This window comes from Streptomyces sp. NPDC093085 (assembly GCF_040683935.1).
Taxonomy (GTDB): Bacteria; Actinomycetota; Actinomycetes; order Streptomycetales; family Streptomycetaceae; genus Streptomyces.
Window position 1 is genome coordinate 1 of sequence record NZ_JBFBFB010000018.1, and the last position, 114770, is coordinate 114770.

A 114770-nucleotide genomic window follows, 5' to 3' on the forward strand; every position below is an offset into this window, starting at 1 on the left:
GACTCTTTCGTGTCCGATTCCCCGTCGGAGCGGGGTTGCTTTCCAGTTCTTCGCTTTCGCGTTTTCCCTTTCCAGCGATTCCGACTCTACCAGATCCTTTCGGTCCTGATTCCCCGTCAGAAGGGGGGGCGTCTTCCCGGCCCTGCGGCCGTTCCGACGTTCCAAACCTTAGCGGACTCCGTGGGCGACTCATAATCGAGAGTTTCGAAATGAATTTCGGCATGCCGAAATTCATCCCCGCCTGGGGGCCATGCTGAGGTTGGGTGCCGCTGCTGCGGCTTGAGTGGCTGTCGTCGGCGCCGTACCGGCTCCGTGACAACTCGAAGAACTTTACGGACCGGCCGGGGGCGTGTCAAACCACTTGTTGCTCACCTTCTTGCCCCGGCTGGTGCCCCGGCCCGGCCGCCCCGCTCGGTGCGCTCAGTCCAGGTCGGTCAGGCGGCCGCCGGCGTCCGGCTGGGCCTGTTCCACGCGGCGGAGGAGGCGGATCAGCAGGTCGCCCAGGACGCCGCGTTCGTCTCCGGTGAGATCCTGGAGGAGCTCCTCCTCGAACTCCGAGGCCATGCGCATCGCCGCGAGCCACTTCGTGCGGCCCTCGTCCGTCAGCTCGACGATGACGCGGACCCGGTTGGTCTCGTCCCGGTCGCGGGTCACCAGGCCCTCGCCCGCCATGCGGTCGATGCGGTGTGTCATCGCGGCCGGGGTGAGGCCCAGGCGCTTCGCCAGGTCGCCGGGGCCCAGGCGGTAGGGGGAGCCCGAGAGCACCAGAGTCTTCAGGACTTCCCACTCGGTGTTGCTGATGCCCAGTTCGGCGACTTGCCTGCTGTACGCGACGTTCATCCGGCGGTTCAGCCGGCCCAGCGCCGAGACGACCTGCTCCACCTGGGGGTCGAGGTCGCGGAACTCCCGCTGATAGGCGGCGATCTGCTCGTCGAGGCTCGGCTCCTGGAGGCCCTGGGGGTCCTCGGGGCCGGGTTTCTCGGGGGTGTCGGGCATCGGGGCAGTATGCCACGCATCTCTGTTGGCGTTGAAGTCCTTCGATGTGTACCGTTTAGCTTCAAAGTTTAGCTTTGAAGTCTTGGGTGGTGAGTGTGAGCAGGGTGATGGACGCGTCCGCGGCGATGCGTCGGATCCAGGCGGGGAACGCGCTGAGCGCGTTCGGGCTCGGGTTCACGGTTCCGTATCTCTACGTGTACGTGGCGCAGGTGCGCGGGCTCGGGGCCGGTACGGCCGGGGTGGTGCTGGCGGTCTTCGCGCTGGCCGCGCTGGTGGTGCTGCCGTTCACCGGGCGGGTCATCGACCGGCGCGGGCCGCTGCCCGTGCTGGTCGGGGGCGCGCTGGTCGCCTCGGGCGGTGCGCTCGCCATGGGCGTGGCCGGGAGCGTGCCGACCGCCGTGGCCGCCGCCGCGCTGCTGGGGGCCGGGACCGCCGTGCTCCAGCCCGCCCTGGCCACGATGATCGTCCGGTCCTCCACCTCCGCGACCCGTACCCGGGCCTTCGCCACCCAGTTCTTCCTGGCCAACCTCGGGCTCGGGGTCGGCGGGCTGATCGGCGGGCAGCTCGTGGACGAGCACCGGCCCGGCACCTTTCTGCTTCTCTTCGCCGTCGAGGCGGTGATGTTCCTGGTGCTGGCCGGCATGGCCGCGACCGTACGGCTGCCCGGGGCGAGGGCGGTTCTGCCGGGGGTCTCGTCAGCGGCGGCGGTGGAGGGCGGGCTCCGGGGGGTGGTGCGGCACCGGGCGATGGTGTGGCTCTGCCTGCTGGGGTTCTTGGTCTTCTTCGCCTGTTACGGGCAGTTCGAGTCGGGGCTCGCCGCGTACGGTACGGAGGCCGCCGGGATCGGGCCCTCGACGCTCGGGGTCGCGCTCGCCGCCAATACCGCGGTGATCGTGGCCGCGCAGTTCGTCGTCCTGCGGCTGGTGGAGCGGCGCAGGAGGAGCCGGGTGATCGCGGTTGTCGGGGTGGTCTGGGCGTTCGCCTGGGCCGTCGCGGGGTTCGCGGGGCTCGGGCCGGGCGGGCAGGCGGTGGCGACCGCCGCGTTCGTCTCGACGTACGCGCTCCTCGGGCTCGGCGAGGCGATGCTCGCGCCGACGGTCGCGCCGCTGGTCGCCGATCTCGCGCCGGCCGGGGCTGTCGGGCGGTACAACTCAGCGTTCGCGCTGGTCAAGCAGGTCGCGCTGGCGGTCGGTCCGGCGGTGGGCGGGCCGATGGGGGCCGCGCTGCACGGGCCGTACATCGTGACGTTCGTGCTCTGTTCGCTCGGGGTCACCGTGCTGGCCCTGCGGCTCGGGCGGCTGCTCACCCCCGTACAGGATCAGCCGTCGGCGGCAGGCGGTTCGCGGGTGGTGGCGCAGGGGGCCGCGGCTCCCGGTGCCGCTCCCTCAGTGCGGGAGGGCGAATTCGCACCAGACGGCCTTGCCGCCCCCGGGCGTCCGGCGTGAGCCCCAGGACGAGGCGATCGTCGCGATGATGGAGATGCCGCGGCCCGCCTCGTCCGCCGGGTCGGCGCGGCGGCGCCGGGGCAGGTGGTCGTCGCCGTCCGTCACCTCGATGATCAGGCGGCGGTCCGTGCGGCGGAGTCTGAGGCGCATGGGCGGGGTGCCGTGCTGGAGGGAGTTGGCGACCAGTTCGCTGGTGGCGAGGACCCCCAGGTCGCGCAGTTCCACCGGGAAGCGCCAGGAGGAGAGGACGCCGGTCGCGAAGGCGCGGGCGCGCGGGGCGGCCTCGACGCCGCCGAGCAGGTCGAGCGCGGCGTTGTGGAAGAGCTCGGCGTCCGGGCCGGTGCGGGCGGGGTGCTGGAGGACGAGTACGGCGACGTCGTCGTCGTGGTCGTCGGTCACCCCGAGGGAGCGGATCAGCCGGTCGCAGACCACCTGGGGGGAGCCCTGGGCGCCGGAGAGCGCGCGTTCGAGGGCGGCGACGCCCTCGTCGATGTCCTCGCCCCGGCGTTCGACCAGGCCGTCGGTGTAGAGGACGGCGGTGGAGCCGGGCGGCAGGGCGATCGAGCCGGAGGTGTGGAGCCAGCCGCCGGTGCCGAGCGGCGGGCCCGTCGGGTCCTCGGCGCGCTCGACGGTGCCGTCCTCGGCGCGGACGAGGAGCGGCAGATGGCCGGCCGAGGAGTAGACGAGGCGGCCCTCGTTGGGGTCGTGGACGGCGTAGACGCAGGTGGCGATCTGGCTGGCGTCGATCTCGGCGGCGAGTCCGTCGAGGAGCTGGAGGACTTCGTGCGGCGGCAGGTCGAGCCGGGCGTAGGCGCGTACGGCCGTACGCAACTGGCCCATGACGGCGGCGGCGCGCACGCCCCGGCCCATCACGTCGCCGATGACGAGGGCGGTGCGTCCGGCGCCAAGGGTGATCACGTCGTACCAGTCGCCGCCGACCGCCGCGTCCGCGCCGCCGGGGCGGTAGGTGGCGGCGACACGGAGGTCGTCGGGCTGCTCCAGCTCCTGCGGGAGCAGGGAGCGCTGGAGGGTGACGACGGTGCGGTGCTGGCGGCGTTCGCTGGCGCGGAGGCGCTCGGCGGCTTCGGCGTGGTCGGTGACGTCGGCGGCGTAGATGAGGATGCCGGGGGCGCCCTGGCCGGTGACGGGGGTGCAGGTCACGGTGTACGAGCCGGCGGCGCGGGTGGTGCCTTCCTGGGCCTGGGCCTGGGCCTGGGCCTGGGCCTGGGCCTGGCTCTGCCCCTGGCTCTGGCTCTGTCCTTGGGCTTGGCTCTGCCCCTGGGCCTTGCGGGACTTGACGGTGCGGGAGGTGCCGCTGCGGAGCACCTGGTCGAGGAGGGGGAGCAGGCCCAGCTCGGCGAGCTCCGGGCAGCTTTCGGCCGCCGGGGCGCCCAGCGGGCGGGGGCCGAACGTCGCCGTGTACGCGGCGTTCACATACGCCAGACGGTGGTCGGAGCCGTACACCAGGGCGACGAGGGCGGGCAGTTCGCCGAGGATCTCCCGTACCGACAACTCCTCCAGGGAGGGCAGGGCCGGGGTGTCGTCCCCCTCCGGGCCGGTCTGCTGTTCGTACTCACCGCGGGCCGCCGGCACCGAACCGCGGTCCGTCCGCGCGGCGGCGCGGCGCTGTGTACCGGGGAGCCGGGCGCTCCAACGCGTGAAGTTCACGGATTCTCTGGCCTCATGGTGTCGGGTGTCGTGCGGTACGGGCGGTACGGGCGGTACGGAGAGCGGGGAGCGAGGGGGGAGTGAAGGCGGGCAGGGCGGGGCCGTATCACTCTGTGCAGATGTGAGCCCACCTATGGTCACACGTCCAGTGTGATCCACCGCACTGACAGGGGTGCCGGGGTCACGGGGTTGGCCGGGATCGTCCGGTCCGCCGCGCCGCGGGATCTGCCGGGGTCGCCGGCCTCATGCCTCCTCGGTTCCCTGGGGACGTTCTGTGTCCTGGGAACGCTTGGAGCCCCGGGATCGTTCGCTCCCGGCGGCGAGTTCGAATTCGGCGCGCGGGTGTTCCAGCGAACCGAGGGAGACGATCTCCCGTTTGAAGAGCCCGGACAGGGTCCATTCCGCGAGGATGCGGGCCTTCCTGTTGAAGGTGGGGACGCGCGCGAGGTGGTACACGCGGTGCATCAGCCAGGCCGGGTAGCCCTTGAGCTTGCGGCCGTAGACATGCGCGACACCCTTGTGGAGGCCGAGCGAGGCGACCGATCCCGCGTAGGCGTGACGGTAGTCCCGCAGGGGGGCGCCGCGCAGGGAAGCGAGGATGTTCCCGGCGAGAACTCTCGCCTGCCGGAGGGCGTGCTGCGCGTTCGGCGCGCACTCCTTGCCGGGTTCGTCCGAGGTCAGGTCGGGTACGCCGGCGGCGTCCCCGGCGGCCCAGGCGTGTTCGACCCCGTCGACGGCGAGGCTCGCCGTGCAGCGCAGCCGGCCGCGGTCGTCGAGGGGGAGGTCGGTGGCGGCGAGGACGGGGTGCGGCTTGACGCCGGCGGTCCAGACGACCGTACGGGTGGGGAAGCGGGAGCCGTCGCTGAGGACGGCGACGCGGTCCTCGCAGGAGTCGAGGCGGGTGTCGAGCCGTACGTCGATATTGCGGGCGCGCAGCTCCCGTACGGCGTACTGGCCCATCGTCTCGCCGACTTCGGGGAGGATCCGGCCGGTGGCCTCGACGAGGATCCACTTCATGTCGTCGGGTTTGATGTTGTGGTAGTACCGCGTGGCGTAGCGCGCCATGTCCTCCAGCTCGGCGAGCGCCTCGACGCCCGCGTAGCCGCCGCCGACGAAGACGAAGGTCAGGGCGGCGTCCCGGATGGCGGGGTCGCGGGTGGAGGAGGCGATGTCCATCTGTTCGATGACGTGGTTGCGGAGGCCGATGGACTCCTCGACGGTCTTGAAGCCGATGCCGTGGTCGGCGAGTCCGGGGACGGGGAGCGTGCGGGAGACGGAGCCCGGGGCGAGGACGAGTTCGTCGTAGGTGAGGTCGACGGTGCCGTTGTGCTCCGCCTCGGCGGCGAGGGTGCGCAGGGTGGCGGTGCGTTTGGCGTGGTTGATGGCGGTGGCCTCGCCGACGAGGATCGTGCACCGGTCGAGGACGCGGCGGAGCGGGACGACGACATGGCGGGGGGAGATGTTGCCGGCGGCGGCCTCGGGGAGGAACGGCTGGTACGTCATGTACGGGTCGGGCGAGAGGACGACGATCTCGGCGTCGCCGCTCTTCAGCGGCCCCTTCAGCTTCCGCTGGAGGTGGAGCGCGGTGTACATGCCGACATAGCCGCCGCCGATCACCAGAATGCGTCTTCTGGGCGGGCGCGCCTCCCAGGGCAGCGCCGCGGGCGGCGTCGCCTCCGGCAGGGGTGCCTCGGGCGGCGTCGCCTCCGGCGTCTTTGCCTCGGGCGCGGGTGCGGGGCTCGTACCCCGGGAGATCTCAGCCGTCACCTTCCCATGACGCACCCGGCTCGGGTGTTTGTCCACAGGCGCGACGCATTGTATGACCGGAGAACGTGGTCGGGGCGGGGCGCCGCCGGGCGGGTGAACCTACGGTGTCCGGCGGAGGCGCGCAGGTCAGCGGGGCGGGGCGGGGGCGGGCACGGGGACGAATCCGGCATCTTCCGGTCCTTGCTCCGATCGGGGTGCGCTCTGTGCGGAACTACCCTCTTCTGAATTGCCTCGGGCTGAACTATGTTCGTAGCTCGTCGGGGTTGTCCGGCCGGTGGACCGGACCGGGACCCGGCAGCCAGGCGGGGAGTCTCCGGGGGGAGACATCATTACCGGGGGAACGCTTATGCACATTCAGGATTCTCATTGGCAGGCTGCCGTCGTCACCGAGGGTGACGGAAGGGTGGCCGAAGAGAGCCGGCTGGGAGCGGTGGGGGCGGGCGGAGCAGGTCGTGCCGCGCCCCTCCGTGTGGACGCACAGCGCAATCTGGAGCACGTACTGCGGGCCGCTCGCGAGGTGTTCGGCGAGCTGGGGTACGGGGCTCCCATGGAGGACGTCGCACGGCGCGCCAGGGTCGGGGTCGGTACGGTCTACCGGCGCTTCCCGAGCAAGGACGTGCTGGTCAGGCGGATAGCCGAGGAAGAGACTGCCCGGCTGACCGAGCAGGCGCGGGCGGCGCTCGGGCAGGAGGAGGAGCCGTGGTCGGCGCTCTCCCGCTTCCTGCGCACCTCGGTGGACTCGGGCGCGGGGCGGCTGCTGCCGCCGCAGGTGCTGCGGGTCCGGGTGGACTCCGACGAGGTGGCGGCGGGCGGCGCGGACGGTTCTGGCGCCGCGGGTGGCGTGGGCTCGGCGGGTGCCGTGGCCGCTGTGCCCGGACACGGGCCTGTCGGGCCTGTCGGGTCCGTCGGGCAGGGGTCCGGTGGGCGCGGCGCGGCGGCGGACGAGGCGCGGGTGCCGCAGCAGCGGCAGGCGGGCCACCCCGATCTGCGGGTGGTGGGGTCACGGATATCGGCCTCGGCCGACGACCTGGACGACCCGGGCTCCGTCGAACTGCTCGATGTGGTCGGGCAGTTGGTGGAGCGCGCGCGGGCGGCGGGTGAGCTGCGCAGCGATGTGACCGTGGCGGACGTCCTGCTGGTCATCGCGACGGCGGCGCCCACGCTGCCGGACGCGGTGCAGCAGGCGGCGGCCTCGGCGCGGCTGCTGGACATCCTGCTGGAGGGACTGCGGTCCCGGCCCGCGTAGGCGTCTCCGGGGGCCGGTGCGCGGGTGCGTATCGGCCCTTCCGGGCTCGTGGCCTTCGCGGCCGGGCTCCGAACTGGCGTACCAGAGAGCGGCGTTGATCATTCCCCGAACGGGTGACACTTAAAGCAGTCGTCCGCGAAAGCCCCTCGGACGAGTGGTCCCGGTCCACGAACCCCGTGGTCGGCGGCGTGTGCTGTGGCACTCTGTCCCGGTCTTTGGGTCAGGCAGGTGCGTACGGAGCACATCCGGTGCGCACGTGTCCAGCGCACGTACGGGGGCTTCCGCGATGAGCGGCGACGGACAGCAGCACGGGCAGCATGGACCGGGCGGACCGGACGAGCCGGACGGGCCGCTCGGGCCGCGTGGGCCGCGCGGCGGCGATGGGGCCGACGGTAGCGACCGTACCGCCGATGGCATGGGCGGCGGTACGGATTCCGGGGATATGGCGTCTCCTCGCCACATCCCGGGGCAGGTTCCGGGCCAGATGCCGGGCCAGATGTCCGGGCAGGCGCCGGGACAGGTGCCGAACCAGGGCGGGCCCAAGGAGCCTTCGCCCACCGTGGGGGTACCCGGGCAGGCCGGACCGGGCGGTCCGGCGGGGGCCGGCGGTCCGGCGGGGGCCGGCGGGCAGGACGGCGGGGTGCCGTCGCAGCGGGAACGGGCCGCCGGGGCCCCGGGTCCCGGGGGTCCGGCGGCGGAGCCGGGTGGTCCGGCCGGGGGCGAGGAGGAGGCCCCGTCGGACGGGGATCTGATCCAGCGGATGCGGGACGGCGACGACACCGCGTACGCGGAGCTGTTCCGCCGCCACTCGGGCCCGGTCCGGCGGTACGCCCGTACGTGCTGCCGCGACGCGCACACCGCCGACGACCTGACGGCGGAGGTCTTCGCCCGGACGCTCCAGGCGGTACGCGGCGGGGCAGGGCCCGAGCAGGCCGTACGCGCCTATCTGCTGACGACCGTACGGCGGGTGGCCGCCACCTGGACGAAGTCCGCGAAGCGCGAGCAACTGGTCGAGGACTTCGCGGTGTTCGCGGCCCAGGCGGTCCGTACCTCCGAGATCTCCGACGAGGACACCCTCGACCTGGGCGCGGATGTCCTGGCGATGCACGAGGCCGAGCAGTCCATGGCCATGCGGGCGTTCCGCAGCCTGCCCGAGCGGTGGCAGGCCGTGCTCTGGCACACGACCGTCGAGGAGGAGTCGCCGAGCCAGATCGCGCCGCTCTTCGGGCTCTCCCCCAACGCCACGGCCGTACTGGCCCGTCGGGCCAGGGAAGGGCTCAAACAGGCCTACCTCCAGGCACATGTCAGCTCGTCGCTGACGTCGGAGGGCGACTGCTCGCGGTACGCGGACCGGCTCGGCGCGTACGCGCGCGGCGGGCTGCGGATGCGGGCGGAGCGCGGGCTGCGCAAGCATCTGGAGGAGTGCGCCAAGTGCCGCCTCGCCGCGGTGGAGCTGGCGCAGGTCAACTCGGCGATCCCGGCGGCGCTGCCGATCGCGGTGATCGGCTGGTTCGCGGCGGGTTACTCGCTCAAGGCGGCCGGGGTCGTCGCGGGCGGCGCGGTGGGGGCGGCGGGCGCGGGCGCCGCCGCCGCGGCGACCGGGGCGGCGGGAGGTACGGCGGCGGGAGGCGCGGCGGCGGGCGGTACGGCTTCCGGGGGCGCCGCCTCCGGGGGTGCGGCCTCCGGGGGTGCGGCGTCGGAGGGGCTGGGTGCTCCGGCCAAGGCGGGCATCGCGGGGCTGCTGGTGGTGGTCGCCGCCGGGGTGGCGTACGCGCTGACGAACAACAGCCCCGAGCCGGACGCCAAGCCCCGGGAGAAACCGCCGGTCGCGCAGCCGCTCGTCCCCCGGCCGCCGGCGCCTTCGCCCGCCCCGACCCCGCCCGCCGAGCCGCCCGCGCCACCGGCCCCGGCCACGGAGCCCGCGCCCGCCCCGGCCCGTACGACCCCCCGGCCCACGCCGACGCCGCCCCCTTCGCCGAAGCCCACGCCGAAGCCCACGCCGAAACCGAAGCCGAAGCCCACGCCCAAGCCGAGCCCCACCCCCACCCCGGCTCCCCCTCCGAGCCCGAGCCCGAGCCCGAGCCCGACACCGCCACCGCCGCCTCGGCCGGCGCCGGCGGTCTACCAGGTGAACGAGTTGCGGTACGGCGCCTTCGGCGACGGCTCCGGGCCCGAGGTACGGCTCGGAGAGAGCGGCTGGCTCTGGCAGCGGTCGAACGTGTCGATCGGCGGGACGCGTTACGGGCACGGGGTCACCATGCGGGGCTCGTCCTCGGTGACCATCGACCTCAACCGGAGCTGCTCCACCTACGCGGCGCTGGTCGGGGTGGACGACCTGACACCGCTCGGCCAGGGCTCCGTACGCTTCTCCCTCTACGCCGACGGCACCCGGCTCTGGCGCTCCCGCGTCCTGCGCGGCGGGGACCCCGCGGTCCCGCTGGAGGTGGGTATCGCGGGCCGCTCCGCGATCCGGCTGGTGGTGGAGCCGTACGCCTCGCTCGACACGATGGCCCTGGCGGACTGGGCGCAGTCGCGCATCAGTTGCCGCTGAGCGGCCCCGGGACCGGGGGAGCCCGCGTCCGGGTCAGGCGGGGGCGCCCGGCTTGTCCAGGAGGGTTTCGAGGCGGGTCAGTACGCCGGGCCAGCCGTTGCCCATGCCCTGGTACGCCTGCCGGCCCATCGGGGAGTCGAGGTCGAAGCCCGCGTGGGTGAGGTGGAGCCGGGTGCCCTCCCCCTCCGGCTCCAGCCGCCAGGTGATGGTGGTGTCGAGCGCCCCCTCGGCGAAGACGTACGCCAGCAGCCGCTCCGGCTCCGCCTCGGTCACCCGGCAGGGCTGGCTGCCGAAGCCGCCCATGTCCAGGGTGAAGCGGTGGCCGACGACCGGCCGGACATCGCCCGCCGCCCACCAACGGGCGTGCAGGCCGGGGTCGGTGAGCGCGTTCCACACCACGGCGGGCGGGTGGGGCAGAAATCTCTCGAAGCTGATCGCGTCAACGGCACCGCTGTTGTCGTTCATTTCTCTTTCTCCTCACTGTTCTTGCTGTCCCCGCCGCCCTTGCCGCCCGTGCCGTCGTCGCCGTTCTCGCCGGCTCCGTCCAGCACATCGGCCAGGGCGTCGAGTCGCTCGTTCCAGTACTGCTCGAACGGCCTCAGCCACGCGCTCACTTCGGCCAGCCGGCCCGGTTCGAGGTGGTGGAAGCGGTGCCGCCCGCGCGGCTCCTCCCGTACCAGACCGGCCGCCCGGAGCACCGCCAGGTGCTCGGAGACCGCCGGTCTTCCCAGCTCGAACATCCCGGCCAGCTCGCCGGTGGAACGAGGCCCTTCACGCAGGCTCTCCAGCAATTTGCGGCGCACCGGATTGGCCAGCACGCCGAACACGTCTGTGGGCACACCCGCACGATACGTCGGAGAATTCCGACGCGTCAAGAATCTCCGACGCGTCCGGGATGCGCGTCCGGAATATCCGTACGCCTACGACCGGAGCGACTACGACCGCAGCGCCTACGACCGCAGCGAAGGCCGGGGCAGCACTCCGCCCGCCACCGCGCGCTGGCGCGGGGCCGCCGTGCCCGTCCAGCAGGTGCCCCGGCGGGAGAGGAGGCGGCGGAGCCAGAGTTCCGTGGAGACCAGGTCCGCCAGGCCGTCCAGGGGGACCGGTTCGCCCTCCGCCGCCGCGCGGAGCGCCTTGCGGACGACCCTCGCCTCCACCAGGCCGGCGTCGGCCAGCAGCGGGGCGTCGAAGAGGGTGATCAGGTCGCCTATCGCGGCGCGCAGGCCCACGCGGTTGGCGGAGGCCGTGCCGGGGCGGGAGGTGGCGCCCCAGCCGGGCGGGAGGTCGTGGATGCCGGAGTCGGCCAGCACCGTACGGAGGATGTCGGCGCGGGCGCCGGGCTGGACCCGTAGCGCCTCGGGGAGTTCGCGGCAGGCCCGTACGACCTGGTTGTCCAGGAACGGGGCGTGGAGGCGCTGGCTGCGGATCTCGCCCGCCTGCTCGAAGACCCGGTGGTCGGCGGCGAAGCGGGCCAGCGCGGCGCGGGCGCGGGCCTCGCCGGGGCGCTGGACGGCGGTGGGGCGGGTCGCTCCGGACAGCAGGCGAACCGATACTTCCGCCAGGGCCTCCCCCGTCAGCCAGCGGGCCGCGGGCCCCGGGCGCGACCAGGTCAGGGCGGCCAGCGAGGCGCCCAGCGGGCCGTTCGCCGCGGCCGACAGCAGCGTGCGGTTGGCCTGCGGGAGGCGGGCGGCGGCCTGTTCGAGGCCGGTGCGGTACGGCGTACGGGCGAGGCGCCGCGCCGCCCGGTAGACCGTCACCGGGATGAAGAGCGAGGTGGGGGAGGGGCCTTCGGCCTTCGCCAGGGCGGTCACCGGGTGCAGGAGATGGCGTCTGCGGCGGTCCAGCAGCAGATCGGCCAGGCGCGCCGGGTGCGCGTCGAGGACCTCGCGGGCGCCCGCGCCGGTGAAGTGGTCGGCGCTGCCGGCCGCCAGGCGGCGGCGGTGGCGTTCGGCGGCCACCAGGGATGGGCCGGGCTCGTCGGTCAGGGGGCCTTCCAGATCGGCGTAGGGCAGCGCCTCTTCGCCCGCCGCCACCACCACGTGGTGGAGTCGGGGGTTGGCGGCGATCGCCCTCGCCCGCTCCAGTTCCGCCTCGTCGTGGCCCGCCGCCGACAGGTCGTTGAAGGTGACGGCGAGAAGGCGCTCCCCCGCGCCCGTGCCGTGCCCCAGGATCGTGCCGGGCGCGCCGGGCAGCCCGGCGGCGAGGAGGGCGAGGGTGGCGGAGGCGCTGCCTCCGGAGAGGTCGGCGCCGATCCCGGGGACCGGGCCCCCGCGCGCGGCGCGCCGGTCGGCCGGGCCCATGCCGGGGACGGGCCCCGGATCGGGCGGCAGGGTCTCGGGCGCGTGGCGGGGGGCGAGCAGCCGGGCGCGTACGGAGTCGACGAGCGCGTCCCGTACGCCCTCCACCGCGCGCTCCGGGTCGCGTTGGGGCCCCGCGACGGCGAGCGAGGCGACCGGCTCGTACCCGGTGATCTCCCGGGAGCCCTCGCGCAGCACCAGCGCGTGCCCCGGCGGGATGCGCTTCACGCCCTCGTACGGGGTCGAGTCGCGCAGCGCCTCCGGGGTCTCCGGGCAGGCCAGCAGCGCCGCCAGATGCCCGATGTCGAGCTGGGCCTCGATGAGGTCGGCGAGCGGGAGCGCTGCGGTCGCGTACGCCGTACCACCGGCCCAGGGCGTGTAGAAGACGGGGCGGGCCCCGGCGAGGTCACCGGCGATGGTGATCCGGCGGCCGATCTGGGCGACCGCGGTGTAACTCCCGGACCAGGCCGTGAGATGGCGCAGGGCGCCGCCGCGCGCCGCGAAGAGCCCGACCCGCAGCTCCTCGTCGCTCGCCCCGCAACACCCCAGGACGGCAAGGCGGGTGAAGGGGTCCACCGTGACGACTCTCACCTCGTCGGGGCGCCAGTCGCCGACGGCCCAGAGCGGATCCGGGTCGCCCCAGAGGAGTTGGGAGCCGACGGGGTGGACGGAGCCGGACTCGGCGTCGCCGATGGGGCCGACCTCCCCCACGGTGCCGAAGCGTGCGGCGATACTGCTCCACCCCACCAACCAGCGCATCGCCGCCTCCACGCTTCCACACCCCGTGGCACACTGCCACAGGCTGTGGATCAATCGGGCCCGGACCCGGGCGCTCCTGGACCTGGATCGTGCGGTCCCGGAGCCATGATCCCGTGTCGAAGGTCGACCCGAGAAGCCCGGACCGAAGGTCAACCCGGGGAAGCCCGGACCGACGCGCGCCGGAGCCGTACCAAAGCCGTGCCGAAGCCGTACGGGACCATGCTGCCATGACAACAGCGCACAGGAGGGTCTGCGGAAGCGTGTGGGCGAAGGGGAATGCGCCCCTGGCATGAACCAGTTGGCGGAGATACGGCCCTCCCCACATAGGCAGCATTCAGCCAATCTCCGAACACGGCCCGGCGCGCCGCGCGGGGTGCCGGCGCCGGCGATCGTCCGGCCCGGGAGGCGGGCTGCGCCTCCCGGACCGGTCCACCGCCCGCGGGGATTGGGGCGGTGGGATTCCCCCAGCCCACTCGTTCCAGTACGCAGTGGGCCGACCCACGCAGGTCTCATGGAAGCCCTCGCGCGCCCTTGGGGCCAAGAGCGCACAGCCGGGCGCACGGTACACAACGGGAGCACGGGGCGTCGCTCCGGGGGCCCTTTCGGGGGTTCGGGACGGGCAGGTTTCCCGCCATCCGGAACTCCGCCCCTTAACGGTCGGGATGTGGCGAACTACGCTGGGTTTACGAATGCCGCGCGCCTATGCCGCACAGCGGCGGCCGTCTGGGTGTCGAGGGGTGACGCATGTCCAGGGAGCTACGCGGGCCGAACGAGAAGCTCGGCACCGTTCTCGCCCTCGCGGGAATCAGCAACGCCGGCCTCGCCCGGCGGGTCAACGACCTCGGGGCGCAGCGCGGTCTGACACTTCGCTACGACAAGACGTCCGTGGCGCGGTGGGTGTCGAAGGGGATGGTCCCGCAGGGCGCCGCGCCCCATCTGATCGCCGCGGCCATCGGGGCGAAACTGGGACGCCCCGTCCCGCTCCACGAGATAGGGCTCGCGGACGCGGACCCGGCGCCGGAGGTCGGTCTCGCCTTCCCGCGCGATGTCGGCGAAGCGGTGCGCTCGGCCACGGAGTTGTACCGGCTGGACCTCGCGGGCCGGCGCGCGGGCAGCGGGGGCATCTGGCAGTCGCTGGCCGGATCCTTCGCAGTGAGCGCTTACGCCACACCCGCCTCCCGGTGGCTGATAACCCCCGCCGACTCCTCGGTCGCCCGCGATCCGGCGGTCGCGGAGGCGGCGCAGGGAGCGCACGGCGGGGGCTCCGGCGCCGGGCAGGGCGCGCAGACGCATGCGGCTGCCGCTGCGGCGGCGGCCGATGGAACGGCGGCTTCCGGCGGTCCGGGAGGCCCCGGGGACGTCTCCCCGCTCCGGGTCGGCCACAGCGATGTCGCCAAGCTCCGCGAGGCGGCCTCCGACGCGCGCCGCTGGGACTCCAAGTACGGCGGCGGCGACTGGCGTTCCTCGATGGTCCCGGAGTGCCTGCGGGTCGACGCCGCGCCGCTGCTGCTGGGCGCGTACAGCGACGAGGTGGGCCGGGGCCTCTTCGGCGCCACCGCCGAACTGACCCGGCTGGCCGGGTGGATGGCCTTCGACACCGGCCAGCAGGAGGCGGCCCAGCGCTACTACATCCAGGCGCTGCGGCTGGCCCGCGCGGCGGCCGATGTGCCGCTGGGCGGGTATGTGCTGGCCTCCATGTCGCTCCAGGCGACCTACCGGGGCTTCGCCGACGAGGGCGTGGACCTGGCGCAGGCGGCGCTGGAGCGGAACCGGGGCCTCGCCACGGCCCGCACGATGAGCTTCTTCCGGCTGGTGGAGGCGCGCGCGCACGCCAAGGCGGGCGACGCGGCGGCGGCCGGCGCCTCGCTGAAGGCGGCGGAGGGGTGGCTGGAGCGCTCCCGGGACGGCGACGCCGACCCGGGGTGGCTGGGCTTCTACTCGTACGACCGGTTCGCGGCCGATGCCGCCGAGTGCTACCGCGACCTCAAGGCGCCGCGCCAGGTACGGCAGTTCACGGAACAGGCGCTCTCCCGGCCGACCGAGGAGTTCGTACGCTCGCACGGGCTGCGGCTGGTGGTGAGCGCGGTCGCCGAACTCGAATCGGGGAACCTGGACGCGGCGTGCGCGGCCGGTACGCGGGCGGTGGAGGTCGCGGGACGGATCTCGTCGGCCCGCACCACCGAGTACGTACGGGATCTGCTGCACCGGCTGGAGCCGTACGGGGACGAACCGAGGGTGGTCGAGCTGCGCGAGCGCGCCAGGCCGCTGCTGGTGGCACCGGCGTAACGCTGCCCTTACGGGATTCCCAGCCCCCTGCCCTTACGGGATCCCCCGCACCCTCCGGTGGCCCGCCTTCCGCTTCCCTCGCCCTCCCCCTGGTACTTCCTCGCGCTTCCCTGGATTGATCGGCGTGCGCGGGTTTGCGGACGGGGCGCGCGGGCCAGTGCACTATCGGGGTGGGAGGTGACGGGCGCGATGGGCGAACACGTCAGGCACGCGGCGCACGCGTCGGAGCACGCGGCGTTCGACTGCGAGGTGCTGGTGATCGGCGGCGGGATCGTCGGCCTGTCGACGGCGTACGCGATCACGCGCGCGGCCCCGGGCACCCGGGTCGTCGTCCTGGAGAAGGAAGCGGGCCCGGCCCGCCACCAGACCGGCCACAACAGCGGCGTCATCCACAGTGGCGTCTACTACCGGCCCGGCTCGCTCAAGGCGCGGTACGCGGTGCGCGGCTCGGCCGAGATGGTCGCGTTCTGCGCGGAGCACGGCATTCCGCACCGGGTCACCGGCAAGCTGATCGTCGCCACCCGCCGCGACGAGCTGCCCCGGCTGCACGCCCTGGTCCAGCGCGGCCGGGAGAACGCGCTGCCGGTACGGGAGCTGGGGCCCGCCCAGATCGCGGAGTACGAGCCGCAGGTGCGCGGCCTCGCGGCGATCCATGTCGGCACGACCGGCGTCTGCGACTTCACGGCGGTCGCCCGGCGGCTCGCCCGCTCGGCGGAGGCGGCGGGCGCGTCCGTACGGTACGGGGCGGAGGTCACCGCGATCGACCGGCGCCCGTGGGGCGTGGCGGTGGGCACCGCGTCCGGGGCGGTGGTCAGGGCGCGGGCCCTGGTCAACTGCGCGGGGCTCCAGTGCGACCGGCTGGCCCGGCTCGCGGGCGACGAACCGGGGATGCGGATCGTGCCGTTCCGGGGCGAGTACTACGAGCTGGCCCGGCCCGAGCTGGTGCGCGGGCTGGTCTATCCGGTGCCGGATCCGGCGTTCCCGTTCCTCGGGGTGCATCTGACCCGGGCGGTCGACGGCACCGTCCATGTGGGGCCGAACGCGGTCCCGGCGCTGGCCCGCGAGGGGTACGCGTGGTCGGCCGTACGCCCGGCGGAGGTGGCCGGGACGCTGAGCTGGCCGGGGGCGTGGCGCACGGCGCGCAGGCACTGGCGGTACGGCGTGGGCGAGGTGCGCCGCTCACTCTCGAAGCGGGCCTTCACCGCGGCCGTCCGGCGGCTGCTCCCGGCGGTCACCGAGGCGGACCTGCGGCCGGCCCCGGCGGGCGTACGGGCCCAGGCGGTCCTGCGGGACGGCACGCTCGTGGACGACTTCCTGATCCGCCGCTCGCACCGCACGGTCCACGTCCTGAACGCCCCGTCCCCGGCGGCGACCGCATCCCTGCCGATCGGCCGGGAGGTGGCCCGGCAGGCGCTGGCGGTGCTGGCGGGGGACGGGGTGGGGGCACCGGTGCTGGAGGGCGGCGCGCGGCGCCGGTAGTACGGGCAGCGCATCCTGCTTTCTCCTGTGCCTCCAGCGCGTCCAGGCCCTGTGGCGAGGGGCGGGCGCCCGGCGTCCGGGAAGGCGCCGGGAAGGCGTCCGGGGACGCCGGGGAAGGGTCCGGGGGACGCCGGGGAAGGGTCCGGGGGACGCCAGAGAAGGCGTCCGGACGGCGCTGGTGAAGGCATCCGGACAGCGCGTGCGAAGGCGTCCCGGAGAAGGCGTGCGCGGGGCCTCCGTAGAATTGGCGGTGCCGTACGACCGCCGTCACCCGCCCGGATTGCCGAGAAGACCCCGAGATGACCGAGAACCCCACGCCGAGCCGTTCCGTGAGCAGTGCGGGGACCACCGCAGAGAGCCGCCCCGGGGAGACCCCAGCGGACCGCCCGGGGAGCATCGCCGGGGACAGCCCCGCGCAGCCGCCGGCGCACCGGCCCGCGAGCCGGATGTTCGCGGACGGGGTGGGCCCGGCCGCCGATCCCGCCGGGTCGCACTTCGAGCGGCGGATCCGGAGCTTCCAGCCGCGCCGGAGCCGGGTGACCACCGGGCAGGCCGACGCGCTGCGGCGGCTCTGGCCGGTCTGGGGCATGGACATCGACGGGCGGCGGGTCATCGACCCGGCGACGCTCTTCGGCGGGCTGCCGGTCGTCCTGGAGATCGGCTTCGGGATGGGCGAGGCGACGGCCCGGATGGCCGCCGCCGACCCGGCCACCGGCATCCTCGCGGTCGATGTGCACACCCCCGGCCAGGGCAATCTCCTCCGGCTCGCCGAGGAGAACGGGCTGACCAACCTCCGGGTGGCCAACGGCGACGCGATCATCCTGCTCCGCGAGATGCTGCCCGAAGCGTCGCTGGACGGGCTCCGTGTCTTCTTCCCCGATCCGTGGCCCAAGAAGCGCCACCACAAGCGCCGGCTGATCCAGCCGGAGTTCCTGACGCTGGCCGCGACCCGGCTGAAGCCCGGGGCCGTGCTCCACTGCGCGACCGACTGGGAGCCGTACGCCGAGCAGATGCTCGCCGAGCTGACCGCGCACCCGGCGTACGAGAACACGGTGCCCGGGGACGGCCCCGGCGGCGGTTACGCGCCCCGGCCCGCCTTCCGGCCGCTGACCCGGTTCGAGGGCCAGGGGCTCGACAAGGGGCACGCCGTGCACGACCTCCTCTTCCGGAGGGCGCCGGAACCGGTGTGACCTGGTGGTGCCCCTCGCGCCATGGTCAGGTGTCAGTGCCCCTCGCTAGGGTCATCAGGTGTCAGAACCGCCCCAGCAACGCCTCGACCGGCCCGCGTGGCAGCCCGCGCACGAGCCCGCGCCCCCGCGTGCCCACGCCCACCCGGCCATCCCGGTCTACGAGCAGCAGGAGCGCCACGGCGACCTGTGGAGCGCGGTGCCCGAGCCGGCGCGCAGGCGGTACCGCCCGGCGCGGGCGCTCTGGCGGAGCCGGACGGCCCGGATCGCGGCGGTCGTCCTCGTGCTGGCGCTCTGCGCCCTGGTGATCCTCGCGCTCGTACGGGAGCAGACCGGCCCGCAGGGCTTCCTGGTGGGGCTCGGGCTCGCCGTTCTGCCCGTACCCCTGCTGACGGCGTCGTTCCGCTGGCTGGACCGGGTCGAGCCGGGCCCGTGGACGAATCTGCTCTTCGCCTTCGCCTGGGGCGCCTTCGCGGCGGCGCTGGTGGCGATCATCGCCAACTCCTTCGCGACGGAGTGGATAGCCACCGCCACCGCCGACCCGGTCGGCGCGGAGTCGCTGGGCGCCACGGTGATAGCGCCGGTCGTGGAGGAGAGCGCGAAGGCCACCGCGATACTGCTGGTCTTCCTCTTCCGCAGGAGGAGCTTCACGGGGCTGGTCGACGGGGTGGTGATCGCGGGGTTCAGCGCCACCGGCTTCGCCTTCACGGAGAACATCCTCTATCTGGGCAGCGCCTACGGGGAGGACCAGAGCCGGGGGTACGCGGGGCTGAACTCGGTGACGGCCGCGACCTTCTTCGTACGGGTGGTGATGTCGCCGTTCGCGCACCCGCTCTTCACCGCGGCGACCGGGATCGGCTTCGGCCTGGCGGCGATGGCCGCGCGGCGCCAGAAGTTCCGGCGCGTGGTGCTGCCGCCGCTGGGCCTGCTGTTCGCGATGGGCATGCACGCGCTGTGGAACGGCTCGGCTTCGCTCTTCGGCCCGTTCGGCTTCTACGCGGTGTACGCGGTCTTCATGGTGCCGGTCTTCGGGCTGGTGACCTGGCTGGTGATCTGGAGCCGCCAGCGCGAGCTGCGCACCCTCGCCGCCGAGCTGCCCGCGTACGCGGCGGCGGGGTGGCTGGCCCCCGCCGTGCCCGTGGCGCTCTCCTCGATGCGGCTGCGCTCGATGGCGCGCGGCTTCGCCAACCGTACGCACGGCCCGGCGGCGGCGCGGGCGGTCGCGGAGTACGAGGGGTTCGCGACCTCGCTGGCGTTCCTGCGCCACCGGGCCGGGCGGGACCCGGTGGGGCCGGACTTCGTCGAGCGCGAGCAGGAGCTGCTGCACCATCTGTGGGAGCGGAAGGAGATAGCCGGGCCCGCGCTGACCCACGCGGCGCGGGCCGCCGGGCGCGTATGGGCGCCGCCGCCGTACATCGACTACGACGGCTACAACCCGTACCGCCAGTACTGATACACCCCGTACCGCCGGTACCGGCCGCACTGAGCCCCCGCCGGGAAGGGGCGGGGGCTCGGAGTCAGAGTGCGCGCGCGTACCCGTAGGGGTACGGCTCTGGCGTGCTCAGGGGTTGATGCCCTTGCCCTGGAGCCAGGCCATCGGGTCGATGCCCGTGCCGCCCGCCGTGTGGACCTCCAGGTGGAGGTGGGGGCCGGTGACATTGCCGGTCGCGCCGACGCGGCCGATGACATCGCCGGTGGAGACCTTCTGGCCGACGCTGACGGCGAGGGACGACTGGTGCGCGTACCAGACCTCCGTACCGTCCTCCAGCTCCAGGACCGTGCGGTAGCCGTACGAGCCCGACCAGCCGGCCGAGGTGACGGTGCCGCTGTGGACCGCCTTGATCGGCGTGCCGGTGGGCGCGGCGAAGTCCAGGCCGGTGTGGTAGCCGGAGGACCAGAGGGAGCCGGACTGACCGAAGGTGGAGGTGATGGTGTACGAGGAGGTCGGCAGCGAGTAGCTGGCCGCCAGCTTGGCGAGCCGCTCCTGCTCCGCCTTGATCTTCGCCTCGGCCTCGGCCTTCTTCTTCGCCGCCTCGATCTTCTTCTCGGCGTCGCTCAGGCGGGCCTTGGCCTGGCTCGCGGCCTTCTCGGCCGCGGCGTCCTCGGCCGCCGCCTTCTGCGTGGCGTCGGCGCTGGCCTGCTGCCGCTCGGCCTGCTGGATGATGCGGGCGCGGAGCGCCTCGCCGGCGTCGGTGGCGCCCTGCTCGGCCTCCGTGACGGTCAGCCCGGCGGAGGTCAGCGGCGCGTTGGCGAGCGGGTCGGTGGTCCCGGCCTCTTCGCCGCCGAGCGAGCCGATCCCGGGGAGGGACTTGGCGTCGGGGAGGCTGTCCGCGATGGCGTCGGGGAGGGATATGGAGACCGCGGGCTTGTCCTGGGCGGTGGCGATGCCGCCCGCGCCGACCGCGGCCATGACGCCGACGCCGAGGACGGTGGAGCTGCGGGCCAGCCCGTTGCGCTGCTTGGCCACCCGGTGCCTGCCGCGTACCGGCTGGATGGACTCCTCGGTGGGGTTCCACTCGCCCCAGGTGCCGGGCGCCTGGCTCGCACCGCCGCTGCCGAAGGCGGGGGTTTCGATGGTGGCCGTGGGGGCAGGCTGGTTGGACGCCACTGAGGCGTGCTCCTTTCCTTCCTTCTCGCCTACCGGGTTAGCTGACGGGTTCGGAGCAGGAAGGTCTCCTACGGATGTCCCCTGCCGCGCGGGCGGCAAGTAACTCCCGATTCACCCCAATTGGTGGTTCCCCGGTTCCCTCGCGGGATTCGGCGCATGCGCACGGTGCCGTCTCGGCGACGGCTGGGACAACCGCGCTGCGTTATCGAACGTTAATAGAGACCAGGGCCTTATTCCAAGCTGTTCCCGATGATCGTTAACGACTTCGCAACGGACGTACCCGGACACAAGAGCGCGCACTCGGGCGAGTTGAACGGGATTCGGGGCGGGTGACGTGACCACGCGCACGCGGCGCCCCGACTCCGCGCTATACGGAGGAACACCTTCCCGTCACCATGGGTGACAGCCGCCGTCACACTTCCCTCACGGGAACCCGTACGGGGCCCCGCACGGAGACTCTTACGTACCCCCTTACGGCCCCCCTTACGGACACCCCTACGGACACCCCTACGGGACGATCGGCACGGACACCCTTACGGGACGATCGGCATCGTCCTGCGCCGCTCCGGCTCCCCCCGCGCCGGCCGGCTCACCGCCAGCAGCGCCATGTCGTCCTGGCTGCCGCCGCCCGTGTGGAGCCGTACGTCGTCGATGAGCGCCTGGAGGAGTTCGTCGGGCCCCTGGAAGATCCGCCCGTCGAGCCGCTCGCGCGGCACGTAGAAGGCGCCACGGGCGTCCCGGGCCTCGCTGAGGCCGTCCGTGTAGAAGAGCAGCGTCGCCCCGTCGGGGTACGGCGCCTGCTCGGCCCGGTCCGGCCACGCGCCCAGTTCGCTCATGCCGAGCGGCAGCGCCGGATCCCTCGGCACCAGCGTCCGTACGGCGCCGTCGTGCCCCATCAGCAGCGGCTCGGGGTGGCCCCGGTTGACCAGCCGTACGACGCCCTCGCCGTGCGGGATCTCCGCCAGTACGGCCGTGGTGAACCCCTCGAAGACGTCGAGCCCGTCCCGCCGGGTGCCCTCCCGCAGCAGCGAGCGCTCCAGCCGCTCCGCGACCCCCTCCAAGGTGCCCTCCTGCTCGGCCGCCTCCCGGAACGACCCGATGATCACGGCGACCGCCTCGACCGCCTCAAGACCCTTGCCCCGTACGTCGCCGACCACCAGCCGCACCCCGTAGGGGGTGTCCTGGACGGCGAAGAGGTCACCGCCGATGAACGCCCCCTCCTGGGCCGCCTCGTACCGCGCGGCGATCCGGAGCCCGCCGATCCGTTCGGCGGGCCGGGGGAGCACGGCGCGCTGGGCGGTCTCCGCGATGATCCTGGCGGAGGCGAGCCGTTCGCCGCTCCGTCTGACGACCCCGTTGATGTAGAGCGCGAGGGCGGAGACGACGAGCACGGTGAGGAGTTCGCTGGTCGCCGTCACCGTGTAGAGCGAGTCCGTCTTGATCCGGAGCCCCGTCTCGGCGCCGAGCGAGAACACCGCCACCAGCAGGGTGCCCACCATCGGGTAGAACGGGGCCGCGATCAGCGGGGCGGCGGCGAAGAACGGCGCCGCGGTGACCCGGGCCGGGGTGACCACGTCCAGGACCACCCCGCCGATGATGACCAGGGCGGGGAGCACCCGGACGATCCTGCGGCCGGCGCGGGCCCGCCCGTACGCGAGGAGCCCGTGCGGCCCGTGGGGCCCGTAGGGGGCGCCCTCCGGGAGCCCGTTGTGCGCCCCTTCCGGGGCCAGGGCGAGTTCCTCGACCAGATGGCGCTGGTGGCGCCGGTTCCGCCGGCGCCGGTGGACGGTGTCGCGGACGTACCCGGCGGCCGCCCGGAACCCCGCGGACGCCCGGCCGCCGGCGCCGCCGCCACCGGGGCGCTCCGCGTTCTTCCTGACCTTCCCCACCAGTCGTCTCCTGCCCGGTCCGCCGACGGCTGCGGACGGTACCCGCACACCCTCCAGGCTGGCCGCCACCGCTCGGGGCGGCGACCGCCGTCGGCCGTACGGGCTACGGAGCCGCCGGTGGCGGCCGGTGGGGCTCCGTAACTCCTCCGCAGGTTCTCAGCCGGTCAGGTGGCGCTCGGCGTACACCTTCATGGCGTCCCGCACGAGCACAGCCGTACCTTCACCGTACTTGTCATAGTTCGCGGCGAAACGTGGATCTTCGACATACATGGCCGTGACACCGATGACATAGGCCCTGGTGGGCTCCATGGTCACCGAGAGCCACGCGCAGTGGCGCCGGGCGATCTCCTGCGCCTCGTCGCTCTCCGGGCCGTACCCGGCCGCCTTCGCGCTCCCCCAGTCGCGGGCGATCGCCTCGTGCCGCTCCTGGAACGCGCGGCGCTCCTCCTCGCCGAGCGAGCGCCACCACCGGTCGCCCTTCTCGTACGCGTCGCGCCCCCACCGCTCGGTGACCTCCTCCGCGTACCGGGTGTGCGCGAAACCGTCGAACACTTCCTCTGCCATGAGTTCCTCTCCGTTCTCGGTTTTGTGGAGAGTGGTCCGTACGGACACGATCAGCCGCCCGATCCGCTCGCGCTCCCGCTCCAGCAGCTCCAGATGGCCCCGGAGGGCCGCCACGGTCTCCCGCCGGCCGTCCTGGCCGTCGAGAATCCGCCCGATGTCCGGCAGCCCGAGCCCGAGCCCGCGCAGCAGCAGAATCCGCTGGAGCCGGACCAGGGCGTCCTGGTCGTAGTACCGGTAGCCGTTGGCCCCGGTCCTGGTGGGGACCAGCAGGCCGAGCTCCCCGTAGTGGCGGAGCGTGCGGCTGGTGGTACCGGCCTTCTTCGCGATGTCCTGGATCGACCACTCCATGACGTTCACGGTAGAAGTTGACGTTACGTAAAGGTCAAGCGGAATGCGCAGGCGTTCGGCACGCGGAGGCGTCCGGGAACGCGAAGGCGCTGCCCGATTCAAGGCACCGGGCACGACGAAGGCACCGGGCACGACGAAGGCCCGGATCCTCGATGAGGATCCGGGCCTTGCGTTTTCCACGAGTAGCGGGGACAGGATTTGAACCTGCGACCTCTGGGTTATGAGCCCAGCGAGCTACCGAGCTGCTCCACCCCGCGTCGGTGAACACAACTCTACGCCATCGGGAGCGGGCCCATGACCACCTGGGGACGGCCACCGGCCGGCGGCCACCTGGGGACGGCCACGCGGCGGGATTCAGGCCCGGTCCGCCGTGGCGTGCACGGAGCCGAGCAGGGTGAGCGCCTCGGCGTCGGGGCCGCCCGGTTCGGCGTGGTAGATGATCAACTGCTGGCCGGGGGCGGCCCGTATGTCGAACGCGTGGTACGTGAGGGTCAGCGCGCCGACGTCCGGGTGGTGGAAGTACTTGTGCTCCAGGGTCTTGCCCCGCACGGTGTGGGTCTCCCAGAGCCAGGCGAAGTCCGCACTGCGCGCGCTGAGTTCGGCGACGAGCCCGCGCAGCTCCGGGTTGCCCGGGTCGATGCCGTACGCCTGGCGCAGATGCCCCACCACCGCCTCGGCCGTCTGGTCCCACCGGGGGTGGAAGGGCCGCCCGGCCGGGGCGAGGAAGACCATGCGGGCCAGGTTGTCCATCGGGTCGAAGGGCGAGTACACCGCACGGGCCAGGGGGTTGGCGGCCAGGATGTCCAGGCTCGGGCCGATGACGAGCGCCGGGGTGCCGGGGTAGCCGTCGAGCAGGACGCGGAGCGCGGGGTCGACCCGGCCGGGGGTGGCGGCGGGCGGCCTGGACGGCGCGGTTCCGGCGAGCCGGTGCAGATGGGTCCTGGCGTCGGTGTCCAGCCGGAGCGCCCGGGCGAGCGCGTCCACCACCGGTGGGGACGGGTGGCGTTCGCGCCCCTGTTCCAGCCGGGTGTAGTAGTCCACGTTCACCCCCGCCAGCACGGCGACCTCCTCACGGCGCAGCCCGGCCACCCGCCGCACGCCGTAACTCGCCATCCCGACATCGTCCGGCCGCACACCGGCCCGGCGCGCCCGCAGGAACTCCCCCAACTGGTTCTCGCCCATGCCCTCCACGCTAGGGCGTGGGCGGGTACCGCCGCCTGGGTGTGCCGCACCCAGGGAGCAGACGGCCTGGGCCGCCTGCCGGGCCGCGCCCAGACTCGGTGTCCTCCGAGAGAGGACGAGAGGAAGAGTCATGACGAACACGGCAGAACGAACGGGCAAGGTGGTGGCGATCACCGGCGCCAGCAGCGGGATCGGCGAGGCGACCGCCCGCAGGCTCGCCGCCGACGGCCACCGCCTGCTGCTGGGGGCACGGCGCACCGACCGGCTGGAGCGGCTGGTCAAGGAGATCACCGCCGAGGGCGGCACGGCGGCGGCCCGGCGCCTGGACGTCACCCGGGCCGCCGAGGTCCGGGAGTTCGTGGCGGCGGCCGGTGAGCAGTACGGCCAGGTGGACGTGATGGTCAACAACGCCGGGGTGATGCCGCTCTCGCCGCTGGCCGAGCTCAGGACGGCGGAGTGGGACCGCATGATCGACGTGAACCTGCGGGGCGTCCTGCACGGCATCGCCGCCGCGCTGCCCGTGATGCGGGCGCGGGGCGGCGGCCACATCGTGAACGTCTCCTCCGTCGCCGCGTACGAGGTCTCGCCCACCGCCGCCGTCTACTGCGCCACCAAGTTCGCGGTCCGCGCGCTCTCCGAGGGGCTGCGGCAGGAGTCGGCCGGCTCCATCCGGGTCACGCTGGTCTCGCCGGGGGTCACCGAGTCCGAACTCGCGGACGGCATCGCGGACCCGGCCGCCCGGGAGGAGATGCGGACGTACCGCTCCGTGGCCCTGCCGGCCTCGGCGATCGCGGACGCCATCGCCTACGCCGTCGCGCAGCCGCCCGAGGTCGACGTCAACGAGATCGTCGTACGGCCGGTGGGGAGCAACCAGTGACGACACCCGACGGCGCCCCGCACCCCGCCGCTGACTCCGCCGCCCTGGAGCGCAGGGTGCGGGCCCTGGAGGACCGGGACGCCCTGCGCGCCCTCATGATGCGGGGCTGGCGGGCGCTGGACCGCAAGGAGTGGCGGACCTGGTCCGCCTGCTGGGCCGAGGACGCCGTCATGGAGTTCGGGCCCTGGGAGCGGATCCGGGGCCGGGAGGCCATCCGCGCCAAGGTGGAGGAGGCCGAGTCACCGTACGAGAGCATGCAGCACCACATCCTGAACATGCGGGTGGAGGTGGCGGGTGACCGGGCGACCGGCACCGGGTACATGTGGTTCGTCGCCGTCACCGCCCCCGGCAGAACCTCCGCGCCGTACGCCATGGGCGGCCCCTACGACTGGGAGTTCCGCCGGGACGGGGACGGCTGGCTCCTGGTCCGGCAGCGGCTCGGGGTCTGGTGGACGGAGGGCGAGGACACCGTACGGGCCTTCGAGGCGAGCTGAGCCGACCGCCCTGCCGGGGGCCGAGGAACCGGCCTCGGCCCCCGGAGGAGGCCCCGCGCCCGCCTCTGCGCACGCCCTCCGCCCGGTCCTACGCGGCCTCGACGACGTCGGCCCGTACGGCCGCCGCCCACTCCACCAGCAGCCGCTGGTACCGCTCCTGCTCGGCCGAGGTCAGCGCGCTGCCGGCGCGGGTCCAGAGCGCGCGGATCTCCTCGTTCACCACAGCGGCGGAGCGGGCGGGGCGGTCGGAACGGGGCTCGGAGGAGGACGGGACCTGTGGTGCGGAAGGGAGATCGACCATGGGACCAAGGCTACGGCGAGCCACTGACAATCGCCGGAGCGTGGCCCCGCCCGGCCCCGGGCCCCGGCCACGCCCCCTCACACCGACGCGCTCCAGTACTCGTGCGCGCCCCCGCCCTGCCACTCCACCCATTCCGGGTCGTCCAGCAGATCCCAGGCGTCGGGCAGCCCGGCCTGCCGGAGGAACTCGACCAGGTGGTCGTCGGAGTGGGCGAGCCCCATGATCCGGCCGCGGACCGTAACCCGCCGTCCGCCCGTCCCGGACACCCGGTGTACGACGATCGGTACATCACTCATACGGCCAAGGGTGCGTCGCTCCCGCCCCGGGCGCACCACTGGGGCCCCGCCCATCTTCCGTACCCCCTGTAACGTACGTCACAGAGATCCCTTCGGACGGGCGGGGGCTCCCCGATGCCCGACGGGCGGGTGCTCCGCCCCTGCCGGGTCTACCAGGTGACCGGGAGCTCGTAGGCGCCGTAGAGACCGGCGTCCGTCTTGAACGGGATGTCTTCGACCGGTACGGCGAGCCGCAGCCCGGGGATCCGGCGGAAAAGGGTGTCGAACACGATCTGCAACTCGGCGCGGGCGAGGTTCTGGCCCAGGCACTGGTGCGGCCCGAAGCCGAAGGCGATGTGGTTGCGGGCGCCGCGTCCGAGATCCAGCTCGGCGGGGTCGGGGAACACTTCCGGGTCCCAGTTGACCGAGAGGCCCGAGACCACGACCCCCGAACCCGCCTCGATCGTCACCCCGCCGACCGTCACGTCCTCCGTCGCCACGCGCGAGGTGACGAGGTCGGCTATCGCGAAGTAGCGCAGCAGCTCCTCGACGGCCAGGGGCGTCCTGGCCGGGTCGGCGGTGATCAGGGCGAGCTGGTCGGGATGGCGCAGCAGGGCGAGGACGCCGAGCGAGATCATGTTGGCGGTGGTCTCGTGGCCGGCCAGCAGGAGCAGGAAGGCGGTGCTGACCATGGCCTCGTGGTCGAAGGTGCCCTCCGCGCGCTGCTTGGCGATCTGCCGGCTGAACAGGTCGTCGCCCGGCTCGGTCTCCTTACGGGTGATCAGGTCGCCCATGTAGGAGCGGAGCTCCGCGAACGCCTGCTGCCGCGCCTGCGAGGGGTTGGTGCGGCGTATCACCGTGGCGGTGCGCTCCTGGAAGAAGTCGTGGTCGCCGTAGGGCACGCCGAGCAGTTCGCAGATGACCAGCGAGGGCACCGGCAGGGAGAGCGCCCGCACCAGGTCGACGGGGTGCGTCTCGGCGGCGAGCATCTCGTCGACGAACCGGTCGACGATGCTCTGGACGCGCGGGCGCAGCGCGGTCAGCCGCTTCAAGGTGAACTCGCCGAGTACGGCGCGGCGGGCGGCGGTGTGCTCGGGCGCGTCCATGCCGATCATCGTCGGCGGCTGGCTGATCAGCCGCTTGCGCGTTCCCGGGTCGGGGTCGAGGACCGGGAAGCCGGGCAGCCGCCGGTCCGAGGAGAACCTGCGGTCGGTGAGGACGGCGCGGCCTTCCTCGTGGCCGGAGATCCAGTACGCCTCGGCGCCGTCGGCCAGCCGGACGGTGCCGACCGGCCCCCGCTCGCGCAGCCGGGCGTACTGCTGGGGCTGGCTGAAGGGGCAGCCGCGCGCGACCGGGAGGCTCTGGCCGGGGCTTTCGACGGGCCGGGGACTGTCGACGGAACCAGGAGCTCCGACGGAATCGCTGATCGTCATGGACTTCCTCCGGTGGGTGTGCACGCGAGGGCCAGGTGGAGCGATCGAGCAAGCAAGCGATCGAGCAGGCCGGCGGGCCGCCGCACGGGACGGAGAAGCCGTCGCACAGGACGGAGAAGGAGACACGGCACTTACCTACCGGCCGGTCAGTAGATTACTTGCCGTCCGGCAAGTAGGCAACCCCGCGTCTCTCGGCGATGATCGACCCGGGCGTACGAGAACGCGTTCCGGCCATCCGAGGGCCCCGCCGGAGCACGAGGCGCCGACATGCGCGAAGCGGAGCCGTATTGGCGAAGCAGAGCCGACATGCGCGAAACAGAGAAGAGAAGAGGGAGCGGCGATGCCGTCACCGGGCCGGCGCAGTGGCAGCGACACGAAGGCCGAGATCCGCGAGGTGGCCACCGAACTCTTCACCGACCAGGGGTACGAGGCCACCTCGATGCGCCAGATCGCCGAGCGGCTCGGGATCACCAAGGCGGCCCTCTACTACCACTTCAGCAGCAAGGCGGAGATCGCGCACGCGCTCTTCGCCCGGTACCTGACGGCCCTCGACGAGACCGTCGTCTGGGCCCGGGAGCAGCCGCCCGGTCCCGAGCTCCGTATGCGGGCCGTGGACCGCATGGTCGGCCTGGCCGCCCGGGACCACCTGCCGGTGCTGCGGCTGGCCCTCGCCAACCCGCGCACGGACTTCAGCACGGAGCGTACGGGCGCCCGCGAACGGTTCGGGGAACTCCTGGCGGTCCTCACCGCCCCGGGGATCCCGGTGGAGGAGGAACTCCGCCTGCGCACGGCCCTGCTGAGCGTCCATTCGGTCCTGCTGGCCGCCCGGGGCAGCGACGCCTCCGAGGACCAGGTCATCGCCGTCGCCCGCGCCATCGCCCGGGACATCGCCCGGCCGCTCACCCCCGCGCCCCCGCGACCGGGCGGGGAACGGAGCGGGGAACCGGGCGGGGAATCAGGCGGAAACACGTCGGCGCCCGGGTCGGCCGAAGCCGGTCCGGGCGCCGCGTAACAGGCGTATCAGGTGTAACAGGCGTATCAGAGGCACCAGATGCAGCAGGTGCTGTCGGTAGGCCGTGTGGGACTCGAACCCACAACCAACGGATTAAAAGTCCGCTGCTCTGCCAATTGAGCTAACGGCCCTCGGCACAACAGACACGAGCATAGCCCGCCCGGGCCCGTGCGTAGATCAGGTATCCCCCTTCATCCCCCCGTACGGGGATCCGGAGGGACGGGGAAGGGCCCGTGCCACCCCCTCTCAGGGGGTCCCTGAGAGGGGTGGCGCGGGCCCTGCCAGCGGTGCCGGGGGTGCCGGGGGTCAGCCGTTGCGCTTCCAGCGGGGCTTGTCGTCGCGGCGGCCGAAGGATCCGGTGCCGGTGCCCGTCGTACCGCCACGGTGGTCGTCGCGGCGGGTGCCGGGACGGTCGTGTCCGGCCGAGCGGTAGCCGCCGGAGGGGCGGTCGTCACGGCGGTCACGGTTGAACGGGCGGTCACCGGCGCCCCGGTGGTCCCGGTGGTCGCGGCGCTCGAAGGGGCGGGCGCCCCGGTCGTCACGGCGGTCGTCGCGGCGGTCACGGTTGAACGGACGGTCGCCGCCACGGTCGCGGTTGAAGCCGCCCCGGTCGTCACGGCGGTCGTCACGCCGGTCACGGCTGAACGGACGGTCGTCACGGCGGTCGCCGCCACGGTCGTCCCTGCGGTCGTCACGGCGGAAACCACCCCGGTCACCGCCACGGTCGCCGCCCCGGTCGTCGCGCGGCGTGTAGCCCCGCGCGCCGCCCCGGCCGCTGCGCTCGCCCCGGTCGTCCCTGCGGTCGCCCCGGTCGTCACGACGGTCGTCCCGGCGGGCGAAGTTGCCGCGCTCGTCGCGCGGCGTGCTCTGCTGCGGCACGGACGCCGCCGCGGCGGCCTCCTCGACCGCGCGCTCGGCCTCGGCCGCCACCGCGGCCACCGCCGCCTCCGGGTCCTCGCCCCGCTCGCGCGCGGCGCGCGCCACCAGCCGGCCCGCCTCCTCGCGCAGTTCGACCGCGCGCCGCTGCGCCCGCTCCAACTGCCGGGTCAGGTCGGCGGCCTCGCGCTCGGCCTGCTTGGCCGCGTTGTTCGCGGAGTCCGCCTGGACCTCCGTGAGCGAACGCGCGCCGGTGATCTCCGCGACCTCCGGGTCGAACGCGCCCGCGCCGCCGACCATGTGGCGCGAGGCGTCCACGCCCGCGTCCTCCATCAGCCGGAAGATCTGCCGGCGCTGGTGCGGCAGCGCCAGCGAGACGACGACACCGGACTTGCCGGCCCGCGCCGTACGGCCCGAGCGGTGCAGGTAGTCCTTGTGGTCCCCGGCCGGGTCCACGTTGAGCACCAGGTCGATGCCGTCCACGTGGATACCCCGGGCCGCGACGTCCGTCGCGACGAGGGCGTTGACGTAACCGTCCTTGAAGTCGGCGAGCGTCCGGGTCCGCGCGCCCTGCGTCATCCCGCCGTGCAGCGCGTCGGCCTTCACGCCCGAGTCACGGAGCTGCTCGGCGATCCGGTCGGCGCCGAGCTGGGTCCGTACGAAGATGATGGTGCGGCCCTTGCGGGCGGCGATCGCCGCGGTGACCGGCGCCTTGTCCTTCGGCTTCACGACGAGCACGTGGTGCGTCATCGTCGTGACATTGCCCTGGGCGCTGTCGACCTCGTGGCTGACCGGGTCGGTCAGGTAGCGCTTGACGAGCGCGCTGATCTCGTTCTCCATCGTCGCGGAGAAGAGCATGCGCTGGCCGCCGGCCGGCACCAGGTCGAGCAGCTCGGTGACCTCGGGCATGAAGCCCAGGTCCGACATCTGGTCGGCCTCGTCGAGGATCGCGATCTGGACCTGCTCCAGCGAGCAGGCGCGGCGGTTGATCAGGTCGCGCAGCCGGCCCGGGGTGGCGACGAGGATGTCGACGCCGCGCTCCAGGGCGTAGATCTGGTTGGACATCGACGTACCGCCGCAGACGACCTTCATCTTCAGGCCGAGCACATCGCCGTACGGCTGGAGCGCGTCCGCGACCTGCATGGCCAGCTCACGGGTGGGGGTGAGGATGACGCCGCGCGGCTTCTTCTTCTCGGTGTGGCCGCCCGCCAGCGTGGCGAGCAGCGGCAGCCCGAAGGAGAGGGTCTTGCCGGAGCCGGTCCTGCCCCGGCCCAGGATGTCCTTGCCGGCCAGGGCGTCCGGGATGGTCGCGGCCTGGATCGGGAAGGGGGTGGTGACGCCGTTCTGGGCGAGCTTGCGGACGATGCCCTCGGGCAGGCCCAGGTCGCCGAAGGTGACACCGGAGCCGGGCTCGGAGGCGGCCGGTGACGTCTCGTCGGCCTCGGACGCGGCGAAGGACTCGGTGGCCTCTGCCGCGTCGGCGGCCACAGGGGCCTCGACGGCGTCGACGGTCTCGACACCCTTGTCGGCCTCGACGGTCTCGACGACCTCGACAGTCTCGGGCATGGCGGTGCGGTCAGTACTGGAAACGGACATGCGAAATGCGAAACCTTCCGGAGTCTCGGCACGCGCCCAAACTCCGTGATTCACAAATCAACCGCCTCTATGCGGTCAGCCACGGCAAGGGAGAGTACGCGCCACGCGGCGCTCTTCTGTGTCGGCGCCGGGCAATGATCAAACGATCTACTACCATACGCACCCACCCCCGCCTCAGGCAAACCGAGCCCCGCGTTCCCGCCCTGGTGAGCACCGGAGCTGGGGAGAAGTGGCGCGTCTCACACCGGGCTCGGCTGCGCCGACGCCGATGGCTCCCTCCGCTCCTTCCACTCCTTCCGCGCCCCCGCCCCCTCGGCCGAGGCCGAAGCGGCCGTCCTGGTGTCGGCGGGCGGAGAGGCCGACGGGGGCTCCTGCGGCCTGCTGGGCTCCGGCTCGGGGTCCGGGGGCTCGGGGGCGGGGCTCTGCGCGGGCGGCTGGCCGGTCGGCGGCGCGGGGCGGGTGGGCTCCTTGGTCGGTACGGGCTCGCCCCCGGGCCCGGTCGTCGGCTTACCGTGCCCCGGCTGCGGGCGGGTCCCGGTGGACGGCTTCGGCGACGGTACGGCGGGAGAACCGGCCCCCGGGGAGCCCCCGTTGGCCGCCGGCGACTCCGAGGCCCCGGCCGCCGCCGCGCCCCCCGGCCCGCCCTTGCCGTCGGGCCCCGCGTCGCCGCCCGCCTCGGCGTGCTCCGTACCCCCGCCTCCGCTCTTCTCCGTATGCCCCGGCCAGGAACCGGCACCACCGGATCCGGTCACGGCCCCCGTACCGCCGTCGGGTTCGGCGGCCCCGCCCGTACGCTCCGGGGCGAGCGAGACGGCCGGGGCCCCCGCGCCGTCGCCGACGCTCATACAGCCCGCGGAGCTGAGAGCCGCCAGGGACGAGACGAGCCAGACGGCGAGACGGCCAGGGGCGGACAACTGGCGCACGAGGGGCACCTCCGGGGCGCGGGGAAGAGGGACAGCAGAGGGGACGCGGATCTCCCTGCCCCCTGCTCAACTTCTTTTCCGGCACCGGGGACACGCCCTGCCCGCCCCGACCCGTCCCCCATCCGCCCCCTAAGGGGCGCACCACGGCGACGCGAACGCCAGGAACGACAACAGGAACGGCGACAAGATCAGCGGCGGGAACGGCGACGGCGGCGTCCGCGATCTTGCCGGGGCGCCGTTCTGCCGGACAATGGCCGTGTGCTGGAGATGACACGCGAGACCTTCGAAGAACTGGTGAGCCAGGCCCTCGATCAGATCCCCCAGGAGCTGACCCGGGTCATGGACAACGTCGCCGTCTTCGTCGAGGACGAGCCCGACCCCTCCGACCCCGAACTCCTCGGCCTCTACGAGGGCACGCCCCTCACCGACCGGGGCGAGTGGTACGCGGGCGTCCTGCCCGACCGCATCTCCATCTACATGGGCCCCACCCTGCGGTACTGCGGCAGTCCGGAGGAGGTCGTCCACGAGGTCTCGGTCACCGTCGTCCACGAGATCGCCCACCACTTCGGCATCGACGACGAGCGCCTGCACGAACTGGGCTGGGGCTGACACCCCCTCCGTACGCCCCGTACGCCCGAGGGCCGACACCCCGTACACCCGGGGGCCGACACCCCGACCCACAGCCGGGACCCCCCACCGTCCGTCGGAGCCCCCCGCCCCGTCCGCCGGGGAGTACTCCGCTCGGCGGGGGTTCGCGGTGATCACGCATGCCCCGCCCCGCCCCGGGGCATAGGCGCCCAATGGCCCGTGATGTCCCGCGCGGCACCGTCCTCGTCCAGGTCGATCCCCCGCATCCCCTCGCCCGTGCGCTCGGCATGGTCTCCGTCGTGCTGCTCGGCGCCTGGCTCGGGCTGCTGATCGTCGGCAGCGTACGGACGCCGGTCGGGCCGATGGACACCCGGATGACGCTCCGCCCCTCCCTCACCGGCGGCACGAAGATCAACGTCTCCCCGCTGGGCGCGCTGGAACTGGAGACGCACACCGCGCCCATCCGGCTCGACGTCGACGTCGACCAGCTCGACCCGGTCCGCTCCACCGCCCTCGTCCAGCACCCCGAACGCCTCTCCGGGCTCCAGAGCGAGGTCGGCCGCGACGTCAGGACCGGCACCACGGAGCTGGCCGTGCGCTCCGTCGTCGCCGTCGTCTCCGGGGCCACCGCCCTCGGCCTCGCGGTCTACCGCCGCCCCCGCCGCGCCCTCGCCGCCGGCGGTCTCGCCTTCTCGCTGCTGGGCGCCTCCGCCGTCGGCGCGTACGCCACCTGGAACCCGGAGTCGGTGCTGGAGCCGAAGTTCTCGGGGCTGCTCTCCTCCGCGCCCCAGGTCGTCGGCAACGCCCGCTCGATCGTCTCCGACTTCGACGTCTACCAGAAGGAGCTGGCCCGGCTGGTCACCAATGTGACCAAGCTGTACGACGCCACCTCCACCCTCCCGACCTTCCAGCCCGACCCGGCCACCCTCCGCGTGCTGCACGTCTCCGACATCCACCTCAACCCGGCGTCCTGGCACATCATCGGGTCGCTCGTGGAGCAGTACGGGATCGACGCCGTGATCGACTCGGGCGACACGATGGACCACGGCAGCTCCGCCGAGAACACCTTCCTCGACCCGATCGCCGACCTCGACGTCCCCTATGTCTGGGTACGCGGCAACCACGACTCGGCGCTCACCCAGGAGTATCTGGAGCGGACCCGGAACGTCCACGTCCTGGACCACGGCCGCGCCGTCTCCGTGGCGGGGATCCGGATCGCGGGCACGGGCGACCCGCAGTTCACCCCGGACCGTTCCAAGGAGGTACCGGGCGACCCGGCCGAACGCATGGCGGGCATCCGGCTCGCCTCCGCCATCCGCGACCAGGAGCGGGCCGGCACACCGGTGGACATCGCGGTCGCCCACAACCCGCTCGCCGCCCGCGAGGTGGACGGCACCGTCCCACTGGCCCTCGCCGGCCATGTGCACCACCGCGAGACCGAAGTGCTCCCCTTCGGCACCCGGCTCAAGATCGAGGGTTCGACGGGCGGCGGGGGGCTGCGCGCACTCCAGAACAAGAAGCCGGAGAAGGTCCGCGCCTCCGTCCTCTACCTGGACCGGACGACCAAGCGGCTCCAGGCCTGGGACGAGATCACGCTCGGCGGACTAGGCCTGACCACCGCGGAGGTAGCCCGGCACCTCCCAGAGGAAGCACGGAACCCCGACACGGAGACAGAAGAAAACACAGCCCCCGGCACGAGCACCGACACAGGCACGGACGCCGGCACGGACCCCGGAACGGGCACGGACGCCGACGCCGCCACGGACGCGGGCGCGAACGGCGGCACGGTCCCGGGCGCCCCAGGCACCCGCACAACCCCCCCTGCCGACCCCCCTGCCGACCCCCCTCCCGGCACACCCCCTCCAGCCTCCCCCACGAGCCCTCCCCCGGAATCCCCCGGCGAACCCCCCGAACCCACCCCCTGAACCACCCCCTCCATCCACCCCTCCGGCGTACCCCCAGGCGGGGGGTGCGTTAACCGTTTTGGTGATAGCTCCCCGCATCACATATGCTTCGGACGTCCCCGACGCGCTGCGAAGCGCCCAGGCGGGCCCTTAGCCCTCATCGTCTAGTGGCCCAGGACGCCGCCCTTTCAAGGCGGTAGCACGGGTTCGAATCCCGTTGGGGGCACGCACAACCTTGCGTATGCAGATTCGTTCCACATACGCAAATATGGTCCTGTGGAGCAGTTTGGAGTGCTCGCCACCCTGTCAAGGTGGAGGCCGCGGGTTCAAATCCCGTCAGGACCGCTGAAGTTCCTTGTGAACTTCGTGGCTGGGTAGCTCAGTTGGTACGAGCGATCGCCTGAAAAGCGATAGGTCGCCGGTTCGATCCCGGCCCCAGCCACCGCATCAGGGAAAGCTCCGGACAGTATGGCGTCCGGAGCTTTCTGGTGTCTCCAGCAGGCGGAGCACTCCTCGCCGAGGGCGGCATCGGCCGATGGCAAGCCGGGCATTACCTCACGTACCGCCCTAGAACGCCAGGTCCTCCCAAGCGATGCTCAGGGCGAAGGGCTCGGGGAACTCGATGCCGAGGCCGTCCGGCTCCCACTCACCCACGGGTACGTACACCGAAGGGCGCAGCGGTTTGACGGGAAGCCCGGCCCGGTCGATGGTGACCAGCTCGTACGCCCGCACCAAGGTGATGTCCCAGGTCCTGCCGGAGTCGAGCTCGATCTCCCAGTACCAGGGGATGGTGGCCTCCGCGTACCGGTCCATCTTCCACTGCCTGCGCCTGGGGGTATCCGAACCGGAGAGCACCTCACCCACAAGGACGGTGTCGGCGGCGAAGGTGTCGGCGCCACGGGGCAGGCAGCGGCGGACCAGGAAGTCGGGGGTGAGGAAGCTGGACCTGTCAGGTGTGAAGAAGACGTTGGTCCCCATTCCGACCTGCCAGCAGCGCTGTTCCTTGCCGCTGGTCTCCTCCCGCTTGGCGCGGCGGGCGTCAGCCTCGAGCGCGTTGCGCATGCGCACGGCGAATCGCTGGTGCTCCAGTGGGCCGCGCCTGTTCCACACGACCCTGCCCTGCCAAAGCTCGATCCCCTCCGCGAGGTCGTCCGGAAGCTCCTGGAGCTCCTCCCAGCTCAGGGTCTCGGGCAGGTTGAATGGAGATCCCTCGGCTGCGCCCGCCGACATGTCGCCTCCTCTGCTTCGTGTTCCTGGTCCCGAAGCAACGTAGCGGACCCGGCCCGCCGACTGGCTCCCCGATGGTGGCGTACTGCTACCGCGACATGCTCGACTTCCCCAGGTCGGCCGTCATCGTGGAGAACGGCGCCCCTCCCGCCGATGTCCTGGAGAACGCACGCGCGTACCGGTTCACCGCGACGGCGTCGGTGCGGCGCTTGGCCTCGCGTCCGCCGTCCTCGGTGATGCCGGTGGCGATGACCACGGCCCGGAAGACGATCTGGCGGTTCACCCGCACCGTGCGGTAGGTCGCGTCCAGGTAGACGCAGGGGAAGCGGGTGTGGTCCAGGGGGCGAGCGCGGAAGGCGGTCAGCGGTTGACCTTTCCGTGTCGCCTCGGTGTCGCCTCTGTGCTGCCTGGGTGTCGCTGCCTCGTCCGTCGGGCAGCGTCATCCGTCAGGGGCTGACGGGGTGGCTCTCCGGCGTCGGCGTCGTTATCCGGTCCATGTGGGCGTATCCCCAGTCGCACAGCGGGCGGAGTGCTTCGGCCAGACCGGAGCCGTACGGGGTCAGGGAGTATTCGACGTGCGGGGGAAGCTCCTGGAAGTCCTCGCGGACGACGATGCGGTCCGCCTCAAGGTCTTTGAGTGCTCCGATCAGCACTTTCTCGGTGATGCCGTCGACAAGGCGGCGCAGTTGGCCGAAGCGCCGGGGACCGTGGACGGCGAGTTGCCACAGCACCAGAAACTTCCACCTCCCTCCGACGACGGACAGTGCGGCGTCCAATCCGCAGTAGAAGCCACGCTCGGTCATCCGGACATACCTTTCCGTCCACCACCGGGAGGGGACTTGTTGTCGGGCGGTCATCGGAGTGGGCCCGATGTCAGCTCAGGGTGGCGACCTGGTCGACGGTGAACGGGATCAGCGCCTCCGTGTCCCCGGTGAGGACCTTGCGAGGCCACTCCGGGTCGGCGATCAGGGCGCGGCCGATCGCGATGAGGTCGAACTCGTCGCGCTCCAGCCGGTCCAGCAGGTTCTCGATGCCCGCCACCCCGGTCCGGCTGCCGCTCCGGAACCCGGGCTTGAACGCCTTGTCCAGGCCGACGGAGCCGACGCTGATGGTGGGCTTGCCGGTGAGCTTCTTCGTCCAGCCCGCGAGATTCAGGTCCGAACCCTCGAACTCCGGCACCCAGTACCGGCGGGTGGAGGAGTGGAAGGCGTCCGCCCCGGCCTCCGCGATCGGGGTGAGGACCGCCTCCAGTTCCTGCGGGGTGGTGGCCAGGCGCGCGTCGTAGTTGTCCACCTTCCACTGCGAGGTGCGGAAGACGATCGGGAAGCCGGCGGAGACGGCCTTCCGGCAGGCGGCCACGATTTCGGCGGCGAAGCGGGTACGGGCGACCGGGTCGCCGCCGTAGCCGTCGGTACGGTGGTTGGTGCGCGCCCAGAGGAACTGGTCGATCAGGAGGCCATGGGCGCCGTGCACCTCGACGCCGTCGAAGCCGGTGCGCTCGGCCGCGGCGGCGGCCTCGGCGAAGGCGGCGATCACCGCGTCCAGGTCGTCCTGGGTCATGGCCTTGCCGGCCGGGGCGCCGTCCAGCCCGATCCCCGAAGGGCCGACCGTCGGGGCGTCGGGGAACGGGCCCGCACCCTCGGGGCGCTGCACCCCGACATGGCAGATCTGCGCCAGAACCGAGGAAACATGCCGTGCCTTTCCACGGGCAAGTACCTACTTTTTTGTCAGTGCTTCCGGCGCGGATGTTGTCGTAGGAGTTGAGCCAGGGCGAGATCCCATCGCGCGGCCGAGTCGGGCTACACCTGAGCCATGCCGCCGTCGATACAGAGTTCCGCACCCGTCATGAAACTGCTCTCGTCCGAGGCGAGAAACAGCGCACCATGGGCGATCTCCTCGGGAAGCCCGAGGCGGCCCATCGGGACAAGGGTGCTCATGTGGGACCGGAGAGCCACTGGATCCTGGCCGAAGTACTCGGCCTGTCCGTCGATGATGGGTGTGTCGATCGGCCCCGGACTCAGCACATTGACCCGGAGACCCCGGCCGCCGAATTCCGCCGCCCAGGTGCGCGCGTAGGAGCGCACGGCGGCCTTCGCCGCACTGTAGGCCCCTGCCCCGGGATGCCCCTGGAATGCCGTGACCGAGCCCAGCAGAACGATCGAGCCGCCCGTTCGCAGAATCGGCAGCGCCTTCTGGACGGTGAAAAGGGTGCCACGGGCATTGAGGTCGAATATGCGGTCGAAGTGTTCCTCGGTCACGTCCCCGAAGTTCATCCGCTCAATGCTGCCCGCATTCGCGACGATCACATCGAGATGCCCGCTCTCCTGACGGACGGCCTCGACCACCCGGTCGAAATCACCCGGCACCGTGGCGTCCGCGGTGACCGCCGTGACATGTCCTTCGATGGAATCCTTCGCGGCTTCCAGCGCCTCCTTCCGTCGCCCCGTGATGTAGACGTGGGCGCCTTCGCTTCCGAATCTCCGGGCAATCGCCAGACCGAGGCCCGCGCTCCCGCCGGTGACGAGGGCGACCTTGTTCGCGAGACGCATGCTTTCTCCTTGGGTCGGAATTTTGGGTCGGAATTTGGGTCGGAAATTCCCGCGGCTTTCCGGCCCTGGTGGCCGCGCCGGCCGCGCCGGGTGTGCACCACGGTAGGAGCGGCCTTACATAGAGGCAAATAGTGGCAACGTATACTTCGCATTGACATCGTCTATGTCATGTCGAAGGTGGACGCGATGAACCTGCGCCAGTACGAATACGCCCTGGCCGTCGCCGACGAGGGCTCGATGACGGCGGCGGCAGAACGCCTGCGGATCACCCAGCCGTCTCTGTCGCAGCAGATCGGCGCCTTGGAGAAGCACCTCGGGGTTCGGCTGTTCACCCGTACCCCGAGCGGGGTGACGGTGACGGTGGCAGGGCGGGCATTCCTCGCGGAGGCGGAGATCGCGACGACCGCGTCCCGGCGTGCCGTCACGGCCGCCCGCGCCGCCGACGGGGAACTGGCCGGCGAACTCATCGTCGCTGTCCACATGGGCCTGGGAGCACGCCAACTCCCCCAGGCGCTGGGGCAGCTGCGCAGCCGCCACCCGAAGCTACAGGTGACTCTCCACGAGGAGCCCGATCCCGCGGACATGGAACGACTGCTCCGCCAGGGAACCCTCGACATGATCCTCGTGCACCGCATCCCCGCCGGATGCACCTTCGACGTTCACCCGCTGGGCAAGGAGGCCTATGTCGCCCTCCTGCCGAAGGGGCACCCGCTCCTCCCGGACAGCGCCGCCCTGCGCCTGGAGGACCTGGCGTCAGAAGGGTGGATCCGGTTCCGGCGCGCCAGCCTCCTCGACGACTACCTCGCCCACCTGCTCGCCGACGCGGGCCTCAGCCCGCACACGGTGGCCCGAGCGTCACAGATCTCCACCGCGGTGCGGCTCGTGGCCCAAGGCCTGGGCGTCACCGTGGTCCCGGCCTCGGCCATCCCCGAAGGCTTCGAAGAACTGGCCTGCCCGCTCCTGCCCGCCCTGACCGAGCCCGTCCTCGTCGGCGTACGGCGCGACCCGGGCCCGGCGGAGACGGCCATGCTCGACCATCTCCACCAGCAGAACTGGTGCGGTACGGGCCTCCTCTCCCGGCCCGCACCCGCGACCGACGTCCATCTCCGCAGGCCGGCAAGGTAACGAGGGCCGGGGATTCCGGCGGGGGTCATCCCGTACGGGACCACCGCTTCTCCCGTACGGGACCACCGCTACCCGCGCACGGGGGGCCGCCTCCCTCCGTACGGGACCACCGCTACCCGCGCACGGGGGGGCCGCCTCCCTCCGTACGGGCCCACCGCTTCTCCCGTACGGGACCACCCTCCACCCCGTACGGGATCACCGCTCCTCTCCAGGAAAACCGCGCGCCCGTCCCGCCCGCGCCCCCGCGCCGGAGCCGCCCCGGCGAATTCGTTCGCCACCCGCTCGGCCCGGGTGAGATCCTGGTCGCGGTATGTCTACTTCCTTCGCCGACCTCCAGACCCTGCTGGCCGACGTCTCGCTGCGCGACGCGCAGCGCCTCGGCCGCCGTCTCGAAGGCGCCCGGCGCATCCGCAAACCCGAGGCGCGACAGGCCGTGCTCGACGAGATCGCAGGTCAGGCCAGGAAGGCCGGCGAGCGGACGCGGCTGCGCGCCGGCCGGGTGCCCGCGGTCTCGTACCCGGACCAGCTCCCCGTCAGCCAGAAGAAGGACACGATCCTGGAGGCGATACGCGACCACCAGGTCGTGATCGTCGCCGGGGAGACCGGATCCGGCAAGACGACCCAGATCCCCAAGATCTGCCTGGAGCTCGGGCGTGGCGTGCGCGGCATGATCGGGCACACCCAGCCGCGCCGGATCGCCGCCCGTACGGTCGCCGAGCGGGTCGCGCAGGAGCTGGACACCCCGCTGGGCGAGGCGGTCGGCTGGAAGGTCCGCTTCACCGACCAGGTCGACCAGGACGCGACCTTCGTCAAGCTGATGACGGACGGCATCCTGCTCGCGGAGATCCAGACCGACCGCGAACTGCTCGCGTACGACACGCTGATCATCGACGAGGCCCACGAGCGCAGCCTCAACATCGACTTCCTGCTCGGCTATCTCGCCCAGCTCCTCCCCCGGCGCCCCGACCTCAAAGTCGTCATCACCTCGGCGACCATCGATCCGGAACGTTTCGCCCGGCACTTCGGGCGCTTCGCCGCCGTGGGCGTCGACGGCGGAGCGGACGGCGCGGACGGAGCGGACGGAGCGGAGCCGAGCGCCCCCATCGTCGAGGTCTCGGGGCGTACGTACCCGGTCGAGGTCCGCTACCGGCCGCTCCTGGAGGACGACAGCGCGGAGCGCGACCGGGACCAGATCACCGCGATCGCCGACGCCGTCGAGGAGCTGCGGCGCGAGGCCCCGGGGGACATCCTCGTCTTCCTCTCCGGCGAGCGGGAGATCCGCGACACCGCCGAGGCGCTCCAGAAGCTCGCCCACCGCGACACCGAGGTCCTGCCGCTCTACGCGCGGCTCTCGCACGCCGAGCAGAACCGGGTCTTCCAGCGCCCCGGCGGCGGGATCAGCCGCCGGATCGTGCTCGCGACGAATGTCGCGGAGACCTCGCTCACCGTCCCCGGCATCAAGTACGTGATCGACCCGGGCACCGCCCGGATCTCCCGCTACAGCCACCGCACCAAGGTCCAGCGGCTGCCGATCGAGAAGATCTCCCAGGCCAGCGCCAATCAGCGCAAGGGCCGCTGCGGCCGTACCTCCGACGGGATCTGTGTCCGGCTCTACTCCGAGGAGGACTTCGACGCCCGCCCGGAGTTCACGGACGCCGAGATCCTGCGGACCAACCTGGCCTCCGTCATCCTCCAGATGACCGCGGCGGGCCTCGGCGACATCGAGAAGTTCCCGTTCATCGACCCGCCGGACCACCGGAACATCCGGGACGGTGTCCAGCTCCTCCAGGAACTGGGCGCGTTCGACAGCGCCGAGAAGGCCGCAGAGGGGAAGGATCCGGCGGGGAAGGACCCGGAGGGGAAGAAGGGGACCAAGCGGCTCACTCCGCTGGGCCGCAAGCTCTCCCAGCTCCCGGTGGACCCCCGGCTCGCCCGGATGGTAGTCGAGGCCGACCGGAACGGCTGCGTACGGGAGGTGATGGTGATCGCCGCCGCGCTCTCCATCCAGGACCCGCGCGAGCGCCCCGCCGAGAAGCAGACGCAGGCCGACCAGCACCACGCCCGCTTCAGGGACGAGACCTCCGACTTCCTCGCCTTCCTCAACCTCTGGCGGTACGTACGGGAGCAGCAGAAGGCGCTGTCGTCCTCCGCGTTCCGCCGGATGTGCCGGACGGAGTATCTGAACTTCCTGCGGATCCGCGAGTGGCAGGACATCTACGCGCAGCTCCGTACGGTCGCCCGGCAGATGGGCATCCATCTCAACGAGGAGGACGGCGCCGAGCAGGCCGTCCATGTCTCGCTCCTCTCCGGGCTGCTGTCGCACATCGGCATGAAGGACGTGCGGGAGAAGGACGCTTCGAAGTCCGCGAAGGGGGACGGCGGCAAGGACGGCGGGCGCAAGGAGGGCGGCCGGGGCGAGTATCTGGGCGCCCGGGGCGCCAAGTTCGCGGTCTTCCCCGGCTCGGCGCTCTTCAAGAAGCCGCCGCGCTTCATCATGTCCGCGGAGCTGGTGGAGACCTCCCGGCTCTGGGCGCGGGTCAACGCGCGGATCGAGCCCGAGTGGATCGAACCGCTCGCCGGCCATCTCCTCAAGCGCACCTACAGCGAGCCGCACTGGGAGAAGGACGCGGCGGCCGTCATGGCGTACGAGAAGGTCACGCTGTACGGGGTGCCGATCGTCGCCCAGCGCAAGGTGAATTTCGGCCGTATCGACGCCGTGGTCTCGCGGGAGCTGTTCATCCGGAACGCGCTGGTCGAGGGCGACTGGCGCACGCACCACCAGTTCTTCCATGACAATCGCAAACTCCTCGGCGAGGTCGAGGAGTTGGAGCACCGGGCGCGGCGCCGCGACATCCTCGTGGACGACGAGACGCTCTACGACTTCTACGACCGCCGGGTGCCCGACGAGGTGGTCTCCGGCGCCCACTTCGACTCCTGGTGGAAGGCGAAGCGGCGCGAGGAGCCGGAGCTGCTCGACTTCGAGCGGTCGATGCTGATCAACGAGAAGGCCGGCTCGGTCACCAAGGACGACTATCCGGACTCCTGGCGCCAGGGGCGGCTGAAGTTCCGGGTGACGTACCAGTTCGAGCCGGGCGCGGACGCGGACGGGGTCACCGTCCACATCCCGCTCCAGGTGCTGAACCAGGTCACCTCCGAGGGGTTCGACTGGCAGATCCCGGGGCTGCGGGAGCAGGTGGTCGTGGAGCTGATCCGGTCGCTGCCGAAGCCCGTACGGCGCCACTACGTCCCCGCGCCGAACTACGCGGCGGCCTTCCTGGACCGGGCGGTCCCGCTCCAGGAGCCGCTGCCGGTCACGCTGGCGCGCGAGCTCCAGCGGATGGTCGGGGTGCCGGTGGCGGCCGAGGACTTCGATCCGAGCCGGATCCCGGACCACCTGAAGATCACGTTCCGGATCGTCGACGAGCGGCGCCGCAAGGTCGCCGAGGCGAAGGACCTGGAGACGCTGCGGCTCCAGCTCCGGCCGAAGGCCCGGCAGGCCCTCTCCCAGGCCGCGGCGGCGACGGCGGAGCGCTCGGGCGGCGAGACGATCGAGCGCACCGGGCTGACCGGGTGGACGATCGGGACGCTGGTACGGGTCTTCGAGACGCGGCGGGCCGGCCAGCCGGTGAAGGCGTACCCGGCCCTGGTCGACCAGGGCGCGAGCGTGGCCGTACGGCTCTTCGACACAGAGGCCGAGCAGGAGCAGGCGATGTGGGCGGGGACGCGGCGGCTGATCATGCTGAACATCCCCGTCAACCCGGCGAAGTTCGCCTCGGACAAGCTCACCAACAAGCAGAAGCTGGCGCTCTCCCGGAATCCGCACGGTTCGGTGCAGGCGCTCTTCGAGGACTGCGCGCTGGCGGCGGCGGACCGGCTGATCGCCGACCACGGGGGCCCGGCGTGGGACGAGGCCTCGTTCCGCGCCCTGTTCGACAAGGTCCGGGCCGACCTGGTCGACCTGACCGTGCGGACCATCGCCCAGGTCGAGCAGATCCTGGCCGCCTGGCAGGCCTGTGAGCGCCGTCTGAAGGCCACGAACAGTCTGGTGCTCCTCAACAACGTCCAGGACGTCAGGGACCAGCTCACGGCCCTCGTACCGGCCGGCTTCGTGACCCGTACGGGGCTGCGCAGGCTGCCGGACCTGATGCGCTACCTGGTGGCGGTGGACCGCAGGCTCCAGCAGATGCCGACGGCGGTCCAGCGGGACACGACGCGCATGGAGAAGGTCCATGAGATGGCGGACGAGTACGCCTGGCTGCTCGAACAGCTCCCGCAGGGGCGTCCTGTGCCGCGCGAGGTGCGGGAGATCCGCTGGATGATCGAGGAACTCCGGGTGAGCTACTTCGCCCACGCGCTGGGCACGGCGTACCCGGTCTCGGACAAGCGCATCGTGAAGGCGATCGACGCGGCAGCCCCCTGACTGCCCCGCCTGCCCCGCCAGACCCGCCGGCCCCGCCGCACCGGGGCGTCCAGGGGGCGCCCCGATCCAATTCGACCGCACCCTCCGAGCTGCTGTAGAGTCTCGTCTCGCAGCCGCCACTACGGGGCCGCGAAACGCCAGGTCCTGTGGAGCAGTTTGGAGTGCTCGCCACCCTGTCAAGGTGGAGGCCGCGGGTTCAAATCCCGTCAGGACCGCAAGAGATCAACCAGAAGGGCCGCACTCCATCACCGGGACTGCGGCCCTTCTGCGGTACGTGAGCCGTACCGGGCCCGGAGGCCGCGCCCGCGGCGGAGCCGCGATCAAATACAGCAAATCCCGTCAGGACCGCACCCCCACGACCGACCAGAAGGGCCGCACCCCGTCACCGGGGCCGCGGCCCTTCTGCCGTGCGCCGGATGCGGTGTCTCCTGCCGTACCGGGGCCAGGGGCGCGCCCGTACGCCCGTTGTAGCCGTCCGAGGTGCGTTCGGCGTACGGGGTGCGCCTCGTGCGCCCGTTCTGTGACTCCATTGCATACGGCAAGCGCCGTCGACGCGGCGGTAACGCCGCAGTAATGGCGTCCTCAAATCCGCCGGGGTGGGGCCGGAGCGGCTTGACGGGGTTCTCGGGGCGGGGGTACTCAAGCAGAAGGGCCCCGTTCCTTCACATTCCGGGCCCGCGCCGGGGGTGGTGTGCGTGACCGCGTCGACGGTGGGGCAAGCAGTTCGGCCCCGGCCCGTGAAACAGCCGAAGCACGAGACCGCGGCGCTGCTGCGGGCCCATCTGGCGGCCGCGTCGGGCCGTCCGCACGCCACCGGGTACTGCCCGGTCTGCCATCGCCTCCAGCGGCTCGTCAGGGAGTCCGCGACGGCGGCGGACCCGGTGCCCGGATTCGGCGGCTTCCTCGCGGAGAAATTACCCGCCGATCAACCTCCCGCCGCCATCTGAGGTTTGACTCCCGTTCAGACGGGACGAGCCGGGAGCTCGGCGGACGGAGCGCTTCCGGGGGGCTCGGCGGTCACCGGCCGGCCGCTCCCGAGACGCGTCGGAGGTCCTGGCAAGACGGCACAAGTGACGTGACCGGAGTCACACCGCAACTTCCTGCCCAGCAAGGGCTTACACCCTCCCTACACGACGCCAATTTAATATGTGCAATTGCACCGCCCTCACGAACCCTCCCCCACCCGTTCCCCACCCTCCCCGGAACCACTCACTCCACACGGTTTCCCCGCAGAAAAAAATCGCGCCGGACTCGGCGGAGTCCGGCGCGATCGACGACGTGCCCGATGTGCGTGGGCGTGGGACCTGTTGGGGCAGGTGCCCGTCGTGTGGAGCCATGAGGCGGGACGGCCGGATATGGGGGACCCGGCTGTGCCCTGGTTGGTTTGCGCCCTAAATGAGCCTTACTGGGGTGTTCAGGCCTCGCTGCGCTGCTGCGGGATCCCCGCAAGCAGTGCGCGGACCTCTGCCTCGCGGTACCGGCGATGTCCACCGAGCGTGCGGATGGACGTGAGCTTGCCGGCCTTTGCCCAGCGTGTGACCGTCTTCGGGTCCACACGGAACATCGTGGCAACCTCAGCCGGGGTCAGCAGCGGCTCGGCATCAGGGGTGCGAGCGGTCATGAGCGGCCTCCTCGGGAGAACCGAACCATCTCGGTTCTTTCCTCTAAATTCTGCACCTTGGCCCGCGTTGCCCGAAATGGCGGACGCGGGCCGAGTCGGTTATAGGACGAACGGCTTGTCCTCGGCACTACAACTACACCATCCGTCCAGCCACGTAGGCCAAACCGATGGAATTGCCCTCTGAGGTGCCCATCAGCGGCGGAAGACGATGGACCATGCCATAGCGGACAGTCACGTCACAGATACGATCAGTCACAGAAAGATCAGGAGTCACTGGCCCCCCTACATAGAGTGCAATGCCGAGCATTCCGCCCATACATGGACGTAGGGAGCCCTCCCCGGACTCCTTGTCCTATTTTGGCACGAGGAGGGGTGATGGGCGCAAGAGCCCCGTTAGTGCGGTCCATCACCCTTGCGAGCAAAGGCCCGGATCGGGACCTACGCCCCGATGCCCGTTTCCCCCGGCGGGCGTGCCCGTTTCCCGGCCACCACCTGCCCGTTCGGCCGCCCGGCGATCACCCGGCGACCGCCCGGCACCCGGCGGCTCAGCTCGCGTGCTGCCGGTTCCGCACCGCGCTCCAGCGCGCCACCAGCCGGCCGTACGCGGCCCCCGCGGCCTCCATGTCGCCGTCCCGCAGCGCCGCCACCGCCGCCGTCACATCGGCCGCCGAGTGATCGTCGGCCAGCCGCTCCCGGGGCATCGCGTGGACGAGACCGCCGTAGTCCAGTTCGACCAGTGAACGCGGGTGGAACTCCTCCAGCCACCGCCCCACCTCGATCAGCCCTTCGATCATCGGAGCCTCGTCCAGGGTCTCGCGGAGCGTCTTCAGCGCCCGCGCCAGCCGCCGCCTGGCCTGCACCATCGGGGTCCGGTAGCGCAGTACGGGCGCCCCCGCGCCGTCCGGGTCCGCGCCGCCCTCCCCGGGCGCCGGCGACTCGTTCCCGTACAGCCGCTCCTCGTCCGAGAAGAGCGCGAACCACCCCACCGGCACCTGCCAGACCGCCGACCTGATCCACGGCCGCGCGTCCGGATTCCGGTCCCGCCAGCGCTCGTAGTCCGAAGTGGCCTGAATGCGCACCACCGGCGGCAGCACCGCGTCCAGCAGCGGGGGCGGCAGCGTACGGGTCAGCTCCTCCAGGGCCAGCCAGCCGCGCAGCCGGGTCCGCCACGGGCAGACGCACACCACGCCGTCCACCTCGGTGACGAACGCGTCCCCGCTCTCGTGCACCGGCACCGCCACCGGCGGGGTGGGCAGCAAGTCGGCGAGGGAGCGCCGCAGTTCCTCCTGGGCCCCGGGAGCGCGCTCCCCCGTGGCATAGCGCGCCCAGTGGCTGCGCTCCGGTTCGGGGAAGGCTCCCAGAGGCTCGTACACCCGCAGGTAGGACGCATAAGGGACATGGACAGAAGTCACCGCCGGCATGGGCCGCATCGTCCCACGCCCGCCACCCCCGAGGGGGTGATCCTCGGCACTGCGGCTGATCCACACCGGCGGAGGGCCTACCCTCATGCTTGCCCGAGGGTCGTCCCACCACCCACCGGGACGACCCCGCCCGACGCCGTTCTTCTCATGGGGAGTCACTACCGTGACCGATGTCTCCGGCGCGCACGCTGACGTACTGCACACCCTGTTCCACTCGGACCAGGGCGGTCATGAACAAGTCGTGCTCTGCCAGGACCGCGCCACCGGCCTCAAGGCCGTGATCGCGATCCACTCCACCGCCCTGGGACCCGCCCTCGGCGGCACCCGCTTCCACCCGTACCCCTCCGAGGCCGAGGCCGTCGCCGACGCGCTCAACCTGGCCCGGGGCATGTCGTACAAGAACGCCCTCGCCGGGCTCGACCACGGCGGCGGCAAGGCCGTGATCATCGGGGACTCCGAGCGGTTCCAGGGCGCGGAGCGGAGCGAACTGCTCCTCGCGTACGGCCGGTTCGTGGCCTCGCTCGGCGGGAGATATGTCACCGCCTGCGATGTCGGTACGTACGTGGCGGACATGGACGTCGTGGCGCGCGCCTGCCCCTGGACCACCGGGCGCTCCCCGGAGAACGGCGGCGCCGGCGACTCGTCCGTGCTCACCGCCTTCGGCGTCTACCAGGGCATGCGCGCCAGCGCCCAGCACCGGTGGGGCGACCCGTCACTGCGCGGGCGCCGGATCGGCATCGCGGGCGTCGGGAAGGTCGGCCACCACCTGGTGGGGCACCTGCTCGGCGAGGGCGCCGAGGTGGTGGTGACGGATGTACGGGAGGCCTCGGTACGCCGGGTCACCGACGCGCACCCGGAGGTGACCGCCGTCGCCGGCACGGACGCCCTGGTCCGCACCGAGGGCCTGGACATCTACGCCCCGTGCGCGCTCGGCGGCGCGCTGGACGACGCGACGGTGGCCGCCCTCACCGCGACGGTGGTCTGCGGCGCGGCCAACAACCAGCTCGCCCACCCGGGCGTCGAGAAGGATCTCGCGGACCGGGGCATCCTGTACGCGCCCGACTACGTGGTGAACTCGGGCGGAGTCATCCAGGTCGCCGACGAGCTGCACGGCTTCGACTTCGAGCGGTGCAGGGCGAAGGCCGCGAAGATCTTCGACACGACCCTTTCGATCTTCGCACGTGCGAAGGAAGACGGTATTCCGCCGGCCGCGGCGGCCGACCGGATCGCCGAACACAGGATGGCCGAAGCTCGACGGTCGTAACCCCGACGGCGCATCCGGGGCGCCCCTGAGGCACCCCCGATCGCGCCCCCGATCGCACCCCGAGTGTGACACTCGACACCCTCCGGAGCGGGGCTCCGCGTGGCTCCGGCCGCGCTCCGCCGACCGGCGAGACCAGGCTCACGCCGGTCGGCGGGTCGCCCCTCCGGAAGACGTTAAAATCGGTGCTGACCAGCGACGACGGGGCGTCTCGCGGACCCCGCTCCGGGGCACGTCATGTGGGCGGCGTACCGTATGGCCCCGGAAGCAGGTACCGTTGAACCCCTACGGACGGGTCTCTCCGCGGAGGGCTCGTTCTGATTCATGAACGCGTGTCAAGACTCTGGGGCCGTCGAGCCCCGTCACCGAGGGGGTCGAGCCATGGGGCGCGGCCGGGCCAAGGCCAAGCAGACGAAGGTCGCCCGCCAGCTGAAGTACAACAGCGGCGGGACAGACCTGTCGCGTCTGGCCAACGAGCTGGGCGCATCGCCTTCAAGTCAGCCACCGAACGCGGAGCCGTTCGAGGACGACGACGAGGAAGATGACCCGTACGCGCAGTACGCGGAGCGCTACAACGCGGACCCGTACAAGGACGACGAGGACGAGGACGACCAGTCCGGACCCTCGACCAAACGCCGCGGCGCTTGACGTCCCGTACCACTGACGTCCGTACCAGCGGCACGGACTCTGTCCGTACCACCGTGTACTGAGCCGTCACACCGAGCGGCAGCTCGTCATCGGCACCAGCCCGGTCCGGGGCCCACAGCCCGGGACCGGGTTCTGTGCTGTCCACGGCGCTCCCCCGAGGGCCCCGGGACCTGGGGTCAGCTCGCGTAGTCGCCGGTCAGGGCGGCTCCGCCGGTGTGGTGGTCCCCTCGTTCGGTGATCTCGCCCGCGATCCACGCCTCGACCCCGCGGTCGGCGAGGGTGGTGAGCGCGGCGTCGGCGGAGTCCGCCGGGACGACGGCCATCATGCCGACGCCCATGTTCAGGGTCTTCTCCAGCTCCAGCCGCTCCACCTGCCCCGCGGTGCCGACCAGCTCGAAGACGGCCCCGGGGGTCCAGGTCGAGCGGTCGACCGTGGCGTGCAGCCCGTCCGGGATCACGCGGGCGAGGTTGGCCGCCAGGCCGCCGCCGGTGATGTGACTGAACGCGTGCACCTCGGTCGTCCGGGTGAGCGCCAGACAGTCCAGTGAGTAGATCTTGGTGGGCTCCAGCAGCTCCTCGCCGAGGGTGCGGCCGAACTCCGGGACCTCGCGCTCCAGCGACCAGCCGGCCCGGTCGAAGACCACGTGGCGGACGAGCGAGTACCCGTTCGAGTGAAGTCCCGAGGACGCCATGGCGATGACCGCGTCCCCCGTACGGATCCGGTCGGGGCCGAGGAGCTGGTCCGCCTCGACCACGCCCGTACCGGCGCCGGCCACGTCGAAGTCGTCCTCGCCGAGGAGGCCCGGGTGCTCGGCGGTCTCGCCGCCGACCAGGGCGCAGCCGGCCAGCACACACCCTTCCGCGATGCCCTTGACGATGGCGGCGACCCGCTCGGGGTGGACCTTGCCGACGCAGATGTAGTCGGTCATGAAGAGCGGTTCCGCGCCGCAGACGACGAGGTCGTCCACGACCATGCCGACGAGGTCGTGGCCGATCGTGTCGTACACGCCGAGCTTGCGGGCGAGGTCGACCTTGGTGCCGACGCCGTCGGTGGCGGAGGCGAGCAGGGGGCGCTCGTACCGCTTGAGCGCGGAGGCGTCGAAGAGCCCGGCGAAGCCGCCGAGGCCGCCGAGGACCTCGGGGCGGCGGGTCTTGCGCACCCATTCCTTCATCAGCTCGACCGCGCGGTCACCGGCTTCGATGTCGACGCCCGCGGCGGCATAGCTGGCACCAGTAGTCGTTTCGGACATGGCTGGATACTTTCCTGTCGTCGTGGGGTCGTCGTACGTCATCGGAGTCTCGGGGTGGGTCATCGGATCGGCGTGATCGGCGTCGTCGGGGTCGTCGGCGTCATCGGTGGGGCGTACCGGGGTTCGTACGGCGGTGCCGGGCCCGGTGCGGTGCGGCCGGGCGGCCGGAACCGGGCCCGCGGGCCGAGGCGGGCGGGGACGGTCCCGGGCGGCGGGCGCCACGGGGCCCCTACGGCCTGCGGACCGCTTCCGACGCGGCGGTGGCCGCGGGTCCCGCCGCGAGTTCGGTCTCCAGGAGCCGCTTGCCCAGCAGCTCGGGGTCGGGGAGCTCCATCGGGTACTCGCCGTCGAAGCACGCGCGGCAGAGCTTGGGCTTGTCGATGGTGGTCGCGTCGATCATCCCGTCGATCGAGATGTACGCGAGGGAGTCGGCGCCCAGCGAGACGCCGATCTCGTCGACCGTCATCCCGTTGGCGATCAGCTCCGCGCGGGTGGCGAAGTCGATACCGAAGAAGCAGGGCCACTTCACCGGCGGCGACGAGATCCGGACATGGACCTCGGCGGCGCCCGCCTCGCGGAGCATCTTGACGAGGGCCCGCTGGGTGTTGCCCCGGACGATCGAGTCGTCCACGACGACCAGCCGCTTCCCCCGGATTACCTCTTTCAGCGGATTGAGCTTGAGCCGGATGCCGAGCTGCCGGATGGTCTGCGACGGCTGGATGAAGGTCCGGCCGACATACGCGTTCTTGACCAGGCCCGACCCGTAGGGGATGCCGCTGGCCTCCGCGTACCCGATAGCGGCGGGGGTGCCGGACTCCGGGGTGGCTATGACCAGGTCCGCCTCGACCGGGGCCTCCTCGGCCAGTTTCCGGCCCATCTCGACCCGGGAGAGATAGACGTTCCGTCCGGCTATGTCCGTGTCGGGGCGTGCGAGGTAGACGTACTCGAAAACACAGCCCTTGGGCTTCGCATCCGCGAATCGCTGGCTGCGGAGACCGTTCTCGTCGATGGCGATCAGCTCGCCGGGCTCGATCTCCCGCACGAAGGAGGCGCCGCAGATGTCGAGGGCGGCCCCCTCGGAGGCGACCACCCAGCCGCGCTCCAGCCGGCCGAGGACCAGCGGGCGGATGCCCTGCGGGTCGCGGGCGGCGTAGAGGGTGTGCTCGTCCATGAAGACGAACGAGAACGCGCCCTTGACGTCGGGCAGGATCTTGGCGGCGGCTTCCTCGACCGTCAGCGGCTTGCCGTCGGCGTCCGCCTGGTTGGCCAGCAGGGCCGTGACCAGGTCGGTGTCGTTGGTGGCGGCGACGCGGGTCGTCCGGCCGTTCTCCTTGGGCAGGTCGGCGACCATCTCGGCGAGCTGGGCGGTGTTGACCAGGTTGCCGTTGTGGCCGAGCGCGATGGAGCCGTGGGCGGTGGCCCGGAAGGTCGGCTGCGCGTTCTCCCACACCGAGGCTCCGGTGGTGGAGTAGCGGGCGTGGCCCACCGCGATATGCCCCACGAGGGAGCTGAGGGAGGTTTCGTCGAAGACCTGTGAGACGAGGCCCATGTCCTTGAAAACCAGGATCTTGGAGCCGTTGCTCACTGCGATGCCCGCGGACTCCTGTCCACGGTGCTGTAGGGCATACAGTCCGAAATAGGTGAGCTTGGCGACCTCTTCACCCGGAGCCCAGACTCCGAAGACGCCACATGCGTCCTGGGGGCCCTTCTCGCCGGGGAGCAGGTCGTGGTTGAGTCGTCCATCACCACGAGGCACGCCACCGAGTGTAGGCGAGATCGACCACTGGTCCGAATTGGGGATCCGGATTCCCGTCCTCGCGGGCCCGTCACGGGGCGCTCCGGCCGCCCCGGCTACCGCTTCTGGGCGGGCGCGGCGGCCCCGATCCCCTGTCCCCCCGTTGTCATGAGGGTGACGGAACGGTGGCGCAGCTCATATGTGACCTTGCCCTCCAGCACCTTCCGTACCTGCTGTTCCAGGGACATCTCGGGCCCTGGGCAGAGCTTCCGGGTGGAGCTGATCCGGTCGAGGGTGAGGGTCGTACGGGAGAGGGTGGCGGCGGCGTGGAAGCGGTTGCAGCCGAGGCTGCCCTCGATGGTGCCGCTCTGCTCGTTGTCCTTGGCGGCCTTCGCCGCCCCGGCCTCCTTACTCACGGTGAAGGTGAAGTACGCCTTGCCCTCGGCGCCCTGGGGGAGGGAGGTGGAGGTGGCGGCGTCGGCGGGTCCGTCGTTTCCGTCTCCGCCGCCGTCCACGAGGGCGTCGACCGTCCACTTCGTACCGGCGAACGGGGCGGACTCCTCGGCGGTGAGCTCGATCGCGTCGCCGCCGGGGGTGGTGAGGGTGAGGTTCTTCTCCTTGACCTTGGCGGTGAGCTTGCCGTCGAAGACGCCGCCGAGCGTCCGCTCGAACTCCTGGAGATCCTTCTCGCACCCCATCGCCGTGGACTCCTTCGTCCCGACGGTGACGGTGTCGCCGTCGACGGTGACATCCGCGCCGATCAGATTGCAGCCGGTGCGCGCGCTGGCCCGGCCCTGGGAGGTGATCTCCACACTGGCGCCCTCGGGGGCGGCGGTCTTCTCACCCTTGACGGTGACGCTGTCGACCCGCCAGTGGACGCCGGTGAGCGGCAGCCCGGTCCGTACGGCCCCGCCGCCGGCCTGGTTCCCGGCGCCGCCGCCCGCGCCCTTGGCGGACTCGGTGCCGCAGCCGGTCAGGGCGAGCAAGGCGGCGGCGGTGAGGGCGGTGACGGTGGTGGTGAGGGGGACGGACGGGGCGGACGAGGTGGTGATGATCTTCTGGGGTCGCATACCGGTGGGACGGGGAGGGCGACCGTACGGTTCCGCCTCCCGCGTCTGCCCGGGGCGCGCCCTCACCCCATCAGCGGCAGGAGTCCGCCCAGGTCCGCGCGCTCCCCGCTGGCGCTGACCTGCGCCGCGTCGACCGCCTCGCGCCAGTCCGTACGGCCGGTGGCGAGCCGGATCCAGGTCAGCGGGTCCGTCTCCACCACGTTGGGCGGCGTGCCCCGGGTGTGGCGCGGCCCGGCCACGCACTGCACCACGGCGTACGGCGGCACCCGTACCTCCGTCGACGCGCCGGGCGCCTTCACGGCGAGCGCGTCGGCCAGCACCCGGGTGCAGGCGGCGAGCGCCTGCCGGTCGAAGGGTACGGAGAGCCCGGTGGCCCGGTTGAGGTCGTCGGTGTGGACGACCAGTTCGACGGTACGGGTGACGAGGTAGTCCCCGAGCCGCATCGGCCCGACCCGGATGGGCACCACCCGGTCGTCGTCCTGGGCCGGCAGCAGGGCCTGGAGGCGTTCGGCGGTACGGGCGAAGAGGGCGCCCGGGGCGGCGGTGGCGGCGTACTCCCGTACCCCTCGGGCGATGGGCGCGGCGTGCGCCGCGGTGGCGAAGGGCCAGGTGGCGAGGGTGACGAGGGGCTGGTCAGCGGGGGTGGCCTCCTCGTCGCTCCGGTCCCGTTCGATCGCGAGGCTGACGGATTCGACGCCCATGCAGAGGTGGGCGGCCAGCTCCCGTACCGTCCACTCCCCGAGCCCGGAGGGAAGCGCCAACTGCTCCGGCGCCAGCCCTTCGACCGCCTCCCGTACATGGCCGAACTGGGCCGGCACGGCGGCCCGGATCTTGGCGGAGTCGTAGGTGCGGGCACGCTTCTTGGCAGGTGGCATGGGGTGAGGCTAACGGGCGTCGGCGTCGGAGGCTGCGCCTGCGTCCACGTCCGCGTCTGCGCCTGCGTCCGCGTCGGCGTCCGAAGCTGCGTCTGCGTCGGCGACGAAGGTCTCGCCGTTGGCGGGGACGCCGATGCCCCGCCAGCGGAACGGGAGGCCGCGGGCGACGTTCAGGTCCGGGTGGTCCATGAGCTGGAAGTGGAGGTGCGGTTCGCTGGAGTTGCCGGAGTTCCCGCAGCGGGCCAGGGGCTGCCCTGCGGAGACGCGGTCGCCCGCGCGGACCTCCAGCGAGCCGCGCCGCAGGTGGGCGTAGACCGCGTACGTACCGTTCCCGAGGTCGAGGATCAGGTGGTTGCCGACGATCCGGCGCACCCCGGCGATCTCCCGCACCGCGGCCTCGAAGAGCAGCATGTGGACCAGGCCGACGAGGGAGTTCCTGCTGAGGTGGTCGCGCTGGCCGTCGGAGGCGTGGACGACGGTCGCGTCGGCCACCGCGAGGAGCGGCGCGCCGAAGGCGGGGAAGTCCTGGTTGCGGCGGGCGACGGGCCAGAGCCAGGCGAAGGGCGGGCGGGGGAGCGTGGGGTTGTCGGGCGTGGGGGTGCGGGGCGTCGGGTCCGGTACGGCCACGATGTCGATCGCGTACGCCTGGCCGTATCCGTACGTCCCGTGGCTCGGCACCTTGTCCGCCGGGCTGTTCAGCGCCTGCCAGGCGCCGCCGACCGGCACGCCCTCCAGCGCGGGCGGGCGCACCGCGTGCTGGGCGCGGGCGGTGCGGCCCAGCCAGAGCAGCAGCGCGAGCGCGATTCCGGCGGGGAGCCAGGTCCACCCGTAGCCGAAGGGCAGGCGCCCGAAGGCTCCGAGGAGGACCAGGGCGCAGAACACCAGCCAGGAGATCCGTATCCCGGCCATGGCCAGGGCTCGGCTCCGGCGGCGCTCGTTCTGTTCCGCTCGTGTCTCTTGTGTCTCTCGTGTCTCTCGTGCGCCGGTCGTGTCGTTCGCTGACATTCTTTGTTCCCCCGTGTCGGTCAGTCGGTCGGAGCTGGTCGTGGCCGGTCAGGGTCCTGCGGCGGTGATCATCACCAGCAGCGGTACGACGCGGGCCGCCGGGATCTCGTACCGGCCGCGCCCCGGTGTGTGCAGCCAGCCCACGCCGGTGAGCTGGCGCAGGTGGTGGTAGATCTGGCCGGTGGTGCCGAGCCCGTCCACCTCCGCGAGTTCGGCGGACGTGCGCCGGCCGCCGAGGATCTCGTGGAGCAGGCGGAGCCGTACGGGGTGGCCGAGCGCGGCCAGGGAATCGGAGGTTCCGGACCAGTCGGCGTCGAGCAGGGTGTCGGTGAGGGCGCCGTACTGCCACTCGTACCGTTCCCCCGTGCCGAGCCGCACCGAGCCGGTGTAGAGGACTCCCCCGCCGGGCGCGCCGACCTCCGCCAGGTGCGCCTTGAACTGGTGGAGCGCCCAGAGTTCCCCGCCGGGCGGCTCCGCCGGGACCGTACCGTCGCCGCCGTGCGTACGGCTCGTACCCTCAACGCCGTCCGCACCGTCCGCACCGTCCGTGCCGTCAGCACCGTCCGTGCCGTCGCCGTGTGGTCCGCGCTCGCGGTCGGCATGGTCGGCGCGGGCGGCGCGCTCCCATGCCGCCAGCCTGCGCTCCAGTTCGGTGACGCGTTCTTCCAGCCCCATTCCTCGATATTACGTAATTACGTAATACCTGGGAAGGCCGGGAAGGCCAGGAGGGCCGGAGGCTTCCCCGCGTACGGGCACACGACCGAGCCCCCGTCCCGGGAGATCCGGAACGGGGGCTCGGCTCAGGTGGTGCCTCAGGCCAGCAGGGCCGGGATCGTCGCCTCGTGCGCGGCCTTCAGTTCGCTCAGCGGGATGCCGAACTCGCCCTGCACCTCGATCTCCGTGCCGTCCACGACGCCGACCCGGGTCGCCGGGAGGCCCCGCGCACCGCACATGTCGGTGAAGCGGAGTTCCTCGCTCCGGGGTACGGAGACCACCGCGCGGCCCGCCGACTCGCTGAACAGGAAGGTGAACGCGTCCAGCCCGTCGGGGACGACCAGGCGCGCGCCCTGGCCGCCGCGCAGGCAGGACTCCGTCACCGCCTGGATCAGGCCGCCGTCGCTCAGGTCGTGCGCCGCGTCGACCATGCCGTCGCGGGAGGCCGAGATCAGGATCTCCGCGAGGAGCTTCTCGCGGTCCAGGTCCACCGCCGGGGGGAGCCCGCCGAGGTGGTCGTGGACGACCTGGGACCAGGCCGAGCCGCCGAACTCCTCGCGCGTGTCGCCGAGCAGGTAGAGGAGCTGGCCCTCCGCCGCGAAGGCGATCGGCGTACGGCGGGTGACGTCGTCGATCACGCCGAGCACGGCCACGACCGGCGTCGGGTGGATCGCCGTCTCGCCCGTCTGGTTGTAGAGCGAGACGTTCCCGCCGGTGACCGGGGTGCCCAACTGGAGGCAGCCGTCGGCCAGGCCGCGGGTCGCCTCGGCGAACTGCCACATCACGGCCGGGTCCTCGGGCGAGCCGAAGTTCAGGCAGTCCGAGATGGCGAGCGGGGTCGCGCCGGAGGCGGCCACATTGCGGTACGCCTCCGCCAGCGCGAGCTGCGCGCCCGTGTACGGGTCGAGCTTCGCGAAGCGGCCGTTGCCGTCGGTCGCCATGGCCACGCCGAGGTTGGACGCCTCGTCGATCCGGACCATGCCCGCGTCCTCGGGCTGCGCCAGCACCGTATTGCCCTGGACGAAACGGTCGTACTGGTCGGTGACCCACGCCTTCGACGCCTGGTTCGGCGACGAGATCAGCTTGATGACCTGCTCGCGGAGTTCGGCCGGGGTGGCCGGGCGGGGGAGCTTGCCGGCGTCGTCGGCCTGGAGCGCGTCCTGCCACGCGGGGCGCGCGTAGGGGCGCTCGTACACCGGGCCGTCATGGGCGACGGAGCGCGGCGGTACGTCGACGATCTGCTCGCCGTGCCAGAAGATCTCCAGCCGCTCGCCCTCGGTCACCTCTCCGATGACCGTGGCGATGACGTCCCACTTCTCGCAGATCTCCAGGAACCGGTCGACGTTCCCCGGCTCCACGACCGCGCACATGCGCTCCTGCGACTCGCTCATGAGGATCTCCTCGGGCGAGAGCGTCGCGTCACGGAGCGGTACGGTGTCGAGCTCGACCCGCATGCCGCCGGAGCCGGCCGAGGCCAGCTCGCTCGTCGCGCAGGAGAGGCCGGCGCCGCCGAGGTCCTGGATCCCGGCGACGAGCTTCTCCGCGAAGATCTCCAGGGTGCACTCGATGAGGAGCTTCTCCTGGAACGGGTCGCCGACCTGGACGGCCGGGCGCTTCGCCGGGCCGGTCGACTCGAAGGTCTCGGAGGCGAGGACCGAGACGCCGCCGATGCCGTCGCCGCCGGTGCGGGCGCCGTAGAGGATCACCTTGTTGCCGGGGCCGGACGCCTGCGCGAGGTGGATGTCCTCATGCTTCATGACGCCGATACACCCCGCGTTGACCAGCGGGTTGCCCTGGTAGCAGGGGTCGAAGACGACCTCGCCGCCGATGTTCGGGAGGCCGAGGCAGTTGCCGTACCCGCCGATGCCCGCGACGACCCCGGGCAGCACCCGCTTGGTGTCGGGGTGGTCGGCGGCGCCGAAGCGGAGCGGGTCGACGACGGCGACCGGGCGGGCGCCCATGGCGAGGATGTCGCGGACGATGCCGCCGACGCCGGTGGCCGCGCCCTGGTAGGGCTCGATGTAGGAGGGGTGGTTGTGCGACTCGACCTTGAAGGTGACCGCGTATCCCTGGCCGACGTCGACGACGCCCGCGTTCTCGCCGATGCCGACGAGCATGGCGTCGTTGGCGGGGGCCTTCTCGCCGAACTGCCGCAGGTGGACCTTGCTGCTCTTGTAGGAGCAGTGCTCGGACCACATGACGGAGTACATGGCCAGCTCGGCGCCGGTGGGACGGCGGCCCAGGATCTCGCGGATCCGGGTGTACTCGTCCTCCTTGAGGCCGAGTTCCTTCCAGGGCTGGTCGGTGTCGGGGGTGTCGGCGGCGTGCTTGACCGTGTCGAGGTTCTTGATGTTCTGCGTGGACATCAGGCGCTTACCAGCTTCTTCAGGATCGAGGTGAAGAATCCGAGGCCGTCGGTACGGCCCGTCCCGATCAGCGGCTCCACGGCGTGCTCGGGGTGCGGCATGAGGCCGACGACATTGCCCGCCGCGTTGGTGATCCCGGCGATGTCGCGGAGCGAGCCGTTCGGGTTCCCGTCCAGGTAGCGGAAGGCGACGCGGCCCTCGGCCTCCAGTTCGTCGAGGGTGCGCTCGTCGGCGACGTACCGGCCGTCGATGTTCTTCAGCGGTACGGAGATTTCCTGGCCCGCGGTGTAATCGGCGGTCCAGTCGGTGTCCGCGCTCTCCACCCGCAGTTTCTGATCGCGGCAGATGAAGTGGAGATGGTTGTTACGGAGCATCGCGCCCGGAAGGAGATGCGTCTCGGTGAGGATCTGGAAGCCGTTGCAGATGCCGAGCACCGGCATACCGGCCTTCGCCTGCTCAATGATCGTTTCCATCACCGGGGAGAAGCGGGAGATCGCCCCGGCGCGGAGATAATCCCCGTAACTGAAACCGCCGGCCAGGACAACCGCGTCGACCTGGTGGAGATCTTTGTCCCGGTGCCACAGGGATACGGGTTCGGCGCCCGCGATACGGATGGCGCGCAGGCTGTCCCGGTCGTCCAGGGTGCCGGGGAAGGTGACGACTCCGATACGGGTCACTTCGACCCCTCGGCCGACGCGGCCTGCGGGGACGCGTCGCCCTTCCGGTCGCCCTTCCCGTCGCCCGTCCCGCCGGTCGTCCCGTCGGTCGTCCCGCCGGTCCGCTCGTGGATCTCCTCGTCGATCTTCACGACGAAGTCCTCGATGACGGTGTTGGCCAGAAAGGTTTCGGCCATCTCGTGGATGCGGGCAAGGGCCGCCTCGTCGACCGGGCCCGCCACCTCCAGCTCGAAACGCTTTCCCTGACGGACATCGGCAATGCCCTCGAAGCCCAGGCGGGGCAGTGCGCGCTGCACCGCCTGGCCCTGCGGGTCGAGGATCTCCGGCTTGAGCATGACGTCGACTACGACGCGTGCCACGTGCACTCCCGGTGGTGTGGTGCGGCTGGTTCTCGCTGTTGTGTCCTGCGGGGAATCCCCCAGACTCCCCGAGGTACCTCAGGTACCGTCAGCGTACCCGGCCGAAATTTCTACGCGGGTAGATATGTCCGCATTCGAGATCCGCGCGGGCGGCGGGACCGATGCGACGCGGATGCGACGCCATCACGCCATCGACACACGATCACCGCGAGATCACCCCGGAACAACGCCGGGAAAAATCCCGGGAAAAAATCTTGTCCCCTCATTGCCGGAGGACACGCTGATGTAATTGGCTGGGCTTCACAATGCGCCCTCTTCCGCTGTACAAAGGAATACAGCGGAAAGAAGCATTGCCCCATAACAGCCGGAAGGCCGGTATCGCCGCACGTCACCGTGTTTCCCGCACAAGTCGGGCACGGCCGGGCGCGGGCGGCACCGCACGAAAGGACCTTATCCGTGGCGCAGCGCGTAGTGGTCACGCTCTCCGACGACATCGATGGCGGGGAAGCGGCGGAAACGGTCGCGTTCGGCCTGGACGGGAAGTCGTACGAGATCGACCTCAATCCTGCCAACGCAAAGAAACTGCGCAAGGCTCTGGCGCCCTTCATGGCGGCCGGCCGAAAGCAGACAAATGCCAGTAAGAACGGTAAGTCCCGTTCCACGTATCGGCACACGGCGCTCGCGCCCGACCCGGCGGCGGTGCGGGCCTGGGCGCAGGCGCACAAGATCGAGGTACCGGCGCGGGGCCGGATCCCGAAGCGGGTGTACGAGGCGTTCCACGAGGCGAGTTGAGCGGCGGGGACCGCGCAGGGGTGCGGGCGGGGCGCCGCGGAGGCGTCCTGCCCGCACGTGTGTTCCGCTGTTCCGCGGCTACGGGCGCGGACTCCGCACGCGGCCGCGGGCCCCGGATTCCGTACCCGTGGACGCCGGCCGAGTGAGGTGCCCGGGCCCGGAGTTGCACAGCACCCCCATCGATCGGCTAGAGTTTGGAACACGCCGAGGGGCAAGGCCGAAAAGCCAAAACCCGGGCAGCGTGCGGGTGTAGTTCAGTAGTAGAACGCCCCCTTTCCAAGGGGGAGGCGCAGTGTGCAATTCCTGTCACCCGCTCTACATCACCAACCGTCCGGGGAATCCGGGTGATCCGGCTCAATGGATCAGGTAGAGTGATGGACGCATCGAGCACCGCCCGATGCGATGCGGACGTAGCTCAGTTGGTAGAGCGCAACCTTGCCAAGGTTGAGGTCGCCAGTTCGAACCTGGTCGTCCGCTCGGAAAAGAAGGCCCCGGTCGAAAGACCGGGGCCTTCTTCGTGCGTGCGCACCGTCATGTGGTCCGGGCATGTGTTCCGGGTCATGCGGTCGGGGTCATGTGTTCCGGGTCATGTGGTCCGGCTGACAAATGTCATCGGATCCGGTGACAGGAGACACTGCTGAAGGGCCGGTTCCACGAGAACCCTGGAAGCATGACTCAGGCATCGACGCACGAGACGACGTACACCCCGGCGCGGGCCCCGGCCCAGGGTTCCGCGCCGGCGATCGACGTGGCCGCGCTGCGGCGTACGTACACGGGCGGGTACACGGCGGTCGACGGGATCTCCTTCTCCGTGGCGCGCGGTGAGCTGTTCGCGCTGCTCGGGACGAACGGCGCGGGCAAGACGTCCACGGTCGAGCTGCTGGAGGGGCTCGCCCGGCCCAGCGGCGGCACGATCCGGGTGCTGGGCCACGACCCGTACACGGAGCGGGCGGCCGTGCGCCCCCGCGTGGGCGTGATGCTCCAGGAGGGCGGCTTCCCGGCCGAGCTGACGGTCGCGGAGACGGTACGGATGTGCGCGGGGGTGACCAGCGGCGCGCGCCCGACCGGCGAGGCGCTGGAGCTGGTGGGGCTGGGACACCGGGCCGACGTACGGGTCAAGCAGCTCTCGGGCGGTGAGCGGCGGCGCCTGGACCTGGCGCTGGCGCTGCTGGGGCGGCCCGAGGTGCTCTTCCTGGACGAGCCGACGACGGGGCTGGACGCGGAAGGGCGGCGCGACACCTGGGACTTGGTGCGGGCGCTCCGCGCGGAGGGGACGACGGTGGTACTGACCACGCACTATCTGGAGGAGGCCGAGACCCTCGCGGACCGGCTGGCGATCATGCACCGGGGCCGGATCGAGGTCTCGGGCACCCCGGCCGAGGTGACCGCGTCCCGGCCGGCCCGGATCCGCTTCGCCCTGCCCGCCGGGGTGCCGGCCGGGCGGCTCCCGCTCTCGCTGCGGGCGGCGGAGCCCACCGACGGGCGGGTGGAGATACGGACCCGGCGGCTCCAGCGGGATCTGGGCGAACTGCTGCGCTGGGCCGAGGAGTCGGGGGTGGAGCTGATGGGGCTTGACGCCCGTTCCGCCTCCCTCGAAGAGGCGTTTCTGGATATCGCGTCGCGGCGCGTGGAGACGGGGGAGACACGATGAGCACGGCGAACACGACGAACACGACGAACGTGAACGTGACCGGTCCGGCGGACGCGGCCGGCACGGCGCCCCCTCCGGGCGGCCGGGGGACCGTACGGCGCGGTGGGCAGCGGACGAAGGCCGTGGGGCGGCTTCAGGCGCTCGGGCGGGCCGAGTACGTGATGCTGGTCCGCAACAGGGCGGCGCTCTTCGCCTCGCTGGTGGTGCCGGTGGCCATGATCGGGGCGATCAAGGCGTCCCTCAAGGAAGTCGACCTCAGCGGGTTCGGGGCGAGCGGGATCGAGGTCGCGATGGCCGGCAGCCTCGGCGTGGTGCTGGTCATGGCGGTGTACGCCAACCTCACCTCCGCGTACACGGCCCGGCGCGAGGACCTGGTGCTCAAGCGGCTCCGTACGGTCGAGGCGTCCGACCGCGAGATCCTGGCCGGCACGGCGCTGCCCGCGGTCTCGCTCGCCTTCATCCAGTCCTGTCTGATGATCGCGGGCGCGGTGGCGTTCCTGGAGGTCCGCGCGCCGTCGAACCCGCTGCTGCTCCTCGCCGGGCTGCTGGGCGGACTGCTGCTGCTCAGCGCTCTCGCGGCGGTCACCTCGGCGTTCACCCGTACCGTGGAGAGCGCCCAGCTCACCATCATGCCGCTGTTCCTGACCTCGGTGGTGGGATCCGGGCTCTTCGTACCGCTGGAGGTGCTGCCGGACCGGCTGGCGGCCGTCTGCGAGCTCCTGCCGGTGACCGGGGTCATGACCCTGATACGGGCGGGATGGCTCGGCGGGGCGGAGGGGTACGACCTGCTCAGGGCGGCGCTGAGCGCGCTGGTCTGGATCGCCCTTTCGCTCTTCGCCGTACAGCGCTGGTTCCGCTGGGAGCCGCGCCGCTGAGCCGCTGAGGGGCTGAGGGGCTGAGGGGCACACGGCAAGGGCCCTTGGGGGACGAGGAAACCCTGAGGGACAGGAAAAGCCGGACGACCGGCGGAGAGCCGCGGAAGCGCAGAGCAGGAAGGAAGCCCGGACCATGGCCAGGATGACCGATATGCACCGGCAGGGCCGTGCCTCGTCGAAGGTCGAGCTCTACACCCGCTATTCGTTCTACGGGTCGGGGGGTCTCGTCTTCGTGCTGAACCTGCCGGGGCTCATCGCGGAGCGGATGTTCTGGGCGCCGCTGCCGCTCCTCCTCCAGAGCGTGCTCTGCACCGTGCTCTGCGTACGGGCGATGGAGTGGCGGCTGGACCGGCGCCCCCGGCCGGTACGGCTGGCGGTCGCCGTCGGTGTGGTGTCGGCCGTGGAGATCCTCGGGCTGCTCGCGCTGTTCAGGAACTACGAGTCCGCCAGGCTCGGCGTGTTCGCCGCCCTGCTGATGATGCTCTGCGGGTTCGGTGTCTCGGCGCTCGTGGTGGCTCTGCGGACGACGGCGCACCGCGTGGGGGTGGTGCTCGGGGTCCCGGTGCTGACCGCTGTCGCGACCGTGCTGCTGGGGGCCGGATGGCGCCAGGCGGGAGCGAACTTCGTCGCGGTCATGCTGATGTCCGGACTGTTCTCCGTCGCCTCCGTCTTCTCGATCTGGCTGGTCAGGATCGTCTGGGAGCTGGACGAGGCGCACGAGCTGAGGGCGCGGCTCGCGGTGGCGGAGGAGCGGCTGCGGTTCGGCCGTGACCTCCACGACGTCCTGGGCCGCAATCTGGCGGTGATCGCCCTGAAGAGCGAGCTGGCGGTGCAGCTCGCCGAGCGGGGCCGACCGCAGGCGGTGGACCAGATGACCGAGGTGCAGCGGATAGCCCGGGAGTCCCAGCGGGAGGTGCGGGAGGTCGTACGCGGCTACCGCGAGGCGAATCTCCACACCGAGCTGGAGGGCGCCCGGGGCGTGCTGGAGGCGGCGGGCATCGACTGCCGGATACACGGTGTGGAGACGATCGAGGGCCGCATCCCCGGCGGCCTGCCCCGGACCGGGGGCGGCGCGGGGCTGCCGGCCGAGGTGCAGTCGGCGCTGGGGTGGGTGGTGCGCGAGGCGACGACCAACGTCCTGCGCCACGGGGACCCGCGCAGGTGCACCGTACGGCTGTCGGAGGAGCCGTATGCGAAGGGGGAAGCGACGGGCGATGGGACAGGCAATGGGGCAGGCGATGTGGCAGGGGATGGGGCAGGGGACGTGCCGGAGGTAAGGGGCGCGGGTGTGGACGTTCCGGGTCGGGCGGGCGGAGACGAGGGCTGGGAGGCGGTACTGACCGTGGAGAACGACGGAGTGCCGGAGGCCGGTCCGGCCGAGAACGCCAGGAAGGGCTCGGGCCTCGCCGGCCTGCGCGAGCGCCTGGCCGCGGTGGGCGGAACCCTGGAGGCGGCCCGGACGGAGCAGGGCGACGGTTTCCGCCTGACGGCACGCATACCGCTGCCGGCACCGGGGACGGCGCCGGGCCGAAGGCCACGCGGGGGCGGTCGCCTGGCCGGGGCCGGGGCCGGGGCGTGGTCCGGGGCGGGCGAGCGGCCGGGGCGGGGCGGTCCCCTGGGCGACGGCGCCGGGGCGGCGTGGGACGACTCGGGCGAGCGGTCGGGGTCCGGTACCGGTACGGGTGCGGGGGTGCCGGCGTGATGGCCGTACCGACGGGGCCGACGGGGGCGACGGGGGCTGCCGGGGAGGCTGGTGCGATGCCGGTTCGGGTGTTGTTGGCGGACGACGAACATCTGATCCGGGGGGCCATGGCCGCGCTGCTCGGGCTGGAGGACGACCTGGTGGTCGTCGCCGAGGCGGCCAGTGGGGACGAGGCGCTGGCGATGGCGCTCGCCCACCGTCCCGATGTCGCCGTGCTGGACCTCCAGATGCCAGGGGCGGACGGTGTGAGAGTCGCCACATCGCTCCGGGCCGAACTGCCCGGTTGCCGGACGATGATCGTGACCAGCCATGGCCGGCCGGGACATCTCAAGCGGGCGCTGGCGGCCGGGGTGCGCGGCTTCGTGCCGAAGACGGTCAGCGCGCGGCGGCTCGCGGAGATCATCCGGGCGGTGCACGCCGGTAACCGGTTCGTGGACCCGGAGTTGGCGGCCGACGCGATCTCCGCCGGGGACTCGCCGCTGACCGCCCGCGAGGCCGAGGTCCTGGAGCTCGCGGCGGACGGTGCGCCGATCGCGGAGATCGCCGCCCGCGCCGCCCTGTCGCAGGGGACCGTACGGAACTACCTGTCCGCCGCGGCCACCAAGCTGGGGGCGGAGAACCGGCATACGGCGGCGCGTCTCGCACGCGAGCGAGGTTGGGTATAGTTGGCCTCGCGCCACCGCGAGAGCGGGAAGCACGACGGCGCGTGCGGACGTAGCTCAGTTGGTAGAGCGCAACCTTGCCAAGGTTGAGGTCGCCAGTTCGAACCTGGTCGTCCGCTCAGAACGGGAAGCCCCCGGCCGGATCTTCGGCCGGGGGCTTTTCGCTGATCCCGGGGCTACCAGGTCTTGCCGGTGAGGAGTTCGTACGCCTCCAGGTACTTCGCGCGGGTCGCGGCCACGACGTCCTCGGGCAGCGGGGGCGGCGGGAGCTCCCCGTGCCGGTCCCAGCCGGAGGCCGGTGAGGTCAGCCAGTCGCGTACGTACTGCTTGTCGTACGAGGGCTGGGCGTGGCCCGGCTCCCAGGTGGCCGCGGGCCAGAAGCGCGAGGAGTCGGGCGTCAGCACCTCGTCGGCGAGGACCAGGCGCTCCCCGTCGAAGCCGAACTCGAACTTCGTGTCGGCCAGGATGATGCCCCGGTCGCGCGCGATGTCCCGGGCCCGGCCGTAGACGTCCAGGGTGGTGCGGCGGAGCAGGGACGCGTTCTCGGTGCCGACCCGGCGGACCACTTCGTCGTACGAGACGTTCTCGTCGTGGTCCCCGACGGCCGCCTTGGTCGCGGGGGTGAAGATCGGGGCGGGCAGTTCGGAGCCGTCGACCAGCCCCTCGGGGAGCGCGAGCCCGCAGACGGTGCGGGAGTCCTCGTACTCGGCCAGGCCCGAGCCGGTGAGATAGCCGCGCGCGACGCACTCCACCGGGACCATGTCGAGCGACCGGCAGACGAGCGTACGGCCGTCCCAGTCGGCGGGGGCGCCGGCCGGGACGTCCGTGGAGATCACATGGTGCGGGACGAGGTCCGTCAGCCGGTCGAACCACCAGAGCGAGAGCTGGGTGAGGACCCGGCCCTTCTCCGGGATCTCGGTGGGCAGGACCCAGTCGTACGCGGAGATACGGTCGCTGGCGACCATGACCAGGTCGCCCGCCTCGTTCCGGTACAGGTCGCGCACCTTGCCGGTGTGGAGATGCACCAGACCCGGCACCTCAAGGGGCTCGGGCTCTTCTACGAATCCGGACACGGTTCCTCCGCGTGGTTCTGTCCGATCTCAGGTCCCAGAGATCGCCTCGATTCTCCCGTATGCCGGACGCGGCGGCTCGCAGGGGGCCGGGGGGCGGGCGTGCGGTACCGCGCGTGACCGGCCTGTCCGCGGCCTGTCCCTGGCCCATCCGTGGCCTGCCCGTGGCCTGTCCGTGGCCTATCCGTCGAGGAAACGGAGGAGTTCGGCGGTGACGAACCGGGGGTTTTCCTCGACGAGCCAGTGCCCGGCTTTCGGCACGTCCACGGCTCGCACGATGTTGGTCATGCGGGGGGCCACGGTGCCCTTGATGGCGTCAAGCTGTCCCTCGGCGGTCATGAGCAGGGCCGGAACACGTACCGGAGTGGCCGCCACGGTGTCGCGGACGTCCTTGCCGAGGGCGCGGTAGAGCTCGAAGCCGCCCGACAGGACCGGGGGCCTGCTGTAGGTCCGTGCGTACTCGTCGATCTCGCGGTCGGTGAACGGGGAGCGGTCGGAGGTCCCGCCGAACGCCCTGCCGCCGAAGGCGACCTGGGGATAGAAGAGTGCGAGGTACGCGCGGACATCGTCGGCCACGACCGCCTCAGGGATCCGTCGCTGGGAGTGAAAGGCGATGTGCCAGCTCAGTGTGGAGTAGGTGCGCGCGTCGATCGCGGGCCCGGGCAGCGGCAGGTCGAGATAGCCGAGGCGCGCGGTGTCGTCGGGGAACTGGGCGGCGTACTGGAATGCCACGGCGGCACCGAAATCGTGTCCGATGACACGGGCGTCCCGCACCCCGAGCCGGTCGGAGATCAGCTCGTGCACGTACCGCGCCAGCGTGGCCTTGTCGTAGCCGGTCGGTGAGCCGGTGCTGTCGCCCAGTCCGGGAAGGTCGACGGCGTACACGGTGTGGCGCTCGGCGAGTTCCGGCATGATCGGCCACCAGCCGAACCAGGTCTGTGGCCAGCCGTGTATGAGGACGACCGGTGTGCCGCTGCCGCCCGTCACGTAGTGCATACGAACGCCGTCGACGTCGGCGAACTCGTGCCGGAAGGTCTTCGCGAACCGGGGATCGTCCTGCGTGACGGCGGCGTACGCGGGAACGCCGGCGCCAGCTGCCGGTGAGGACCCGGGCGTGGACGCGGACGCGGACGTGGACGCGGAGGTGGACGCGGACGTGGACGATGGCCCGGATGCGGGCGTGGATGTCTGCGTGGAGCAGGCCGTGGTGGCGATCGTGAGCAGAAGGGTGAGCATCATGGCTGCCGCCATGCGCGTGGATCGCGGGGAGCGCGCGGGGCGCGGTCCGGGGCGCGGGGAACGCAGGGGGCGCGGGAAGCGGCGGCGTGACGGCGGTGACGGTGGTGCTGTGATCATGCGTTTCCGTTCTGGAGAGTGAGGGTCAGCGGCCGGTCGTGCCGTCGGCCAGCTCGCGGAGGATGTCCGCGTGGCCCGCGTGCCGGCCGGTCTCTTCGATCATGTGGGCGAGCGCCCATCGGATGCTGGGAGCGGGGCGGTCCGGCCGGGGCCGGGGCCGGGGGACCGGTGCTCCGGGATCGGCGCAGCCGTCGAGCACGTCGTTCGCGCGCTCCACCGCGTCCCGGTAGCGGGCGACGACCTCGGCCACACCGTCCCCCGGCGCGGCGTGGAACGTGGCCTGCCAGTCGGTGACCTCGTCCCCGAGGAACAGCGAGCGCTCGACGTACGTCAGGTGGTGGAGGAGGCCGAGCAGGTTCGTGCCCGACGGGACCACCGCCGCCCGTACCTGCGGCTCGGGGGCTCCGTCGACCTTCCTGGCGATCGACTCCCGGAGGTAGTCGAGGAATCCGCGCAGGACCTCGATCTCGCCGTTCGCGGTCCTGGGCGGTGGGGTGTCGCGGTGCGCGGTCCTGGGCGGTGGGGTGGTGCTGGGCGGTGGGGTGGTGCTGGGCATGGGGTTTCTCCGTCCTGGGTCGGGGGGGCAGGCGCTCGCCGCCGGTGCCGGCTACCGGTACCGGCTGCCGGCACCGGCCGCCGGGTCAGCCGGTGCGACGGACGAGGAGGACGTGGTCGGTGACCTCGGCGGTGCGCCCGTCCGGTCCGGTCGCGATCCGGCGGGGCGCTTCGGCCCGCTCGACCGTCCAGGTCCCCGGGTCCAGGCCGATCCCGTCGGCGACCTCCCGCGGGCCCGGCGCGCGGACGTCGGGTTCCTGGTTCCAGGACCACGGGGCGGCCGAGCCGTGGTCGACGACGAGCAGCCGCCCGCCCGGACGCAGCGCATGGGCCGCCGAACGCAGCACGGCTGCCCGGTCCAGGTCGAAGGGGGTGTGCAGGTAGTGGGCGCAGACCAGGTCGAACGCGCCGGCCGGGAAGGACGTGCGCAGGTCGACCCGCACGGCGGTGACGCGGCCGTCCACGCCGTACGAGCGGGCCAGCTCCGTGAGCCGCTCGACCGCCACGGGCGAGATGTCGGCGGCGGTGACCCGCCATCCCCGGCGGGCCAGCCACAGCGCGTCGCCGCCGTTGCCGCAGCCGAGATCCAGCGCCTCGCCGGACGGCAGGCCCGTCACCGTCTCGGTCAGGCGGGCGTTCGGCCGCGGGTCGCCGGTGGCCGGCCGGGCCGCGTGGACGCCGTCCCAGAACGCGACCGCATCAGTGGTGCTCATCAAGACTCCTCGCCTCGGTAGGCGCTCAGTCTCGGCAGGCGCGACAGGAACTGGCACGGAATCTTGCGACACCCGCAAGGTGGACGCATGGATCACCCGACGGACGACGACGTCCTTGACGCGGTGGGGGCACGGCTCCGTGCGCTGCGCCGTGACCGTGGCATCACCCTCGCCGCCCTCGCGTCGGCCATCGGCGTGTCGGAGAGCACCCTCTCCCGGCTGGAGAGCGGACAGCGCCGACCCGGCCTGGAGCTGCTGCTGCCACTGGCCCGCGTCTACGATGTTCCGCTGGACGACCTCGTCGGCGCCCCGCGCACCGGCGACCCCCGGATCCATCTCAAACCGATGAACCGGTTCGGTATGGCCTTCGTGCCCCTGTCCCGGCGCCCGGGCGGCGTGCACGCCTTCAAGATGATCATCCCCGCCCGGCCGGCCCCGCTCGAACCCGCCCCGCGGACCCACGAGGGCTTCGAATGGCTCCACGTCCTCAGCGGACGCCTGCGGCTCGTGACCGGCGAACGCGATCTGACCCTGCCGCCCGGTGAGACGGCGGAGTTCGACACGTCCCTGCCGCACTGGCTGGGCAGCGCCGACGGCGGCGCGGTCGAACTCCTCGTCCTGTTCGGCCTCGACGGGGTGCGGACGGACGCGCGTACGGCACGTACAGCACGTACAGCACTTACGTCACGTATGACACGTACTGCACATACCTCACCTGCCCCACACACCGGCCCTGACCGCCCGCCCGGGAACAGCGGCCGGCGGTGAACCCGGTCAGTCGCGTTTGCAGATGCGGTCGAGGAGGTTGGCCGTCGCGCGCTGGACACGGGGGTCGACATGGCCCGGCCGGTCGAGCGCCGGGGACCAGGCGAAGGTGCCCGAGGCGAAGACGAGCGCGCCGGACGGGGCCCGGTAGAGGGAGGTCTCCTGGTGGCGCTTGGCGTTCTCGCTGTCGCGGTACGGGGAGTGCGCGAGCAGGATCCGGTCCTGGTGCTCGGGGAGCGCCGTACGCGGGAAGTAACGGTCCGCCTCCCCTGCCACCAGCCCCGCGATCTCGTCGCGCTCGCCCGCGCCGGTGGCCTCCCAGAGCCAGTGCCCGGCGTTCCGTACGACGAGGGGGTGCGGGTCGGGGACCCGGCCCGCGTACTGGATGCCGAGGAGCTGCTGCTCGGCCCGGTCCACCTCGCGCCAGAGGGTGGGGCGGCCGGGGCCGCGGCGTTTGCGGCAGGTGAGGAGGCGGTCGGGGACACCGGAGGCGGAGGGGCCCAGCTCCACCTGCCAGTAGAGGGTGTTGGCGGAGAGGAAGACGAGCGAGGTGCCGTGATCGCGGGCGGCCTCGGCGGTGGCCCGCATGGGGACCGACCAGTACTCGTCGTGGCCGGGGAAGATCAGGCCCCGGTAGCGGGTGGGGTCGACGCGGCCCGCGTGCAGGTCGCGGGCGTCGGCATAGGCGAGGTCGTAGCCGTAGCGCTCGGCCCAGCGGATGAAGTCGTAGGCGTGGCCGACGTGGAGGGGGAGGCCGGCGCCCGCGTAGGGGCGGTCGAAGGAGACGGTGACCGCGGCGTCCTGCTCACCGAGGAGCCGCCCCTGCTCGTCCCAGGCGTGGTAGAGGCTGGCGCCGGTGCGGCCGTCCTCGGGGTAGAGGTTGTACGCCTGCCAGGTGATGTCGGGGAGCAGGAGGAGCAGATCGGCGGGGTGGCTGTCGCGGACGGTGAAGGGGATGTGGGAGCGGTAGCCGTCGACGGTGGTGAGGACGGCGACGTACGCGCCGAGGGACCAGTACGACGGGATGTGGAGGCGCCAGGAGAGCCACCAGTGGTGGCAGGAGACCGTGCGGTCGGCGGCGAGCGGGGCGGGCTGGACGATGCCGGAGAGCCGGGGGCTGGTGGTGATCTTCGAGGCGCCGTCGCCGCCGTAGTGCCCGATCCGGTAGATGTCGACGAAGAAGTCCTGGGGCGGGGTGACCGTGACATGGAAGTCGATCGACTCGCCGGGGGCGACGGCGCCGTGCGAGGCGAAGCCCTTGATCTGGCGGTGTACGTCGTCGGCGGTACGGGGGCCGCCGCTGCGCCCGGCGCTCAGGGTCGGGTCGGCGTACCAGGGGACGACCTGCCCGCTGTCGTCGAGGTAGTTCTCGCTGCCGCGGAGCCAGGGCAGCGGGCCCTGGCCGAACGGGTCGCTCACGGCATGCGCGAGAGCGCCCGATTCCCATCGCCGGATCTGGTCCGCCCCCATGGTGCGCCCCTCCTCCGTACCGCCGCGCCCGGGAGGGGCACGGATGTTGATGCACGCGTCGATACGTGCGCCGACGCGCCGGGGATACGACGGTATGACGGTCGTTTGGCCGGTCGGTGACACGGTTGACGGTCGGCTCCGGACACCAGCACATCACAAGACGCGTGTGGCCCGTCACCATTCGTCGTGAATTGACGTGAACGGAACGCGGCACTCCGGTATAGGAGTTCGGACGCGTGGTAGGGGGCCCGGGTCCGCAAATGCCCTCGTACGGTGCCGAAACGGAAGCGGAACCGACGGCACCGGGGACCGCATCCGGCCACCGGGGGAGAGCCGCCTCGGCACCCGAGGGGCACGGAGCCCAAGGAAGCGCGGCCCCACGAGCCCCGGGGCGCACGACACGGGAGCCGAAGGGGGAGGGGGCGTGTGGGGGCGTGAATGGGGGTGCGGATGGGAGTACGGATGGGAGTACAGGGGGGGTGGAGCGGCGCTGGGGGCCCGGGGGGGGTGGAGGAGAGAGCCGGCGGGGCGGGGGATGGGGCGTGGGCCTGGGCGGACGGGCTTCGGGGGCCCGGAGGGCCGAGGCCGGGGCGGCGCCGGGGCAGAGTGCGGGCTCGCCCTGCGGGCTTCGGGGGCCCGGAGAGCCAAGGTCGGAGCGGCGTCGGGCCGGGGTGCGGCTCGGCTCGGGCGTTGGGCTTCGGGGCCGGGCGGGGCCGGGGCGGTCTCGGGCCGGGGTGTGGCGTGCCCGGCGGGCTTCAGGGGCGGAGGAGCTGGGGCGGGGCCTGCCTGGGCCAGGGCACGGATGGGCTCGGGCGTTGGGCTTCGGGGGCCGGGGGCCGGAAGGCGGCTTGTCGGTGCGGAGGGGGGAGCTGGTGTGGAGGCCCTGGGGTCAGACCAGGCGTACGGGTTTTTCCGGGCGGATGCCCAGGGAGGTGAGCCAGGAGCGGAGGGGTTCGGGGTCGCCGCTCTCCACCAGGCTGAGGACGCGGCCGCCCAGGTCCGCCCTCCGTACGCCGTCGACCAGGAGCGCGGGGCCGTCGAGCCAGTCCAGGCCCGGCGCGGCGCCCGCCGTGTCGACGGCCGAGCAGCAGACCATGGCCGTGACGTGGTCGGCGAGCAGCTCCCGGCCGGTACGCGGCGGCTGGAGCGGGAAGAGCGGCAGCGGGTCCGCGCCCCAGAGCGCGAGCGCGTCGCCCCCCGCCTCGGCCGGGGCGACCGGGGCCGCGGCCTCCTCCCTGGCCAGCTCGGCGCTGATCCCGGCGGCGAGTGCCTCGCCGGCCTCTCCGGCGCCGCCGGACCCGCCGACGACACCACCCGGGCCGGAGCCCGGGCCGGAGCCGGTGGGTCCGGTGGCGGAGAGGTGGTCCATGACCCGCGCCAGGGTGGGCCCCTGCGCGGCCCCGGATCCGCCGGAGCCCAGCGTCCCCCGGGGCTCCTGAGCGGCCACCGCGCCCGCCGGCCCGACGGCTCCCGGGGGGCGTGGCCCGCGTGGGCCGCGTGGGCCTCGTACGTCGGCGCCCGCCACGTCCGCGCCGCCCACCCTCGTGGGAACACCTGCCCGGGCGCCGCCCGCACCGCCCGCGGCGGCCATGCCGCCGCTCTCCATGGTGTCGAGGACACGGTGGAGCCGGGCGGCCTCCGTGCGCCACTTACGGTCCACGACCTCCTCCGGATACTGCTGCCAGTCCACCGGAGACCAGTCGGGCCCCGGCGCTGCCGGGCCGCCGTGGAAGAGGCGGGCGGCGAGCAGCGAGGCGGCCTCGTCGACAGCGCCCGGCTCTTCCAGCAGGTCACAGGCGGGGCGCTCGCCCAGCCGGGAGGCGAAACCCTCGGCGAGGCGATCCCGCCGGGACAGCTCGGTCAGGGCCGAGACCACCCCCGCGTCGAGCCGCGAGGGCCAGCGGCCCATGCGCCAGGCGGGCAGCGCGACGCGGGTGAGCAGCCGGTCCCACCCCGCGTAGGCGAGGCCCACCTGCTCCTGGGCGACGATCCGCAGCCCGTAGTCGACCGCCTGGGCGCGTTCGGACGCGGCGGAGGCGACCCCCCGCTCCATCAGCGCCGCATGCTCGCCGCAGCCGCGCAGCAGGACCCGGGCGACCCGTCCGACCGCCCCCAGGGCAACCCTGCGGACCGGCCCGAGCCCCGGCGTGTCCGCGAGGGCGACCGCCGCGTCGAGCCCGCGCACGAAGCGCCGCGCCGCGGCTATGTCCGGGTGCGCGGAGAGCCCCGTACCGGCGACGACCGGGGCGAGGACGGCCCGTAGCTCCGCGACGCGCATCCACCAGAGGAAGGGCGAGCCGATGACGAGGACGGGCGTCGCCTGCCCGCCCCGGGCGGCGCCGGCCACGCCGCTGGTCGTGCCGTCACCGGGCGTACGGTCGGCGCTCTTACCGCCGGATGCGCCCCGGCCCGTACCGGCGGCCGATTCGGTGCCCCGGGCGCCGGGAACCCCGTCGCCGCCGGCCGGGGACGGAACCGCCCGGCCGAGTGCACGATCGAATATTCGTTCGCGCCGCTTCCCATGGCCCGGGTGCGTACGGTCCTCCAGCCAGCTGTCACAGTCCGGGGTCAGGGCTATCGCCGAGGGCGCGGGGACGTCGAGCCGCTCCGCGAGATCGCGGACGAGCCGGTAGAGGTCGGGCGCGGCCTTCTCCGGGACCGCGACGGTCGGGCTGAGCGCGGGCCGGGCACGGACCACCACCGCGGCCACGGCGGCGGTGAGCACCAGCACGGCCACGGCGAGGGGCGTCACCACCCACCGCGCGGCATCCCACCCCGCCCCCGCGAGGTGCCCCGTGGACGCGCCTGCCAGCAGCACGACGGCAGCGGCGGCGGGCACCAGCGCGACGGCCAGCGCCCTGCCGCGCAGCCGCAGCACGGCGAGCGCGCGGACCCGGGCACCCTGAGCGCCCAGCTCGTCACCGATTCCGGAACCGGACATGGTCGGACCTCACCCCCTCTGCCGTGTCGGCTGCGTTGCTCACTCCCCCACTGTGGCACCCGCCACTGACATCGCAATGCCGGTGGGCCAAGTGCCGGAACGCATGCGCCGCACCCTAGTTGGGCCCCGGAGACCCGTCATCCGGATGGCCCAACCGTCACTCGATGGAATGGCTCTGGTCAAAGCTGCTGACGCGCGGGGCCTTCTTGGTGCCGCGCTCATATGCAGGAGGAATACCCCTGAGACGGGGTGCGTGACGCTGAATACGCGTGCGAGCCAACGCGTGCGAGCCGTGACCCGGGACGGGTCACGGCTCGCGTGGTTCGCGTACGTACTGCGCCGTCCGGCAGGCGGAGGCGGCAGGCCCCGCGGGGCGCTACGTGTCGTCACCCGCCGCGGCGCGCGCGATGTCCGTACGGTGCTGGGAGCCGGCGAGCCGGATCCGGCCCAGCGCGGTGTACGCGCGCTCGCGGGCCTGCGTCAGGTCCTTGCCGGTGGCGGTCACGGAGAGCACACGGCCACCGGCGCTCACCACGGTGTCGCCGTCGCCGCGCCCCGTACCGCGCCCCGGAGCGGCCTCCGTGCCCCCGCCCGGAGCGGCCTCCGTACCGCCGCCTCCCGGAGCGCTCCGCTCCAGCCGGGTCCCGGCGTGCAGGACGTACGCGTCGGGCGCATCCTGGGCCGCGACCTCGGCGAGCCCCTCGATCGGGTCGCCGGTGCGCGGGGTGTCCGGGTAGTTGTGCGAGGCGACGACCACGGTGACCGCCGCGTCGTCGCGCCAGGTCAGCGGGGGGTACGAGGCGAGGTCGCCCTCGGCCGCCGCCAGCAGGAGCCCGGCCAGCGGGGTCTTGAGGCGGGCCAGCACGACCTGGGTCTCCGGGTCGCCGAAACGGGCGTTGAACTCGATGACCCGTACCCCGCGACCGGTGATCGCGAGGCCCGCGTACAGCAGCCCGGCGAACGGCGTGCCCCGGCGCCGGAGTTCGTCCACCGTCGGCTGGAGGACGGTCGCCAGGACCTCGTCCACCAGCTTCGGGTCGGCCCACGGCAGCGGCGAATACGCGCCCATGCCACCGGTGTTGGGGCCTTCGTCGTTGTCGAGCGCGCGCTTGAAGTCCTGGGCGGGCTGGAGCGGTACGACCGTCTCGCCGTCGGTGATCGCGAAGAGCGAGACCTCGGGCCCGTCGAGGAACTCCTCGATGACGACCCGGCCGCAGGCGACCCCGTGGGCACGGGCGGCGGCGAGATCGCCGGTGACGACGACGCCCTTGCCGGCCGCGAGCCCGTCGTCCTTGACGACGTAGGGCGGGCCGAACGCGTCGAGCGCGGCGTCGATCTCCTCGGGCGTGGTGCAGACGTAGCTGCGGGCGGTCGGGACGTTCGCCGCCGCCATCACGTCCTTGGCGAACGCCTTGGAGCCCTCCAGTTCGGCGGCCTCCTTGGACGGGCCGAAGCAGGGGATGCCCGCCGCCCGTACGGCGTCGGCGACCCCGGCCACCAGCGGCGCCTCGGGACCGACGACGACGAGCCCGGCCTCCAGCTCGGTCGCGAGCCGGGCCACAGCCGCGCCGTCCAGCGCGTCCACCGGGTGCGACTCGGCCACCTCGGCGGTGCCGGCGTTGCCGGGCGCGCAGTGGAGAGCGGTGACCTGGGGGTCGAGGGAGAGAGAGCGGCACAGGGCGTGTTCGCGGGCGCCGCCGCCGATGACAAGGACCTTCACGAGGGCAGCCTAAAGGAGTACGGGGAAGGCCGGGCTCGCGGGCTCGGCCTCGGGCCCCCCGATGTCACGAAGACGGACCCTCCCCGATGCCGGGCGTAACGACAAGCCCCCTGAGGGCCCCTCCCTCCGTCATTCCTCAGCCATTCACGTCTTGCTCAGTCATTCACGTACTGCTCAGTCATTCATGTATTCCTCCACGATGGTGGCCCCCAGCTCGCGGACGATCAGTTCATGACCGGAGAGCGCCGAGTCGACGAGATCCGGATCGTCCTCCTCCGCCGTGTCGTCCTCAGGGGCGACGACGGTACGGGGCGGAGGCGGCGCGGCGGGTCTCTCGGGGGCGCGCGGCGGTTCGGCCGGAGCGGGTACGGCGGGACGCGGGGCCTGGGCGGCCGGGGCGGGCCCGGGTCCGGCACCCGGGGCGGGGCCGGGCCCGGAGGGGGCGGGAGCACCGTAACCACCACCGCCGCCGGGACCCGGCGGGGCACCACCGGGCGCCCCATAACCGCCTCCACCACCGCCCCCGTACCCTCCTCCACCGCCGCCGCGTCCGCCGCCCGGGGGCGGGGAGCCGGGGGGCGCGGTGCCGCCGGACGGGTCGACGATCGCCTCGATCTTCCACTGGACGTTGAACTGCTCGGCCAGGGCCTGCTTGAGTACGGCCTCGCTGCCGCTGCTCGTGAAGTTGTCGCGGGCGCCCGCGTTGATGAAGCCGACCTGGAGTGTCGTCCCGTCGAACCCGGCGACCTGGGCGTTCTGGCTGAGCAGGATCCAGGTGAAGCGGCGGCGGTTCTTGACGGCCTCCAGGATGTCCGGCCACATGTGCCGCACCTGGCCCGCGCCCTGCGCCATCCCCGGGTCGGCCGCACCGGCGGGCCCGGGCGCTGAGCCGCCGGCGGGGGGAGCGGAGGACGGCGTACGAGAGGCCGCGGCCTGACCGAGCCCCTGCCCCGGGGTGGAGGCGGTGGGCCACCCCCCGGGCCGCCGCGCACCATCCCCCCCACCACTTCCGCTGCCCCCACCACTCCCACCGCTCCCACCGCTCCCGGGCCAGGCGCCGGGCCGGGAAGGCGCGGCGGGCGCCGGGCCGGGGCCCGGGGAGGCAGCAGGTGCGGAAGCCTGCGCGGGGGCAGGGGCGGGCGCGGGGGCGGAAGCGGGAGCGGGGTCCTGAGCAGCGACCTGCGCGGCCTGAGCGGCTTGCGCGGCCTGCGCAGCGGCGGCGGCCCGAGCAGCCGCACCCCCCGGATCCCCACCGGAAGCCACCGCCTGCCCACCCCCGGGAGCGCCACCGTGGCCACCCCCGTACCCGCCCCCGGGAGCGCCCGGAACGTACCCCACCGCAGGCCCGCCCTCGCCCCCGGAGAAGGCGGCGCCCGCGACCGAGGCGGAGGCGGCGGCCCCCCGCTCCAGCCGGTCGAGCCGGGCCTGCACGGAACGTTCGTCGTCGAAGGCGGCCGGCAGCAGCACCCGCGCGCAGATCAGCTCCAACTGGAGCCGGGGCGAGGTGGCACCGCGCATCTCCGTCAGCCCGGTGTTGACGAGATCGGCGGCCCTGCTCAGTTCGGCGGCACCGAAGACCGACGCCTGCGCCTGCATCCGCTCGGCCATGTCGGCGGGGACGTCGATCAGCCCCTTCTCCCCCGCGTCCGGCACGGCGGCGAGGATGACCAGGTCCCGCAGGCGTTCCAGCAGGTCGGCGACGAAGCGGCGCGGATCGTTGCCGCCCTCGATGACCCGGTCCACGACCTCGAAGGCCGCCCCGCCGTCCCCGGCGGCGAACGCGTCCACCACGGCGTCGAGCAGCGAGCCGTCCGTATAACCGAGCAGGGCGGTCGCCATGGCGTACGTCACACCCTCGTCGGTGGCGCCCGCCAGCAACTGGTCCATCACGGACATCGAGTCCCGCACGGAGCCGGCCCCGGCCCGTACGACGAGCGGCAGCACCCCGTCGGCGACGACGGCACCCTCCCGCCCGCACACCTCGCCGAGGTAGTCCCGCAAGGTGCCCGGCGGCACCAGCCGGAACGGATAGTGGTGCGTACGCGAGCGGATCGTCCCGATGACCTTCTCGGGCTCGGTGGTCGCGAAGATGAACTTGAGATGCTCCGGCGGCTCCTCGACCACCTTCAGCAGGGCGTTGAACCCCGCCGAGGTGACCATGTGCGCCTCGTCGATGATGTAGATCTTGTAACGACTGCCGGCCGGCCCGAAGAAGGCCTTCTCCCGGAGATCACGCGCGTCGTCCACGCCACCGTGCGAAGCGGCGTCGATCTCGATGACGTCGATCGACCCCGGCCCGTTCCTGGCCAGGTCCCGGCAGGACTGACACGTACCGCACGGCGTGGGCGTCGGCCCCTGCTCACAGTTGAGACAGCGCGCCAGAATCCGCGCACTGGTCGTCTTCCCGCACCCACGCGGCCCGCTGAACAGGTACGCGTGATTGACCCGGTTGTTCCGCAGGGCCTGTTGCAGCGGGTCAGTGACATGCTCCTGCCCGATGACCTCGGCGAACGACTCGGGGCGATAACGGCGGTACAGCGCAAGGGACGACACACCTACGACGATATCGGCCCCCTACGACAAACCCCTCCCCTCCAGCTCCCCCAACGCAAGCGCCCCCCACGCACCCGCCAGAGCCGACCTACCCTTGCTGCCTTCCGGCCCTGGGGGAGTTCAGTCAGATAGCGCCACGTGAGGGGCTCCGCACACAGTACCCGATCCGGCCCCCCACGAACGAGTTCGCGAGCACACCCCCACGTCTTGTATTGTTTGCGGCGGAGGATTCGCCTAGTGGCCTAGGGCGCACGCTTGGAAAGCGTGTTGGGGGCAACCCCTCACGAGTTCGAATCTCGTATCCTCCGCACCTTGCCTGAACAGGCAAAACGAAGGGGCCCGCTGATCTTCAGCGGGCCCCTTCGTCGTTGTCCTCAGCCGTCGTTGTCCTGGTTTTTGTCCACAGGGGGCGTTTCCGGGGGTCCCCAGATGGCATCGGCGATCTTCTTGGCCACGTCCTTGAGCATGGCGTCCGGCACATGCAGGTACCTCGCCCGCATGCTGTCCGACGTGCCCGGCTCCCACCCCATGATCTGATCAATGACGCGCGCCGGGACACCAAGCAGCATGAGCACAGTGGCGGCCGTGTGCCGGGCGTCGTGCAGCCGGGCGTTCCGAACCCCCGCGTCTTCCAGCAGTCGCTTCCAGTCGTGGTAATCCGTGTTCGGGCTCAGTGGACCACCCAGCGGCTTGGTGAACACGTAGTCCGACTCTGCCCACAGGTCGCCGGCCGCCTTGCGCTCGCGCGCTTGCGTCTCGGCATGCGTACGGAGCATCGAGACCAGCGGGCCCGGCAGGGGCACGGCACGCCGGCCCGCGCGGGACTTGGTGTTCTTGGTCTCGCGCCGGACCTGCACCTTGTCCGGGCAGTATCCCGCCTTCCGGCCGCATGGTGAGGTTTCCGGGCACCCGTGCTCGTACCGGGGACGCAGACGGTTCCGCCGCAGCTTCAGGTACTCGTTGGTGAGGTCGACGTCAGACCAGCGCAGTCCGAGCGTCTCGCCCTGCCGCAGACCGAGCGCCAGCGCCAGCATCCAACGGGCGCTGTTCCGGCACTTGTTGGCTTCAAGCAACAGACACTGAACCTCATCCACGGAGTAGGGCTCAACCTCTGATTCGTCCTCTTCCATCCGGGGCGGCTTCGCCAGCGCGGCGGCATTCTTCGCCGCGTAACCGCGCCGTACTGCCTCCCCCAGTGCGGTGCGGGCGGTCCGGTGAGCCTGGTGAGCCGTACCGGCCTTACGCTGCCCGTTCGCCTGCATACGGCGGTACAGGCTTTCCAGGTGCTCGGGCTGCAAACGGTCAAGGCGGTGCTTGCCGACACCGGGCACGAGGTGCACGCGAACGGCGACCTCGTAGCCGTCGTACGTGTTCTCGCTGACAGTCGGCTTGGCGATGTTCTCAACCCAGTGCTGAAGCCACTTCTCAACCGTCCACGCCTTGCCCGGCTGTTGCGCCGAACCCCCGTCGCGCTGCTTCTCCAGCTTCTTGACTTCCTCAACCAGGTCATCGCGCGTCTTGCGCGTGAGGTGCCGGCGGTAGGGCTCCCCGTTGTCCTTGTAGCCCATCGGGACGCGCGCGTGCCAACGACCATCTGCCCCGAGGTAGATGGCCGATTCGCCGTTGGCGCGGCGGGTGCCCTTCTTCTTCTCTGCCACAGGCAGGCTCCTGTTTCTTGGTGTCGGGATGGGGACCGGGGCGGCGGGTTGTCCTTGTCCGGGAACCGCCGCCCCGGGCGTCGTCAAGCGGCGCGTTGGGCGGTACGGAGACGGGTGACGTACTCGGGTACCGCGTCGGCAGGGACTCGCCGGAGACGGCCGACGGGTACGGACTCCAGCTCTCCGGAGCGGATGAGCCCGTAGCACGTGGTCCGGCCGATACGGAGGCGACGGGCGGCCTCTTCGACGGTGAGGAGAACCAACGTGGGGTCGTCGTCGGTGGGCACCGGGGTTCCGTGGTGGTTCACGATTCGCTCCCTTGGCGGGTCAGGGGTTCACGGGGAGTGCCGCCACAGAAACCACGAAATACACAGAAACCTGGGATCGCGGCTCTGACCTGCGGCGATACTGCGTGGTGGCCGCTGCCACAGAAATCGCAGAAGGTCCCACAGAAATAGGGGGCAGGTCCGGCGCGGCCGGGTCGGGCTTATTTCTGTGGCTTCTCTGCGGGTTTCTGTGGCAGGGCGCCGTGCGCCCCTGATATGGCTGTCTGTGCAGGTCAGGGGCGCACGGCGGGTATTTCTGTGATTCTGTGGTTTCTGTGGACGGGCTCAGGTGGTCGGGTCGGTCAGCCGGGGGTGTACCAGGTAGCGCGGCGAGGGCGGCCGGCCGCGACCTCCGGTGCGGACGATGGGTTGTGCCCGCACGTAACCGTGGTCTTCCAGCAGGGTCAGCGTCGGGTCCAGGTCCGCAGCGGTGGGGAACTCCGAGCGGGAGAGCTTGACCATCAGGTCGCGCTTACTGATCTCGGTCCACCGGTGGATGCGCAGCGCTTCCAGGACGCTCTGAGCGCGCGCGGTCGTGTTGTCGGCTCCCATGACGTCGAACGCGGCGAGGGCATGGGCGGTGTAGTACTCCCCCAGCTCGATGGCCGCGCGCATGGTGTCCTCGGTGACCGGGTGGGCGTAGCCGTTGCCGCCGTGTTCCGCGAGGTGCAGCAGCGCGGCCATACGGGCGGTCGCCCCGGCAAGCTTTCCGGCCCAGTTGGAGATGTGGCCCAGCTTGCCGCCCCGTGCCTTGAGCTGCGGTTCGATGCGCTTCTGATAGGCGATCAGGGCCGCGTCCGCTTCCGGGCTGAGCTGGATGACGGCCGGGTCGGTCCACTCCGCCAGGGACAGGGTGAGGTCGATGACCCGGGCGGTGTAGGCGGCGGCCGTCTCCTCCGGTACCGGGTCGGTGATGATCTCGCGGTCACCGACCGTGGACACCGGCAGGGAGTATAGGAAGCGGGCCAGCAGCCCCCTGCCCTCGAACCCCTTCACCTTCCCGATGTCCCTCAGCACACCCGGCTGTACTGCGAGGCCGATGGTCAGCGCGGGGTGGTCGATGTACTCGCGGCGGGTCTGCCGGTTGACCCTCAGCCGGTCCCCGGCATGCCCCTTCAGGAAGACTTCCATGTTGGGGGCCCCGGAGTAGCGACCGGCGATGATGTCGAAGATGCCGCCCTCAGCGCTCATCACCGACAGCCGCCCGCCCTGTTCCGCCATGAGCGAGGTGACCGTCTCGGGTGTCGAGTCGTCCGCCAACAGGACCGGTTCGGCGGGGACGGTGAGCGTGTCGGCGGTCTGCGCGAGGCCAACGGCGGTGGCCACCATGTCATCCCGCTTGTCGCCGTCGGCGGACGCGGCCTTGGCGGCGGCCTTGTCCGCCGCTTCCTTGGCCAACCTCGCCGTCAGTTCCGCTTCCACGATCACGGGCTTCATCACGGTCTTGAGCTGTTTCTCCGCCTCATAGAGGGGGTTGGTCAGCAGCGCGAAGACGGCGGACTTGCGGTTGGCGGGCGGGAGTGCCACCACGGTGTAGAGGTTGGTGGGCTCACGCCAGTTGCCGCGCACGTGGACCACCGACCGGCCGCCGGCCGCCGTGGCGAGCACGGCGAGGGCGACCGATCCGGCGAGGTCGACGGGGGTCTGTGTCTCTTCCGCGACGGCCGCCACGAACTCCCCCAACCAGGTGGGGAGGACGTGAGCGGGGAACGTCGGACGCTCACGACGGCCGGTGAGGGGAATGGGGTCCTCCCACACGTCCGGTGCCGCGTCGTCCTCGCCGTGCGGTTCTTCCAGGGTGGGCAGTCCGGCCCACAGGTCGTTGTCCACAGGCTGTGCAGTCATGAGGCGGCCCTCCCTTCGGCGGTGGTGGTGTGGGGGCAGACGCCGACGCGGACGCGGGCGGTCAGCCGGATGACGGCCGCACGGCCCCGGGCGCGTTCGTGATGCCCACAGGCACAGAGCCAGTCCGCGACGGGCACGCCCTCACACTGGATCTGAAGCCCCGGGGTGATGCCGGTGACGGTGACTGTCTGTGGGTCAGAACCAACAGCGATATGGACGCCCTTGCGGGCGACGACCTTCGGTTCGCCCACCGTGGGCCGTGGCGGGCCCTGTACGGCGCGCTGAGGGCCGTTCGTGGGGTTTCGGGATGCTTTGTTCATGCCGCGCGCTCCACAGCCGTCTCAAGGCCGTTGGCGACCGCGCGGCGGGCGTAGGTCTCCGGAACGCCCACGGAGACGGCGGCCGTCACGATCTCCTCACCGATCGCCGCGAGTCCGCACGGTCCCGGACACCCGGTGTGCTGAGCGGCGAGGAACCGGGCAACCCCGAACGCCTGTGATCCGGCGCCGGATTCGGTGCGGGCCCGTACAAGGGCGAGGCCGCGTTCCAGACCGGTGCGGACGTAGCGCTCGGTGTGGCGGCACCCGGTGGCCACCGAACGGCCCCACGGGGTACGGCCGGGAAGGGAAGAGGCCACCTCCCCCCGGGCAGGGGTGGTGTCTTCCTTCACCACCAGGGCGCGCACGGCCGCCGGAAGAGGGGCCATGCGGCCGGTCCCGGGACCGAGCCAACGGGCGTACTGCATGACGGACTTCACGTCGACACCGGGGCGGACCGCGTTCGACGACGGCATGGTGTCCCGGTAGATCCAGTGCTCACCCCGCGTCGTCGGCACGGTGCGGGTGGCGGGCAGGGTCTCGCGGGCCCATGCGACGGCCGCCGCGTTGTCGAGGTCGACCACGGTCAGCCCGGCCCCGCCGGGGTGGTAGGCGACGGCCACCGCCTCACGCCACACCGGCGCCCACAGGGGCGAGGTGAGGGCGTGCGGGTCGGTGGTGGCAGCGGCCCACGCGTGGCACGGCGCGGAGCACCAGCAGGGGCCCGCCACCTTCATGTTGGGCCGTCCGCCGCACGCGTTTCCCTTGCACGTACGGCAGTTGCCGAACGGGACCTTGCCCACCCGCAGAGGCAGAACCGGGACGCCAGCCGCCGCGAGGGCGAGGGCGACCCGCAGCACTTCGGGCGTCGCGCTCATGCCGCCGCCCCCAGCGTCGCCGTGGTCGCAAGGTAGGCGCGGCCGATGTGCTCGGTGTAGGCGGGCGGGATCGCCTCCGTCAGTTCCTCACGCGCGTCGGTCCACGTGATGCCCATGGCCGCCTGGAGTTCCGCCACGGACGGCTTACCGCCGCCGTTGCCGTACGCGGCCACGTACGGGCCGTCGTAGAAGCGGCCGTGCCGGTAGCCACGTACGCGGCCCCGGTGCGGGACGTGCGCCGGCCGCACGGCCGTCCACCCGCCCAACTCGAAGTTGCGGTGACGGATGACCCCGAGACCGAACATCTCGCCACACAGCGTCAGATCCTTGCGGATCGCGGCGCGGCCGTTGGGTTGCTCCATGACGTACGGCAGACCGGTCGCGTCCAAGAGGTCACGAACGGGCGCCACCAGGTCGACGTGGGCACGGCCCCACCCCTGCGAGGCATTGGTGCCCACGGTCAGGGCGCATCCGTGCTGGCACGGAGGGGAGGCGTGGACGAACGCGTACCGGCGGATCTCACCCGACTCGATCAGGTGGGCGAGGTAGGCGAGGGCGTCACCCCGGCGGTAGGGGAAGGGGTAGTTCGGGCGGTCGGCGATGTCGCAGCCGTCCACGTCGAACCCGGCGCGGTGGTAGCCCATGGCGGCACCACCGGCACACGAGAACAGATCCAGCAGACGCGGCCGGGGCACTCGCCCCGAAAGGGTGGCCGGGGCCGAGAGGCCCTCGCCGAAAACGCGCAGTTGGGTCATGCTGTAGGTCTCCTGTTCTGAAACGTCGGGATACGGAGACCGAGGGCGGCGGGTTGTCCTTGTCCGGGAGCCGCCGCCCTCGGGCGTAGCTACTGCGGGGCGCGGCCAGCGCGGCGAATCAGGCTCGCGATGGTGGCCACGGTGGGGTAGTCCCATCCGGCGATCCAGTCCACGATCCGCCGGTCGTAGGCACCCAGTTCGACGCCCGCGACCGCGAGTTCGGCGAACAGGGCCTCGCGCTGCAAGGACTCGGGGGAGTAGCCGAACGGGGCGTTGTCGAGGGGACCGTCAGAGATGGGGTCGTTGTCGCGGTAGGGCATGGGGCTCCCGTCAGAAGGGCGGTTCGTCGCTGTAGCCGCCGGGGCCCCACGGGTCGCGGCCGTTGCTACGGCGACGCAGCCACCGGGGCCGGCGCGGGAGCGGCAGTAGGACCATGCGCCACTCCGACCAGCAGGGGCAGGGCTCCCACTCGGTACCGGCGTACTCGCCGTTGTGGTCGCCGTAGTCGTGCGGGATGCCGCCCATGCCGTCGCAGTCACGGCAGTCCGGGCGAGGCGTGTCGGTCAGGATCAGGGCGTTGCGGGGCAGCGCGGTGCGCTGGATACGCAGTCGGATCACGGGTGTTGGACTCCCTTGTCAGCCGTAGAACTTGTTCCGCTTGATGACGGCCTTGCGGATGTTGACCGTCGTCCCGCCCCGGTGGCCGCTCGCGCTGAACACCTGCACGGCGATCCAGCCGCCGAAGATGACGGCGGCGAGGATGACGAGCTGGGTGACCAGGGCGGTCAGGGCGGTGATGAAGGCGGTGAGCATGAGCAGTCCGCCGCACACGGCGAGGAACCCCACGCCCCCGAGCGCGATGTTCACCGCCGCTCGGGAGACGGCCAGCTTGGCGGCAACCGGTTCGGGTTTGGCGGGCTCGATGGCGTAGCCGGTGACGACACGGCCGTCGGGCAGGACGACGCTCGCCACGGCCGGGATGGTGCCCGGCTGCACGGGCATGAGCGGGGCGGTGTGGGCGGGGACGATCGGGGTGGGGGTGTGGACTTCCACGGCCGCCGTCTCGTGTCCGGCCGGACGGCCGTACGTGGTGGGTTCGTTCATGGTGCTGGTCTCCCTTCCGGGTCAGCGGCCGACGCCGGGCATGGCGTCGGTGAAGGCGGTGACGAGTTGGTTGACGGTGTCGGCCGCGCCGGTGTGGGCGAGGTAGAAGCCGAAGAGCGCGACGGCCACGGCCGCGCCGGCGCCGACGGCCTTGAACCGCAGCAGCAGCACGACGACGACGGCGAGCAGCAGAACGAGCGGGATGGTGAGGGTCACAGGGCCTCCATGGCGGGTCTCAGCGGGTGCCGGCGCGGTAGGTGCGCGCGGCGCGGTTGTAGATCCAGCGGCCGACGCGTATGCGCTTGCCGGTGGCGTCGCAGCGTCGGCAGTCCTTGCCGCGCCGGGTCCTGCCCTTGCGGTCGGTCTTGAAGGCGTGGCCCATGCCGTCGCACTTGCGGCAGTCCCCGAACGGGCTCAGCCAGCACTTGACGATGTAACCAAGAGTGACGAACAGGAGGAACGCGGTAGCGAGCACTGCAAGGCTCATCAGGGGCCTCCCAGAGGGGTTGAAGGGGGTTTTCGCAGGTCGGTCGCTACGTGCTAGCGACCTGATCAGGGGCGGTTTGGGTCGCTAGCAGGGTCGCTACCGGTAGCGACGTCCGCCGCTACCGGTAGCACCCTCCGAGCCCTATCCGGCGTCCCGCTTCTGGTTGCGCTCCGTAATCGCGGTGGCGATGTCGTCGCGCTTGATGCCGCGCTTGTTGACCTGTTCGCCGTCGATGCGCCGGCTGATCTGCACGGTGCCGATGCCGTGCGGCTTGAGCGCTGCGGTGAGCGCTTCCGCCTTGGGCTTGGCCTCCAACTCCGCCCACGGGCCGTAGACGTCCGGGCGCAGGTCGGCAAGCCGGTCAACGACCGTTTCGGACCACACCTTGGCCTCGCCCTTGCCGAGCACGGCCGCGACATCGTCCAGGATCGTCGCGGACGTCTCCGCCGTCGGCACCTCGCCGACCGCGTCACCCGACAGCGTCCCCTCCGCCTCGCGCAGCGCGGCGGCCCTGGTCAGGATGCGGTCGGCGTCGCGGCCGTCGGCGAGGTAGGTCCGCACGATCCCGGAGTCGTCCGACATGCCCTTGAGCAGACCCACACCCTTGTGGGACTTCAGCAGCTTGGACGCGTCCAGCCCCTCCGAGTACGAGCCCGCACCGAGGATGGTGTCCGACACCTGGTAGGCGCCGACCCGCAGGGCGAACCGGGCCTGATGCTGGTCACGCAGCTCCGAGGGGCACGCCTTGTCGTCCGGCTTCTGCGTCGCCGTCATCACCGAGACACCGACCGCCGGGGCGACCCGGGCGAGGTAGACCATCAGGGACAGGATCTCCTTGCCGTGCTCGGGGTGGGTCAGGTACTCCTGCACCTCGTCCACCACGAACAGCGTGAGCGGCATGTTCAGCTTCTTGTCCCGGCTGATCTCCGGGGTCAGCTTGCCCTCGGGGCAGACGTGAAGCGGCAGTTCGGACAGCCGGTGGTACCGGTCCTCGACATCCGCCTTGAGTTCCCGCAGCGAGGTCAGCAGGTGCTGAACCGGGTCCACCCCGTTCTTCGGCACGATGCCGAACCCGATGCGGTGGGCGACCTTGGCGAACGTGCGCCAGTCCGGCGACGCCTTGCCGTCGAACACGTACAGCCTGACGTACGGGTCCAACGCGGCGGCGAGCGCGATCGTGCGAGCGGAGAACGTCTTGCCCTGACGCGGCACGGCGCCCACCAGCAGCGACAGCCACAGCATGGTGCCCATGACCGGGTTGCCGCGTTCGTCCACGCCCCACGGGAACGGCTTCCAGAAGTCCACCCGCGTCGCCCCCAGCAGCGGCGACTTGCCCGACGGCACGGCGAGCGGGTCACGGTCGGCGATCCAGTACGACACCCGCCGCCCACTCGTCTCGTCCTTGTCCAGGAAGAGCTGAGTGGGGGCGATGTCCATACCGGAGGCGAGACGGGCGTGAGCCTTCATCGCGTCCTCGAACGTCTTCCCGTACGGCAGGTCGACCACCACGCGCCACCCGTCACCGTCCCGGCCGATCGGGCGGGGGAAGGCGATCGTCTGATCCTTGGTGGTCAGCCCGGACGCGTCGTGCGCACGGATGACGATGTCGGAGGACAGCTTGCGCTTGCGGAACGTCACCTTGGCCATATCGATCAGCGGCCGGTCCGCCGGCGCACCGGCCACACCGAGGGTGGTGGTCAGGGCGGCCATGGCCAGCATGAGCAGCCACGACGGCGCCATGACGTACAGGGTCAGCGCGGCGGCCAGGCCGACGAAACCGGCGATCGTCGCCACGATCCCCCGCAGCCTCACGCGGTCGTTGCGCTGCCGGGACAGCTTCAGGTACTCCGCCGCGTCCTCGTTCGCCACGGAGGCGAGCCTCAGCGTCTTGCCCTCCGCGTCGAACACCCACCGGCCGATGGCCGTCGACCACCGCCACGCGCCGCGCGGCGAGTACACGCAGATCTTCGGCGTGTAGACCAGCGGCAGGCGCACCGCGTGGTAGCCGGCCACGGCGGAGTAGTGCCGGACGGCCCACTTGCGGACGGCCGTGCGCTGGTCAGGGAGCTTCACCCAGTCCGGCAGCACCGGCATACGGGCCTTGTCCTTGGCCTCCATCCATTCCGCGACCGAGGGCGGGTAGACCTCGCGCGGCGGGTCGACCGGCGCCCCCTCGTTCAGGCCGACGGCCTCCGGGTCGTCGGTGTCGGGGAGTTCGGCCTCCCACTCCCCCGGCTTCACCACACCCTCGCCCGGGGCGGCCGGGCCGGTGGGGTCGGGGTCGGTCTTCTTCTTCAGCGGGAACGGCACGATGGCGGCCGTCGGCTGTTCGGTGCCCTCCGGGTCCCCGGCGGGCGTGAAGGTGGTGGTCTCGGTCACGATGTACGTACTCCTTCGGAGTCGACGGGTCCGGCCGGCTTGCTGTGGAAGGTCGGGCGGCCGGACCCGGGATTCGAGGGTGGTTCAGGCAGCGCGCTGTTCCTCGGGGTAGGCGCAGGTCACGCACGATCCGAGCGTGGGCGGGATGACGTATCCGGCATCCCGGCGGCACTCGGGGCAGGTGCGGCGGGCGCGCATCATCGCGGCGTGGGCCCGCCACCGGCCCGGGGTCATCGGACGGACCGGTTTCGCGAGGTCGACGCGGTACAGGTAGGCGACCAGGGGCGGGCGGCCTCGCCGCCGGGGGCGTTCGAGCTGGGCGGCGACGTCCTGACCACCGGGGCGCAGGTCGCGGGCCCGCAGTTGGCGGCGGGTGGCGTAGCCGTCCGGGGCGAGGTGCCACCGGAAGACCGGCAGCGTGCTCACGCCGCGCCGCGCCGTCCGGGACGGCGGCCGGCCACCGACCCGAGCAGGCGCCCGAGACGGGCCCGGCGGGGGCCAGACCGGCCGGACCGCTTGGCCACGTACATGGCCTCATCAGCGCGACGCAGCAGCGCGGACAGGTCCTCGCCCGGGTGGTCGACGGCCCGCACCCACCCCAGTGACACCGTGGTGTGCACGTCGGGGGCGGTGTCGACCGGCCGGGCGAGGACGCGGGCGAGGGTGTGCAACCGGTCGGCGGCCGTGCCGTCGCGGTCGACGACGACGGCGGCGAACTCATCCCCACCGAGTCGTCCGACAACCCCGCCGGGGGTGGTGCCGTGGGCGAGGCGGGCGGCGACCGTGGCGAGCAGCACGTCACCGGCCGCGTGGCCGTGGGTGTCGTTGATCTGCTTGAAGTGGTCGACGTCCGCCAGCACGACCACGGCGCGAGGGTCGCGCAGCAGACGGCGGGCCCGCCGGGTGAACGCGTCCCGCGTCCACAGCCCGGTGAGCGGGTCACGGCGGGCGGTGGTCAGCCGTCCGTGCAGCCACCGGGCGTGTACCGCCCACCCGATGACGGGCGGCACGGCCGGTAAGAGCGCGGCGAGGGTGTTCACGACGTCACCGCCGTGGTGGCGCGTTCGGCGAGCAGGGCGTCACGCAGCATGCGGGCGTTCGCGGGCGAGGTGCGCAGGGCCCGGCGGATGCCCTCCCCGGTCACCTCAGCATCCGTCAGGCCGGCCGTCGCCTTCCGCGCTTCCGTCATGAGCTGATCGGGAGTGCGGCGGGTGCGGGTCGACTTGGCGGCGACCGGGACACGGCCCGTCGCCCGACGCGCCACGGTCGACGCGGCCGGGACCGAGCGGGCGGGCGCCGGGGCGATCGGGACCGGCTTCACCGCCGGGACGACGGCGGGCATCGGCTTCATGCCGCCGCCCGACTTGCCCAGGTCGACCGGCGCCGGGTCGGGCACCGAAAGCCGCGTCAGCGCGACCGTGGCCGGGGTCGATACAGGCAGGTCAGAGGTAGACCGTTCTCGACTACTTCCAATCGATTCCTCCGCATTTGCGACCGGAGAGGAATCGAGGGCCGTCGTGCCGAACATCGATGCGAGGGCCGCGTCCGCGCCGTCGGTGATCCGGGTGCGCTGGACGTCCAACAGCCTCGATCCGAGCGCTGCGTCCCCGACCCCGACCTTACGGGCGAGGCGCCACGACGCCCGATCGGACCGCTTCCGCACCCGGCTCACCGGGTGATGGGTGGCACGGGCACGGTGGTAGGCGAGGGCCTGAACGATGTCGGCGGTGCGCTGTTCGTGTTCCGCGTCGCGGCCGTCGGTGTGCACCACGATCCGGCGGGCCAGGAACGCCATGCCCTCAGCCGAGACGGACATGCCCATCGGAGTCAGCGCGTAGACGACCGTGCGGCCCGGGTCCGGCGCGGCCATGGCGCCCATGACGGCGGCGGCGGCCGGCAGCGCCCACAGCCCGATCCGTACGACGCAGGGCGAGGACTGGCCCAGCATGGTCAGTCCCAGCAGGACCAGGGCGAGGACGGCCGTGGCACCCTCACCGGCACCAAGGGCACCGAGCGCGGTACCGGTGCCGTAGGCGTGCCCGATGTTGCTGTACGTGCCGATACCGCCGACCACGCCCGTGGCGAGCATGGGCACGAAAGCGGCCGTCAGCACACCGATCTGAACCCTGGTCAGCGGCTTGCGGGTCTCCTTCACGCCGCTTCCCCCGTCCCCGCCCGCAGGCCACGAACGGACCGCAGGAACGGCACCGTGCGGGTCAGCGCATCGGCGTACAGGGCGTCCCAACCGGCGATCTCGTCACCGGCCTCCGCCTCCGCCCGCAGGTCGGCGAGGATGTCACGGGCCGCGTCCTCACGGGCGGCCCGCTCGCTGTCCGTCTCGGACTCCAGCGGGCCCCGGAACAGGTCGATGTCGATGCCGAGCGCCAATTCCGCGAACTCGGTTTCGTTGTGGGCTTCCTGGCCCGCGACGAAGGTGCGCATACGCATGGTGGATCTCTCCTTGACTGTGTCGGGATGGAGACCGGGGCGGCGGGTTGTCCTTGTCCGGGAGCCGCCGCACCGGATTGGGGGCCAACGCCGCACGTCGCGGCGGGCCAAGTGCCCCGGACCGAACTCGAACCGGTCAATGCCTACGGGGCCCGCGATCTTTGCCCTTGTCTCACCGCACGTATCGGCTCCGCCCGCCCGGCAGGGGCGGCATGGGGAGAAGGTGCTTGCTGCTCTCGTGTGCGGCAGGGCCTACGGCTTATCGCTGTTGCCTGCATGAATCTGACGGCCGCTCTTCCCGTGTACAGGTTGCGGTGCGTCCTCTGTTGAGTTCTCAAGGAACCGGCGCTTCCTTTGAACCCCTTTCGAGGGCCCTCCGGGCGCTGCGCGAACGGCGTACACACCCCGCATCACTGCGTGGTGTGTATTACCTACCACTCACGTTGGCAGATGGATTCCGCGCCGTCAACCGGTGGTTTTCGACTCGGACCCGCCGGCCTTCTCGTGCGGTGGTGGTTCAACTGTCGCCAGACGGCGAGGACTTCGGGAGCGTGTACTTGGGGGTGCACTCGTGCACTCCTACGTGCAATCCCTCTGCACCGTGGCCCTGACCTGCGTAGAGTGACGATGAGTCAAGCTGGTACTACGGCCGCTCTCTGGGGGTTCGATGGCAGACCGGAACGCCGGACTGGCCGCGCTCATGCAGGAAGCCGACTTCTCCCACAAGTCCCTTGCTCGCGCGGTGGTCACCGCCGCCGCTCAGTCAGGCGAGGACGTCACCTGTGACCACACGTACGTGACCAGGTGGCTCAAGGGCTCCATCCCGCGCGGCAACATGCCGCAGTTCATTGCCGACGCGATCGGGCGCAAGGTGGGGCGACGCCTCACGATCGATGACATCGGGATGGGCGACGCGGCAGTGTCCACCATGCAGCCCGAGTTGGGGCTTGACTTCGCGGACAGGCCGGAGAGCACGGCCAAGACCGTGGCCGACCTCTGGCGTGCCGACCTTGCGGACGCTGAGACGCTGGTTAGGGCCCTGCCGGATTCTGCGGCTTGGAACACCGCGTCCCTCCGCTGGATCGTGGCCCCTCCGGACGGAGAGCTGACACGGATGGGCAACCGTGCGGTCGGCGCGGTGGACGTGGACATGGTGCGCTCGACAGCCGACGCGTTCAGCATGCTCGATGGCAAGTTCGGCGGTGGCCATGCCCGACGGGCGCTGATTCAGTACCTGCACACGGATGTCCGGCCAATGCTCGATGGGAAATACTCCGACGACATGGGCAGGCAACTGCACTCAGCCGTGGCGGAGGCGCTCCTACTCGCCGGATGGATGTCGTACGACAGCGGCCTTCACGGCATCGCTCAGCGGTACCTCATCCAGGCACTACGCATGACGCAAGCGGCTGGTGACAGGCTTCTCGGCGGAAGCGTCCTGTCCGCCATGAGCCATCAGGCCACGTTCCTGGGGCGGTACCAGGACGCTGCCACGCTCGCACGTGCCGCGTACACCGGCCCCGGTTCCGCACTGGGGCCGACGATGGCCGCGCAGTTCCGCGCGATGGAGGCACGGGCACTGGCCCGACTCGGGGATGAGCGTGGCTGTGACCTCGCCCTTGCGGAGGCGGAACGCAAGCTCAACCAGCGGACGGCCGACAGTGACCCGCCGTACATTGCGTACTTCGACGAAGTGGAGCTTGCTGCCGAGATAGGCCACTGCTTTCGCGACCTGGGGCGTTCCGTCGAAGCTGCGCAGCGAGGTGGAGTCTCCATCTTCGGCGACGGCCTGAACAACCGAAGCGACTTCTTCGCGACGATGGTTCAGGCTGAGACATACATCAATCAAGGGGAGATCGGCCGTGGATTCGATATCGCGCTGAGCGCGCTGCAACTCGGCGAGGGGTTGAAGTCTGCACGCTGCATTCAGTACGTGCGGGAATTCCAGGGACGCGTCACGGGTGGGATGAGGCGGGCCACGGAGTTCCACACATTCGAGGAACAGGCCCGTGGCTTCCGCCTCTGGCAACAGGCATGACGTTTCTAGAACGGCGCCCAGTCCCGGCGAGACCCACCCGAGCGTAGGCTTTGCACCCGCTTCTCAACTTCCTCAGCAGCGCGTGGATTGGTGCTGGCATTCTGAGAAAGCCATGTGACCATGAGGAGTTCTCGGATGCTCCGCAGAACTGTGTACCCGGACCATTCCCGCACGTCGAACCCATACCCAGCGACGAAATCGGCGTACTCGGCTTCTGTGTGCCAACCAAAGCTGTCGTAGTACATGGCAGTCTGCATGAGGTCCCACTCCCGGGGGCCCGTAACGAAACCGTCCAGGTCGATGACCTTCGGAAGACCGGCCGCGTCATGCAGGACGTTCCCCACGTTGAAGTCCCCGTGCAGATGACCCGCCGGAAGCTCGAAGCGGAGACGGCCGTACTCAGCCGCCAAATCTTCGGCCATGGACTGGAGAAAAGCGCGGGTAGCATCCGGAATGACGGCACGTTTCAAACGCTGCGCAACTCTGTCGAAAGGCTCAAGCGACGGGAGCGAAAAGGGCGGCGGCTCCAAATCGTGAAGCCGCCGCAGCAGTGCGCCCATTTCTCCCGTACTCGCGTATGAATCTCCGTCGGAGAGACCTTCCCAGAACGTCACCGGGTGGCCCTTAATGACAACCGGCTGTTCGGCCGCCGTGACGAGTCGAGCAGCCGGATATCCCTCAGACGCGAGCCATTCCGCAACAGCCACTTCCCTACGTACAGAGGGAAGCCGATCGGGACTGCGGCCGACCCGGGAGACGATACGGCCGCCGTCCACACGGAAAACCGCATGGTCGCCGAACCGCAGCATCTCGATTCCGTCCGGGTCCAGGTCCGCGACCTCGCATGCCTTGCGCAAGATGGCGCCCGCCGCGTCAGCGTCAAACTCAGTTCGTTCGGTCGTCGTCATGCCGTCTGAGTCCCCCGTTCGACCGGCAACGCACGTACTTCCCGCCCTCGCGCGGCACCTTTGCCGATGAGCCCTTGACCCTCCATCAGCGCGATGGCGGAACGGACGGCAGTCCGTGACGCACCGAACCGCTCGCACAGTTCCTTCTCCGTCGGGAAGCGGTCGCCAACCCTGACCCCGTCGGCGCGCAACAGGTCGGTCACCTTCTCGACCAACGGCCGGCGGTCGCCAGTCCCCGCCACGAACCACCCGGCACCCTGTACCGACTCGATGACGCCCTCAGCCCTGAGCGCGGCAAGCGCCCGCTCGATGGTGCTGCGGCTAACGCCGTACTCGCTCACGAGCGCCGCCTGAGAAGGCAGTGCCTCAGTGATCTTTCCGTTCCTAAGCTTCTCGCGGAGAGATTCCGAAACCTCCAGGTATGTACCTCGCGGACTGCCCTGCGGCACGTGGCCCTCCCCTTCATCGGCCTCGTCGGCGTTCGATGGCGCCTCACTCCAGCTTCCCATGGGCGTGCTGCCACTCAGTAGGTGCACCAGGGAATCCACCCACCGATTTTCGTACTGACGTTCGACTTTCCCTGAACTCCTGCATATCACCATTCCGCTGGCCACAATACCTCTACAGGGAGGGCGTTCTCACAAAGGACGCTTGCATGGGCATAGAAGGATAGATATGAGCTGGCAGCCTGTCGTAGATGAAATGTCCATCATGAAGGGGCTGCGATTGATATTCCGCAGCAACGGGGAGGAAAGTGGGGACTTCACCCTACGCGACCCCATTCAGATGCTCGAAGGAAAGACGATCAGCGGGGTAAGCAGTACTGAAATCTCCACAATCGTAACTCACCTCAACCAGGCAAAATCAAAGACCGAGAGCTCTTTCCGGTGGGAAAAAGAAGCAGAATTTTCCCTGGTTTCGCTCGACTCAATCGGCGCCTTCGATAGATTTTTCGAAGACAAAACATTCACGGGCCAAGGTGATAATCCTGTAACTTTCAAAGTCGGTAGACCGTCCCGAGAGTTCGCCGCCTATCTGCTTTGTATAGTTGCGCAAAATCCTACCTTTCTGACGTCGCCGAGAAACAGGATGATACTGAACCGACTCAGAGGCAGCGACCGACAGGATTTTACGCTGGTGCGGAACGGTCGCCCGCTCGAAACTGATTCGCTGTTTGATCTCCTTTCAGCGGGTTTTCGCGCTACGACATTGCGTATTACCGCCGCCAAAGCTCGATCAGATTTCGAGACGCTTGCCAACTCTTTCCTATTCCATGCCGCTTACAACACCGATGCAGCGGCTCGAATCGGTCTAGAATCGATGTTTCGGCCGCAGGCTATCCAACGGGTCCGGAGGACCCAAACTGGCGCCCTTGACGCACCACGGCAAACCTATGACGCGGACCTAGTGCATCACTACCTCATGGGCGTCGCCGCAGAAATTCCACTACTGGAATACCTGGCCTACTATCATATCGCTGAGCACTTTTTCGGGAAGGTGTTCAATGAGGATTTGATAAACCAGGTGCGGTCAGGTATCACCGATCCATCTTTCTCCGCGCGCCGAGACAAGGATATCCAGTCCATCGTTCGGATTGTCACCAAAATTAAAGGTCAGATCAAAGATGAGGGCGGGGTGAACGAACAGCGCTCACTGCAATTGGTGCTCGATAGATTCGTCAGCATTCCTCGCCTCGTAACCGACCTGGACGCCTACGACGCCAACCTGGTCGACTACTACGCAAATAGCGACGTCCCTTTCGCCGGCGCAAGCAAAGTAAGCATTCGCGCGAACGATGAAGAGGCAGTGCGCGGCGCAATCGCAAAAAGAATTTACAAGGTTAGGAATGCCTTGGTTCATGCCAAAGAAGGAGAACTGCCAAAGTATGCGCCCTTCGCCCACGACGAGGAGTTGGCTCGCGAAATTCCCCTGATGCGGTTTGCAGCAGAACAGATAGTCATTGCACAGGGAAGGGTCCTGTGACCTTCCGGACGCCCCTTAAAGCCCTAGCTCTCATGGAGACGCCATGCCAATGTCCCACGCCAACACCCTCGTGCCCACGGACAGTGCCTCCGAGTCTTGGAACCTTCAGTGGAAGCTCATGTGTCCAGCCTGTGGAATCTCTGAGGTCGAACAAGCAGCCGCCGGAGGTGACCACGGGGCGGTAACCGTGCAGCCCGACAGGGACGACTACGACAGTCCCCTCGGCACCCGAGGCGGATACGTGCGGGTCGACCTCACTTGCGCGGCTGGCCACGGCTTCGCCCTCATTGTGGGCAACCACAAGGGCGAAGAGTTCGTTGGCGTCATCCCTCGCGTCTGAGTCGAGACCTCGGCTCTGAGGCCGCTCGTTGTCCTGGTCTTTGTCCAGTGCACCGACGGCCGCCCCCGTCCGCCGCCGTACGCGCACCCCCTTTGACCTGCCGCGCGAACCCCCACGGACGTCCTCGAACAGTCATGCGGACAGTTGGAAAGCGTGTTGGGGGCAACCCCTCACGAGTTCGAATCTCGTATCCTCCGCCAGTGCCTTCACCGGGCACGTTGTCGAAGGGCCCCACCGTCTGCGGTGGGGCCCTTCGACGTGTGCGGTCCACTCGGGGGCGGAGGACGTCGGCGGGGCTGACGGTGGTGTCGTCCGGCGGGTCATGACAGCGCGTACGTCGCGGTCGTTGTCGTCGGCGCCGTCCAACTGCTCGGGCTCGCAGCCGTCCCGGCGTGTCAGGTCGCGTACGGCGAACTCGACCGCACGGTGGTCCAGGGCGTCGATCTCGGCGGGGCGGAGAGGGTCGACGGGGGGGGTGTGGCCGGGGCGCGGGGGTGGAGTGGGGTATTCCGGGGCTTTATTCGGCCACTTCGCCATCGGTCCGACGGCCTCGTACCTTCATATGCTGGTCAGGGCGGCCCCGGTGGGGATGACGGTTCGTTCGGTGGCCGAAAAAAACCGCTTACCACAGTCGCTCAGCGTGCTAGATTCCGTCCGGATTCGATCGAACGTGTTTCGCACTCCATCGATGTCGGGGGCAGCGAAGCGGACTGGTTTATTCCGGCCGAGCAGCCAGTGCCGAATAGTCCAGTGCAGATCGAACATGAAGAACGGGGGGGACACCGTGTCTGGAGCAGCATGCCGCCATGCGGCGGTTTCGGCTTTTCAGGTTCGCCGCAACGGTTAATCGCATGGCTTGCCACTCGACGACGTTTATTTCTCTCTCGCGTCGCCCTCGACATCCCGTTTGTCACGCACCGGAAGAATAGGGGATCTTCGTGCGTATACGCACCATGCTGACCATTGCGGCCGTCGGATCGATGGCACTGACCGGCATCACCGCGGCTCCGTCTCTGGCCGCCGACGAACCGGGCACGGCGCCTGAGATCGTGTCGGACGTCCTCACGCCCGAGGAGGAGGAGCAGGTCCACGCGGAGGCGGACCCCGCCAACAAGGTGGACATGTATTACAAGGGCGAGAAGGTCGACCCGGCATCCGACTGGGAGGGCGCGGACATCTGCGCCGAGGTGTCGGAGGACGGCACGATGCAGTGCTTCGACAGCGACGAGGAGGCCAACACGTTCCTCGCCGCGCACGCGCCCACGGCGGAGACCCGGGCCGGGGCGAAGCAGGCGCTGGTGGCCGGGGCGGCGGAGCCCGCGGAGGTGACCCTGGTTCCCGCGGAACAGGTGACCATTCTGAAGTACCAGGACTGCCCCAGCGGCTGGGTCTGCCTCTGGCAGGACGCGAACTACTCCGGCAGACGCCTTCAGTGGCCCACCTACGACACGGCCAAGACCCGCCACCTCGACCAGTACTCGCCCTCGTTCCGGGACAAGGCCTCGTCTGCCTACGTCAACCGGCCGCAGCGGGGAGTCGAGCTGTACGACTTCCGCACCGGGCTGCCCGACCCCCATCTGTTCCTGGGAGCCGGGTACAGCCTGTATCCGAACTTCAAGAACATCAGCTATGTCTACGGGGGCAATTGGAACGACAAGGCTGACGCCATCAAGTTCTGATCCGGCCATCTGACCAGTACCGGCACGCCCGACTCGGCGTGCCGGTATTCTGGCGTCTCACGTCCGACGTCCCGTATCGGCGTCTCTTATCCGGCGTCTCTTATCCGCGTTGCCTAACCGGCAACTCCGTATCCGACACGAGCATGCGACGGAGAACCCTGTGAAGCCCACCCCCCGCACGGCCGCCGTTCTCGCGCTCGGCGCTGTCCTGATCGCCGGAATTTCCGCGTGCAGCATCGAGACCTCTGCGAAAGCCGACAAGATCGGAGTCGTGGAAAAACTTCCGGAAGATCTGGATCAGGCGAAATCGAAGGAGAACGCCCAAGAGTTCCGTTCCTGGGTCGATGCCCATGGAAGCGCGCAGGAGAAGGACGCGGTCGGGCGGGTGCAGCGCATCATCGGCGAGTGGAACAAAAGGACCGGAAACGCCTATATCTCCACTGACATCAGCGCCGGGAAGACTCAGGAGAAGGACCCCCAGGCGGCCGCCTCCGCGATCGCCAAGGCGTTCGGCGACTGGCAGAACTCGGATCAGGGGTATGCGTCGGTCTACGACGTCTCCGGCAACGCGATGATCACCAATTACAAGTTCTGAGGGCTCTGTCGGGCGGGGGGGGCTTGGGTCAGGGCTCGCGGAGGAGGCCCAGGCCGGCGAACATTTCTCTGCACCACTGGAGTGCGCTGTCCAGGGATTCCCACTGGCTGTCCTTGGGGGACAGGAACGGGAGGATGTAGGCGTCCGTCAAGGTGCTCGTCAAGGTGTCCGGGAGGTCCTCCGGGTAGCAGTCGTACGGGGCGTAGCCGTAGTTGTTGTCGTACATGCGGCGCGCCACCGGTTCCGGGGCGCTGTCCCAGGCCGCGAACCACAGGCGGCGGAGCATCGTCGGGTGAGCCATGACGTACATCAGGCGGGCCGTGTCGAAGGGTTCCGCTGGGGAGATGACTCTGGCCACCGAGGCGAAGCGGTCCGTATCGGTCACGTACGTGCAGAAACCGGACCAGATCTCGACGCTGTGGCCCGTCGCGATGATGGCGGAGCAGAGCGCGGCCAGCGCCACGCCCCGGTTGTGGACGGCCGAGTGCGGGGTCTTGTTGTTGTAGCCCGTCGGGATCAGGAACGTCACGACGCGGCCCCGCGCGGACATCCGCTGCGGTACGGCGTCCACCATGCACTCCGGCGTACCGCTCAGGTAGACGCCGACATCCACCTCGCTGCCCGTCACGTCCCAGGCCGGGACCAGCGAAGTGGTCACGACCTCGTCCGCGACCCGCTCGCGCAACTCGGCCACCTCGGCGTCCACTTCGGGGAGCACCGTCGTCCAGCCGTCCTCGGCCAGCCGCAGCGCCTCCTCCCAGGAGCCGCCCGCCCACTCGTTGTTCGGGTAGTGCCGGCCGTCGCCGTTCTCGATGGAGTCCGGGGCGCGGGCCCGGTCCATGAACTCCTGCCAGGACCACATCGGGGGGAGGGATTCCGCCGTGTCCTGGGGGGTGGGGTGCTGTTTGGTCATGCCGTTCCTTCCGTCATGACCAAGGTTCCGCTCCCCGTCATGACCGGGTTCCGCTCTCCGCCGCGAGCGGGGCCGCTCCCCGTCATGACCGGGATCCGCTCTTGGGTTTCTGGGCGGGGCCGTCGGACTTCGTCAGGCCCAGCGCCGAGCGGTGCGCCTCCGACATCCCCCTGGTCACCCGCCACCGGACCACCTGTTCCACGCTCGCGCCCGCCTGGAGCAGCTTCGCCGCGTCGATGCTGGCCCGGGGCGAGAACATCACCGGCAGCCGCTTCTCCGCCGCCGTCGCGCGCAGCCTCCGTACCTGCTTGAGCACCTTGCGGGCCGCGCCCTCCTGGTCCGGTGCGTGCGCGAGCGCGATCCGCTCCTCCAGTTCCTCGTCCACCGGTACGTCCACCACGACGAAGCGGTCCAGCGTCGCCGCGTCCAGCGCCTGGCGCCCCACGTACTGGCGGTCCCCGCCGGTGCCGTACGTGTTCGCCGTCGCGACGAGCCGGAACTCGGGGTGCGCCGTCACCATCCCGTCGGCGAAGGCGCAGGAGCGGATGGACAGCGCCTGGTTCAACTCCGCGAGCAGGCCCGGGTGTCCGCTGTCGAGTTCGTCGAGGAGCATCAGGCCGCCGCGCTCGAACGCGCTGCGGAACGGCGTTCCGTGGTATTTCCCGTGCGCGTCGTAATACCCGAAGATCTTGCTCATGGGCGTGGTCGGCCCGAGGGACAGGGCATGGAACTCCTGGCCGAACGCCTCCGCCGCCTGCTTCGCCATCATCGACTTCCCGGTCCCCGCGGGCCCCACCAGCAGCACCTGGCACCCGGCGCCCAGGGTGAGCAGCACATCCGGGAGTACGGAGTGGGTGTGGCCGCTGACCCGGATCGGCTCGGCCCGCGCCACCCGGACCTCCACGACGGGCGGCACACTCTCGGCGACCGTCGCGGTGATCGTACGGACCGCCTCGGCCCGCGCGAACTCCCCCGCCGCCTGCGTGATGTCCTGCCGCGCCTGCTCCAGCTCGCGGCGCGCCCGCGCCAGGATCTCCTGGGCGTCGCCCTGGACCTTTCCCAGGGCTTCGGAGAGTTCCCTGCGGGCGGTGGAGAGCGTTTCCTTCGATTCCGTACGGGCGGTGGAGAGGGCTTCGTTCGCCTGTTTCCAGGCGGTCTCCAGGGTTGCCTTTGATTCCTCGCGGGCGGTGCCGAGGGTCATGTCGGAGCTCTCGCGTACGGTCGCGAGGGTCCGCTCCGACTCGGCGCGCACCTTGTCGAGCGTCGCCGCCAGCTCCTCGCGCGTCTCCCGCAGGGACGACTCGGCCTTCTCGGTGGCGAGTTCGGCGGCCGTCTTCTCCGCCACCTGCCGCGCGGTCTCGGTGGCCGTGTTCCCCGCCGCCGTCTCCGCGGCCCGGACGATCTCATCGGCCTGGGCGACGCGTTGGTCGGCGATGGCGTTGGCGACCTCGGTGGCGACCTCGGTGGCCGTCGTCGTCATGGTCTGGAGTGCGTAGGGCGATCTGGCGAGGGCGTCCGCGTAGCGCATGACGGTCTCGCTCGCTACGGCACCCGCGATGTCCCGGACTTCGGCCCTGGTGTTGTCGCGCATGCGGGGATTCTGACGGAGGGGGCCGGGACCCCTCCCGGCCATCAAGAGATTCGCACCTTCTTCGCACATTTCTGCCGGATACGGAATTGGGGGTGGCGTGGGAGTGGAGGGGAGGTGGGCGGAGTGGATTGGAGCGGGGGTGGGCGGAGTGGAGTGGAGTGGATTGGAGTGGGGGTGGGGGGGCGTTTTTGTGGCGCGGTACAACCGTCCGGCTTCGGCGGGAGTCTCTTTGGCGAATGCTTTTCCTTTGTTTTCCCTCGCTTTGGCGAACCATGAAGGAAGGAATCCCTCTTATGTCTCAACGGCATCTCCTGCGCACCACCGCCGTCTCTCTCGCCCTCGCCCTCTCCGCCACCGCCTTCGCCGCCGGTTCCGCGTCCGCCGCGCCCCCGGCGTCCGCCCACGCGGCCGGCGCTCCGGTCCGTACGGCGCCCGCGGACGTCTCCGCCGCCGCCACCGGCTGGGAGGTCTCGCTCTCCGGGCCCAGCGCCGCCGAGTCCCTGATGTCCGTCTCCTCCGTCTCCGACGATCTCGCCTGGGCCGCCGGGAGATCGGGCGGCAAGGGCGTCATCATGCGCTGGGACGGTTCGGCCTGGGCCGAGGAGACCGCCCCGGGGCTCCCCGCCGTCTGGCAGTGGTCGGCGGTCAGCGCCGTCTCCGCCGATGACGTCTGGGCGTACGGAACCCTGGTCAGGGACCAGGTGCTGGCCCACTACGACGGCACCCGCTGGTCCGCCGTCCCCACCGTCGGCCCCTCCGACGACTCCTGGCCCGAGGTGCCGATCGCGGCCGTCCCCGGGCGGCTCTTCAAGGGCGGCAACGGGCTCTACACGTACACCGACGGTGCCTGGACCACCTTCGAACTGCCCGCCCGCGTCGACATCCGGGACATCGTCGCGCTCTCGGCGGACGACGCCTACGCCACCGGCATGCGGTACCCGGTGAACGGCGGCCACCCGGTCACGTACCACTGGGACGGCACCACCTGGACGCTGCTGCCGCAGGCCCCCGTACGCGCCGGCACGGACACCGCGAAGATCGCCGCCGACGGGCCCGACAGCGTCTACGTCGCCGGCTGGGCCGACGGCAGCGGCGGCGGTGCGCCCATCCCGAGCGTCGCGCACTGGGACGGCACCGGCTGGACGGACATCACCGGCGCCCTGACCGAGCTCTACCTGCACGCGATCGTCCCGGACGGGGACGGCGGGCTGTGGGCCGCCGGGACCGACAAGGCCCACCCCGCCTACGCGGAGCCGGTCTTCTGGCACTTCGACGGCGCCACCTGGAGCAAGGAGGCGGGCGCGCCGACGCCGGACAGCGACCCGGCCCGGCCGGGGTACACCTTCTACGACCTGGCGCCGGTCTCGGGGGGTACGACGGCGGGCCCGGGGAGCGGGGGCTTCTGGGCCGTCGGTGATTACTCGCTGCCTCTGGACTCCAACGGTGACCAGACGGTGCGTGCCCTGATCGAGCGGTCCGTCACTCTTCGCTGACCTCGGCGTGGGCGGCCGGCGGGAGTCCGACGACAGGGCCCAGGGCCCCTCGGCCTAGCCGTCGGCCAGCAGCGGGTCGTACGGGGTCGAGCGGCGCCGCCCCGACATGAAGGCCAGGAAGTCCTTCACGAACGCGGCCCGCGAGTACCCCGCCTCCGGGTCCGCCACGGTGCGGCCGAAGCCGGTACGGAACAAGGCCCGGTACTCCTCCGCGTCGATGAACTGGTTGCCGTCCTTGTCCGTGGCGTCGAAGAGCACCTCGGCCACCCTGATCAGCGCGGGACCGGCGAGCGACGGTACGGCGGCGGCGTACTCCCGCCTGCTGATCCGGCCGTCTCCGTCGGTGTCGAGCGCCGCCTGGAGCTCCCGCCACCACTCGGCGTACGCCTGGTAGAGCCGGGTCTCCTCGGGCTCGTCCAGATCGAGGCGGGAGGACAGCTCCCGGGCCATGGCCGCCAGGTCGGGCCAGTCCAGGGTGCCGTTGCCGGTCTGGTCCAGCACCTCGGTGAAGAACTCGTCGGCGCTGCGCGCCGGTTCGGGAGCAGCGGCGGGAGGGGAGTGGTAGGGGCCAGGGGTGGCGGGAGGGGAGTGGGGGCCAGGTGTGGCGAAAGGGTCGGGGTCGGTCGCGGGGGCGGGGTACGCCGTGGGGAACGGGGTGACCAGGCGGAGCAGGGCCGCCGCCCGGTGCATCCGGTCGCGTAGCGCGGAGAGCGGTACGGCGCCGGGCTCACCGGCCCCCGGGAAGGGGGACGGTCCGCGGGACGGGGACCGGGGTGTGTACAGGAGATCGATGACGGCCTCGGTACGGAGCAGGTCGTCCGGGAGGAAACGGGCCAGCCCCGCCGTCAGGTACGCGCTCCGCATCAGCGTCCGGGCGCCCGGGATCTCGGGCAGACCCGCCCGGCGCTGGAACGGCTCGGGGAGCGAAGCGACCGTGACCGTACCGATGACCGGACCCGCGAGCGCGCGGCCCGCCGCCCAGAGGGTGGGCAGGCCGTGCAGGACGGGCGGGGCCGGGAGGTGGTCGAAGAGCCGGTAGAGGATGATGCGGACGGCCTCGGTGTTCTCCAGTTCCTCCGCGATCACCCGGTCGTAGTACGGCCAGAACTCCGCCAGTGTGGCGGGGAGATGGCCCGCGTTCCCGGCCGCGTTCCTGGTCGCGTCGTCGGCCGCGTTCCCGGCTGCCCCGCTTGCCGCGTCCCGGCTCGTGTCCCGGCTCGTATCCCGGGCCGGGGCTCCGTCCTCGGCTTCGCCCCGGGCTCCGGCCTCGCCCCTGTCCCCGGCTCCGTCCTCCGCCTTGTCGGTGCGGGGCCCGGCCGCCGTCCCCTGTCCCTCCAACACCCCCAGGAACGCCCTGAATTCGTCGTAGAGCCGCTCCATCGTCGCCTGGTCCAGGGGCTGTCCGCTCAGCCTGCACATGGTGACCGAGCTTTCGAAGAGCGTCGCCACCACCCACGCGCGGACCTCGGGGTCCATCGCGTCGTACGGCCGTTCCCGCGCGTCGGTCCCGCTCAGCCGGGCGTGCAGCCGGTTGAGCCGCGCCGCCTCCCGCTGCCGTACGTCGTCGTCGGCGCCGAACATGCGCTGGAGGCTGACCAGGGTGTTGCGCAGCCGCCGCCACGGGTGCGCCACGAACGTCGAGTTGTCGGCCAGCGCGGCACCGACCTGGGGGTGCGCGGCCTCCAGCACCGTGGCCCTGATGACCGCCAGCGCCCAGCGCGGGTCGTTGAAGAAGCGGTGGAACTGCGAGTCCGGGCCGAAGAGAGAACCGGGAGGGGGCGGGGTCACGGGGGGAGGCGGCGTCACAGGAGGGGGCGGGGGCGGGGTCACGGGCGGGGGTCTCCGTTCGCGTACGGTGCCACGCCGCCGAAGCGGCGGTCGCGCAGCCGGTAGGCGCGCAGGCACTCCAGGAAGTGCGGGGCGCGGAAGTCGGGCCAGAGCACCGGCGGGAAGACCCACTCCGCGTAGGCCACCTGCCAGAGCATGAAGTTGGAGATGCGCTGCTCGCCGGAGGTCCGGATGACCAGGTCCACATCGGGCGTGTCGGGAAAGGGCAGGTGCGCGGCGAAGGACCGTTCGTCCACCGCCTCGGCCGGCACCCCGTCCCGGATGAGGGAGCGCGCCGCCGCCACGATGTCCCCGCGGCCCCCATGGCCGAAGGCCACGGTCAGCGTCATGCCCCGGTTGACGGCGGTCAGCGTCATCAGATCCGCGAAGTCCCGGGCCAGCGGGGCGGGGATCCGGGGATCCGCCATCCCGAGGAAGCGGCAGCGGATGGAGCGCGCGTGCAGCAGCGCGGCGTGCTTGCGCACGACCTGGCGCACCAGCTCCATCAGGAAGTCGACCTCGCCGCTGGGGCGCCGCCAGTTCTCGGAGGAGAACGCGTACAGGCTCAGCCACTCGACCCCCGCCGTGCGCGCCGCCTCGATCACCTCGATGACCGTGGTCTCCGCCGCCCGGTGGCCCGACGTACGGGGCAGCGAACGGAGCGCCGCCCAGCGGCCGTTGCCGTCCATGACGCAGGCCACGTGGCGGGGCGAGGGGCGGGGTGCGGGACCCGGCGCGGGACCGGGCGCGGGTGCGGGATCGTGGTGAGGGTGTGACGGTGGCTGCGTCACGCGCGCTCCCCTCCCATCCCACTGGGCCGGCACTCGGCAGCCGGTACTCAGCAGAGTGCCGGGAGCGGGGACCGGGCGCCCTGGCCTCGGGGGAGATTCACCCCTGGTACATCAGTCCGAAGCCGGAGCCGGTGTCCGGTCGGTCGGTTTGCCGATCGGTTCGCCGGTCGGTTCGCGGGGCGGTTCGGCGGTCGGTTCACCGGTCCGCCTCAGGTGCGTCAGGACCGTACGTACCGCCTGTTCGATCGCCTCGGCTGCCTCCGCCGCCTCCCTCGCCCCCGCCGTCTCCGCCTCGGGCTCCTCCGGAGCGAGCGCGTCGAAGCCGTGGCGGGCCCGGGGCGCGTCGATGACCTCCACGTTCGCGCCGTGGGCCGCCGCCGCGCCCAGGAACTCCTCGACCGTCGCCGCGATCTCCGGGCGCTCCCGGCCCACCCGGGTCAGCACGACCGGCAGCCGCCCCGCGCCGCCGAGCGCCGCCACCGGGCGGAAGCGCGGCTCGACCAGGCTCCAGCCGGGGAGCGGGGCCAGTACGGGGTACGTCGCCGCCGCGCAGCGCAGCCAGGGCGGCGGCGCCGCGAGCCAGTCGGCGAGGAGGAGGCCGCCGCCCGAGAAGAACCAGAGGGCGATCCGTTCCCCGTCGACGCGCGGATCGGAGCGTACGCGCGCGACCGCCTCCGCGATGTCCTCGGCGGCGCGGCGGTAGTCGGTCAGGCCGTGCAGCCGGTGGTCGACCGTGACGCCCACGGCACCCAGGCTCGCCGCGTACCGCGCGTAACCGACGAACACCGGCCACTCCCTCGGCGTCGGGCGGGCGTCGGCGGGGACCGGGCCGCCGTGGACGAAGACGACCGCCGGGGCGGGTGCGGAGGCTGGTGCGGGTGCGGGGAAGTACGCGGTGGTGCGCTCCGTCAGGTCGACTCCTCCCCTCTCGGCTCCCTCGGCTCCCCCGGCTCCCCCGGCTCCCTTCCCCTCGGCTCCGCGCCCCGCGTCCTCCGGGACCTCCAGGGGGAAGCGGCCCAGATGCGGCGGGGGCTGATGTGCGGGTACGGGTGCCACCCGGCGCCCCTCGTCCGCCGCCGCTGCCAGCAGTACGCGCGCCAGTTCGTCCGGTACGGAGAGCATCGGCCAGTGCCCCGTCGCCAGCTCGAAGAAGCCGACCCGGGGGTGGGCCAGTGCCTGGAAGCGGGGCTGGCCCGTCGCCACCGCCATCTCCACCAGCGCGATCCCGGAACCGTCGGCCGTGCAGAAGACGCCGGTGGTCGGGAGCGCGGCCAGCGCGTCCCGGTGGCGGAGCCGGAGCGGCCGGGTGAGCGTGGCCAGCGGCTGCGGGGCGGCGAGCCGGGCCAGCCGGCGCAGGGCCGCCTCGGGGACGCCGGCGGTACCGCCCCAGCGCTCCGGCTCGTCCACCGGGGGCGGCGGAACCAGCCACTCCGCAACCGCAGCCGCAACCGCCCCCGCCGCCGGCCCCGGCCCCGGCTCCGCTGCCCCTGCCGCTGCCCCCGCCGCTGCCGCCACCCGGTCGCGTACCGCCTGGTCCGGAGCGAGCGCGAGCGGCGCGTCGCCGTCCTGGGCGAGGCCCGCGTCCAGGTAGACGACGCGGGCGACCCGTTCCGTACGCCGGTCCGCCGCGCCCAGCACCGGGTGGATGCCGTAGCAGTGGCCCACCAGAACGACCTCCCGCACGGGATCCAGGGCGGCCACCCGGTCCACCACCTCCACCACATCCCGGATATGCGTCTCCAGGTCCGTGTCCGGGGACGCCTCGGCCCGGCGGTCGCCCATACCCGTGAGCGTCACCTCGTACGCCTCCGATCCGGCCGCGCGGAGCGGGGCGGCCACCTCCCGCCACACCCAGCCGCCGGTGTGCGCCCCCGACACCAGCACGAACGCGGTCGTCGCCATGGCCCTGCCCTTCCCTCGGATCCCTCACCCGCCGGATACGCGGGCAGCGGATACGCGGGTACGGTAAAAGCTGCCCTCGGGGGAGGTTCAAGCCATGGACGACACCGGCGGTCTGTGGAGCATCGGAGAGCTGGCCCGGCGCGCCGGCGTCACCGTCAAGACCGTGCGCTTCTACTCCGGCCGGGGACTGCTGCCCGAAGCCGGCCGCAGCTCCGGAGGCCACCGCAGATACGGCCGCGACGCCCTCGACCGGCTCCGCCTCATCCGCTCCCTCCGCGCGCTCGACCTGCCGGTCACCGACGTGGGCACGGTCCTTGGGCAGGAGCCCGGACAGGAGGGCGCGGTACGGGAGGACGCCCTGGAGGAGGTGGTCGCCGGGCGGCTGCGGCTGCTCGGTACCCGGCTGACCGCCCTGCGCTGGCAGGAGGCCGCCCTCCAGTCGCTCCGCGACTGCCCGGACGGCGAACGGGCCGAACGACTGCGCCTCGTCGGCGCCCTCACCACCCCGCCCGACACCACGGCCCTGGCCCGGTTCTGGCGCCGCGAGCTGCCCGCCCGGCTGCCCTCCGCGCTGCGCGCCTCGATCGTGGACGCGGTCGTTCCGCACCCTCCGGACAACCCCTCCCCCGGCGACGTACTGGCCTTCGCCCGGCTGCACGCGCTCGTCACCGGGGCCCGTCCGCCGGTCGACCACTGGCGTTCCCCGGCGGGGCGTTCGATGTGCGGCAGGACCGACGAGGAACTCCGGCCGGCCGTGCTCTTCGAGGGGCTGCGGGAGGCGTTCGCGCTGGCCGCGACGGAGGTACGGGCCCACCGCGCCCCGTATCCGGGCGGCGCCCTGGAGTGCTTCGTCGCCGCCCACGCCCGTACGTACGGCGCCCGCGACACCCCGGTCTTCCGCCGGCGGCTGCGCGTCCTGCTGAGGGCGACCGCCGATCCCGTACTCGACCGCTACTGGGAACTCAGCGCCGCCCTCACCGGCCCCGGCGAACCGACCCTGGGCGCCGCCCAGGAGTGGCTGCGGGCCGCCCTGGAGACGGAACTCGCCGGGGATCCGGCCCCGTTGGGACACCCCGGGGTACCCGCCTGAACCGGCCCCTCGGCGCACCGGATGACCCGGCCCCTCAGTGCACCGAGATCAGTGCACCGAAAGCCCCCCGTCCACGAAGACCGACTGCCCGGTGACATAGCCGGAGCCCCGGCCCGCCAGGAAGACCGCCGCCGCGGCGAAGTCCTCGGCCAGACCGTTCCGGCCGACCATCGTGCGGGCGGCCAGGGCCGCCACCTGCTCCGGGTCCGCGGAGAGCCGGGCGTTGAGCGGGGTCATCACGAAACCGGGGACCAGGGTGTTGCAGGTGACGCCGTACGGGGACCACGCCTCCGCCTGGGAGCGGGCCAGCGACTCCAGCGCCCCCTTGGAGACGCCGTAGGCGCCGCTCTGGACGAAGGCGCGGTGGGCCTGCTGGGAGGTGATGGGATGATCCTGCCGAAACCGTTCCTAGTCAGTGAGCAGGAGTGGGTCTTGGACCCGGACCTGGTCACTGCGGACACCCCGAACGGTTGTGGATGTCCTGGTCGCCCGCGTACTCGCCGCGTCCGGCGGCACGGATCGTGTCCGTGGTCCGGGGATGCGGGGGCGGGGTTCCTCACGCCCAGGGTTGCCCGGTGGGGCCTGGGCGGTCCGATGCCCGTGCACATCGCTCTGGTGTGCACGGGGCGGTGCCGTCCGTCGCCGGACCGGGTGTCCCTGGGCGCGTCGTCCGATCGCGATGCTCGCGGCATCGTGCCGGGTGGTCGTGCGTCGCGGGGTGGTGAGGGGTTTTTTCCAGTGCTGGGCGCCCCAGCGGGAGGTGTAGGCCGGATCGACCGCCACGACCGCGATACCGTGCTCGGCGGCCATGGAGACCAGGCGGGCCCGGAGCCGTGCGGTGGGGAAGCGGGAGATCAACCGTCGGAACCGCTTCCGCCGCCCGTGCTTCTCACGGGTCTTCTCCCGGGCGAAGTCGAGGTCCTCGACGGCGATCGCGGTCACTCCGCATCGCTGGGTCCAGTGGAGGAGGCGGGTGAGGGCGTGGCGGATCTGGGCGTCCCGGTAGAGAGCGGTGCCGGTCAGGTCGTAGAAGAAACGGCGCGGGTCGCCGACGGGGTTGCCGTGAGGGTCCAGATGCCAAGCGGCGAGATGGTCGTCGTTCATGTCCACCCCGACACACCCTGCCGTCAGCGCCGCGCCCAGCGGAACGACCGGCACGGCTTTGCGCTGCCAGGCGGCCGTCACGTACCAGCGGTCCCGGTCCGTGTCGTGGTGCAGGGTGTAGGCGATGGCCCGGTCGGCGGTGACCCGGTCGGCCCACTCCTCGCCCCGGTACGCGAACACCACCGGCTGTTCAAGGGCGTACCGGCCGTGCGGGGCGTTGGCGAGGTGGGCCAGCGGCGTGGGGAGCTTGAGGGAGAGCTCCCCGTTCGGGGTGATGCGGATGGTCTCGTTGCCGTACCTCTTGCCCGATTCCCCGTCCGCCGACAGGAACAGGCGCGCCGCCTCCCACAGCTCCCGCCACCCCACCTCCGTGAGCTGCGCCTCGGCAAGGTGGTGGCGGGTGTTCGCGAGACGTTTACCGCCCCGTACGACCCGGACCCGTCCGGCCCGCCAGTCCGCCACCGCCCGCTCCCGACGGGCTTCCAGGACGGTCAGGCGGCGGGACTTGGCGTGCCACTCGCGCCGGGAACGGTAACCACCCGGCACACGCCTGGTCCCCTTCTCCCCGACCGGCAGGGACAGACGGTGACGGACCGTCGCGATGCCCGCCTCCAGGCCCCGGATGTGGGCGGCCTGGCTCCGGCGGGCCAGCGCCCACTGATCATGGGTGGCCTTGGTGATACTCCCGGCCCACCGCGACGACGACCGCCCCGACAACACCCGCTTGCGCACCGCCCAACGCCCCGCATCATGAGCCAGACCATCACGGCAACGCACCGCCAGATCTTCTGAGGCCAACGACCCCAGCCACCCGCCCACCTCCGCCAGCACCCGCACCTCACCAGCGGACAGACGCAGCCGGGTACGCACCGCGACACCCGCCGGGCCGGGCACGACGAACGGGGCGGCCAGCACCCGAGACTCTCCCATCCACCCCACCCCCTCCGCGACCCCGACCGGACCTCCGCCACACCACCGGCATCCCGGTGTCGAACAGGACAACGAACCACCGCCCCAAAAGTCACCCAACCAGCCCAGACCTCCACCCACAGCACGGGGAACCACCACACCGATCGGACTCACTCCCACACACTTACAGGCTCCAGAACTCTCTCAACCGACAGCAGTTCCCACCCCGTCCGGCCATGCCGGGCCCGAAGCGCTCGCCCAGCAGGTAGGGCGCCTCCAGGTTGACGGCCATCGTCGTGTCCCACACGTCCTCGCCCAACTCCCCCATCGGCGGGCGCAGGTTGACCCCCGCGGAGTTGACGAGGATGTCGGGCTCGCCGAACGCCCGTACCGCCTCCTCGGCCGCCGCACGGACCCCGTCGCGGGTCGACAGGTCGGCACTCACCCACGCGGCCCGGACCCCCTCGGCCGCCGTCAGCTCGGCCACCGTGGCCGTCAGCTCGGCCACCGTGGCCGTCAGCTCCGCCTCACGGCGCGCCACGATCACCACGCTCGCGCCCGCCCGCGCGAGCGCCCCGGCGATGGCCCGGCCGATGCCGGAGCTGCCGCCGGTCACCACGGCGACCCGGCCCTCCAGCGAGAAGAGTTCCGGAAAGGTATGCCTGCGAAGCCTGCGATGCGTGTGATGGCTGCGATGCGTGTGAAGCCTGCGATGGCTATGAAGCCTGTGACGGCTGTGGTGCCTCGGATGTCATGGCGGCCAGCGTACGAGACATCCCGCAGGTCAGAGCGGGTCAGAGCGGGTCCGTGCGAGTCCGGGCAGGTCAGAGCGGGTCAGAGCAGGTCCGTGGCGCGGAGCGACGGCTGGAGGAGGTCGCCGTGGGCCCGTACCATCGCGTCGCACAGCTCCCAGATCCGCTCGACCGGCAGCGCCGCGGCCGTCGCCGGGTCGGCCATCGCCGCCTGCCGTACGGAGCGCGGGTCGTCCTCCAGCGCCGCCCTGACCACCAGGTCGTTCATGCTCAGATAGGAGCGGTTGAGCGCCGCGCACTGCGCGGGCAGCGCCCCGATCCGGGTCGGCTGCACGCCCGACGCGTCGACCAGGCACGGCACTTCGACGGTGCCGGCCGCCGGCAAGTTGTCGATCAGCCCGTGGTTGGGCACATTGCCGTAGACGGTACGCGGGGTGCCGGTGGTGATGCTGTGGATGACCTGCGGCGCGTACTCCATCGTCGCCTCGGCGTCGAGCGGCTCCCCGGCGGCGAGCGCGTCGCGGGTGCGCTCGTACTGCGCGACGTTCTCCGCGACGATCCCGAGGTACGCCCCGACAGGCAGCCGCAGCCGCTCGATCTCGCTGTCGTGGCGCAGGTACCAGGGCACGTACTCGGCGGAGTGCTCACTCGTCTCGGTCGGGTAGTAGCCGAGCCTCCGGTACATGTCGACACGTACGCGCCGCCGCAACTGCTCGTCCGACGCGATGAGTTCGTCCAGGCGCGGATAGAGGTCGGCGCCGTCGTGCTCCAGCCGGAGCATCCAGGACTGGTGGTTGACCCCGGCCGCGCGGTACGTGACCTCCTCGTACGGCACCTTGAGAAGAGCTGACAGGTCGCGCAGCGTCCAGTAGACCGAGTGGCACAGCCCCACGACCCGGGTCAGCCCGGTCGCTGCGGTGAGGTACTGGACGTTCATCGCCATCGGGTTGGTGTAGTTGAGCAGCCACGCGTCCGGGCAGAGCTCGGCGATGTCCGCGCCGAGCGCCCGCAGTACGGGGAAGGTGCGCAGCGCCCGGAAGATGCCGCCGACGCCGAGGGTGTCCCCGATGGTCTGGCGTACGCCGTACCCGGCCGGTACGTCGAAGTCCGTACGGGTCGAAGCGCCCATCCCGACCTGCACGATGTTGATGACGAAGTCCGCCCCGGCCAGCGCGGCGCGCCGCTCGGGGTGTGCGGTGACGGTGGTGTACGGGGCAGCGCCGGCCCGTTCGGTGAGGTGGCGGGCGGCGCCGTGGGCGGTGGCGAGGCGCTCGGGGTCGATGTCGTGCAGGGCGATGTGGAGGCCGCGGAGGTCGGGGAAGGCGAGGAGGTCGGTCAGGAGGCCCTGGGTGAAGACGACGCTGCCGGCGCCGATGAAGGCGATCTTGGCGATGGGCGCGGCGGTGGGCGCGGTGGTGGTCATGAGGGGTTCTTTCCGTTGCGGGTGCGGGTGCGGGTGCGGGTGAGTTCGGGGGTGGGGGTACAGGGACGGGCACGGGCCAGGGGACGGGCACGGAGGTGCGCCTCATGGGCCTTGTGCGCCTCATGGGCCTCGTCCCAGGTGGGCTGCGCCGCCGTACCGCCGTACGCGCGCGTCGACAACGCCCCGCACACGGCGCCCAGTTCAAGCGCCTGTACGGGCGAACGGCCGGCCAGCAGCGCGGCGACGAACCCCGCGTCGAAGCTGTCGCCCGCGCCGACCGTGTCCAGCGGTTCGGCGGGGATGCCCGGGGTACGGGACACGGTCGCCCCGGAGCAGAGCAGCGCCCCGTCCGCCCCGTCCTTCACGGCCACCAGCGGCCCCCTGGCGGCGAGTTGGCGCGCCGCGAGCTCCAGCGGCGCGTCCCCGGGCACCCCGGCGAGGGCGCGGGCCTCGCGGGCGTTCGGGAGGAGGTGGTCCGTCACGGCGAGTACGGCGCCCAGGAGCCCCCCGGAGCCCCCGGCGCCGTCGCCACCCGCGCCACCCCCGCCACCCCCGGCACCCCCGGCACCCCCGGCACCCCCGGCACCCCCGGGATCATCCGCCCTGCCCCAGCGCCCGGCCGGGTCGTCGTTGGTGTCCAGCGAGGTGGTGGCCCCGTGGCCGCGCGCCCTGGCGAAGAGTCCGGGCAGCGCCCCGGCGAGCCCCGGCAGCAGGAAGTACGAGGCGGCGTGCACATGGCGGCTGGTGCGCAGCAGCTCGTCGGGTACGTCGTCGCCGCAGGTCGCGGCGAGGGTCCCGGGTGCGGTGAGGATCGCACGGTCGCCGTCGTCCCGGGTCACCACCACCGTCAGCGGGGTCGCGCGGGCCGGATCGACCCGTACGCCACGGGTGTCGACGCCCCGTTCGGCGAGCGCCGCCACGACGAACCGCCCCGCCGGGTCGTCCCCGACCCGCCCCGCGAAGGCGACCTCCAGCCCGAGCCTGGCGGCGCCGCACGCCATGATCGCGGCCGAGCCCCCGAGGGTCAGCAGCCCGGTGTCGACAAGCTGTTCGCGCTGGCCGAAGGCGAGGGGCGCGTCGAGCGGGCCGAGGACGACGTCGGGGTTGACGTCCCCGACCACCAGCAGATCGAAGGAGCGGGAACGGGCCGAACTCTTCACTTCTTCATCCCTTCAGCCCCGAAGAGGCGGTGATGGACCGGACGAACGACTTCTGCGCGAGGAGAAAAGCGAGCAGCACGGGCAGCACGGTGATCACGTTGCCCGCCATGACCGCCGACCACCGCGTGTGGTGCAGCCCCTGGAAGGTGGTCAGCCCGAGCTGGAGCGTGTAGTTCGTGTCGTGGTTGAGGGCGATCAGCGGCCAGGTCAGGTCGTTCCAGGTGGTGAGGAAGGTCAGGACGGCCACCGTGACGAGCGCGGGCCGGGAGAGCGGCAGCACGATGAGGACGAGCACCCGCAGCCGCGAACAGCCGTCCATCCACGCGGCCTCCTCCAGCTCCCTCGGGAGCGAGAGGAAGAACTGCCGCAGCAGGAAGACCGCGAACGGCGTGACCAGCGACGGCACGATCAGCGCGCCGAGGGTGTCGATCAGCCCGAGCCGCTTCATGACCAGGAAGGTCGGGATCATGGTGAGCTGGAACGGGACCGCCATCGTCGCCAGCATCAGCCCCATCAGCAGCCGCGACCCGGCGAACCGCATCCGGGCGAAGGCGTAGCCGCCGAGCGCGCCGAGGAGCAGGTTGGACGCGACGGCGACCGCCGAGACGATCAGCGAGTTGGCGAACCAGCGGGGGAACATCGCGTTGCCCAGGACGTAGCGGTAGCCGCCGAGATCGACCCGGGACGGCCAGAGGGCGGGCGGAAAGCGGTTGATCTCGGCGTTGCTCATGAGGGAGCTGAGCAGCAGCCAGAGCAGGGGGACGGCGAAGAGCAGCGCGAGCGGGGCGAGGAGCACATGCCAGGCGCTGAAGGGGAGTCGGCGGCGGGGTGTGCGTGTGAAGGCGGGGGTGGGGGTGCGGGTGCGGGTGGGTGAGTGTGTGGGTGTGGGTGAGTGTGTGCGTGTGTGCCCGGGTGTGGCGGTCACTTCGGGTTCCCCTCCTCCGGTACGGGGTGTACGGCGGTTACGGCAGGTACGGCGCGCCCCGCGCCCCGGGACGCCCCTCGCCCCCGTACCAGCCGGGGCACCAGCGCCGCCGCGCCCAGGGCCACCGCCAGCACATAGGCCGCCGCCGCGCCGTACCCCGCCGTGAAGTTCCGGAACGCCTGCTCCCAGATGAAGTAGACGATCAGGGTGGTGGAGCCCAGGGGGCCGCCCTTGGTCGTCACGTACACCAGGTCGAAGACCTGGAGCGCGTTGATCGTCTGCCACACCACCAGGAACCCGCTCACCGGCAGCAGCGCGGGCAGCGTCACATGCCGGAGCAGGTGCCACCGCCCGGCGCCGTCCAGCCGGGCCGCCTCGATCAGGGAGGGTTCGACGTCCTGGAGGGCCGCGAGGTAGATGACGACGCAGAAGCCGGTGCCGCTCCAGAGCGAGATCGCCACCAGCACCAGCAGCGCCTGCCCCGGGTCGGCGAGGAAGCCCTGCCGGGAGACGCCGAGCGCGTGCAGAAGGGAGTTGGCGGCGCCGAACTCCGGGTCGAGGATGAAGGAGAAGAGCACGCCCTGTGCGGTGGCCGAGACGACGAACGGCACGAAGACCAGCGTGCGGTAGAGGCCGACGCCCCGGATACGGCGGTTCAGCGCGAGGGCGAGGGCGAGTCCCAGGCCGATGGAGAGCGGTACGTACAGCGCCGTGTAGAGCACGGTGTTCCCGACGGCCTCGGCGAAGTGCGGATCCTGGCGCAGCGCGCGGTAGTTGTCGAGGCCGACCCAGCGGCCGGGGGTGACCAGGTCGTCCGCGCGGAAGGAGAGCAGGAGCGACCAGCCGACCGGGACGATGCTCAGGCCGAGGATGATCAGGACGGCCGGCGAGATGAACACCCAGGCGGTCGCCGCCTCGCCCCGGCGGGACGAAGACGGACGCGAACGGCCGCTGGACAGGGGGGAGTTACGGGCTCTTCCGGCCTGCCGGGCGTTACGGTCCTGTGCCCGGCCCGGCGGGAGCGTGAGCGGGGCGGGCAGTCGCGGCATGGCGGGTCTCCTGGGCGCGGGGCGGCGGGGAGGTGGGGAGGGGAGGAGGTGGGGGGAACTCCGGGTTGCTCAACGCGGGATGAGCAGCGCCGCGTCCGCCTCCCGGACGCACCGCCGCACCGCCTCCGCCGGGGTGGACCGGCCGAGGAGTACGGCGGCGACCGCCTGCCCGAGCGCCAGCGAGATCCGCGGATACGCGGGGTGCGCCGGGCGTACCCGGGCCGTGTCCAGCGCCCGGGTGAAGACCGAGAGCCCCTCCGTCGCCGCGTCCTTCGCGCGCCAGGCGGGGAGCGCGGCGGTGCGCGCGGAGAGCGGCAGGCCGCCCGCCCTGATGTCCCACCGCACCTCCTGGCCCGGCCGCATCAGCCAGGCCAGGAAGGTGCGGGCGGCCCGCACCCGGGC

At 71.7% G+C, this 114770-nt stretch carries 92 protein-coding genes, 10 tRNA genes, 1 other RNA gene, 6 pseudogenes and 1 riboswitch (1 of these 110 running past the window's edge); of the genes and pseudogenes, 37 read left to right on the forward strand and 72 right to left on the reverse strand.

Annotated features, from left to right (window positions below):
* Positions 1–420 precede the first annotated feature (420 nt).
* Positions 421–996: a MarR family transcriptional regulator gene (locus AB0O07_RS32700; protein WP_365640300.1), complete on the reverse strand. Its 576-nt coding sequence runs from the start codon at positions 994–996 to the stop codon at positions 421–423.
* Positions 997–1121: 125 nt separating this feature from the next.
* On the opposite strand from AB0O07_RS32700, the gene AB0O07_RS32705 reads away from it, so the two are divergent.
* Positions 1122–2441 (forward strand): MFS transporter, encoded by a 1320-nt coding sequence (locus tag AB0O07_RS32705; protein WP_365640510.1) that lies wholly within the window; start codon positions 1122–1124, stop codon positions 2439–2441.
* On the opposite strand, the gene AB0O07_RS32710 is transcribed toward AB0O07_RS32705, so the two are convergent.
* Both AB0O07_RS32710 and AB0O07_RS32715 read right to left on the reverse strand, forming a co-directional pair.
* Positions 2382–4109, reverse strand: coding sequence for an ATP-binding SpoIIE family protein phosphatase (locus tag AB0O07_RS32710; RefSeq protein ID WP_365640302.1), 1728 nt, complete (start codon positions 4107–4109; stop codon positions 2382–2384). The two genes, AB0O07_RS32705 and AB0O07_RS32710, sit on opposite strands and share 60 nt — an antisense overlap.
* A gap of 243 nt (positions 4110–4352) precedes the next feature.
* Positions 4353–5765 carry an NAD(P)/FAD-dependent oxidoreductase gene (locus tag AB0O07_RS32715; protein WP_365640513.1) on the reverse strand — a complete coding sequence of 471 codons (1413 nt, stop codon included), beginning with the start codon at positions 5763–5765 and terminating at the stop codon, positions 4353–4355.
* Positions 5766–6222: 457 nt separating this feature from the next.
* Between AB0O07_RS32715 and AB0O07_RS32720 the strand changes: the two genes are divergently transcribed.
* Together AB0O07_RS32720 and AB0O07_RS32725 are read left to right on the forward strand one after the other, a co-directional pair.
* On the forward strand, positions 6223–7122 hold the full coding sequence (locus AB0O07_RS32720; protein WP_365640305.1) for a helix-turn-helix domain-containing protein: 900 nt from the start codon (positions 6223–6225) through the stop codon (positions 7120–7122).
* A gap of 415 nt (positions 7123–7537) precedes the next feature.
* Positions 7538–9673, forward strand: coding sequence for a sigma-70 family RNA polymerase sigma factor (locus AB0O07_RS32725; RefSeq protein WP_365640515.1), 2136 nt, complete (start codon positions 7538–7540; stop codon positions 9671–9673).
* A gap of 33 nt (positions 9674–9706) precedes the next feature.
* Here AB0O07_RS32725 and AB0O07_RS32730 read toward each other — a convergent pair whose 3' ends face one another.
* The 3 genes from AB0O07_RS32730 to AB0O07_RS32740 all read right to left on the reverse strand — a co-directional run bounded on the left by AB0O07_RS32730 (position 9707) and on the right by AB0O07_RS32740 (position 12729).
* Entirely contained in the window at positions 9707–10138 is a 432-nt protein-coding gene (locus tag AB0O07_RS32730) for an SRPBCC domain-containing protein (protein ID WP_365640308.1), read from the reverse strand.
* Complete coding sequence (locus AB0O07_RS32735) at positions 10135–10512, reverse strand: metalloregulator ArsR/SmtB family transcription factor (RefSeq protein WP_365640310.1); 378 nt, start codon at positions 10510–10512, stop codon at positions 10135–10137. The genes AB0O07_RS32730 and AB0O07_RS32735 overlap by 4 nt, the downstream gene beginning before the upstream one ends.
* A 111-nt stretch (positions 10513–10623) precedes the next feature.
* Complete coding sequence (locus AB0O07_RS32740) at positions 10624–12729, reverse strand: asparagine synthase-related protein (RefSeq protein WP_365640313.1); 2106 nt, start codon at positions 12727–12729, stop codon at positions 10624–10626.
* Positions 12730–13473: 744 nt separating this feature from the next.
* On the opposite strand from AB0O07_RS32740, the gene AB0O07_RS32745 reads away from it, so the two are divergent.
* The 4 genes from AB0O07_RS32745 to AB0O07_RS32760 all read left to right on the forward strand — a co-directional run bounded on the left by AB0O07_RS32745 (position 13474) and on the right by AB0O07_RS32760 (position 19134).
* Entirely contained in the window at positions 13474–15015 is a 1542-nt protein-coding gene (locus tag AB0O07_RS32745; RefSeq protein ID WP_365640316.1) for a sporulation protein, read from the forward strand.
* A 189-nt stretch (positions 15016–15204) separates the two neighbouring features.
* Entirely contained in the window at positions 15205–16494 is a 1290-nt protein-coding gene (gene lhgO, locus AB0O07_RS32750; protein ID WP_365640318.1) for an L-2-hydroxyglutarate oxidase, read from the forward strand.
* Between the two features lie 446 nt (positions 16495–16940).
* Positions 16941–17684, forward strand: a complete 744-nt coding sequence (gene trmB, locus AB0O07_RS32755) for a tRNA (guanosine(46)-N7)-methyltransferase TrmB (RefSeq protein WP_365640517.1) — start codon at positions 16941–16943, stop codon at positions 17682–17684.
* Between the two features lie 184 nt (positions 17685–17868).
* Positions 17869–19134, forward strand: coding sequence for a PrsW family intramembrane metalloprotease (locus AB0O07_RS32760; RefSeq protein WP_365640519.1), 1266 nt, complete (start codon positions 17869–17871; stop codon positions 19132–19134).
* A gap of 108 nt (positions 19135–19242) precedes the next feature.
* On the opposite strand, the gene AB0O07_RS32765 is transcribed toward AB0O07_RS32760, so the two are convergent.
* The 5 genes from AB0O07_RS32765 to AB0O07_RS32785 all read right to left on the reverse strand — a co-directional run bounded on the left by AB0O07_RS32765 (position 19243) and on the right by AB0O07_RS32785 (position 24272).
* Positions 19243–20256, reverse strand: a complete 1014-nt coding sequence (locus AB0O07_RS32765) for a M23 family metallopeptidase (RefSeq protein WP_365640521.1) — start codon at positions 20254–20256, stop codon at positions 19243–19245.
* Between the two features lie 44 nt (positions 20257–20300).
* A riboswitch (cyclic di-AMP (ydaO/yuaA leader) is annotated at positions 20301–20454 on the reverse strand.
* A 368-nt stretch (positions 20455–20822) separates the two neighbouring features.
* Positions 20823–21914: a PP2C family protein-serine/threonine phosphatase gene (locus tag AB0O07_RS32770; RefSeq protein WP_365640524.1), complete on the reverse strand. Its 1092-nt coding sequence runs from the start codon at positions 21912–21914 to the stop codon at positions 20823–20825.
* A gap of 420 nt (positions 21915–22334) precedes the next feature.
* Positions 22335–23090, reverse strand: a complete 756-nt coding sequence (locus tag AB0O07_RS32775; RefSeq protein WP_365640319.1) for a TipAS antibiotic-recognition domain-containing protein — start codon at positions 23088–23090, stop codon at positions 22335–22337.
* 183 nt (positions 23091–23273) lie between these two features.
* Positions 23274–23347, reverse strand: a tRNA-Met gene (locus AB0O07_RS32780).
* A 97-nt stretch (positions 23348–23444) separates the two neighbouring features.
* The gene (locus AB0O07_RS32785; RefSeq protein WP_365640321.1) at positions 23445–24272 is read right to left on the reverse strand and encodes a helix-turn-helix transcriptional regulator; all 828 of its coding nucleotides are present in this window, start codon (positions 24270–24272) and stop codon (positions 23445–23447) included.
* 130 nt (positions 24273–24402) lie between these two features.
* Between AB0O07_RS32785 and AB0O07_RS32790 the strand changes: the two genes are divergently transcribed.
* On the forward strand, positions 24403–25149 hold the full coding sequence (locus AB0O07_RS32790; protein WP_365640324.1) for an SDR family oxidoreductase: 747 nt from the start codon (positions 24403–24405) through the stop codon (positions 25147–25149).
* Positions 25146–25643 carry a nuclear transport factor 2 family protein gene (locus tag AB0O07_RS32795; protein WP_365640327.1) on the forward strand — a complete coding sequence of 166 codons (498 nt, stop codon included), beginning with the start codon at positions 25146–25148 and terminating at the stop codon, positions 25641–25643. The genes AB0O07_RS32790 and AB0O07_RS32795 overlap by 4 nt, the downstream gene beginning before the upstream one ends.
* A gap of 88 nt (positions 25644–25731) precedes the next feature.
* Here the strand turns inward: AB0O07_RS32795 and AB0O07_RS32800 are convergent, their stop codons facing one another.
* The 3 genes from AB0O07_RS32800 to AB0O07_RS32810 form a co-directional block, all read right to left on the reverse strand.
* On the reverse strand, positions 25732–25944 hold the full coding sequence (locus AB0O07_RS32800; RefSeq protein WP_365640330.1) for a hypothetical protein: 213 nt from the start codon (positions 25942–25944) through the stop codon (positions 25732–25734).
* A 77-nt stretch (positions 25945–26021) separates the two neighbouring features.
* Positions 26022–26240 (reverse strand): hypothetical protein, encoded by a 219-nt coding sequence (locus tag AB0O07_RS32805; protein WP_365640332.1) that lies wholly within the window; start codon positions 26238–26240, stop codon positions 26022–26024.
* 149 nt (positions 26241–26389) lie between these two features.
* The gene (locus AB0O07_RS32810; RefSeq protein WP_365640334.1) at positions 26390–27652 is read right to left on the reverse strand and encodes a cytochrome P450; all 1263 of its coding nucleotides are present in this window, start codon (positions 27650–27652) and stop codon (positions 26390–26392) included.
* A 340-nt stretch (positions 27653–27992) separates the two neighbouring features.
* Between AB0O07_RS32810 and AB0O07_RS32815 the strand changes: the two genes are divergently transcribed.
* Entirely contained in the window at positions 27993–28664 is a 672-nt protein-coding gene (locus tag AB0O07_RS32815; RefSeq protein ID WP_365640336.1) for a helix-turn-helix domain-containing protein, read from the forward strand.
* A 58-nt stretch (positions 28665–28722) separates the two neighbouring features.
* On the opposite strand, the gene AB0O07_RS32820 is transcribed toward AB0O07_RS32815, so the two are convergent.
* From AB0O07_RS32820 to AB0O07_RS32830, 3 genes are all read right to left on the reverse strand, one after another.
* Positions 28723–28795, reverse strand: a tRNA-Lys gene (locus tag AB0O07_RS32820).
* A gap of 175 nt (positions 28796–28970) precedes the next feature.
* Positions 28971–31136, reverse strand: coding sequence for a DEAD/DEAH box helicase (locus AB0O07_RS32825; RefSeq protein ID WP_365640338.1), 2166 nt, complete (start codon positions 31134–31136; stop codon positions 28971–28973).
* A 239-nt stretch (positions 31137–31375) separates the two neighbouring features.
* On the reverse strand, positions 31376–32059 hold the full coding sequence (locus tag AB0O07_RS32830) for a hypothetical protein (RefSeq protein ID WP_365640341.1): 684 nt from the start codon (positions 32057–32059) through the stop codon (positions 31376–31378).
* 258 nt (positions 32060–32317) lie between these two features.
* Here AB0O07_RS32830 and AB0O07_RS32835 point away from each other — a divergent pair, with 258 nt between their 5' ends.
* The 5 genes from AB0O07_RS32835 (at position 32318) to AB0O07_RS32855 (ending at position 34993) form a co-directional block, all read left to right on the forward strand.
* Entirely contained in the window at positions 32318–32668 is a 351-nt protein-coding gene (locus AB0O07_RS32835) for a metallopeptidase family protein (protein WP_365640343.1), read from the forward strand.
* Positions 32669–32934: 266 nt separating this feature from the next.
* The gene (locus tag AB0O07_RS32840; protein WP_365640525.1) at positions 32935–34572 is read left to right on the forward strand and encodes a metallophosphoesterase; all 1638 of its coding nucleotides are present in this window, start codon (positions 32935–32937) and stop codon (positions 34570–34572) included.
* A gap of 132 nt (positions 34573–34704) precedes the next feature.
* A tRNA-Glu gene (locus AB0O07_RS32845) sits at positions 34705–34777 on the forward strand.
* Positions 34778–34821: 44 nt separating this feature from the next.
* Positions 34822–34896 (forward strand) — tRNA-Asp (locus AB0O07_RS32850).
* A 23-nt stretch (positions 34897–34919) separates the two neighbouring features.
* Positions 34920–34993 (forward strand) — tRNA-Phe (locus AB0O07_RS32855).
* A 125-nt stretch (positions 34994–35118) separates the two neighbouring features.
* On the opposite strand, the gene AB0O07_RS32860 is transcribed toward AB0O07_RS32855, so the two are convergent.
* The 5 genes and pseudogenes from AB0O07_RS32860 to AB0O07_RS32880 all read right to left on the reverse strand — a co-directional run bounded on the left by AB0O07_RS32860 (position 35119) and on the right by AB0O07_RS32880 (position 38327).
* Positions 35119–35781, reverse strand: a complete 663-nt coding sequence (locus AB0O07_RS32860) for a Uma2 family endonuclease (protein ID WP_365640346.1) — start codon at positions 35779–35781, stop codon at positions 35119–35121.
* Positions 35782–35992: 211 nt separating this feature from the next.
* Positions 35993–36142, reverse strand: a pseudogene (locus AB0O07_RS32865) (transposase); the annotation flags it as partial.
* Positions 36143–36224: 82 nt separating this feature from the next.
* Positions 36225–36581, reverse strand: a complete 357-nt coding sequence (locus AB0O07_RS32870) for a helix-turn-helix domain-containing protein (RefSeq protein ID WP_365640348.1) — start codon at positions 36579–36581, stop codon at positions 36225–36227.
* A gap of 70 nt (positions 36582–36651) precedes the next feature.
* Positions 36652–37458: pseudogene (locus tag AB0O07_RS32875) on the reverse strand (12-oxophytodienoate reductase); the annotation flags it as partial.
* Positions 37459–37577: 119 nt separating this feature from the next.
* Positions 37578–38327 carry a glucose 1-dehydrogenase gene (locus tag AB0O07_RS32880; protein WP_365640351.1) on the reverse strand — a complete coding sequence of 250 codons (750 nt, stop codon included), beginning with the start codon at positions 38325–38327 and terminating at the stop codon, positions 37578–37580.
* Positions 38328–38513: 186 nt separating this feature from the next.
* On the opposite strand from AB0O07_RS32880, the gene AB0O07_RS32885 reads away from it, so the two are divergent.
* The 4 genes from AB0O07_RS32885 (at position 38514) to AB0O07_RS32900 (ending at position 44819) form a co-directional block, all read left to right on the forward strand.
* Positions 38514–39452, forward strand: coding sequence for a LysR family transcriptional regulator (locus AB0O07_RS32885; RefSeq protein WP_365640527.1), 939 nt, complete (start codon positions 38514–38516; stop codon positions 39450–39452).
* A 310-nt stretch (positions 39453–39762) separates the two neighbouring features.
* Positions 39763–43872 (forward strand): ATP-dependent RNA helicase HrpA, encoded by a 4110-nt coding sequence (gene hrpA / locus AB0O07_RS32890; RefSeq protein WP_365640354.1) that lies wholly within the window; start codon positions 39763–39765, stop codon positions 43870–43872.
* A 140-nt stretch (positions 43873–44012) separates the two neighbouring features.
* Positions 44013–44087: transfer RNA gene (locus AB0O07_RS32895), tRNA-Asp, on the forward strand.
* Between the two features lie 522 nt (positions 44088–44609).
* Entirely contained in the window at positions 44610–44819 is a 210-nt protein-coding gene (locus tag AB0O07_RS32900; RefSeq protein WP_365640355.1) for a DUF6274 family protein, read from the forward strand.
* 467 nt (positions 44820–45286) lie between these two features.
* Here AB0O07_RS32900 and bldC read toward each other — a convergent pair whose 3' ends face one another.
* The gene (gene bldC / locus AB0O07_RS32905; RefSeq protein ID WP_003949541.1) at positions 45287–45493 is read right to left on the reverse strand and encodes a developmental transcriptional regulator BldC; all 207 of its coding nucleotides are present in this window, start codon (positions 45491–45493) and stop codon (positions 45287–45289) included.
* A gap of 545 nt (positions 45494–46038) precedes the next feature.
* On the reverse strand, positions 46039–46914 hold the full coding sequence (locus AB0O07_RS32910; RefSeq protein ID WP_365640356.1) for a hypothetical protein: 876 nt from the start codon (positions 46912–46914) through the stop codon (positions 46039–46041).
* Positions 46915–47077: 163 nt separating this feature from the next.
* Between AB0O07_RS32910 and AB0O07_RS32915 the strand changes: the two genes are divergently transcribed.
* Together AB0O07_RS32915 and AB0O07_RS32920 are read left to right on the forward strand one after the other, a co-directional pair.
* The gene (locus tag AB0O07_RS32915; protein ID WP_365640358.1) at positions 47078–48178 is read left to right on the forward strand and encodes a Glu/Leu/Phe/Val dehydrogenase dimerization domain-containing protein; all 1101 of its coding nucleotides are present in this window, start codon (positions 47078–47080) and stop codon (positions 48176–48178) included.
* Between the two features lie 378 nt (positions 48179–48556).
* Positions 48557–48823 (forward strand): DUF3073 domain-containing protein, encoded by a 267-nt coding sequence (locus AB0O07_RS32920; protein ID WP_365640360.1) that lies wholly within the window; start codon positions 48557–48559, stop codon positions 48821–48823.
* A 176-nt stretch (positions 48824–48999) separates the two neighbouring features.
* Here the strand turns inward: AB0O07_RS32920 and purM are convergent, their stop codons facing one another.
* From purM to purS, 9 genes and pseudogenes are all read right to left on the reverse strand, one after another.
* The gene (gene purM, locus AB0O07_RS32925) at positions 49000–50073 is read right to left on the reverse strand and encodes a phosphoribosylformylglycinamidine cyclo-ligase (protein WP_365640363.1); all 1074 of its coding nucleotides are present in this window, start codon (positions 50071–50073) and stop codon (positions 49000–49002) included.
* A gap of 229 nt (positions 50074–50302) precedes the next feature.
* Entirely contained in the window at positions 50303–51829 is a 1527-nt protein-coding gene (purF, locus tag AB0O07_RS32930) for an amidophosphoribosyltransferase (protein ID WP_365640365.1), read from the reverse strand.
* 95 nt (positions 51830–51924) lie between these two features.
* Positions 51925–52878, reverse strand: coding sequence for an META domain-containing protein (locus AB0O07_RS32935; RefSeq protein ID WP_365640367.1), 954 nt, complete (start codon positions 52876–52878; stop codon positions 51925–51927).
* 62 nt (positions 52879–52940) lie between these two features.
* On the reverse strand, positions 52941–53753 hold the full coding sequence (locus AB0O07_RS32940) for a sterol carrier family protein (RefSeq protein WP_365640370.1): 813 nt from the start codon (positions 53751–53753) through the stop codon (positions 52941–52943).
* 9 nt (positions 53754–53762) lie between these two features.
* Positions 53763–54662, reverse strand: a complete 900-nt coding sequence (locus AB0O07_RS32945; protein WP_365640530.1) for a M23 family metallopeptidase — start codon at positions 54660–54662, stop codon at positions 53763–53765.
* Positions 54663–54806: 144 nt separating this feature from the next.
* Positions 54807–55433, reverse strand: coding sequence for a helix-turn-helix domain-containing protein (locus AB0O07_RS32950; protein ID WP_365640372.1), 627 nt, complete (start codon positions 55431–55433; stop codon positions 54807–54809).
* Between the two features lie 137 nt (positions 55434–55570).
* The gene (gene purL, locus AB0O07_RS32955; RefSeq protein WP_365640375.1) at positions 55571–57838 is read right to left on the reverse strand and encodes a phosphoribosylformylglycinamidine synthase subunit PurL; all 2268 of its coding nucleotides are present in this window, start codon (positions 57836–57838) and stop codon (positions 55571–55573) included.
* Positions 57838–58515 (reverse strand): phosphoribosylformylglycinamidine synthase subunit PurQ, encoded by a 678-nt coding sequence (purQ, locus tag AB0O07_RS32960; RefSeq protein WP_365640377.1) that lies wholly within the window; start codon positions 58513–58515, stop codon positions 57838–57840. The genes purL and purQ overlap by 1 nt, the downstream gene beginning before the upstream one ends.
* Before the next feature lie 116 nt (positions 58516–58631).
* Positions 58632–58874 (reverse strand): annotated as a pseudogene (purS, locus tag AB0O07_RS32965) (phosphoribosylformylglycinamidine synthase subunit PurS); the annotation flags it as partial.
* A 456-nt stretch (positions 58875–59330) separates the two neighbouring features.
* On the opposite strand from purS, the gene AB0O07_RS32970 reads away from it, so the two are divergent.
* The 8 genes from AB0O07_RS32970 to AB0O07_RS33005 all read left to right on the forward strand — a co-directional run bounded on the left by AB0O07_RS32970 (position 59331) and on the right by AB0O07_RS33005 (position 64675).
* The gene (locus AB0O07_RS32970; RefSeq protein ID WP_365640379.1) at positions 59331–59666 is read left to right on the forward strand and encodes an Lsr2 family protein; all 336 of its coding nucleotides are present in this window, start codon (positions 59331–59333) and stop codon (positions 59664–59666) included.
* A gap of 243 nt (positions 59667–59909) precedes the next feature.
* A tRNA-Gly gene (locus AB0O07_RS32975) sits at positions 59910–59981 on the forward strand.
* Between the two features lie 89 nt (positions 59982–60070).
* Positions 60071–60143 (forward strand) — tRNA-Gly (locus AB0O07_RS32980).
* 193 nt (positions 60144–60336) lie between these two features.
* Positions 60337–61317, forward strand: a complete 981-nt coding sequence (locus AB0O07_RS32985) for an ABC transporter ATP-binding protein (protein WP_365640380.1) — start codon at positions 60337–60339, stop codon at positions 61315–61317.
* A complete protein-coding gene (locus tag AB0O07_RS32990; RefSeq protein WP_365640383.1) occupies positions 61314–62192 on the forward strand; it encodes an ABC transporter permease in 879 nt (292 codons plus the stop codon). The genes AB0O07_RS32985 and AB0O07_RS32990 overlap by 4 nt, the downstream gene beginning before the upstream one ends.
* A 133-nt stretch (positions 62193–62325) precedes the next feature.
* Positions 62326–63894 (forward strand): histidine kinase, encoded by a 1569-nt coding sequence (locus tag AB0O07_RS32995; protein WP_365640385.1) that lies wholly within the window; start codon positions 62326–62328, stop codon positions 63892–63894.
* Between the two features lie 56 nt (positions 63895–63950).
* The gene (locus AB0O07_RS33000) at positions 63951–64559 is read left to right on the forward strand and encodes a response regulator transcription factor (protein WP_365640387.1); all 609 of its coding nucleotides are present in this window, start codon (positions 63951–63953) and stop codon (positions 64557–64559) included.
* A 43-nt stretch (positions 64560–64602) separates the two neighbouring features.
* Positions 64603–64675 (forward strand) — tRNA-Gly (locus tag AB0O07_RS33005).
* Positions 64676–64732: 57 nt separating this feature from the next.
* On the opposite strand, the gene AB0O07_RS33010 is transcribed toward AB0O07_RS33005, so the two are convergent.
* The 4 genes from AB0O07_RS33010 to AB0O07_RS33025 all read right to left on the reverse strand — a co-directional run bounded on the left by AB0O07_RS33010 (position 64733) and on the right by AB0O07_RS33025 (position 68250).
* Positions 64733–65629 carry a phosphoribosylaminoimidazolesuccinocarboxamide synthase gene (locus AB0O07_RS33010; RefSeq protein WP_365640389.1) on the reverse strand — a complete coding sequence of 299 codons (897 nt, stop codon included), beginning with the start codon at positions 65627–65629 and terminating at the stop codon, positions 64733–64735.
* Between the two features lie 177 nt (positions 65630–65806).
* On the reverse strand, positions 65807–66877 hold the full coding sequence (locus AB0O07_RS33015) for an alpha/beta hydrolase (RefSeq protein WP_365640391.1): 1071 nt from the start codon (positions 66875–66877) through the stop codon (positions 65807–65809).
* A gap of 130 nt (positions 66878–67007) precedes the next feature.
* The gene (locus tag AB0O07_RS33020) at positions 67008–67538 is read right to left on the reverse strand and encodes a DinB family protein (RefSeq protein ID WP_365640393.1); all 531 of its coding nucleotides are present in this window, start codon (positions 67536–67538) and stop codon (positions 67008–67010) included.
* Between the two features lie 85 nt (positions 67539–67623).
* A complete protein-coding gene (locus AB0O07_RS33025) occupies positions 67624–68250 on the reverse strand; it encodes a class I SAM-dependent methyltransferase (protein WP_365640395.1) in 627 nt (208 codons plus the stop codon).
* An 87-nt stretch (positions 68251–68337) separates the two neighbouring features.
* Between AB0O07_RS33025 and AB0O07_RS33030 the strand changes: the two genes are divergently transcribed.
* A complete protein-coding gene (locus AB0O07_RS33030) occupies positions 68338–69018 on the forward strand; it encodes an XRE family transcriptional regulator (protein ID WP_365640396.1) in 681 nt (226 codons plus the stop codon).
* 6 nt (positions 69019–69024) lie between these two features.
* Here the strand turns inward: AB0O07_RS33030 and AB0O07_RS33035 are convergent, their stop codons facing one another.
* From AB0O07_RS33035 to ffs, 5 genes are all read right to left on the reverse strand, one after another.
* Positions 69025–70485 (reverse strand): N,N-dimethylformamidase beta subunit family domain-containing protein, encoded by a 1461-nt coding sequence (locus AB0O07_RS33035; RefSeq protein ID WP_365640399.1) that lies wholly within the window; start codon positions 70483–70485, stop codon positions 69025–69027.
* Positions 70486–71374: 889 nt separating this feature from the next.
* A complete protein-coding gene (locus tag AB0O07_RS33040; protein ID WP_365640402.1) occupies positions 71375–73426 on the reverse strand; it encodes a hypothetical protein in 2052 nt (683 codons plus the stop codon).
* 376 nt (positions 73427–73802) lie between these two features.
* Positions 73803–75146 carry a phosphoribosylamine--glycine ligase gene (purD, locus tag AB0O07_RS33045; protein ID WP_365640404.1) on the reverse strand — a complete coding sequence of 448 codons (1344 nt, stop codon included), beginning with the start codon at positions 75144–75146 and terminating at the stop codon, positions 73803–73805.
* Between the two features lie 174 nt (positions 75147–75320).
* Positions 75321–77699 (reverse strand): DNA polymerase III subunit gamma and tau, encoded by a 2379-nt coding sequence (locus AB0O07_RS33050; RefSeq protein WP_365640407.1) that lies wholly within the window; start codon positions 77697–77699, stop codon positions 75321–75323.
* A 52-nt stretch (positions 77700–77751) separates the two neighbouring features.
* Positions 77752–77850: signal recognition particle sRNA small type (ffs, locus tag AB0O07_RS33055), an RNA gene on the reverse strand.
* Positions 77851–77922: 72 nt separating this feature from the next.
* On the opposite strand from ffs, the gene AB0O07_RS33060 reads away from it, so the two are divergent.
* Positions 77923–78007 (forward strand) — tRNA-Ser (locus AB0O07_RS33060).
* Between the two features lie 66 nt (positions 78008–78073).
* Here AB0O07_RS33060 and AB0O07_RS33065 read toward each other — a convergent pair.
* The 15 genes from AB0O07_RS33065 to AB0O07_RS33135 all read right to left on the reverse strand — a co-directional run bounded on the left by AB0O07_RS33065 (position 78074) and on the right by AB0O07_RS33135 (position 89890).
* Positions 78074–79357, reverse strand: a complete 1284-nt coding sequence (locus AB0O07_RS33065; protein WP_365640409.1) for a site-specific integrase — start codon at positions 79355–79357, stop codon at positions 78074–78076.
* Positions 79358–79440: 83 nt separating this feature from the next.
* On the reverse strand, positions 79441–79665 hold the full coding sequence (locus AB0O07_RS33070; RefSeq protein ID WP_365640411.1) for an excisionase family DNA-binding protein: 225 nt from the start codon (positions 79663–79665) through the stop codon (positions 79441–79443).
* 303 nt (positions 79666–79968) lie between these two features.
* On the reverse strand, positions 79969–81513 hold the full coding sequence (locus AB0O07_RS33075) for a YfjI family protein (protein WP_365640533.1): 1545 nt from the start codon (positions 81511–81513) through the stop codon (positions 79969–79971).
* 331 nt (positions 81514–81844) lie between these two features.
* Positions 81845–82723 (reverse strand): DNA primase, encoded by an 879-nt coding sequence (locus AB0O07_RS33080; RefSeq protein ID WP_365640413.1) that lies wholly within the window; start codon positions 82721–82723, stop codon positions 81845–81847.
* Positions 82720–83367, reverse strand: coding sequence for a DNA methylase (locus AB0O07_RS33085; protein WP_365640535.1), 648 nt, complete (start codon positions 83365–83367; stop codon positions 82720–82722). The genes AB0O07_RS33080 and AB0O07_RS33085 overlap by 4 nt, the downstream gene beginning before the upstream one ends.
* Positions 83368–83567: 200 nt before the next feature.
* Positions 83568–83798, reverse strand: a complete 231-nt coding sequence (locus AB0O07_RS33090; RefSeq protein ID WP_365640415.1) for a hypothetical protein — start codon at positions 83796–83798, stop codon at positions 83568–83570.
* Positions 83799–83808: 10 nt separating this feature from the next.
* On the reverse strand, positions 83809–84096 hold the full coding sequence (locus tag AB0O07_RS33095) for a hypothetical protein (RefSeq protein ID WP_365640416.1): 288 nt from the start codon (positions 84094–84096) through the stop codon (positions 83809–83811).
* Between the two features lie 18 nt (positions 84097–84114).
* Positions 84115–84582, reverse strand: a complete 468-nt coding sequence (locus AB0O07_RS33100; RefSeq protein ID WP_365640418.1) for a hypothetical protein — start codon at positions 84580–84582, stop codon at positions 84115–84117.
* A gap of 21 nt (positions 84583–84603) precedes the next feature.
* On the reverse strand, positions 84604–84798 hold the full coding sequence (locus tag AB0O07_RS33105) for a hypothetical protein (protein ID WP_007497389.1): 195 nt from the start codon (positions 84796–84798) through the stop codon (positions 84604–84606).
* Positions 84799–84817: 19 nt separating this feature from the next.
* Positions 84818–85069: a hypothetical protein gene (locus AB0O07_RS33110; RefSeq protein ID WP_365640421.1), complete on the reverse strand. Its 252-nt coding sequence runs from the start codon at positions 85067–85069 to the stop codon at positions 84818–84820.
* 141 nt (positions 85070–85210) lie between these two features.
* Positions 85211–87448: a cell division protein FtsK gene (locus AB0O07_RS33115; RefSeq protein WP_365640423.1), complete on the reverse strand. Its 2238-nt coding sequence runs from the start codon at positions 87446–87448 to the stop codon at positions 85211–85213.
* A gap of 84 nt (positions 87449–87532) precedes the next feature.
* Entirely contained in the window at positions 87533–87874 is a 342-nt protein-coding gene (locus tag AB0O07_RS33120; RefSeq protein ID WP_362266381.1) for an RRQRL motif-containing zinc-binding protein, read from the reverse strand.
* Positions 87871–88488 (reverse strand): GGDEF domain-containing protein, encoded by a 618-nt coding sequence (locus tag AB0O07_RS33125; RefSeq protein ID WP_365640425.1) that lies wholly within the window; start codon positions 88486–88488, stop codon positions 87871–87873. Before AB0O07_RS33125 ends, AB0O07_RS33120 begins: the two co-directional genes overlap by 4 nt.
* Positions 88485–89603 (reverse strand): conjugal transfer protein, encoded by a 1119-nt coding sequence (locus tag AB0O07_RS33130; RefSeq protein ID WP_365640428.1) that lies wholly within the window; start codon positions 89601–89603, stop codon positions 88485–88487. The genes AB0O07_RS33125 and AB0O07_RS33130 overlap by 4 nt, the downstream gene beginning before the upstream one ends.
* Complete coding sequence (locus AB0O07_RS33135; protein WP_365640537.1) at positions 89600–89890, reverse strand: hypothetical protein; 291 nt, start codon at positions 89888–89890, stop codon at positions 89600–89602. The genes AB0O07_RS33130 and AB0O07_RS33135 overlap by 4 nt, the downstream gene beginning before the upstream one ends.
* 673 nt (positions 89891–90563) lie before the next feature.
* On the opposite strand from AB0O07_RS33135, the gene AB0O07_RS33140 reads away from it, so the two are divergent.
* Positions 90564–91934: a hypothetical protein gene (locus AB0O07_RS33140; RefSeq protein WP_365640429.1), complete on the forward strand. Its 1371-nt coding sequence runs from the start codon at positions 90564–90566 to the stop codon at positions 91932–91934.
* A gap of 5 nt (positions 91935–91939) precedes the next feature.
* Here the strand turns inward: AB0O07_RS33140 and AB0O07_RS33145 are convergent, their stop codons facing one another.
* Both AB0O07_RS33145 and AB0O07_RS33150 read right to left on the reverse strand, forming a co-directional pair.
* Entirely contained in the window at positions 91940–92842 is a 903-nt protein-coding gene (locus AB0O07_RS33145) for an aminoglycoside phosphotransferase family protein (protein ID WP_365640431.1), read from the reverse strand.
* Positions 92839–93291, reverse strand: a complete 453-nt coding sequence (locus AB0O07_RS33150; RefSeq protein ID WP_365640539.1) for a GntR family transcriptional regulator — start codon at positions 93289–93291, stop codon at positions 92839–92841. The genes AB0O07_RS33145 and AB0O07_RS33150 overlap by 4 nt, the downstream gene beginning before the upstream one ends.
* A gap of 226 nt (positions 93292–93517) precedes the next feature.
* Between AB0O07_RS33150 and AB0O07_RS33155 the strand changes: the two genes are divergently transcribed.
* From AB0O07_RS33155 to AB0O07_RS33165, 3 genes are all read left to right on the forward strand, one after another.
* Positions 93518–94825, forward strand: a complete 1308-nt coding sequence (locus AB0O07_RS33155) for a hypothetical protein (protein ID WP_365640433.1) — start codon at positions 93518–93520, stop codon at positions 94823–94825.
* A gap of 1278 nt (positions 94826–96103) precedes the next feature.
* Positions 96104–96844 carry a peptidase inhibitor family I36 protein gene (locus AB0O07_RS33160; RefSeq protein WP_365640435.1) on the forward strand — a complete coding sequence of 247 codons (741 nt, stop codon included), beginning with the start codon at positions 96104–96106 and terminating at the stop codon, positions 96842–96844.
* Between the two features lie 160 nt (positions 96845–97004).
* Positions 97005–97439: a hypothetical protein gene (locus AB0O07_RS33165; RefSeq protein WP_365640437.1), complete on the forward strand. Its 435-nt coding sequence runs from the start codon at positions 97005–97007 to the stop codon at positions 97437–97439.
* Positions 97440–97467: 28 nt separating this feature from the next.
* Here AB0O07_RS33165 and AB0O07_RS33170 read toward each other — a convergent pair whose 3' ends face one another.
* Positions 97468–98352 carry a hypothetical protein gene (locus AB0O07_RS33170; protein ID WP_365640440.1) on the reverse strand — a complete coding sequence of 295 codons (885 nt, stop codon included), beginning with the start codon at positions 98350–98352 and terminating at the stop codon, positions 97468–97470.
* Between the two features lie 82 nt (positions 98353–98434).
* The gene (locus AB0O07_RS33175; RefSeq protein WP_365640442.1) at positions 98435–99943 is read right to left on the reverse strand and encodes an AAA family ATPase; all 1509 of its coding nucleotides are present in this window, start codon (positions 99941–99943) and stop codon (positions 98435–98437) included.
* Positions 99944–100236: 293 nt separating this feature from the next.
* Between AB0O07_RS33175 and AB0O07_RS33180 the strand changes: the two genes are divergently transcribed.
* A complete protein-coding gene (locus tag AB0O07_RS33180) occupies positions 100237–101436 on the forward strand; it encodes a hypothetical protein (RefSeq protein WP_365640444.1) in 1200 nt (399 codons plus the stop codon).
* A 54-nt stretch (positions 101437–101490) separates the two neighbouring features.
* Here the strand turns inward: AB0O07_RS33180 and AB0O07_RS33185 are convergent, their stop codons facing one another.
* From AB0O07_RS33185 to AB0O07_RS33195, 3 genes are all read right to left on the reverse strand, one after another.
* Positions 101491–103224, reverse strand: coding sequence for an oxygenase MpaB family protein (locus AB0O07_RS33185; RefSeq protein WP_365640446.1), 1734 nt, complete (start codon positions 103222–103224; stop codon positions 101491–101493).
* Between the two features lie 38 nt (positions 103225–103262).
* A complete protein-coding gene (gene uppS / locus AB0O07_RS33190; RefSeq protein WP_365640448.1) occupies positions 103263–103964 on the reverse strand; it encodes a polyprenyl diphosphate synthase in 702 nt (233 codons plus the stop codon).
* 201 nt (positions 103965–104165) lie between these two features.
* Positions 104166–105956 carry an alpha/beta hydrolase gene (locus AB0O07_RS33195; RefSeq protein ID WP_365640450.1) on the reverse strand — a complete coding sequence of 597 codons (1791 nt, stop codon included), beginning with the start codon at positions 105954–105956 and terminating at the stop codon, positions 104166–104168.
* Between the two features lie 94 nt (positions 105957–106050).
* Here AB0O07_RS33195 and AB0O07_RS33200 point away from each other — a divergent pair, with 94 nt between their 5' ends.
* Complete coding sequence (locus AB0O07_RS33200; RefSeq protein ID WP_365640453.1) at positions 106051–107046, forward strand: MerR family transcriptional regulator; 996 nt, start codon at positions 106051–106053, stop codon at positions 107044–107046.
* 48 nt (positions 107047–107094) lie between these two features.
* On the opposite strand, the pseudogene AB0O07_RS33205 reads toward AB0O07_RS33200, so the two are convergent.
* The 8 genes and pseudogenes from AB0O07_RS33205 to AB0O07_RS33240 all read right to left on the reverse strand — a co-directional run.
* Positions 107095–107450: pseudogene (locus AB0O07_RS33205) on the reverse strand (SDR family oxidoreductase); the annotation flags it as partial.
* 4 nt (positions 107451–107454) lie between these two features.
* Positions 107455–109080: an IS200/IS605 family accessory protein TnpB-related protein gene (locus AB0O07_RS33210; protein ID WP_365640454.1), complete on the reverse strand. Its 1626-nt coding sequence runs from the start codon at positions 109078–109080 to the stop codon at positions 107455–107457.
* Between the two features lie 202 nt (positions 109081–109282).
* Positions 109283–109708 (reverse strand): annotated as a pseudogene (locus AB0O07_RS33215) (SDR family NAD(P)-dependent oxidoreductase); the annotation flags it as partial.
* Positions 109709–109893: 185 nt separating this feature from the next.
* Positions 109894–111234 carry an alpha-glucosidase/alpha-galactosidase gene (locus tag AB0O07_RS33220; protein ID WP_365640455.1) on the reverse strand — a complete coding sequence of 447 codons (1341 nt, stop codon included), beginning with the start codon at positions 111232–111234 and terminating at the stop codon, positions 109894–109896.
* Entirely contained in the window at positions 111231–112394 is a 1164-nt protein-coding gene (locus tag AB0O07_RS33225; RefSeq protein ID WP_365640457.1) for a sugar kinase, read from the reverse strand. The genes AB0O07_RS33220 and AB0O07_RS33225 overlap by 4 nt, the downstream gene beginning before the upstream one ends.
* A gap of 4 nt (positions 112395–112398) precedes the next feature.
* Positions 112399–113214 (reverse strand): annotated as a pseudogene (locus tag AB0O07_RS33230) (carbohydrate ABC transporter permease); the annotation flags it as partial.
* A gap of 101 nt (positions 113215–113315) precedes the next feature.
* On the reverse strand, positions 113316–114368 hold the full coding sequence (locus AB0O07_RS33235) for a sugar ABC transporter permease (RefSeq protein ID WP_365640462.1): 1053 nt from the start codon (positions 114366–114368) through the stop codon (positions 113316–113318).
* 69 nt (positions 114369–114437) lie between these two features.
* Positions 114438–114770, reverse strand: the 3' portion of a protein-coding gene (locus AB0O07_RS33240) for an extracellular solute-binding protein (RefSeq protein WP_365640464.1). 990 nt of this gene lie beyond the right edge of the window; the window shows 333 of its 1323 coding nt (coding positions 991–1323); the start codon falls outside the window, past its right edge; its stop codon occupies positions 114438–114440.

What these genes read in the sequence shown, in the direction of transcription:
- AB0O07_RS33140 (WP_365640429.1), top strand. Translation starts at nt 90,564, where the DNA reads ATGGCAGACCGGAACGCCGGACTGGCCGCGCTCATGCAGGAAGCCGAC.
- AB0O07_RS32920 (WP_365640360.1), top strand. Translation starts at nt 48,557, where the DNA reads ATGGGGCGCGGCCGGGCCAAGGCCAAGCAGACGAAGGTCGCCCGCCAG.
- lhgO (WP_365640318.1), top strand. Translation starts at nt 15,205, where the DNA reads ATGGGCGAACACGTCAGGCACGCGGCGCACGCGTCGGAGCACGCGGCG.
- AB0O07_RS33180 (WP_365640444.1), top strand. Translation starts at nt 100,237, where the DNA reads ATGTCTCAACGGCATCTCCTGCGCACCACCGCCGTCTCTCTCGCCCTC.
- AB0O07_RS32935 (WP_365640367.1), bottom strand. Translation starts at nt 52,878, where the DNA reads ATGCGACCCCAGAAGATCATCACCACCTCGTCCGCCCCGTCCGTCCCC.
- AB0O07_RS33040 (WP_365640402.1), bottom strand. Translation starts at nt 73,426, where the DNA reads ATGTCCGGTTCCGGAATCGGTGACGAGCTGGGCGCTCAGGGTGCCCGG.
- hrpA (WP_365640354.1), top strand. Translation starts at nt 39,763, where the DNA reads ATGTCTACTTCCTTCGCCGACCTCCAGACCCTGCTGGCCGACGTCTCG.
- AB0O07_RS32985 (WP_365640380.1), top strand. Translation starts at nt 60,337, where the DNA reads ATGACTCAGGCATCGACGCACGAGACGACGTACACCCCGGCGCGGGCC.
- AB0O07_RS33235 (WP_365640462.1), bottom strand. Translation starts at nt 114,368, where the DNA reads ATGCCGCGACTGCCCGCCCCGCTCACGCTCCCGCCGGGCCGGGCACAG.
- AB0O07_RS32705 (WP_365640510.1), top strand. Translation starts at nt 1,122, where the DNA reads ATGCGTCGGATCCAGGCGGGGAACGCGCTGAGCGCGTTCGGGCTCGGG.
- AB0O07_RS32785 (WP_365640321.1), bottom strand. Translation starts at nt 24,272, where the DNA reads ATGGGCGAGAACCAGTTGGGGGAGTTCCTGCGGGCGCGCCGGGCCGGT.
- AB0O07_RS32725 (WP_365640515.1), top strand. Translation starts at nt 7,538, where the DNA reads ATGGGCGGCGGTACGGATTCCGGGGATATGGCGTCTCCTCGCCACATC.
- AB0O07_RS33175 (WP_365640442.1), bottom strand. Translation starts at nt 99,943, where the DNA reads ATGCGCGACAACACCAGGGCCGAAGTCCGGGACATCGCGGGTGCCGTA.
- AB0O07_RS33195 (WP_365640450.1), bottom strand. Translation starts at nt 105,956, where the DNA reads ATGGCGACGACCGCGTTCGTGCTGGTGTCGGGGGCGCACACCGGCGGC.
- AB0O07_RS32800 (WP_365640330.1), bottom strand. Translation starts at nt 25,944, where the DNA reads ATGGTCGATCTCCCTTCCGCACCACAGGTCCCGTCCTCCTCCGAGCCC.
- AB0O07_RS33100 (WP_365640418.1), bottom strand. Translation starts at nt 84,582, where the DNA reads ATGAACGAACCCACCACGTACGGCCGTCCGGCCGGACACGAGACGGCG.
- AB0O07_RS32720 (WP_365640305.1), top strand. Translation starts at nt 6,223, where the DNA reads ATGCACATTCAGGATTCTCATTGGCAGGCTGCCGTCGTCACCGAGGGT.
- AB0O07_RS32825 (WP_365640338.1), bottom strand. Translation starts at nt 31,136, where the DNA reads ATGTCCGTTTCCAGTACTGACCGCACCGCCATGCCCGAGACTGTCGAG.
- AB0O07_RS33020 (WP_365640393.1), bottom strand. Translation starts at nt 67,538, where the DNA reads ATGCCCAGCACCACCCCACCGCCCAGCACCACCCCACCGCCCAGGACC.
- AB0O07_RS33210 (WP_365640454.1), bottom strand. Translation starts at nt 109,080, where the DNA reads ATGGGAGAGTCTCGGGTGCTGGCCGCCCCGTTCGTCGTGCCCGGCCCG.
- AB0O07_RS33200 (WP_365640453.1), top strand. Translation starts at nt 106,051, where the DNA reads ATGGACGACACCGGCGGTCTGTGGAGCATCGGAGAGCTGGCCCGGCGC.
- AB0O07_RS32880 (WP_365640351.1), bottom strand. Translation starts at nt 38,327, where the DNA reads ATGCGTCTCGCGAACAAGGTCGCCCTCGTCACCGGCGGGAGCGCGGGC.
- AB0O07_RS33085 (WP_365640535.1), bottom strand. Translation starts at nt 83,367, where the DNA reads ATGGGCTACCACCGCGCCGGGTTCGACGTGGACGGCTGCGACATCGCC.
- AB0O07_RS32740 (WP_365640313.1), bottom strand. Translation starts at nt 12,729, where the DNA reads ATGCGCTGGTTGGTGGGGTGGAGCAGTATCGCCGCACGCTTCGGCACC.
- AB0O07_RS32940 (WP_365640370.1), bottom strand. Translation starts at nt 53,753, where the DNA reads ATGCCACCTGCCAAGAAGCGTGCCCGCACCTACGACTCCGCCAAGATC.
- AB0O07_RS32995 (WP_365640385.1), top strand. Translation starts at nt 62,326, where the DNA reads ATGGCCAGGATGACCGATATGCACCGGCAGGGCCGTGCCTCGTCGAAG.
- AB0O07_RS33015 (WP_365640391.1), bottom strand. Translation starts at nt 66,877, where the DNA reads ATGGCGGCAGCCATGATGCTCACCCTTCTGCTCACGATCGCCACCACG.
- AB0O07_RS32700 (WP_365640300.1), bottom strand. Translation starts at nt 996, where the DNA reads ATGCCCGACACCCCCGAGAAACCCGGCCCCGAGGACCCCCAGGGCCTC.
- bldC (WP_003949541.1), bottom strand. Translation starts at nt 45,493, where the DNA reads ATGACCGCTCGCACCCCTGATGCCGAGCCGCTGCTGACCCCGGCTGAG.
- AB0O07_RS32885 (WP_365640527.1), top strand. Translation starts at nt 38,514, where the DNA reads ATGAACCTGCGCCAGTACGAATACGCCCTGGCCGTCGCCGACGAGGGC.
- AB0O07_RS33135 (WP_365640537.1), bottom strand. Translation starts at nt 89,890, where the DNA reads ATGCGCACCTTCGTCGCGGGCCAGGAAGCCCACAACGAAACCGAGTTC.
- AB0O07_RS32805 (WP_365640332.1), bottom strand. Translation starts at nt 26,240, where the DNA reads ATGAGTGATGTACCGATCGTCGTACACCGGGTGTCCGGGACGGGCGGA.
- AB0O07_RS33025 (WP_365640395.1), bottom strand. Translation starts at nt 68,250, where the DNA reads ATGAGCACCACTGATGCGGTCGCGTTCTGGGACGGCGTCCACGCGGCC.
- AB0O07_RS33170 (WP_365640440.1), bottom strand. Translation starts at nt 98,352, where the DNA reads ATGACCAAACAGCACCCCACCCCCCAGGACACGGCGGAATCCCTCCCC.
- AB0O07_RS32745 (WP_365640316.1), top strand. Translation starts at nt 13,474, where the DNA reads ATGTCCAGGGAGCTACGCGGGCCGAACGAGAAGCTCGGCACCGTTCTC.
- AB0O07_RS32860 (WP_365640346.1), bottom strand. Translation starts at nt 35,781, where the DNA reads ATGTCGGCGGGCGCAGCCGAGGGATCTCCATTCAACCTGCCCGAGACC.
- AB0O07_RS32730 (WP_365640308.1), bottom strand. Translation starts at nt 10,138, where the DNA reads ATGAACGACAACAGCGGTGCCGTTGACGCGATCAGCTTCGAGAGATTT.
- AB0O07_RS32945 (WP_365640530.1), bottom strand. Translation starts at nt 54,662, where the DNA reads ATGGCCGGGATACGGATCTCCTGGCTGGTGTTCTGCGCCCTGGTCCTC.
- AB0O07_RS32810 (WP_365640334.1), bottom strand. Translation starts at nt 27,652, where the DNA reads ATGACGATCAGCGATTCCGTCGGAGCTCCTGGTTCCGTCGACAGTCCC.
- AB0O07_RS33000 (WP_365640387.1), top strand. Translation starts at nt 63,951, where the DNA reads ATGCCGGTTCGGGTGTTGTTGGCGGACGACGAACATCTGATCCGGGGG.
- AB0O07_RS32790 (WP_365640324.1), top strand. Translation starts at nt 24,403, where the DNA reads ATGACGAACACGGCAGAACGAACGGGCAAGGTGGTGGCGATCACCGGC.
- AB0O07_RS33220 (WP_365640455.1), bottom strand. Translation starts at nt 111,234, where the DNA reads ATGACCACCACCGCGCCCACCGCCGCGCCCATCGCCAAGATCGCCTTC.
- AB0O07_RS32910 (WP_365640356.1), bottom strand. Translation starts at nt 46,914, where the DNA reads ATGCCGGCGGTGACTTCTGTCCATGTCCCTTATGCGTCCTACCTGCGG.
- AB0O07_RS32775 (WP_365640319.1), bottom strand. Translation starts at nt 23,090, where the DNA reads ATGGAGTGGTCGATCCAGGACATCGCGAAGAAGGCCGGTACCACCAGC.
- trmB (WP_365640517.1), top strand. Translation starts at nt 16,941, where the DNA reads ATGTTCGCGGACGGGGTGGGCCCGGCCGCCGATCCCGCCGGGTCGCAC.
- AB0O07_RS32840 (WP_365640525.1), top strand. Translation starts at nt 32,935, where the DNA reads ATGGTCTCCGTCGTGCTGCTCGGCGCCTGGCTCGGGCTGCTGATCGTC.
- AB0O07_RS32870 (WP_365640348.1), bottom strand. Translation starts at nt 36,581, where the DNA reads ATGACCGAGCGTGGCTTCTACTGCGGATTGGACGCCGCACTGTCCGTC.
- AB0O07_RS33080 (WP_365640413.1), bottom strand. Translation starts at nt 82,723, where the DNA reads ATGAGCGCGACGCCCGAAGTGCTGCGGGTCGCCCTCGCCCTCGCGGCG.
- AB0O07_RS32950 (WP_365640372.1), bottom strand. Translation starts at nt 55,433, where the DNA reads ATGGGGCTGGAAGAACGCGTCACCGAACTGGAGCGCAGGCTGGCGGCA.
- AB0O07_RS33110 (WP_365640421.1), bottom strand. Translation starts at nt 85,069, where the DNA reads ATGAGCCTTGCAGTGCTCGCTACCGCGTTCCTCCTGTTCGTCACTCTT.
- AB0O07_RS33145 (WP_365640431.1), bottom strand. Translation starts at nt 92,842, where the DNA reads ATGACGACGACCGAACGAACTGAGTTTGACGCTGACGCGGCGGGCGCC.
- purL (WP_365640375.1), bottom strand. Translation starts at nt 57,838, where the DNA reads ATGTCCACGCAGAACATCAAGAACCTCGACACGGTCAAGCACGCCGCC.
- AB0O07_RS33035 (WP_365640399.1), bottom strand. Translation starts at nt 70,485, where the DNA reads ATGGGGGCGGACCAGATCCGGCGATGGGAATCGGGCGCTCTCGCGCAT.
- AB0O07_RS33155 (WP_365640433.1), top strand. Translation starts at nt 93,518, where the DNA reads ATGAGCTGGCAGCCTGTCGTAGATGAAATGTCCATCATGAAGGGGCTG.
- AB0O07_RS32990 (WP_365640383.1), top strand. Translation starts at nt 61,314, where the DNA reads ATGAGCACGGCGAACACGACGAACACGACGAACGTGAACGTGACCGGT.
- AB0O07_RS32815 (WP_365640336.1), top strand. Translation starts at nt 27,993, where the DNA reads ATGCCGTCACCGGGCCGGCGCAGTGGCAGCGACACGAAGGCCGAGATC.
- purM (WP_365640363.1), bottom strand. Translation starts at nt 50,073, where the DNA reads ATGTCCGAAACGACTACTGGTGCCAGCTATGCCGCCGCGGGCGTCGAC.
- AB0O07_RS33030 (WP_365640396.1), top strand. Translation starts at nt 68,338, where the DNA reads ATGGATCACCCGACGGACGACGACGTCCTTGACGCGGTGGGGGCACGG.
- AB0O07_RS33090 (WP_365640415.1), bottom strand. Translation starts at nt 83,798, where the DNA reads ATGCCCTACCGCGACAACGACCCCATCTCTGACGGTCCCCTCGACAAC.